This is a genomic window from Paenibacillus albiflavus (assembly GCF_004344915.1).
GTDB lineage: Bacteria > Bacillota > Bacilli > Paenibacillales > NBRC-103111 > Paenibacillus_AM > Paenibacillus_AM albiflavus.
On sequence record NZ_SKFG01000004.1, the window covers coordinates 1 to 115,343 of the forward strand.

Below are 115,343 nucleotides of genomic sequence, written 5' to 3' on the forward strand. Positions count from 1 at the left end.
CGGTTAGGCCCCCTTATTCTGGAGTCTACCTTATTAAAAAACCAGTTTGGTTAGCAAAGCTCATTATTTCATCTGTTTACAAGGCTCTGTAGAATTTCGTCCGATCTTCTTGCTCTAAAATCCATTTAGAAAACTTCGCTGGCGGCATGCGCTTCAAACTTCCATGCAATCTACGATTGTTGTAAAAGTCCATATAACGATCCATAGCTTCATAAGCCTGTTCTAGTGTCATAAATATCTCCATGGCAAATAGATTTCGCTCCACCAAACTATGGAATGACTCAATATATGCATTCAAATCAGGGGTTTTCGGAGGAATCCTCTCGTGTACAACGCCCCAAGCTGTACACATATCTTCAAAGAGTGCACTCACGAACTGTGGGCCGTTGTCAGTACGTATGGTTGGCAGCGGCTCGCCGGGTTGTATGCGATCCTGTAGAGCCTTTCCTAAGACTTGAACGGCATGTTTCGCTTCACAAGTTGTGCCAACATAGTAACCAACGATTACACGATCAAATATATCGATGATGCTCAGAATGAAAAAGAAGCGGTTTCTAGCTACTACGCGACCATACTTAATATCCATTTGCCATAGCTGGTTCGAACCTGTAACCATTCGATTCACAGGCAATCTACGTGGATAATTGATTTTCTTCTTGCGTTGCTGCTGAAGAATTTCCAGCTCTTTGCATAAGCGATAACACTTTTTAGGATTCAAACTAAGTCCATATTTGTTCCTAAGGCACTGAGCTAAGCACCTATAACCATAGATGTGCTCTTCGCCCTCTAGGAGCTCCAAGAGCCATTTCTTAATTTGCTCATCGTCTATTTGAACGCCACTAATTGTCAAGGAGTATCCCGGGCAGGGACGGCCTTTACGAGCGGTTTGTTTATGTTCTTTAGGTTGCTTGGCTCGTTTAATTCGTGCGTAATAAGTGGACTCTGCTAACCCTATGATCCTTAGAACAAGTGTGGCTGGATTTCCCTGCTTAATGAAACGATGAGCTATTTCAAATTTTTCAGATAAGCAGGGTTCTGCTTTTTTACTAGTTCACGCAAGATTTCGTTCTCAAGTTCTTTCTCACCTAAGATTTTGATTGCTTTATGATATTTATCCTCAATTTCCTGCAGTCTCTTCAGTTCTTGGATTTGTTCATCTGTGCTTGGAATCTGATCTTCCCCTATTTCATCTTGATAATCTCTAATCCATCCACGGATAGTCTCTGGGTGTAATTCATACTTTCTTCCTAGCACTGCAATCTTAATACCAGATAAAGCCTCCCGCACTACCTTTAATCTGATCTCCTCATACACCTTTTTCGTTCTTCTCATTCGATCATTCCCCCTTGATAAATAGTTTATCTTATTGGCGACTAAGACTCTACGTTATTTAAGGGGCTTAAGAGAATTGTGCAGTCAAATGGCGCGATAGCATCCTTTTGCCCCTGTTAAACCGATTTTGAATGTATATAATACAGTAAAGTTCAACCTGTTGGCACGAATCGCTACTTTTGAATGCACTAAATACATTCAAAGGACTTCTTAGCATAGTCTATTTAATTCCTATAGCATCATATATAAATCAAAATGCAATATATATTTGACATTTTGAAATCAATATCATACATTATTATCAGAAATCTGCGGAAAGGTCCGGGGAGGTTCTGGAATTATGGGATTATTCAAAAAGACAAAGAAGCATGTTGACGAGCGAGTTGTTAGTACACAAAACAAAATTTATAAAGAAGCTTATATCATCGCCATGATCCTCAGCTTCATATCGGCTGTCGTTAAATCCTTTATTTATGGATTTAGCATTCTGCTCATAACAGCAGAATTAGTTATCATGATAGTCCCAGCCTTGTATTACGGGGTTAAATCGGTATATTTGGGCTTATATGCGGATGAGGTTGAACTCCAGACTCGTATTAGCAAATTTCCGATGAGCGGTAAGAAGTTGACCCTTGGATTAGGTGTTGGTGTTGCCATTTCCATCTTCCTCGGCGTTAGAAGTTCAATGATTTATGGTAGCGAATCCAATTATATATGGTATTTTATCATCGTATTTTTCGGTGCTATCATCATTTATATCCCTTGTTTTGCTGGTCTTATGGCCTTGCGGCATGTACTGGCAAAGAAGTTTAGGAAAGAGTAGAAAGTCCAGATAAGCCTGAACACATAAGGGATTGAAGTGGGTGAGGTGATGTTAGGATGAAGAATCTTAAATTAAAAATAGCTCGGGTGGAGAAGGATTTATCGCAGGATGAATTGGCCAAGGCCGTGAGTGTAACCAGGCAAACGATTGGATTAATTGAACTAGGGAAATATAATCCGAGTCTAAGCTTATGTGTGGCAATATGTAAGGCTCTATCCAAAACATTGGATGACCTATTCTGGGAGGAAACTTGATTGAACAACCCTAATGAGCAAGGCAGCTGGCGGAAAGATGTCGCACCTTATGAAAGATCCCATACGAAGCGTAGCGTGTGGCAGATCATTAACACGATAATACCTTATATAATCCTATGGTATGCGGCTTACTTATGCCTTGAAGTCTCCTTCTGGTTGACACTACCGATAGCGATTGTTGCAGGTGGCTTCTTAATCCGAACCTTTATTATTTTTCATGATTGCTGTCATGGCTCATTCTTTAAAAATAGAAAAGCGAACGCGATTGTCGGAACAATCACAGGCATAATGACATTTGTCCCTTTCCAACAGTGGCGGTACACGCATGCGGTGCATCATGCAACGAGCGGGAACTTGGATCATCGCGGAACTGGCGATATCTGGACGATGACGGTTGAAGAGTATTTGTCTGCGTCTACCATGCAACGATTCATCTATCGATTGTATCGCAATCCGATTATTATGTTTGGACTAGGTCCAATTTATATTTTCCTCATTAATTATCGATTTAATCGCAAAGCTGCCAAGCGCAAAGAACGGATTAACACTTACGTTACGAACCTTGGCATTGTAGTTCTGTTAGGAACGCTATGCCTTGTACTTGGTTGGCAGGAGGCGTTGCTTGTACAGGTTCCTATATTTCTAACATCCAGTATCGCTGGTATATGGCTGTTCTATGTGCAGCATAATTTTGAAGAAGGGTATTATGAAGAGGATGGCAACTGGGATCATGCGTCTGCGGCGCTTCAAGGCAGTTCCTTCTACAGTCTACCTCGATTCTTGCACTGGATTACGGGGAATATCGGCTATCATCATATCCATCATTTGAGTCCACGTGTGCCTAACTATTATCTGGAAAAAGTGCATAACACAAATGCTAAGTTACGAGAGGTCCAGACGATCACGTTAAAAACAAGTCTGAAGTCACTTAAATTTAGAATTTGGGATACGAAAGTCAAGAGGTTTATATCCTTCAAGGACATTAAACGCTACACTCCTAAACGAGAAAGCTAAAATATAATGCTGCCTATAGAGCGATTACATACATCGTTCTAGGCAGCATTCGTTATTTATGTACAAGTCACTTAAATTTACCACTTAGGATGATCTAGCTAAAGTGAACTATTTCGTTGACAAAGTCTATGTTAGGTATATAATTAAATTTGTAATTGATAATGATTATCATTGTATTCGACAGACAGATAAAATGGTCATTTAGTGCAATTTTTTTAATCATATTTTTAATCATATATGGAACAATCACAATCATTCTCGTCACAATCCAACAAGTCTGATTTGGGTGACAGGAAGGGATGTATATGAAATGATTCGTCAAATTCTGGATTATCTGCATCAGGGAAATGATTTCTCGAACAAAGCGATTCAACGAAGTTTAGGTATCAGTGAATTTATGGCGGAGAATTATAAGAACCAGCTGATTAAAGGCGGTTATATAAATAAAGTTGATGATACGGCCTGTGAAACGAAGAAATGTTCTTCAAAGTTATGCGGCGGTTGTTCTTCTAGCGATATAGGCTTGATACATTGGGAATTGACGGATAAGGGCAAGAAGGCGTTGCTTGCTCGTTAACAATAGGAGGAATTGAGATGAAAGATCTAACATCAGCAACCATCGGATCCAAAGTTGTTGTTAAAGATTTAGCCAAAGAAAGCTCGTATCGCAAAAGATTATTAGATATGGGCGTTACTCCTGGCGTAACGATGCAAATTATCGGCAAAGCACCATTGGGTGATCCTATTGAGGTCGCAGTTAGAGGATATAAGCTAGTGCTTCGCAAAAGTGAGGCTAGTGCGATTCTGCTATAGCAACAAGACAAGAAGAGGTGACGTATGAGTAGTATTGCTTTAGCTGGCAATCCTAACTGCGGAAAGACGACTCTATTCAACGCCTTTACAAATGCCAAACAGCATGTTGGCAATTGGCCTGGGGTTACGGTTGAGAAGAAGGAAGGCGTAGTTAGCTTTCAAGGGAATAAATATGTGCTTGTCGATCTGCCTGGTACGTACAGCTTGGGTGCGTATTCCGAGGATGAGATCGTAGCAAGAGACTATATTATTAAAGAGAATCCTAGTGTTGTTATCAATGTAGTGGATGCATCCAATATCGAACGTAACCTGTATTTGACGATCCAAATGATTGAAATGGGTGCGAATGTTGTCATTGCCCTGAACATGATTGATGAAGCGAAACAGAAAAATATTGAAATTGATATAAAGGCTCTGTCGGAAGCGCTCGGAGTGCCTGTAATTCCCACAGTCGCTTCTAAGGCCGAAGGGCTCAGCGAATTGATTAAGACGGCTGTTAGCGTATACGATAAGCCGAATACAATCAATGTTCTAAATTACGGAAATGAGTTAAATCAGCTAATTAGCAATGTGCAAAGCTTATTGAGTCCGTATAACCCTAAGCTTGAATATCCGATTGAGTGGATCGCGGTAAAGCTGATTGAGAATGACGCTTATATAAGCAAAGCTATTCAAGATCAAGTCGATCCACAGATTCTTCAGCAGATACAGGAATTAATAGATGCTTATACAGAGGAAGTCGGCTTTGAACCCGAAATCTCTCTAGTGGATCGAAGATATACCCATATTACAGATTTGCTCCAGAATTGCATGCAAAAGCCTGAGCTCACTATGGATACGACATCGGACAAGATCGATCGGATTGTTACAAACAAGTATTTTGGGATACCAATCTTTGCTGCGATCATGTTCCTGCTCTATGAATTAACCTTCATTGTTGGAGCGGGTATGCAGGATAAGCTCAGTGAATGGTTTGATCTTGGCGGCCAATGGCTTAGTGGACAACTAGAGGATATGGGGGCTAATTCCTTCCTTGTCGGCTTCCTTAATGATGGTATTATCGGTGGTGTCGGTGCAGTCCTGACATTCGTTCCACTCATTGCGGTAATGTATTTCTTGATCGGTCTGCTAGAGGACAGCGGTTATATGGCAAGAGCGGCGTATGTCATGGATCGTTTGATGCGTGCTTTAGGCTTACATGGCAAAACGTTCGTTTCTATGATCATCTCAACGGGCTGTAATGTTCCAGGGATTATGTCAACTCGAACACTCGATAGCAAGAAAGATCGTATGGTTGCCATCCTGGTTAACCCTTTTATCTCTTGTGGCGCAAGGCTGCCAATTTATGTTGTGTTCGTCGCAGCGTTTTTTAGTGCTTATCAGGGACTCATCCTATTCTCACTCTATGCGTTAGGAATTGTCGTTGCGCTGTTGTTTGGGAAGTTGTTCTCTTCGACTATATTCAAGGGAGAAGTATCGTACTTCGTGATGGAACTGCCACCGTATCGACTCCCATCGCTCAAGAACGTACTGTTGCTGATGTGGGAGAAGGCAAGCTCTTTTATCAAAAAAGCAGGGAGAGTCATTCTTCCGTTCGTTATCATTCTGTGGGTGCTATCAATCTTCCCGCTAAGTGCAGAGCAGTATAGTGACCAGACCATCCTCGGACGAATTGGTGGATTTGTAGCGCCAATCTTCGATCCCGCTGGATTTGGCACATGGCAGGCATCTATCAGTCTAGTTTGTGGAATCATTGCGAAGGAAACTACGGTAGCTGTTATGGGGATGGCTTACTCAGGGGTTGGAGAGGGGACGGATCTTGTTTCTGCGATTCAACAAGTGTTTACACCGCTCTCGGCAATGGCCTTCATGGTGATGTCATTACTGTATACACCTTGTGTTGCAACGCTTGCAATCATTCGCAAAGAAACAAATTCGTGGAAATGGACAATCTTTTCTGCGACTTATACATTTGTAGTTGGTTATACAGCAGCGATTCTAGTCTATCAGATAGGTGGATTGCTAGGATTTTCATAGGGATAAAAATAGAAGAGCTATTTCATAGGAACTTGAGATTCCTGTGAAATAGCTCTTTTGTTCGTTATAACGCTACTTACTCCGTTTCATATATCCTGATAGGAAGTTCAGGATCGTGTATAACGTCATTCGCACCGTTGCGCGGCGAGGGTCTTGCATAGGATCCACACATACAATGTCAAAGCCCTGCACCTTCGGATGCTGACCTAACAGATAGACGGCCTCATATAGCTGCCACGAGGTCATGCCTGCTGGCACCATCGCAGGTACGCCTGGAGCGAAGGCTTGATCGAGCACATCCATATCTATGGTGACATAAATCGCATCAGTCCCGTCTCCAGCAATCTGAAGCGCTTGCTCGACCAGTGTCTCGATCCCTCGCAGATGGACCTCTCTTGCTGTGAACTGGGTAATGCCCTTAGACACCGCGTAATCGCGATAAGGCTTGGAGTTAGCAAAGCTATGGATGCCGATTTGTGCGATATGCTTGCCTTCGACCGTGCCTGACTCGATTAAACCGCGAATCGGCGTCCCGTTCGAAGGACCTCCATATGCCAAGCTGCGAACATCCATATGGGAATCGATCTGTACGATCCCGACTTTGCTGTTCACCCGCTTACGGAATGCTTTGACCGATGGGCAAGTAATGGAGTGATCCCCGCCTGCTATGATCGGGAACACATGCGGCATCGCTTCATATAGATTGGTTAGCCCTTGCTCGATATTGGAGTGGCACTTCAGCAAATCTGTAATATGCATCTGGATATCACCGAGATCCTTCGCTGCCAGCTCCTGCAGATCTACATCATGATCGATGTTATAAGTCGTTACATTGGGAAACAGCTCCCGTAAGGCATTCGGCGTCATGGATGCACCTGAGACGCTAATGGAAGTTTTGGATAAGGGAATACCGATAAATCCAATGTCGATAGGCTCGATACCATCCCAAGCTGTAAGCCAATGTGCGACTTTTGTATCGTAAGGATCGCCCAATTTAGAGCTGCGAATGATTTCGGGTGGGTTAAGTAAATCAATGCGCTTCATGAAGACGCCTCCTACAGGGTGGGGTATGCCAGTTGCCCGTTACTAACAACGACTTGCCCTTGTTTGATAACGGTATGTACATGATTGATGCCAAAATGATACGGCAGATACGCCAAGTTAGTTGCGTTGTAGAGAACGATATCGGCATATTTGCCGACTTCGAGACTGCCGATTGTATCTGCTCTGCCAATTGCGTGAGCTGCATTGATCGTAATAGCTGTTATCACCTCTTCAGGTGATAGCAATAGATTCAGACAGCCAAGGGTCATGACAAGCTGGATGGATTCTGTCGGTGAGCTGCCAGGGTTATAGTCAGTCGATAGCGCAACTGGGACGCCCATATCGATCATCGACCGAGCTCTGGCATGCTCTTTGAGCCGCAAATTGAAGGAAGTAGCAGGGAGGCAGACGGCAATAACGCCTGCTTGCTGCATTGCTGCTATCCCTTCATCCGATGCGGCAATAAGATGCTCGGCGGAAATACAGCCGAGTTCACCCGCAAGCTCAGCGCCGCCCATCGGTACGATTTCGTCCGCATGGATTTTGAGACCGAAGCCTAGCTCTCTTGCGGCATGGAGAATTTGGCGGGACTGTTCGACACTGAACACGCCATGCTCGCAGAATACATCACAGAATTCAGCTAGGCCAAGGCGTTTCACCTCGGGCAGCATTTCATGAATAACCAGCTCAACATAAGCAGAAGGATCCTGCTTATATTCCTCAGGGATCATATGAGCGCCCATGAAGGTCGAGACTAAATCGACAGGATGCGATTGGTTCAACCGCTGAGTAACCCGAAGCTGCTTCAGTTCATCCTTCATTGTGAGCCCATAGCCACTTTTGGCTTCGACTGTTGTTGCACCTTGCAGCAGCATCGTATTGAGACTTGTGAGAGCTTTAGCATACAATTTCTCTTCTGTTGCTAGTCTGGTCGCACGAACGGTACTTAGAATGCCGCCGCCTTGTGCGAGAATTTCCAAATACGTAGCCCCTTTAAGCTTTAGCGGCAATTCATGCTCGCGGGATCCCCCATGCACCAAATGAGTATGCGGATCAACAAGTCCTGGTGTGACAAGCTTGCCTTCTGCATCGATTTGTTTCAGGATAGGTAATCCTGTGATAACCGCACGAACTTCTTCCTCCGTTCCAACTGCCACGATCTTGCCATCTAGCACCGCAATAGCAGCATTATGAATTTCGCCAACTTGGGACATGTCCTCTTTGGTGCGGGGAAGGGCACTTCCCTGCATCGTAATAAGGACACCGATATTGTATAGAAGTAAATCGATTCGATTCATATTCATTTTAAATGCCTAACATGGGAATCCGAACCCCACGTTCCTTTGCTGTTTCAATCGCAAGCTCATAGCCCGCATCTACATGTCGAACCACACCCATACCTGGGTCAGTTGTCAGGACACGTTCAAGCCGTTCTTCCGCGTCTTTAGAACCGTCAGCAACTACAACCATGCCAGCGTGAATCGAATAGCCCATACCTACGCCGCCGCCGTGATGAACGGATACCCAGCTCGCACCAGCCGCCGTATTCACAAGTGCGTTCAGGATTGGCCAATCCGCAACGACATCGCTGCCATCCTTCATCGCTTCTGTTTCACGGTTCGGTGAGGCGACTGAGCCTGCATCCAGATGGTCACGACCGATCACGATTGGCGCGGATAGCTCGCCGGAAGCAACCATATCGTTAATGATTTTGCCAAAACGAGCGCGTTCCCCATACCCTAGCCAGCAGATCCGAGCAGGCAGTCCTTGGAATGCAATTCGTTCGCGCGCCATCTCGATCCATTTGCATAGATGCTTGTTATGAGCGAATTCTCTCAGTATCACTTCATCTGTTTTGTAAATATCCTCCGGATCGCCAGATAGAGCTACCCAGCGGAAAGGACCTTTGCCTTCGCAGAATTGCGGGCGAATATAGGCAGGGACAAAGCCAGGGAATGCGAAAGCATCTTTCACGCCGCTATCGTATGCAACCTGACGAATGTTATTGCCATAGTCAAAAGCAATCGCGCCTTGCTTCATCATCTCAAGCATGGCTTCCACATGGACAGCCATGCTTGCTTTGGACTGACGCACATATGCTTGCGGGTCCGATTGACGGAGTGCAGCGCCTTCTTCTAATGAAACCCCTACTGGCAGATATCCGTTCAGTGGATCATGCGCTGAGGTTTGGTCCGTGATAATATCCGGAATGAAGCCCCGCGCAATCATCTGCGGCAGAACTTCAGCGGCATTGCCAACTAATGCGATGGATAAGGCTTTGCCAGCAGCTTTGGCATCTTGCGCTAGCAGGATCCCTTCATCGAGCGTTTCCACAACAACGTCGCAATAGCGTGTGTCGATTCTTTTTTGAATGCGCGTGCGGTCGACATCAATGCCGATGACAACCCCATCGTTCATCGTGACAGCTAATGGCTGCGCTCCGCCCATACCGCCTAGTCCCGCTGTTACGGTAATGGTTCCCTTGAGTGTACCGTTAAAATGCTGTCTAGCGCACTCCGCGAATGTCTCATACGTGCCTTGCACAATCCCTTGGCTGCCGATATAGATCCAGCTTCCTGCCGTCATTTGACCATACATCATGAGACCTTTGCGATCTAATTCGTGGAATGTTTCCCAATTCGCATAGGCAGGCACAATGTTGGAGTTCGCTAGCAGAACACGGGGTGCATGCTTATGCGTGCGCATGACGGATACGGGTTTGCCTGATTGAATGAGCAGTGTCTCATTTTCTTCTAGCTGCTTAAGCTCCCTGATAATTGCGTGATAGCTGTCCCAGTTGCGTGCTGCTTTGCCAATACCCCCGTACACAACAAGCTTATCGGGGTACTCGGCTACCTCAGGGTCCAGATTGTTCATCAGCATGCGAAGCGCGGCCTCTTGTACCCAGCCTTTGGTGTTCAGGGTCGTTCCACGTGGGGCTCGGATCTCCGTTTGTTTAGTTGTTGTCATGATCGATTGCCTCCCTAATTTATTGAAGATTAATGATCGAGCTAAGCTCGTTAAGCACGTTAGAATCCTTCATCATGTTGGCAATTGTGGCAAAATCAGTAGACAATACGCGATCTTCCGTAACTTGTGCAACATGCTGGCGGCAACGGTTGTAGACCCAGCTAGTGCCTATGCCTAGTAGACTAGGATCGCGGAAATCGATGGCTTGCGCAGCGCATAGCAGTTCAATGGCAAGCACATGGTAGGCGTTATCGACAATTTGGGCAGCTTTGCGAGCGCCGATCGTTCCCATGCTTACATGATCCTCTTGGTTAGCTGAGGATGGGATGGAGTCTACACTAGCGGGATGTGCTAATGATTTGTTCTCAGATACAAGTGCAGCAGCAGCATATTGGGCGATCATAAATCCTGATTGAACGCCGCCATCTTTTACTAGGAAAGCAGGCAGCTTCTCGTTTAGCTGTGGATTTACAAGTCGTTCAACTCGCCGTTCAGAGATGTTTGCATACTCAGACATCGCAATAGACATGAAGTCCATGCTAAGCGCAATCGGCTGACCGTGGAAATTGCCGCCTGAAATAACGCGATCCTTATCGGCAAATATAATGGGGTTATCGGTTACCGAATTGATCTCAATCTCGAGCTTTTCGGCGATGTAAGCTAGCGCATCACGGCTTGCTCCATGAACCTGCGGCAAGCAACGGAGGGAGTAGGCATCCTGCACACGCACTTCGCCTTGTCTGGTGATAAGCTTACTTCCTTGGGTTAATTGTATGAGATTATTCGCGACGACTTGCTGATATTTATGCGGACGAAGCTCATGTGTCTCAGGGTCGAATGCATCCCGAACGCCTAATAACGCTTCATACGTAAGCGCTCCGATGCAATCAGCCCACTTGGATAAATTCAGTGCATCCCAGCATGCGATTGATCCAATAGCCGTCATGACTTGTGTGCCATTGATCAAGGCAAGACCTTCTTTGGCTTCAAGCGCTATCGGTTTAATACCCGCAAGCGTCATCGCTTCCAAGCCGCCCATACGCTTACCTTCGTAGTAAGCTTCGCCTTCACCCATGATGACAAGTGCAAAATGGGATAATGGAGCTAAATCTCCGCTAGCGCCTAGCGATCCTTTTTCAGGAATGACCGGAATGACGTTCTGATTGAGCATCGCTGTAATGGTTTCAAGCAATTCAAGTCGAATGCCTGAATTGCCGCGTGAGAGTGCGTTCAGTCGAAGCAGCATAATGGCTCTTACAACTTCCTCTGACAATGGTGCGCCAACTCCGCAGGCATGGCTGCGAATAAGATTGACTTGCAATGCCTTCGTATCGTCATTCGAAATATACGTATCGCTGAACTTGCCAAAGCCTGTCGTTAAGCCATACACAACCTTTTTGTCTTGAAGCAGCTTGTTGACATAATCTCGGCTGCGGATAACTTGCGCTTTGCTTGCTTCTGTTAACTCTACTTGGCATTTATGGCGTGCGACCTTGATGACATCCCGTAAAGTTAGCGATACGCCGTCAAGCTTCATTACGGCTCCTTCGGTATGTGTGTGTTGCATGCTGATCATCCTCCTTGGATAAATACAAAGAGGCCAATACCAAAGAAAGGTATTGACCCCTAAACAACTAAAAGACTATGGTCGTCTAAATATTCAAATATGGTTATAACCGAATCCGAGCGTATCATGCTCAAATCCTTTTTTGGGTGCGCCTATGGATCCAAATACACATACACTGATCCACTCACCGTCATGTCCTGGTCGATCGACTGTGCCTCTGACGATGGCAAAGGTTAATCCTACCGTCCGCAGAATCTCGCCGAATTGAATCGTTCCTCGGCCAATGCCTTGTATGGCTTCAATTGTAGCATGATAGAGTGCATGAGCTTCACGATAGTGCCCCTCATCTATTATATGCTTCGATTTCGCTGCGGTCTCAATTGCTGCGACAACTTTGACAATATCCATTGAGCCAACCTTGCCGATTGTGTAACGATAACCTCTTGTTTTCAGCTCATCCTCGACTTCCTTGCCCCAGCTGTCATTGTGCAGCATAGCAAGTAAACAGGTTAATTTGCCCAGTGAGAACGAATTCATGTCGATGCTAATCATTCCTCTCCGCTACCTGAGCTTATCTTGTATTTCAAGTAAAGGTCATGTCTAAACTGGTACAACGCTATACGTTATAGCCAGGTTCTATTTATCACTAAAATGAAACCGTTTCCTCGATTATTCTAAGTGTAAGTCTCGAAGAAGATTATTGTCAAATTAATTTAATTATTAAGTTAATTTCGGTCAAGAATAGGGTTGTATCATACAAGAAAAGGACCCTCTAATCGAAGGTCCTTCTCTCAAATCTAGTATTACTGATATCCCCAAATCATCGTCAATAGTGTACCAAATACGGTAGCAAGCGCCACGAATAATGCATAGCCAATATTGATATAGAGTGAACTTTTGGTTTCACCATGCTCGTTAATGTGCATGAACATGAATAGCTGAACACCAGCTTGGATTGTCGCACACACGAGCAGGATAGTCATGCCAACTGCAAAGCTAATTCCATCTAGCAGTACAGAGAGAGCAACAACGGTCAAGACAAGTGAGAAAATGTAGCCCATCACATGACGAATCGGAAATAGTTTCTTGACCATTTTACATCAGTCCTTTCAGATAGACGAAGCTGAAGATGAAAATCCAGACAACGTCTAAGAAGTGCCAGTAAAGGGAGAAGATAAACGACTTATTAGCTGTATGCTCGTTGAGTCCATGCTTTTTAATTTGAAGCATAATGCCAGTACCCCATAGGAAACCGAAGGTAACGTGCGCTCCGTGAGTTCCTAGTAGAACGAATAAGCTAGAAATAAAGGCACTTGTTGATAGAGTAGCATGATCATGATAGATATAAGTGACGAATTCATTGATTTCTACACCAAGGAATACAAGCCCTAGCAGTAAGGTAATACCGAAGAAGACCATCATCGGTTTCTTCAAACCTAGACGCATGCTATGAATGGCAAGACCACAAGTAAAGCTGCTTGTAAGCAGGACGAAGGTCTCGACAAGCACAGGACTGAGTATAAAAATATCTTTGGCTGTTGGACCATCACCAGTGCCTTGCCAAAGCGTTAGATAGACGGCAAATAAAGTTGCGAATAAGACAATTTCAGCTCCGAGGAATAACCAGAATCCGAAGATACGGTTGCTATTCTCCTCTGTCCGGTACTCTAGCGGCAGTGAGTTATCTATTTTCATTTGGATTCACCCCGCAATTTTTTTTCGGTTTGTTCAATCTCTTTCACAGGTATGATAAACCCATGATCGTTCTCGAATGAACGGTAAGCTAACATGAATAGGATGCCAAGTCCGAATATAACAGACGGAATCCACCAGCTAAATACCATGCAGAATCCAAAGAAGAAGAAGAGGATGCCGAGAATAACGGGCCCGCCACTACTATTCGGAAGATGGATTGGTTCAAGCTTGCCTGTGAATAAAGGTTGCTTATCCTTTTTCCAATACCAGAAAGCATCAAGTGACTTAACATCAGGAATTTCGGCAAAATTATATTCAGGAACAGGGCTATGCGTTGCCCACTCGAGTGTACGTGCATCCCAAGGATCACCTGTAGTATCGCGTGGCTCATAGCGGAAGCTCCAGTAAATGTTATAAACAAGAAGAGCGAAACCAATTGCTAGACCAACTGCACCAATGGATGCAATCAGATTCAGCGGTCCAAAACCAGTAGCTTCTGAATATACATACATACGACGTCTCATACCGTTAAGTCCTAAGAAGAATAATGGCATGAACGTAACATTAAAGGAAATGATGATAAACCAGAAGCTTAGTTTACCGCGACGTTCGTTAAGTCTGAAACCGAACATTTTTGGGAACCAGTAGTGCATACCTGCTAGAACACCAAATACGGTACCAGGAATGAGTACATAGTGGAAATGCGCAACTAGGAACATCGTATTGTGATATTGATAGTCAGCACTTGCCATTGCTAGCATAACACCTGTTACCCCACCGATTGTAAAGATCGGAATGAATGCCAGGGCATAAAGCATCGGGGTCGTAAATTGAATTCGTCCCTTATGGAGCGTTAAGAGCCAGTTAAATATCTTAACCCCCGTAGGTACGGCAATTGCCATCGTTGTAATTGAGAATATACTGTTAACCATAACGCCGTGACCCATTGTGTAAAAATGGTGAGCCCAAACGACGAAGGATAGACCTGAAATAGCAACCATACTGATAACCATAGATTTATAGCCATATAGGTTTTTCCTGGAGAAAGTCGAGATAATCTCGCTGTAAATACCGAAAGCTGGAAGTACAACGATATAAACCTCAGGATGTCCCCATACCCAGAATAAGTTTGCCCATAGCATGTCCATACCGCCGCTAGCCATTGTGAAGAATTGGCTGCCGAATAAACGGTCAAACATCATTAGTGCTAGTGCAACTGTCAGAACTGGGAATGCAAACATGATGATAACCGATGTAATCAGGGTTGACCAAGTAAACATCGGCATCCGCATAAGCTTCATTCCTGGTGCGCGCATTCTAAGAATGGTAACAACGAAGTTAATCCCCGTCATCAGCGTACCAAGACCTGCAATCTGTATGGCAAGTGAGTAATAATTCATTCCGACAGTTGGACTAAATTCATTACTTGCTAGTGGGAAATAGGCTGTCCAACCAGCATCTGGAGATCCTCCAATGACGAATGAGATGTTAAATAGCATAGCACCAGCTGCAAACAGCCAGAAGCTAATCGCGTTCAATCTTGGGAAAGCTACGTCGCGAGCTCCGATTTGCAAAGGAACAACGACGTTCATAAGTCCGATAATGAATGGCATAGCCATGAACAGAATCATGATAACACCATGCGTTGTAAAAACTTCATTATAATGCTGTGCATCTAGGAATTTCATATCGGGAGCTGCAAGCTGAGTTCGCATCATTAGACCGTCAACGCCACCACGGAAAAGCATAATCAGTGCGGATATGATATACATAATACCGATACGCTTATGATCGACGGTTGTCAACCATTCCCTCCATAAATATCCCCATTTTTTGAAATAGGTCAAGCCGATGATGATCGCAAGTGTAGCGACGACAATACTAACCATCGCCCCGTAAATCAGTGGATCGCCAGTAACAAAAAAACCATCGTGGTTCATACAGGTACTTCTCCTTTCTAGTTGTTTCTACTTATTGCTAGTTGAATGGTCTGTATGATTCATATCTTTCATGTCTTTCATATCGTGCATATCATGATCTGAATCTGAATCTGATCCGCCATGATTGTGTCCAGCATTGGCACCTTCAGGTGCGGGTCTGAAGTCCAGATGTGTTGAGGAATATGTCTTACGACCGACATGATCGGTATCGAGTAAGGTCTGGAATTCACTCTCAGTCAACTTAGGTTCTTTGGCTTTTACTGCTTGAACCCATTTGTCATAAGCTTCTGTAGACATTGTCTCGACATCAAACTCCATTTGTGCAAAGCCTTTACCACTAAAGTTGGCGTTCGTACCTAGGAATGTGCCTTCATGTTCTGCTGCAAGGTGCAGCGTATTCACCATATCGCTCATCGCATATTTCTGTCCTGCAAGCTGCGGTACCCAGAAGCTCGTAATTGGGCCAAAAGAGTACAGGCGGAACTCAATTGGACGATGAGTAGGAATGTTAACGTAATTCACAGTTTCGATTCCTTCTTCAGGATAGCTAAAATGCCACTTCCAGTTAGAGGAAGATGCATAAATGACAACAGGCTTTTCATTCTCATAGCCCGCTGGAGGTTGTTCAATTGCGCTCGTAGAACGAACGGTAACGACAGATAGAATAATAACGATAATGACTGGAATAGCTGTCCAAGTGAATTCTAGCCATTTGCTTCCCTCAACATGAGGTGGTTCATAGTCTTTATTCGCTTTGGTTGCACGATATTTGACGAGCATCGTAACAAATAGAATATAAACTACTAGTAGGATAACGGCCATAAGGATCGTAGAAAAATTAATGACATTTGCCTGTATCTTAGCCACAGGTCCTTTAGGGTCAAGGACTGCAGACCCTTCACAGCCTGATAACAGTAATACAAGCGATAGAAGAACGACAAATAATGAACTTCCCTTTTTCACGTAAGGAACCCCTTTCTCTTCGATGTTTTAGTTATGTGTTGTGGTACAGGTTGCCTGTAAAACTATGAAAATTACAAACGAAAATGAATTGGTCAAATAACCCAAAAATGCATATTATTTACACAATCCATTAAAGGCAAAAATATTTTCATCATCTATCATATCACGAAATGATTCAATGATAAATGATATTGATCACTTTTTTTTAATCTGATAAATTCTAATAATACTAAATAGTCTGATTTGAGAGACAACATCTGTGACAATCAAGTGGCTTTCATAGGAAAATTAAGCTTATGTGCTAAAATAGAGGGACACAATATTTTGGGAGATTAAGCTATGGACAATCAGCAGCGACTGCTAAAGAAAGCAACGAATTTTATTAAAGAGTGCAATGCGGAACTATTAAAGACACCAGAAGAAATCGAAACTCGGCTAGTTGAAGTTAAAGCTGCTATTATGGAGAATGGCTATTATGAGCATACGGCAGAAGAACTAGAGCACGGGGCTAAGATGGCATGGCGCAACAGCAATCGCTGCATTGGACGGCTGTTTTGGAACACTATGCAGGTGGTGGACGCGAGAACTGCGGAGACAGAGGATGAAATCGCAGCTCTGCTGTTTAGACATATTGAACAAGCGACTAACGAAGGCCGAATTCGCCCTACGATTACGATTTGTAAACAAGATTTGCATGCAGATCAGAAGGTTCGTATTCTTAATCAGCAGTTGATCCGATACGCGGGTTATCAGACGGAGAACGGAATCATCGGCGATTCTGATTCTTTACGAATAACTGAGTTGTGTCAATCACTTGGCTGGCAGAGCCAAAAATCAGATTATGATGTATTGCCGCTCTTGATCCAGATTGGGGATCGTACACCTCGTTACTATGAATTACCTGCGGACATCGTGTTGGAAGTGCCTCTTACGCATCCAGAGCTGCCAGCCTTCGCTGACTTAGGCTTACAATGGTATGCCGTTCCGATTGTTTCCAATATGCGTCTTGAAATGGGGGGCATCTCATATTCAGCCGCACCTTTCAATGGCTGGTATATGGGGACAGAGATTGGAGCACGTAATTTGGCAGACACAGGGCGATATAACAAGTTGCCTGCAGTAGCTGAGATTATGGGGCTGGATACTACGAAGGCATCAACCCTATGGAAGGATAGAGCACTTGTCGAATTGAACATAGCGGTGCTTCATTCCTATAAACAGCAAGGAATTGCAATCGTAGACCATCATACGGCTGCTCAGCAGTTTATGAGTTTTGAAGCCAACGAAGCCAAAGCAGGACGTGAGGTTACAGGCAACTGGGCATGGCTCATCCCACCAATGTCACCTGCAGCTACGCCTATTTTCCACAAACCTTATAAGAATGAAGTGAAGACACCGAATTTCTTTTATCATAAATAGGGTGAAATCAAAAAGGAACGACTTTCAGGCTGTTGAAAATGCCTGAAGTCGTTCCTTTGCCGAGTTCCGTTCCACCTATTTGAAGAAAGTTACCCCTTACAAATCGAGCATTCTTCCTTCACCTTGCGTTGGTTGATTCTGATTAGAAGGCATCGGTGCAGGTATATTTAGAAGCGCACAATCTAAAAGAGTAAAAAATTGAAAGAGAAATTGCTCGGGTGAATCTTGATAAGTTTTCCCATTCAAATTAATACGGATAAACTCTTGATACATCGTACCGATTGCTAGGATATAGCCTTGTTTGGAACCCGGGTTTCCGATGATATCCACTTTATTTATGTTGCGTAGACGATACTCGTATCGTGAAAAGTAGTTTTCGTCTTCAAATAGGATACGCACTAATGAGTCTGGCGTAAGGTAGTGGATTTGATTCCCAGCTCGGGTCTGTTCCCAAGTGTCAAAATCCTTGTATAAGGATTGGACGGTTTCATTCTTTAGGATAACGCCTCTTGCTTCAAGTTCAAACAAGGATTCATCATCAATTGGAGTATGAAATTTAATACGCTGCTTTACTATTTGTGATAAGCCAAGTCCGACAATTAATCCGATGAATACACGAAAGGATTGTAGGTAGTAGAAGAAACCGAGCGACATAAGAATGCAGAACCATTGCGTTAGGCTCAACATTTTTACTTTCTGCTGAGGTGTTTTGCGGAAGAACCAGAATCCTTTACCTGGTTGATATCCTTTGAGATGATCAGCTGTCTTTGTCTTTCTGAATTTAAATAGACCGTAAATTCCCGCTGCTACAAATAGTAGGCTTAATACTAACATAAAATAATTTTCGCTATCAATCGCAACATACCCACAAAAACCGAAGAATACGATACTAAACCCAATGATGACTTTTGCTTTTGTTGTAGATTGTCCATTATTTTGCATCAATGCCACCGCTTTCATCGAAACTAGCAATCTATCAAATTATATACGAAATTTTCTGAGTTATATAGTGATTATATACCAGCAGGTAAGCAAGCATAATAAAGGGGCTTCTCCTTATGTAGATGATTCTACAAGGAAAAGCCTCTATAACGTCGATCTATGGATTCCGACTCTTATTAATTACTTTGTGCAGCTTCTTTCTTTTCCTTACGCCATGTAATAAGGGAATCCAGGATGATCAGGATTGCACCGCAGCTAATGGCAACGTCCGCTAGATTAAAGATCGCAAATGTATAGTTGATCGCTTCAAAATGAAATTGAAGAAAATCGACCACTTCCCCGAATACCGCACGATCTAGAAAATTACCAACAGCCCCGCCGAGTATGAGGCTTAAGGCGATGGGCATCATTTTGCTGCTTGATGATTTAAACTTGTTCAGCATATAGGAAATGACGACGAAAGCTACGATCGAAATCGTAATTAAGAGCCAGCGTTTTCCTTCCAGCATAGAGAAGGCAGCGCCTTTATTGCGAATCGATGTTAAAGTAAAGAAGTTACCGATGACACTGATTCCTTGTCCAATTTCCATATACTTGACAATCATCCATTTGGAAGCTTGGTCGATAGCAAATACAAGTAGAGCGATGAGATAATAATACACGAGAATGAGGTCTCCTCCTTATATAGATAAACCATAATGAACACGAATTATAAATGCTAATGTTATTGTAGCATAAAGCGGCACATGATGATAATTGCAAAGGAAATATTAGGGTGAATAGAGAACTAACTACAACATGGATGGTATAGAAAGAGGTGTTCGTAATGCAGTTGAATGAAGTGATGACGCAGCTAGAAGAGCTCGGAACCGAACAGACGAAAAAAACATTTATCCGTCACGGTGCCAAGGAGCCTCTCTTTGGTGTCAAAGTTGGTGATTTGAAGAAGCTCGTGAAGTATGTGAAGAAGGATCAGGAGTTAGCTTTGGCCTTGTATGAGACAGGTAACTATGATGCCATGTATTTGGCTGGTTTATCGGTGAATCCAAAGACAATGAAGAAGGCTACTTTGCAAGCTTGGATTAAACGGGCTAATTGGTACAGTCCAGCTGAATTTACCGTGGCGGGAGTCGCGGCTGAGAGTCCATTTGCGCTTGAGCTTGCAAGAGAGTGGATGCAATCCGACAAGGAAATGACCGCGACCTGTGGTTGGAGTACATACGCGAATTACGTATCCATAACGCCAGATGATCAGCTAGATCTAAAGGAAATTACTGATTTACTTCACCAAATTGAGTCAACTATTCATCAGGAGCGTAATCGTGTGCGATATACGATGAATGCTTTCGTTATTTCGGTAGGTGCCTACGTTGCAGAGTTGAAGGAAGAAGCTAAACGAGTCGCTACCAAAATTGGCAAGGTGCATGTTGATGTGGGACAAACAGCCTGTAAGGTTCCGCTCGCTGCCGAATATATCGCTAAGGTAGAGGAGCGCGGAGCAGGCCGTAAGCGCAAAACGTGCATTTGCTAGCGGTAATGGGTTGACCTAAACATGTTAGGGGAATAGGCCAGCCTTTCTTCTTGCTAGGAGTACCATACCTTATGTAATAATCGAATGCCTTCATCGATTCGATCCTCTGGAATGCCACCGAATCCAATCATAAATTCAAGCGCTTTAGGCTGTGACTTGTCCCACCATGTAAAAGACATGGGAGCAATCATAATTCCAGCATCCCTAGCTTTTGCTACAAGTTCAGCTTCTGTTAAAGCATGATCTATCGTTAAAATGACATGAAACCCCGCATCCGTGCCTGTTATCGCAGCTTTATTCTCAAAATACTTGTGGATGGCCCCAATCATGAGATCATGCTTGCGGCGATAAAGCTGGCGCATTTTGCGAAGGTGAGTTTCAAGAAAGCCTCGCTCGATAAACTGTTGCAGAGTAATTTGATTCCATCTCGCAGCAGTATGTTCCAAATAGAGTTCAGTTCGGAGCTCATGATACTTGGGCATAAGCTGTTCGGGCAATACCATATAATGAATGCAGAAGGCAGGAGCTAGGAGCTGAGAGAAGCCGCTTAAATAGATGACGGGGCTATTATCCACTAAGCCTTGCATTGAAGGAATTGGTTTGCCATGATATCGAAATTCGCCATCGTAGTCATCCTCAATAATGTAGGCTGAATTATTCTTGGCCCATTCAATTAATTGAAGACGCCGTGAAATGGGCATAATCATGCCTCTTGGGAATTGATGTGAAGGTGATGTGTAAACCACATTTGCTTGGCTCTTATACAATTCTTCTAAGCTTAGGCCGTCCGCCTCAAGTGCTACAGGGATCACCTCATACCCGTGCTTGCGAAAGGTAGCAGGCAATAGATGATAGCCAGGATCTTCGATGGCAATGCGGTTGGAACGGCTGGCGTCATGCAAGATCAAGCTTAAGAGAGAAGCTAGTATATATTGATCGGCTCCAATGACGATTTGTTCTGGCGAGCAGTTCACTCCACGATACTGATGCAAGTAGCTGGTAAGCACTTGCCTTAATCCTTCCTCGCCTTGTGGGTTGCCGTAAGGCAGAGCAGCGGAGTTCATGAGATTGCTTGCAAATAATCGCTTCCATGTGCGATATGGAAATTTCGTAAAATCGTTCTTGGATAAATGAAAATCATACTCATATTCCCTCGGATCTCTTGACGTAATCGGCAGGGGTTCATCGGACTGGTGTAAAATTGGCTGGGGGGCTATTGGATTCGTATGTATGGAAGTAACAAAATAGCCTACCTTCGGTTTGCTTTCAATAAACCCTTCCGAAAGCAGCTGCTGATAAGCTAGCTCTACAGGCGTAGCGCTAATATTCAATTGATCGGCTAACTTGCGAATGGATGTAAGACGTGTATGAGACGGGATCATACCCGAAATGATTTCTTTTTTAATAAACTCGAGGATTTGTACATAATAAGGATCTTCGCTATGTTCATCTAATTTAGGAACGATTAACAACGAGCATACCTCCAACTGTCCTTTAGAAAAATAAGAATCTGTCTATTTAATAGTATACAGTTATTCTATACGATAGAAATAGAAAGGGGTATATATATGCAGACACAGGTTAAATGTTTAGAAGGAAGCCGAGTTTATTTGCGTTCGCTTAATGGAGAGGATCTTGAGCTCTATTATCAATTGCTGGCTAATCCAGAGACCAAAAGATTAACGGGTACGCAACCTTTTTTTACAAAGGAGCAACTTGCTCGCTACATAGAGGATAAATGGCAAGATTCGTCAGGCGTTCTGTTGCTGATTGCCTTGCAGGATTCCGATAAAGTGATTGGCGAAGTTGCGTTTACGGATATAGATCGCGTAAATCGAAATGCGAATATTCGGATAGCAATTGATCTAGCGGAGCATCAAGGCAAGGGGTATGGGCAAGAAGCACTGCTTCTCATGCTGGATTATGGATTTGGCGTGCAGAATTTGCATCGAATTGATTTAGAGGTGTTTACTTATAATCCGCGTGCAATTCATGTTTATGAGAAGCTTGGATTTGTGCGGGAAGGCGTGCGTCGTCATACGCTGTTCTATAATCATGAATATCATGATACGATTCTGATGAGCATGTTGGAACATGAGTACAGAGAGAGGTATATTCAGAAATAAGTATAATACAAGAATCTTAGAGTATGTAGGTATTGATTCAGTTAATATACATGAGGAAAAACGGCAATCTGGATTTCAGGTTGCTGTTTTTGTTGTCTATCACGAGCATCGAATAATAAGAGAATCTAAATAGGTAAATACAATGTTGGAGCTATCCTCCTTTTTTTAAAAAATGGTGGAATAAATTTTCTTTTGTGTTATACTGAATCTATCAAAGGGGTTTTCGAAGATACTGGAAAGCTACCTTTGTAAGGGTTCTCAAAAAATATTAGGGGGTTATGGGAACAGCAAGTTACTCATTACAAATCGCACAAATAATCGATGACGAAAGGGTGTTCACGAATGAAAACTAAATTTAAAAAAGCAACCTCCCTGCTTCTCGTTTCTGTAATGGCTATGAGCTTGTTGGCAGGCTGTGGTAGTTCCAAGACAACTTCAGAAGGGGGCAGCGCTACTCCAGCTCCAGCAGCAACTGATAAGCCGAAGGAAGATGTCAAATTGGAGTTCTGGACAATCTCGCTTCAACCGACATTTAATGACTATTTCAATAAGTTGATTGCGGCTTATGAGACAGAACATCCAAATGTGAAAATTGATTGGAAGGATTTCCCGTACGATGCTATTCAAAATAAGTTGTTAACTAGTATCGCGAGTGACCAAGCGCCAGCTGTAGTTAACTTGAATACTGAGCTTGCAAACCAGATGGGATCCAAAAATGCACTAGTTGATTTTAATGCAGAATTAACAGCAGAACAGAAGGGTTTATATTTTGATGGAATCTACAACTCTACTGTAGTTAATGGCAAAGGCTTTGCATTGCCTTGGTACACAGGTCTTCCTGTACTTTTCCTAAATAAAGATGTAGTAGAAAAGGCTGGATTAGATATTAATAATCCTCCTAAGACGAATGATGAGCTGCATGCATGGGCAAAGCAGATGAAAGAAAAAGCAAATGTGGCAGGTTACACAATCCGTACTGACGCTACGATATTTGTGGCAGAAGGCGTTCCACTCTTGTCAGAGGATAATTCAAAGGCTGCATTCAATACGCCAGAAGCAGAACAAATCGTAGCAAGCTATGTAGATCTTATCAATTCCGGGGCGATTCCGAAGGAAGATGCGAACTACGATAAGCAAGTTCAGTATTATGTGAGTGAGCAAGTTGGTATGACCATTTCGAACTCTTCATTTATTAACCGTCTAAAAACAACATCAGAGGATATTTATAAGAAAACCGTTGCCGTACCAGCGCCTGTTGGTAAAGGGGATGTGCGTTTCTCCTCAACGATGAACATTGCTGTACCATCGGCAACAAAGCACAAAGATGAAGCAGTTGAATTTGCTTTATTCGTAACGAATGCAGCGAACCAACTTGATTTCTCAAAAGCAGCTAACACACTTCCTTCTACTAAAGATTCAGTAAAAGATGCTTTCTTCACAAATGATGACGGTACATTAGAAGCTAAGGCTAAAATTGCTTCTGCAAAAAGTTTGGAAAAAGCAAGTGATTTCCTACTAGGTGTTAAGAATGCTGGTGATATCCGTAGTGCAATTGGCAAAAAATTACAAAACGTTTATTTAAATGGATCAGATATCAAAAAAGAGTTAACAACTGCTGAGAAAGAAGTAAACGATATTCTGCAAAAGAATAAATAATAGAATGATGAGGATTAGGCAGGATTTGGGTTCCTGCCTTGTCCTTTCTAAAGGTGGTGTGTAATCATTGGACAATAAGATGATAAAGAAACAATCCATACATGCGAAATTCAATAGGCTTAAGAAATCAGAGGGATTTGTCGGCTGGGCATTTATGACGCCAGGTCTTATCTTTTTAGCGCTTTTTGTCTTTTGGCCGATTATTTATAGTATACCGCTCGCATTTACGGATTACTCCGTTATTGATAAAACGCATTTTATCGGTTTCGATAATTTTGTTCGTGCTTGGAACGATGATAATTTCATGATTTCTCTATGGCATTCATTTGTTTATATTGCAATCGTTCCATTTATTCAGATCATATCCATATTAATGGCGATTCTAGTAAACAGCAGTGTGAAAGGGATTAAGTTCTTTCGTACAGCGTACTATATTCCCGTTGTCACCTCCATGGTTGCCGTATCGATTGTTTGGAGTTTTCTTTTGAGCAATAACGGGGTAGTGAACTATATCTTAATAAGTTTAGGTCTTATTGATGATAAAATTGGATGGTTAACCAATGATAAGACTGCACTAATTTCCGTCATGTTCGTCACCTTATGGAAGGGTGTCGGCTACTATATGATGATCTATTTGGCTGGATTACAGTCTGTTCCAAAAGATTTACAGGAAGCGGCCATGATTGATGGAGCAACGAAATTCCAAGTCATGCGCAAGGTAACGATCCCACTCTTAAAACCTTATGTTTTCTTCTGTTCATTAATTTCACTTATGGCCGCAATTCGTGTCTTTGATGAAGTGTTTGTGTTAACATCTGGAGGCCCTGGCACAGCTACATTAACTTCCAGTTTATATATTTATGAGCAAGGATTTAAGAAGTTTGATTTTGGGTATTCTTCAGCGCTCGGTTTGATCGTGAGTATACTTATTGCGATTTTAAGCGTAGTCATCTTCCGTTTCAATAAGAAGGGTGGTGTCAATCCATATTAAAATGGATGAATCGTATGAAAAAAACAACGATTAAGCTATTAAAGTCGATAGTTATTTACTTCTTTTTAATATTATTTGCCATTTTAATGATGGGGCCGTTCCTTTGGTTATTGAGCGTATCACTTATGCCAGGTAAAAATGTATTTACGTTTCCGCCAGCCATTTTTCCGACATTTATAGATTTTGGTAACTATGCTCAGGTGTGGAACTACATGGATTTTCCTAAGTATATTATGAACACCATTTGGATTGCGGGAGCAGGCGTAGTACTGAATGTCGTATTCTCTTGTTTGACCGCTTACCCATTAGCTGTATTTCGATTCAAGGGAAGAGATCTCGTATTTATGCTGCTAGTTGCGACTATGGTTATCCCTGCAGCAGCGGGTATGGTTGTTAACTATCTGACGGTCAAAGCACTTGGTGTGATGGGGAGCTATTTAGCCGTTATACTACCTTCAGCAGTTACTGTATTTAATGTCTTCCTTATGAGGCAGTCTTTCATGACGGTTCCTATGGAATTAAGAGATTCGGGTAAAATTGACGGTGCAGGCGAAGTTCGTATTTGGGGTCAGCTTATGCTTCCAGTTGTTAAGCCAGCAGTTGCGGTGATCAGCTTGCTGGAATTCCAGGCAATGTGGAATAGCTTCCTGTGGCCTATGATTGTTCTTAACGATACGGGTAAGTATCCTATTGCTTCGGCACTAAGCTTCTTGAATGGACAATTTGCATACAATTTTGGATGGATCTCAGCAGGCACGATTATTTCCGTTATTCCAATCATCGTTGTTTTCCTGTTCACACAAAAGTATTACATGGAAGGCATTTCAGGCGCAGTAAAAGGTTAATAGCAACCAGAAGCACAGGAGGGGTATTGAATGAAAGACGTCCATTATTACTTCCGAGATATGTATCATCTGGGTGAGTACGTACAATGGGAAGGATCGAAACTGGTATGCGAGCTTAGTTCACGCTATGCGATGAATCAAGAATTTGAGGGAATCATCGATTCGCCATCTATCGAGATTAAGAGCATGTATCGGGAGTTTGTTGAGCAGGATTACAATTTGGGCAATGTGAAGATGGAATTCGAATATAGCTCAGATTTAAAGAACGATGGATATATCCTAAAGATTGATCAGGATAAAATCGTGATTACAGCAAGAAATAAACGGGGCATTCAATATGCTGTAGATGCTTTGGGATTGCTAATTGAACCAGTTGCAGGCGGAATTCGTCTTCCGAAAGCTACAATTCATGATGAACCTTCTTTTGCAATTCGTGGGATTATTGAAGGATTCTATGGTGTTCCTTGGAGTTTTGAAGATCGAATGGATTCCATTCATTTTATGAGCAGACATCGGATGAACACTTATATGTATGCACCGAAGGATGATAAATATCATCGCGAGCTATGGCGCGAACCTTATCCTGCTGAAGAATTTGATCGAATTAAACAGCTTAAAAAACATTGTGATCAACACAACGTGGATTTCTATTATTGTATTAGTCCAGGCAATGATATGAAATTTACGTCTACAGCGGATTTTGAGTTAATTCAGCAAAAGTTAAAGGCCATGATGGAGATTGGTGTACGGAATTTTGCTATTCTCATGGATGATATTGATTATGTGTTAAAAGAAGAAAACAAGAATTTTCTAGAGCGACCAGGTGCTGCGCATTCGTATTTGGTCAATGAGATTAATCGTTATCTCAAGCAAGAATTGCATCAATACAATCTAGTCATGTGTCCTTCAGAATATTGGTCTTACTGGGATACGGAGTATAAAAAAGATATTCGTGAAATGATGGATCCAGAAGTACTTGTATTTTGGACAGGATATTTCGTTTTTGCTCCAACGATTGACCAGAAGCATGCGAAAGATAATCGAGCGTATTACGGACATGATTTTATTCTTTGGGATAATGTGCCTGTAAATGATGCCGATAAAGATCGAATTTTCATGAGTCCGGTACGTAATCGTTATTCCCAGTTAAATCAACACGGTCATATTGGCTTTGTCAGCAATCCGATGAATCAATGGGAGTTATCCAAGATAAGTGTTGTGACATTATCGCATTATATGTGGAATAGTGAACGATACCTTTCGGAATACTCTTGGCAATTGGCAATTGAGGAATTTGCACCTAACCATGTTGAATCGATGACGTTCTTCTGTCAGAACAACGAGAATCGGCGATTGTGGTTTGGACAAGATGAACGTTTAGAGCAAGCGATTAAGGATCGCGATAAAGAGGTTATCGATTCGCATTACAAACAGTGGGGCTTAGTGCTAAGTGATTTAGCCACAATGAAAAATGAGAAATTCCATGCAGAAGCACAGCCATGGTTAAAACGAGTGGCAATGGATAGTCAGTTATGGAATGCAATCTCTGAATGTGAATTGGAATCGACACCAGAAAAGCAGCGAGTCGTACAAGAATGGGTAGATAAATGTACAGCTTGTTCTGTGCGGATTGGCAGTGATGTGGCAATGAGAGTTGCTTCTAGCTGGGGCTATGCTAAGCAGCAGGAGATCAGTACAAAGCTCATATAATCATGACTCTATAAAGGCAGCTATCAAGCAAGTAACTACTATGGGATCGGAGAGAAAACGTAGTGAAACCATTCAAAAAAATACTGTTTATTCCACTAGATGAGCGTCCATGCAACTACTATTTTCCGGCTGCATTAGCAGAAGGAACGGACGTCGAAGTCATTTCCCCCCCACTCGAAATGATGGGACTCAAAAAGAAGCCAGGGAATACCGAGCAATTATGGGCCTGGGTGAAAGAGCATGCAAGAGAAGCTGATGGGGCTATATTGTCTTTAGATACACTGCTATATGGGGGAATCATTCCTTCTCGGTTGCATCAATTAAGCATTGAAGACTGTGAGACACAGCTTCAACAATTAGTTCAATTAAAAGAAGCAAACCCTGCACTTCAGATTTATGCCTTCAGTTTAATTATGAGATGTCCGCGCTACTCTAGCAGCGATGAGGAGCCTGATTACTATGGTGATTATGGAACCGAAATTTTCCAGCAGGGTTACATTGGACATCGAATGGAACTTGGGATCGCTACAGAGGAAGAGCGTTTGAAGAAGGAACAAATCGACGCGATTATCCCACAAGAATATCTTGAAGACTATTTATCAAGACGTGCTGTCAATATTGAAGTTAATAAAAAGATCATTAAGTATGTGAAAGATAAAACAATTGATTTTATGATTGTGCCGCAGGATGATTCTGCTCCTTTCGGATTAACCGCTATCGACCAACAGAAAGTACGTGAATATGTACATGAATTAGGTGTTGAACTAAACGTTTACATGTATCCAGGTGCTGATGAAGTTGGTTGCACGCTCATGGCAAGAATGATTAATGCATTTAAAGGGCGCAAACCCTTAATATATCCGCATTTTTCGAGTATACAGGGTCCATTTATTACACCTTTATACGAAGATCGAATGCTTTATGAAAGTTTAAAGTATCAAATCATTGCCGCAGGAGGATTGCTTAGTTCTTCGATGCAAGAGGCGGATGTCGTTCTACTTGTGAATACGCCTGGTGATACCATGATGGAGGCGAATTCGCAGCAGCAAGCTAATGTAGGATATAATGTATTCCGCAATCTTGTTGAGTTTGCTGAAATGGCGGATTATGTCATTCGTCATTTAAAGAAACCTTGCGTTGTAGCTGATATTGCCTTCGCGAATGGTGCGGATTTAAATTTGGTTCGTATACTTCGTGAGAAGCAGTTATTGTTCCAATTGGCTGGATATGCAGGATGGAACACCAGTTCAAATACGCTTGGGACATGTATTGCACAAGGGATGATCTACGATATTTATGGAGAAACAGAGCAGCATCTGAACTTCTTATCTCTTCGTTATACGGAGGATGCGGGTTATTGCTCTCGGGTTCGCAAATATATTGCTGAACATAAGCTGCCTGAAATTCAATTGAGTTATTTCCTTGTGGACGGACAACGTGGACAAGTGTCACAAATGGTATGCGAACAATTAACGCAATTTATTGAGCAACATATCAACGATGATCAATATCGTGTCGTTATCGATGATTGCTATATGCCATGGAGCAGAATGTTTGAAGTAGGATTGCGTACGCATCTTGTCAAATCAAAGACTCTATAGCCAAATTGGGTTTATATGGTATATTTAACTAGTGGTATAGAAGGAATATATTGTGTGTAATAGAAGATTATCGGTGGCATCGGGGGTGGGCTAAATGAATGATTCAGTAATAAATAAAATAAACAAGGGATTAATTGTTTCTTGTCAAGCATTAGAGCATGAACCACTATTTGGTGCTGATATAATGGCGAAGATGGCCACAGCTGCAGAGATGGGTGGGGCCGTCTGTATTCGGGCAAACTCGGTAATAGATATTGCAGCGATTAAGAAAGTGACAAGTTTGCCGATTATCGGTTTAATTAAACGAGATTATGAAGATAGTGAGATTTTCATAACACCTACGCTGCGCGAAGTGAAAGAACTAATGGATGTCGGAGTCGATATAATCGCATTAGACTGTACGCGAAGAAAGCGGCCAAATAATGAAACATTAGAAGAAATTGTAGAATATATGAAACAGCATGGACAAAAAATAATGGCGGATATTTCGACATTGGAAGAAGCAATTTATGCAGAGTCTATCGGCATAGATTGTGTGTCGACAACGCTATCTGGCTATACGCCATATTCACCTCAACAGTCGGGACCAGATTTTCAATTATTGAAGGATACTGTGGCTAAATTGAATATACCTGTAATTGCTGAGGGCAAAATTTTTATGCCATCGGAAGCCATACAAATGCTTAATTTAGGAGCATATGCAGTGGTTGTCGGTTCAGCTATTACAAGACCGCAGCTCATAACTGAGAGGTATGTTAACGATATTAGAAAGGCGTTGGGTTAGATGGATTTAAGAGCTCAGATTAATAGTTTATATCCTTCATTAACGAAATCCGAGCAGAAGGTTGCACGACAGGTGCTAGATCATACGGATGAAGTTATCTATTATTCAGTTACAGAGCTTGCTGAATATTCTCAGGTTGGAGAAACGACGGTCATCCGCTTTTGCCGTAAGATTGGTTTTAAAGGATATCAAGAATTTAAACTGGCTCTTGCACAAAATCAAACCTATAAGAAGCTCGAAACGAATATACAAGAAGGAAATCCAGCGGATTTTACCCAAGATATTTTTAATGGCGTCATTCAAGTATTACAAGTCAGTTTGAGTCTATTAAACAAGCAGAAACTGCAAGAAGCTATAGATTTAATTGATAATGCACGTCATGTTCAATTCTTTGGTGTAGGCTCCTCTGGGATTACGGCACTTGACGCCAAAAATCGTTTTTTGAGAATAGGTCGTCGCTCGGAGGCGACTGCGGATAGTCACATACAGGCGATGTCTGCGGTATTGCTCGAGGAAGGGGATGTCGCAATCGGGTTCTCCGTTTCAGGCAGTACACTGGATACCAATGATATTCTAGCAAAAGCGAAGAAGAATGGTGCAAAGGTAATTGCCATAACTAACTATGCGAAATCACCGATTACAAGTATTGCTGATATCGTATTATTGACTGCAGGGAAGGAATCGCCGCTTGAAGGTGGTTCGATTACTGCGAAAATATCCCAATTGTTTGTGCTCGATTTAATATGTGAAGGATTATCGCTCAAAGATTCTAATCAATCGAAGATAATGAAAGAGCGGACTGCTCGTGCGGTTATAGACCGTAGCTATTAATTAGAAACAGTTGGAAGGGTGTGTGAATTTCTTGAAAGTGATAGGAATTGACATCGGCGGCACCTCCATTAAAGCGATCGTCGCGAATCAGGATGGTATAGTACTTGATCAAACTCGCGTAGCAACGGATGCTTCACAGGGCAAAACGCATATTGTGAACAAGGTCGATGAAGCTATACATTTCTTGCTGGCGGACCACCCAGATGTGCAAGCGATTGGTATTGGTACGGCAGGGAGAGTAAATGCGGATACAGGGCAGATCGTTTATGCAACCGATAATTTACCAGGATGGATGGGTTTTCATATTAAAGAATGGTTCGAAAAAGCTTTTCAGCTACCTGTTGCTGTTGATAACGATGCGAACACCGCATTGCTAGGAGAGCAATGGCAGGGTGCAGGGCAGGGAGTAAGCAATATCGTTATGCTTACTCTTGGAACTGGTGTAGGCGGAGCAAACATGATTAAGGACGAGCTTGTACGAGGTGCGCATTGGAATGGTGGGGAATGGGGACATGTTGTGCTTATTCCAGATGGTCACCCATGCAATTGTGGACTTCAGGGATGTATCGAGCAGTATTTATCTGGGAGTGCGTTAGTACGTCTGGCATCAGAAGAATCAGGACAAACCTATTCCACAGGACAAGAGGTTCTAAAAGATTATAAACTAAGAGTTCCAGCGATCATGAAGGTAATGGCTAAATTTATTCATCATTTGTCGTTAGTGCTTCATAACCTGCATATTGGTATAAATCCGCAAACCATTGTAATTGGCGGTGGCTTAATCGATGCGAAGCAGCTTTGGTGGGATGAACTGCTAATAAAGTTACATCAAATGAGCCCGCAAATTGATGTGCGTCCTGCTTTGCTTGGCAATCATGCAGGAGCCATTGGCTCAGCTAAGTTAGCACTCCAAATGATGGAGCGCAGGTCATAGACCAAAGCTAGGACAACCAATCGAACTTCATTATAAAGGGGACTACATGATGAGTAGTAAACAAACAGCTGATGTTATCGTTCTCGGTGGCGGACTAGGCGGATGTATGGCTGCTTTAGCAGTAGCGAAGACGGGATACAATGTGGTGATGACCGAAGAAACGGATTGGCTTGGCGGTCAATTGACAACGCAAGCTGTTCCTCCTGACGAGCATCGTTGGATTGAAAGCTTTGGCTGCACAGCTACGTATCGTGAATTTCGAGATCGCGTTCGCGCCTATTATCAAACGAATTATCCAATGAAGGAACAGGCAGCAAAGGATCCGATCCTCAATCCAGGAAATGGATGGGTAAGTCGTCTATGCCATGAGCCTAAGGTCGCTTTACGCGTAATTGAAGATATGCTTGCCCCTTATCTGAATAGCGGGCGCATTACGGTTATGTATAACGTACGTGCTATCGGTGCAGAAACAGAGGGAGATTACGTTAAGTCTGTTACGGTCCAAGACTGTGCGTCCAGCGAGACCCATACGTTGACTGGTACTTATTATATTGATGCAACCGAATGTGGTGACATATTACCACTTGCAGGTGTGGAGCATGTCATGGGAGCGGAATCTAAAGATGAGACGGGAGAACCGCATGCTTTAGATGTGGCAGACCCTTATGATATGCAAGGCTTTACGCATGTTTTTGCACTAGATTATGTTCCTGATGGGGATTTTACGATTCCAAAACCTGAGCAGTACGACTTCTGGCGTCAGCATGTACCGAATAATACAAAGCTTCCTTTATTCAGTTGGTTTTCCAACGACGCGGATAATATGGATAAACTCAAGGAATTTTGCCTATTTCCAGACGAACGCGGGTTGATGTCGTTATGGACTTATCGTCGCATTATTGATCCTGCTTTATTTGAAGACGGATTGTATGCAAGCGATATTTCACTTATCAATTGGGCTCAGAACGATTATAATCGTGGGATTATTTACGGTGTATCTGAAGAAGAGCGTCAAAAACACCTAGAGGGAGCTCGTCAGCTCAGCTTATCTCTTGTATATTGGCTACAGACCGAGACTCCTCGTCCTGACGGGGGCAAAGGTTATCCAGGTTTGCGATTACGTAAAGATGTAATGGGCACGGAGGATGGCTTAGCAAAGTCTCCGTATATTCGTGAGTCCAGACGGATTAAAGCGGTATATACCATTGCAGAAAAAGACGTAAGTAAAGAGATTCGAGCGGAGGCGGGCATCTGCCGTTATGAAGATAGTGTTGGGGTAGGCAGCTATCACCTAGATTTGCATGCAACAACTGTATCTGAACGAAGCTTCTATATTCCAAATTATCCATATGAAATTCCTTTGGGCTCACTTCTGCCAATTCGAGTGAAGAATCTTATTCCAGGGTGTAAAAATATCGGTACAACGCAAATCACGAATGGCTGCTATCGCTTGCATCCAACAGAGTGGAATATCGGTGAATCTGCAGGTTATTTGGCTGCTTATGCTATTAAAAACGGGATTACACCGCATGATGTTCGCGCACAGGAAGGACATTTAAAGTCATTCCAGAAGCTGATCGAGCAGCAAGGTGTTGAGATTCATTGGCCAGATGACATGGAAATGTAAATCCAATGACAATGCTTGGTGCTAGATTCCAATATTAATGATTCCCATAAACACGCATCTCCTGTTACGGAGGTGCGTGTTTTACTTTACTTTGACCTATTTTATAACCATCAATATCATGATACGATTCTGATGGGCATAATAAATTTAGATACGAGTAGGATAGGGGAGTTAAAGTGACTTTTCAAAGTTTTATGCAACTAGTAGAAATTAGAACCAAAGTGGCAAGTGTGATCCCTTTTGCTATGGGGACGATTTATGCAATTTATCGATTTCAAGTCTTTCAGCCTTGGCACTTCTTATTGATGCTTATTTCGCTGCTCAGCTTTGATATGGCGACGACGGCGATCAATAATTATATGGATTATCGCAAAGCAGTAAAAACACAGGGATATGGGTATGAAGTACATAATGCAATCGTTCAATTTAATCTTAAGGAGCGTACCGTCTTAACATGGATTGGTACGCTGATTGGCATTGCTGTTGTAGCAGGCTTCATTCTATTCCTTCAGACAAGCCTGATCACTCTATTGTTAGGTGGATTGTCGTTTATGATCGGGATCTTGTATTCCTTTGGGCCGATTCCGATTTCCAGAATGCCGCTTGGTGAATTGTTCTCGGGGCTGTTTATGGGCTTCGTCATTATGTTTATCGCGGTGTATGTTGAGGTGCCGAATGAACAGCTAGTCGCTCTATTGTGGGATGGCGGCTATAGGATCATGCTCGATATGAACATACTGGAGATATTGCTTGTGCTGTTTATTTCGATTCCTGCGATCTTGGGGATTGCGAATATTATGCTGGCCAACAACACCTGCGATATAGAAGATGATATCGAGAACAAGCGATACACTCTCCCTGTCTATATTGGCAAGAATGCTTCGTTGAAGCTGTTTCGGTACATTTACTACTTGTCGTATATCGATGTTATATTTCTCTTACTGATTGGCATTCATCCGCTGCTTATGCTCCTGATTGCCCTAACGCTGTTTCCTGTACAACGGAATCTGAATAGATTCATAAGCAATCCAAGTAAGCAGCATACTTTCCATTATGCGGTCAAAAATTTCATTCTCATGAACTGTTCACGGATACTTGTCATCGGCTTAGCGGCAGCATTCAATCTGTTTGCTTAAAATTTCACATAAATGATCAAGACACTAGGGCAACTGAAATTCGTCAGGTTTCGGTAAGCATGCTGTCACTCTAAGATGATATAGGCCATAAACTATATCAGTGCTAGTTGTACTTTAAGCGGCGCTAAATATCAATCTCGATATAGCCGAGGAGGATCTATGTGAAGGAACTTGAAGATTTCATGAGAGCTCTTAATGGGATTGAAAATCCCACTATCCAAGAATTAAAAAGTGCAATAGAAACCATTGACTTTACGGATGATTTTATTTCAACTCACCTAACGGAACCAAACGAATTACCTTACGGTAGAAATATCATTTGGGTCACCGATCATATTCAAGCAGCAATTATTCATTTACCTGCTTATACGGAAACTTTTATTCATGATCACGGCGATTCTGTTGGCTGTGCTTTAGTATTGGAAGGCAATTTAATGAATACGATATATCGCTTAGACGATCAACATCTCCCAAGAGAAGTCTCCAGGTGTCTTGTAAATAGGAATGATTTCTTCTACGCAACTAAGTACCAGGTACACAAAATGTCAAACCTGAATTTAGAAAGAGCAATAAGTTTTCACGTCTATTCCCCAAGTATTCATGGAGCTAGGACGTATAAGCCGGCTAGTAAAGCTGTCTTGACCACATAGCCTTAAGCTCGGTGGATACTTATAAAAATGCTCCCCTCACGGTAACAGTTTTTTTTACCTTATCTGCCGTATGGGGAGCATATTTTCAAATTATAGTAAAACTTAAATGGCAAAGATGTGTTTACCGATCTTGCCTGTCTGTTGTCTTGACCAGATCCATGAAGAAGTAGCGGTATCCGGGTTGAAATAGTAGAGCGCGTCGCCAGTTGGGTCCCAGCCGCTTACGGCATCCCATGCCGCAGCGTAGGCGGATTTATCGGGCGTGAGCCAGTATTGTCCATCGTCAACCGCTGTAAATGCTCTCGGCTGAAAAATCACCTCAGCAATAGAATTCGGGAATTGCGGAGATTGCAAGCGATTCATTACAACAGCAGCGACCGCAACTTTACCAGTATAAGGCTCACCTCTTGCTTCGCTATGCACGACATGTGCTAGCATAGTTAGTTCATCGGCATTGACCGATACCTTTTTTAAAGCATTCCACGTCTTTGAACCAGCAATTCCATCTACACTCAATCCATAGTCACGTTGGAATTTACGTACGGCTTGCTCTGTATTGTACCCGAAGATACCATCTGAAGACTGCTTATAGTAGCCTAGTATTTGTAAACGAAACTGTATATCCCATACGTCACCGCTATTGCTTCCATATTGGATTGTAGGGGCAGGTGCTGCAAATGCCATTGAGGCAGACATGACACCTGTCATGGTAATTATGGCAATTAGAAAAGGTAGTAGAAATTTCCTCATTTTGTATCTCCTCCTTTCCCTTGCCATTATAAAGGTCATTATCTATCGTTACAATGCACGGTTTTTGGAAATTAAATGGGAAAAAATACTGTGAGATGAGAGTCGCAAGAAAAAACACGCTGATCCTATTAATGGATCAGCGTGTTTATTTTAAATAATTTTATCCAAAAATGCTTGAGCGCGTTCAGTCTTTGGCTTCTGGAAAAACTCAGCTGGTCCTGTTTCTTCAATGAGTTTACCGCCATCGATGAAACAGATGCGATCGGCTACTTCTCGTGCAAAGCCCATTTCATGGGTGACGAGCGCCATCGTAATGCCTGTATGGGCAAGATCCTTGATAACTTGTAATACCTCTTTGACCATTTCAGGGTCAAGGGCCGAGGTAGGTTCATCGAATAGCATAATCTCAGGCTCCATCGCTAGTGAGCGAGCAATAGCTACACGCTGCTTCTGGCCGCCAGACAGTCTTGATGGATACTGATCTGCCTTCTCTTTAAGGCCGACACGGTCCAGTAGTTCCAATGCTTTGGCCTCTGCTTCCGCTTTGGATATCCCTTTGACATGGATAGGCGCATACGTCATGTTTCCTAGCACGGTCATATGCGGGAACAAGTTAAAATGCTGGAACACCATCCCGATATTCTGGCGAACAGCCATGATGTTTGTTTTCTTGTCCGTAATGTCCACGCCATTGATGTAAATGGCGCCGCACGTAGGGGTTTCGAGTAAATTCATGCAACGCAATAAAGTGGACTTACCTGAGCCGGACGGACCGATAATCGTAACAACATCACCTTTGTTAATCTGCATGGAGATGTCCTTTAAAACCTCATTATTACCAAACTTTTTGGAGATATGATCGATTTTAATCACTGCGACGCATCCTCCTTTCGAGTAGACGAGCCAAGGTAGTTAAGATCATGACAATAACGTAGTAGATGGCGGCTGCAATGATGTATGGCTCGAATGATAGAAAGGTCGCATTCTGAATAACCTGAGCACCTCTTAGAATATCCATAACCCCAATTGTTGCAACGAGTGAAGATTCTTTAATTAAGGCGATACTTTCGTTCACAAGTGCAGGTAGAATAGTCTTGAATGCTTGCGGAAGAATGATTGAGAACATCATCTTGCGGTAGGGGATGCCTAGTGAAACCGCTGCTTCACGCTGCCCTTTATCTACTGCGAGGATACCTCCGCGAATAATTTCAGCAATATAGGCCGCTGAATTAAGACCGAAGGTAAGTACCCCTGCTTCTAATGGTGAAATGCTGTAGCCTGTTAGTTGCGGCGTTGCAAAAAAAATTAAGAACAATTGAACAAGCAGTGGTGTCCCACGGAATATGGACGTATATGCCATTGCAAACCAAACCAATGGTTTTATTGTTGATATTCGAATTAAACTGAGCACCGTACCCCAAATGAAACCAATGACGGCTGACAGCAGTGTGAACGTGAGTGTTACCCAAATCCCATCAAATAGTATGGGTAGACTGTCGATAATTTGATCAAAATGCAGTTCCATGCTGTAAAACTCCCTCTAATTGTATTATAGAATTTATAACATTCGTGTCATAAATTCTAAGTAATACCATAATAAACGCATCCGTCTATAAGGACGGTGAAACCGTTTCTTCTTGCCTTATTTAACGAACTCTGCGCCTAACCATTTTTCAATGATTTTATTAAGCTCGCCGTTCTCTTTCATTTTCTTGAGCTCTTGGTTAACAGGTTCAAGCCATTTGGAGCCTTTAGGGAAGGCGATTGCGAATGCATCCTCAGAGTTTTCAGCAGGAAGCAGGTTGATTTCAAGCTTAGGGTTCTTCGCTAAGTATTCAGCAGCGGTTGTATCGTCAAGAATGGTTGCATCTGCACGTTTATTATTGATTTCTTGGATAACGGAAGGAACATCATCCAGCGCAGTAACTGTTACGCCCTTAATTTTCTTAGCTGTTTGTTCGTAAGTCGTTCCAAAAGCAATCGCTAATTTCTTGCCTTCTAGTTGTTCAAAAGAGGTGTAATTTGAACCCTTAGGTGCAATAATTGCGATTCTTGGCTGATAGTAGCTGTCAGAGAAGTCTACATTCTGCTTGCGCTCTGGAGTCGGGGATATACCTGAAATAGCAACATCCGCGCGTCCCTCTGTAAGAGAAGCAACAACGCTTGGGAAAGGCATATCCGTGATTTTAACCGAAGCATCCAGCTGTTTTGCAATATAGTTGATGATATCGATATCCAATCCAACAATTTCTTTGGTTCCCTTGGTTGTGTCGACGAATTCAAATGGTGCATAAGTGGCATTCAGTGCTACAGTGATTACTTTGCCATCAGCAGCTGGAGTCGCAGTTCCATCTGCTCCTTTGTCCGTTTTGGAGCCACAGCCAGCAAGTAGTGCGATAGATAGAAGAGCGGTTAAGGTAATTTTGCCGAATGATTTGATAGTCATAATAAGAAGACCTCCATAAATTCTGTATATTTTCGTGAATAACGGTGTATAACCAACTAATAAGTATGCAAATCATTGTATAATAATTTATGCGCAGAGTAAACTGCTAAATTGTGAAAAATGTCGAAAATTACTTGAACAATTTATGATTTTACATGAAAGCGGTTTAATAAAATCGCCAATATTAACCATGTATGCTGAATAATTAAATGCATAAAGCGATATTATTCGACAAAAGAAATACTTTATCTATTCTTGTAAGAGAATGGGTTAAAAATTTTTAGAAAATTAATAAAAATACACAATAATGCATAAATAGCAAAACAAGCGCATCACTGCACTTGTCCGCTCGAGTATAGTATTTAATTGCAATCCATTATTTATTCTGTTGATTAGCAAAGATATTCATGGCATCCCGCATAAATACGGCCAAGCCCTCGCCAAATTTATCGATGTTCTTGGTAAAACGTTCGTCATCAACGTACATTTGTCCCAAATTCTTAAACACCTCTAGAGAGTAGTTGCTAAAGTTGTTGTTTAAATAGTCATACCATGCTTGAATTGCAGCCTGTGCTTCCTCTGATGCAGGTGAGCCATGGCGAAGCTCTGCCAGTCTTGTGTAGATTACATTCATTTCGTTCATCATCTTCGTTTGTTCCTCTTGTGATTTATTTTTCAGTTTGGCTTGAGATTGTTCAACTTTTTGATTGCCCCAACGTTCACGAGCCTCTTCTTCATAGGGATTTTGACTAAAATCAAATCCTGCAAATTTCTCTTTATTGGTCATTGTAATTTCTCCTTTATGGTGTTGAATGGTTGCATCAACAGTGTCAATCATTTGATCCAGACGACGCCTTTTATCAAGTAGCATTTGACGATGCAGTTCAAGCGCTTCTTGGCGATTGAATGAAGGATTGCTGATAATGTCTTTGATTTGTTTCAAAGGAAAGCCCAGCTCCTTGAAAAATAAGATTTGCTGCAGTGTATCGAGATTATCTTGCGAATACAGGCGATACCCTGATTCTGTCGTCTCGTCAGGCGTTAATAATCCCATTTCATCATAGTGATGTAGTGTGCGCACACTAATACCAACTAAGTCGGCAACTTCTTTTACTTTCATAGCCATGTTGTTGCTCCCCTCTCAATCTTTACTTTAGATTATAACGTAACGTGAGAGTCAATCCTTATTTCTATAGATCAGAAACTTTCTACTTGCTTACAGAATTGTCATGTCATGTGTAAGGAATTTAAGTGCAAACTTAACCAATTATTAAGTACAATTAACTTAGCATGGTTTGAAATACGATATGTACAAGAGTGGAGTGAATCGGCTTGGAAGTCATCAAGTTAACAGATGTCGACAAAATATATGGACAAGGCGAGAGTGCGGTTATTGCTTTGCGGGAGATCAACCTAACGATTCAAAAGGGTGAATTTATCGCGGTAGTCGGTTCTTCAGGCTCAGGCAAAAGCACACTGTTGCATATCATAGGCGGATTAGAGCTTCCTACTAGTGGAACAGTAGAAGTGGAGGGGGAGCATATCTATAGCTTGGATGATGATGCACTGGCAATTTTGCGCAGACGTAAGATTGGACTTGTTTTCCAGGCTTATAATTTGGTTCCGATCTTAAATGTGGAAGAGAATATAAAGCTTCCTGTGCTGCTTGATCATGAGGCAGTAGATGAAGCGTATTATCAAGACATCATTCAGCTATTAGGTCTGGAGCATAAGCGTTATGCCTATCCTTCCGAACTATCAGGGGGATTGCAGCAGCGGGTATCGATTGCACGTGCGCTCATTCATCGACCATCGTTCATTTTAGCAGACGAGCCGACAGGCAACCTAGATAGTCAGCGCAGCAAGGAAGTGATGGAGCTTTTGCGTTTATCAGCTAAGCGCTATAATCAAACCTTGCTCATTATTACGCATGATCCCCATATTGCGGAGCAAGCGGATCGAGTTGTAACCATTGAGGATGGAAGAATTGTAATGGAGAGGTCCTTAAGTTAGAGAGGTTTAAACGCGAATGTCTATATATACAAAGATGACACATCAATATTTGCTCCACAATAAACGGAGTACTTTATATACGTTGATCGGGATTATTCTGTCTGTTGCACTTTTGACCTCGATTGGGACCTATATCATTAGTGCACAGGCTCAATCATTGGATATAGCGTTGAAACAATCGGGTCGATACCATATCCAAGTGGAACAAGCAAATGCTGATATCGTACAGAAGATAAAAGCGAATTTAAATGTGAAGCAAGTAGGCTTATTAGGTTATGAGCAGTTGACGACTCCAAGAGGGCAGAAGCTTGGACTAGTCAATATGGATGAGACTGCCCGATTGTTACTTCCCTTCCGCATGGTAAGGCAAGTGGGGGAGGAGCAGGAGGGGCTCATTGTGGAACGGTGGGTCGCTGCTCAACTAAGCAAGCAAATAGAAGCAGATAATCGGATTGTCCTGACAAACCAGAATGGGAGCAAGATGTCATTTGCGATTCATCAAATCGTTGCGAATCGTTCTTCACAATCCGAATCTGAGTATCGCCAGCTCATGGTATTCAGGCTTGTACCTCAAGTAACGGAAACAACCGTTGGAATGCTGATAGAGGTTAAGGAACAGGGAGATTTGAATGCTGTCTTGAGACAGTTAGAGGAATTGGTCCCTTCCGATCGTATTAAAACGAACCATTCGCTGATTACTCAACTGCAGAGAAACTGGGGAGGGAAATCGTATATTAGCAGCGATTATGCTGTGATTTATATCATCCCAAGCTTTTTGGTGCTTCTTGCAGCAATTGCGTTTATTTATAACATCTTTCAAATTAGTGTAGCTAAGCGGATCAAGCATTTCGGATTACTGCGTGCCATTGGGGCGACTAGAAAGCATGTTCGGAACATGGTGATGTATGAAGCTTTTCTGCTCGGCTTGATAGGCATTCCGCTCGGCTTGTTTTTTGGTGTAGGCGCAGTGTGGCTTGTAGCTTTCATCTTCAAACTGTTCTATGAAGGTGGAGACTATTCTTTACTTCATATTCGAGTTATCATATCGCCCTTAATTTTATTGCTAAGCACTGTCATTAGTGGTTGTGCTATCTATGTGTCGGTGTGGTTGCCTGTTCGTTCGGCAGGTCGAATCTTGCCGCTGGCAGGTATTCGTAAGTTTAATTCCTATAATCGGCGCAGGCGATGGTTTGCAGGGTTGAAACGACAATTATCCAGATTGATTAGCATCGAAAACATCCTCGTTTACCGCAGTATCAAAAGAAGCAAGAGGCGGTTCTGGGCCACGATATTCTCGTTAGCCTTAAGTGTCAGCTTATTCGGGACGTTTACGATTATAGCCCGTCTAATCGATTATGAGTCTCCTATTAACCGTAAGGCTGATATCACCATTTATAATGATGACAATCGCAATTCGAATATGGCTAATTTGGTCAATGACTTGCGGGATATTGATGAAATACAAGCGTACAATTTGAATTATACCAAGTCTAGTATTCAAGTTATCTTGCCAAGCCCTATCGTGGCGAAAGGCAATGACATAACAAGGGGAGATGAGGTGGAAGTAGATCAGAAGAAGCATTATGCTATACATGGCGGGGTAAGTTTATTTGATGAACGCAATATACCATGGCTTCAGCGCGAGCTGATTGAAGGCGATATGGATGCATTAAAGAATGGTTCTACTGATGGTGTTATTATTGTAGGACAAATCAAATTTGGTGGCTCCATCATTCACACAGGAGATGAATTATTCCTTAGGAGAACAGAATACCCCATGAATAATTCAAGCCTAACTTCATCTGAGTTACTTAAGGTAAAGGTCCTTGCAGTTATACGCGGGGAGGTTACATACCCTGAGATTATCGTTCCTCGTCCATTGTATGATCAGTTAAGCGCCGATGAATCGCTAGGAAACGAAGACATGTTAATGGATATGAGGAGCATTGAACTTATTCTGACAAATAAGGCGCATTTACCTCATGTCATGCAATTGCTAGAGGATCGGGTGGAGAAAGATCCGAACATTTCGGTTGTAAATAATTTACAGGAGAAACGTGAACGGGCTATTGTCACTTTGCAAACCTTAGTCATGATCTACGGATTTGTAACCGTGATTGTATTGATTAGTTGTTTGAACATGTTGAATACGCTGATGATGAATATTCTAGTTAGACGGCATGAACTAGCGTTACTGCAGTCCATCGGAATGGCGCATAAAGGGGTCAGAGCTATGATTATTCGAGAAGGTGTGTTATATGGCATCATTAGCGGTCTCATGGGTGCAGCATTAACGTACCAACTAATCACGATAACACCATCTGATTTAGGAGGCACGGGTAGATGGATCTTATGGTCAACTCTTATAGAAGCCCTTGTCGGAGCGACCCTAGTAGGGTATATGGCTGCACATATTGCATTGCGATCGCTTAAAACGAACAACTTAATGGATTTATTGAAAGGGGAGTCCTAAATATGCGGATTTTATTGCTAGAGGATGATGCTTCGCTAGCTCTCGGTCTTGAGTTCTCGCTTAAGGAGGAAGGTTATGAGGTGAGGCATGTCACGCTAGTAGAGACATGCAAGCAGGTTCTGGATCAGGAGGACTTCGACTTAGCATTGCTGGATGTTACCTTGCCAGACGGTAATGGGTACGACATCTGCAAATATATACGTGAGAAATCAGATATGCCGATCATCTTTTTAACCGCGGTGGATGATGAAGTGAATGTCGTGCTGGGACTTGATTTAGGCGCAGACGACTATATTACGAAGCCGTTTCGTGTACGTGAGTTATTATCCCGTATAAGAGCGATATTGCGAAGAAAGGTGAAGCGAGAAGGCGGTAATCTGCTAATAAGCGGGAATATTACCTTCGATGTTAACCGAGCGATTCTGAAGAAAAGTGGACATGAAATTATGCTGACAGCGCAAGAGTATCGATTACTGCTTATTTTCATGAACCACCCCGAAACGGTTCTAAGCCGAGATGAGATTTTCAATAAACTTGTGGAGGAAGGCGGAGAATTTTTTGAAGATAATACATTGTCCGTCTACATCAAGCGGTTGCGTGAAAAGATCGAACAAGACGCTGCTCAACCAGAGTATATCATTACACAGCGCGGGCTTGGCTACAAGTGGAATAGACGTGTTGCAAGGGAGTAATTCAAATGAGCGTATTTGCTAATCCAGAAGTTAAGAAGCATACCCTGATTCTTGCCATCATCCTGCTGCTATTCTCAAGTGTGACGATCGCAGGATTGTGGTCTATTAGTGATGAACTGAAACAAAATTATGTGGAGTTAAGCGGTTCGCTTGTAGGGACTGTACTTCATCAGCACCCAGAGCTTGAAAAGGAAATTGTGCCTCTTCTCACACAAGGGTCTAATGAACAGTATATGGATGAGGGGTTAAACATTCTGAATGCTTATGGGTATAACCGTCAGATATCGCCTTTGTTGATCCCGCAGCTTCAGGAGGTCTATCCACGATATATCCTCTATAGCGCCTGCTGTCTTTTGCTATTAATCGGCTCATTATTAGGGATCAATTACAGATATAATCAGGTTCTATTCGGTAAAATCCGCAGGGTAACCCAATATGCAGATCAAGTGATAGAAGGGAACTTGAATTTGCAGATGACTGAAACCAAGGAAGGCGATTTTTCTAAGCTGTCTCACAGCTTGAATCGCATGCGCTTAATCATACAGAGACATATTCATGATTTAACCAAAGAGAAGCAATTTCTCGTTCGCTTAATGTCAGACATCTCCCATCAATTGAAGACTCCGCTTGCTTCTCTTATGATGTATACCGAAATTCTGGCAGAGCGGCCGCTGACAAAAGAACAACAGCGTATGTTTCTTCAGAATAGTGAGGAGCAGCTAGAGCGGATGAACTGGCTCATTCAGAGCCTTCTTAAGCTGGCTAAGCTGGATGTGGGGGCTATTCAATTCCAGCGCACCAAAGGGAGGTTAGACCAGACAGTACAGGCGAGTACTGAGTTGCTGCACGGTATGGCGGAGAAACATAAGGTGGACGTGCAAGTCATCACGAAAACGGAGTCCATCATGCTGCATGATCGGGAATGGTTGATTGAAGCACTGCTTAATTTGATCAAAAATGCAATCGAACACACGCCCGAAGGTGGACATGTGTTCGTTGAATTAGAGCGAGGCTCAGCGGTCTATAAAATCCATATTCGCGATGAGGGAGGCGGCATTGAACGCGCTGATCTCCCGCATATATTTGAACGATTCTACAGAGGGAAGAATAGCAAGAAGACGGGCTCTGTAGGTATCGGTCTTTCGCTCAGCAAATCGATTGTTGAAGGTCATTATGGTTATATTGACGTGCAAAGTGAGCGAGGCAAAGGCACGACTTTCACCATTGTGTTCCCTGTCATGTAGGTTATTGAATGAAAGTGACTAGCCAAGGTGTGATGCCAAAAGTAAACATGGCCGCTAAGATCATAGATACACTGGAAATCGCACCAGCTTTGCTGCTAACCTCAAATGCTTTGGTTGTACCTAATGCGTGTGCGCCTGTACCAAGCAGAACACCGCGAGAAATTTCGTTGTGGATCTTTAATTTACGGATGATGAACGGTCCTACAATACTGCCGAATAATCCAGTTATAATGACGATAGCAGCCGTAATGCTAGGTGAACCTCCGATTTGCTCCGATAATCCCATGGCAATAGGCGTTGTGATGGAGCGCGGTACAAGACTATGAACCATTTGCGAATTTAGATGTACCCAGCCTGCAATAAGAGCCGTTGATACCAACGAAATAAGAGAACCAGAAAGAACGCTAGCTATAATGACTAAAGCGTATTTCTTAAGCACGTCAAAATATTTATATAGTGGAATAGCGAACGCAATCGTTGCAGGTTCAAGCAAATCAATGAGGGCTTTGTTGCCTGCGCGATAAGTCGTTAGCGGAATGTCCGAATAAACTAGCATCAGGATAAGCAGGGCCGGAACGATAATGATCGGTGATAAGTAAACTTTGCCTGTCCGCTTATATCCCCATTTAGCCACGCAATACAATCCAATTGTAACGATGAAACATATGATTGCCTTCGTCATGATTGCTTCTGCTCCTTCATTTTGACGATCTGTTGTGCAATTAATCCCGTAGCTGACATAACAAGCGCTGTGCTAATGACGATCACAACCGCGATGCGGAATCCGTCATGCAGCAGCATATTCTTATATTCCATAATGCCAACTGCAATCGGAATGAAGAATAGCACAATTTCGGCTAACAGCCAGTTTGCGCCTTCCTCAATCCAGCTCAGTCGGATGATTTTACATTTTAACAAGGTAAACACGAGTATGATTCCAAGAATAGACCCTGAAATTGGCAGATTAAGCCAAGCAGCAAGCCTGTTCATCGCAAATGCAATGACAGATAATAGAATCACTTGTGATATTATTTTAAGTAGTCTGGACATGTTGTCGACCTCCTGATCTTTGACCAGTATAATGAATCTCTTGTTATAGGTAAAATACATATATAGAATTAGAATCATGCATGTTATCTATAGTTGAATCAGAAGGGTGAGGAAGCGCATGGATATACGTCATTTGGAATATTTCTTGGAGGTTGCAAAATATAAAAGCTTTACCAAAGCAGGAGAAGCGCTGCACATTACACAGCCGACGATTAGCAAAATGGTGCGTAATATCGAGGATGAGCTAGGAGTTGCTTTATTCGATCGGTCAGGTAAACGTGTGGTGCTGACAGATGCGGGTGAGGTTATTTATTCGCAGGCCAAGCATATCGTGATGGCTTTTCACAACCTATCCTCTGAACTGGATGATCTCCGTAAATTGAAGAAAGGTCATATTCGGATTGGATTGCCGCCGATGGTCGGTTCAAGGTTCTTTCCTCAGGTAATTGGCAAGTTTCGGGAAGCGTATCCGGATATTACGGTGGAGCTGGTGGAGGTTGGTGCTAAGCGGGTGGAGGCGGATATTGAGAATGGTGTCTTAGACATTGGGGTGGCTGTATTGCCTACTAAAGCAGATATTTTTCATTCATTCGTTTTTGTCAAAAGACAGCTTAAGCTGCTCATACACCCGACTCATCCGTTAGCAGAGCGGAAAGAAGTCAGGCTAGCTGAACTAGCTCAGGAGTCGTTTATTTTATTTCGCGAAGATTTTGCCCTGCATGATCGAATTCCAGCTGAATGTATTCGGGTGGGTTTTAAGCCGCGGGTTATATGCGAAAGCTCTCAATGGGATTTTATTAGTGAAATGGTTGCCGCTAATCTAGGAATTGCGTTATTGCCAGAGACGATCTGTGCGGAGCTTGATGAGGAGCATGTGCGGGTTCTGCCGATCGTTGAACCTGAAATCCCTTGGCATCTTGCCATTATATGGAGAAAAGATCGGTATGTTTCGTATGCGACGCAGGAATGGATTAGGTTCACGCGCACACTGTTGAATGAAAAATACGAATAACGGATTCTTCCAGCGTAATACATTTTTCCTGTGTGGTAACACAACATTGTGGCAATAGTGTGATGTTTACTAATTTGTCAAATATGTTCTACCGTTTTGTGACTATTAGGCGAATTCTATTGTGAATATGAAAGGTTTCGTATATATTGTGATATAAATCACATGATTAAGGAGGGAAATCTGACATTATATCTCATGGGTATCAATAATGATTCTTATACACATGAAATTCTTATTTACCCTTAATAACAGTCAAGATAACAGCTTGATGCTACGAGAGAAAGAAGGTATGTGAAATGTTGGACGTAGTTTTTCTATCCAGGCTTCAATTTGCTTCAACAACTATTTTTCACTTTTTCTTTGTTCCAGTGTCAATTGGGCTAGCGCTCTTAATTGCCATCATGGAAACGATGTATGTAGTCAAAGGTGACGAAAAGTACAAACAAATGGCGAAGTTCTGGGGACATTTTTTCCTTATTAACTTTGCGGTAGGTATTGTAACTGGTATTTTGCAAGAATTTCAATTTGGTATGAATTGGTCAGATTACTCCAGATTTGTAGGGGATGTATTTGGTGCTCCACTTGCCATCGAAGCTTTACTAGCATTCTTTTTGGAATCTACTTTTATTGGATTATGGATTTTTGGGTGGGAAAAGCTGTCCAAGAAAGTTCACTTAGCATGTATTTGGCTCGTTGTGTTTGGTACAACGATATCCGCGTTCTGGATTCTAGTAGCCAATTCTTTCATGCAAAGACCTGTAGGCTTTGAGGTTGTTGATGGTCGAGCGCAGATGAATGATATTTTTGCTCTACTAGGCAATGGTCAAGTCTGGGTGGAATTCCCGCATACGATTCTGGGGGCGTTCTCCACGGGTGCATTCCTGATCGCAGGGATTTCGGCATATCAATTGCTTAAGAAAAAAGATGTTGAATTCTTTAAAAAATCGTTTAAAATCGCGATCATTGTTGCGTTTTTAGCGTCCATGGGTACAGCCCTGTATGGTCATCAGCAGGCGCAATACCTGGTTCATACACAGCCAATGAAAATGGCGGCAAGTGAAGGCTTGTGGGATACAAGTAGTGATCCTGCACCTTGGACTGTATTTGCAATGATTGACACAGAGAAGAAAGAGAACTCTGCTGAGCTAAAAATTCCTTATCTATTAAGTTTCTTATCCTATAGTAAATTTTCGGGTGAAGTTATCGGGATGAATGAGCTCCAAGCGCAATATGAGCAAGAGTATGGTCCTGGTAATTACATACCACCGGTAAAAACAACTTTCTGGAGCTTCCGGATCATGGTACTAGCAGGATCAATTATGATTGTACTAGCGCTGTATGGAATCTATCTATCGATGCGCAAGAAATTGGATCAGATGAACAAATGGTTCTTGCGTGCAATGGTCGGTGCGATCTCGCTTCCGTTTATTGGTAACACGGCAGGCTGGATTATGACAGAAATAGGACGTCAGCCATGGACTGTATTTGGACATATGCGAACAGAAGATTCGATTTCACCAAGCGTTTCGGGTGGAGAAGTATTATTCTCTGTCATTAGCTTCTCTACTATTTACTTGATTCTATTAATTATAACGATCTTCTTGTTCGTTCGTGAAATCAAAAAAGGGCCAAACGGAGCTCACCCTGTTGCTTCCACTACAATTGATCCATTTACTAAGGGGGGACATTAATCATGACTCTACCAGAGCTTTGGTTTTTACTTGTTGCAGTCTTATTCGTAGGGTTCTTCTTCTTGGAAGGATTTGATTTTGGTATTGGTATGGCCACGAAGTTCTTGGCGCGTGATGATCATGAACGTCGTTTGCTCATTAATTCAATTGGTCCTTTCTGGGATGCAAATGAGGTATGGTTAATTACTGCTGGTGGCGCCATGTTTGCGGCTTTCCCGAACTGGTATGCAACCTTATTCAGCGGATTCTATGTTCCACTCGTATTCGTATTGCTTGCCTTGATTGGGCGTGCTGTTGCTTTTGAATTCAGAAGCAAAGGTAAAGGTCCAGCTTGGACAAAAACTTGGGATTGGGCGATCTTCTTCGGAAGCCTAGTGCCTCCATTCCTGTTCGGTGTCGTATTTGCGAATTCGATTCAAGGTTTGCCAATTGATAAAGATATGGAAATGCATGCAGGCTTATGGGATATGGTAAATCCATATTCAGTACTACTAGGGGTTACAATTGTTGTTCTCTGCCTTGTACACGGTCTGATGTTTGCTTCCCTTCGTACGATGGGCGATTTGCATAACCGTGCACGTTCAATGGCGAAGAAGCTTATTATTCCGTTGGGTGTTCTGCTAGTTGCATTTGTCATCATGACCTACTTTGTAACAGATGCATTTGAAGTTCGTGGAGCTATTCTATATCCAGTTATTGCTCTTGTTGTAATTGCCTTAATTCTATCTTACTATTTCATGTCGAAGAAGAAAGATGGCTGGGCATTTGGGATGACAGGTGCGATGATCGTACTTTCTGTTGCCTCCGTGTTTATCGGGCTATTCCCGCGTGTAATGGTTAGCTCACTGGATGAAGCTTTCAACCTAACGATTGATAATGCAGCCTCTGGCGCATACTCTTTAAAGGTGATGACAATCGTTGCCTTAACGCTGCTGCCATTCGTATTAGGCTATCAAATTTGGAGTTATGTTGTATTTGGCAAACGCCTTAGTGAGAAGGAGCATTTGGAATACTAATGGGTAAAGACTTGCTTGGCTACAAAGGGGTTAAGAGAGTCCTCCTATACGTTACGATCATTACGCTAGTGCAAAGTGTTACCATACTGTATCAGGCAAAATGGCTGGCGGAAGTGATTTCCGCCCTTTTTGCCCGTGAGCCACTGCAGGAACAATTCGGAACAACCGCGTTGTTCCTGCTTGCTTTTATGATTCGCCATTTGGCTAACCTGATAATGACGAAGCTGTCTTATCAATTTGCTGAAATGACAGGAACGACGATCCGCAAACAATTGCTGGATAAGCTATTTCAGCTCGGGCCGCGTTATGCCAGAACGGAAGGGACGGGCAATCTAGTGACATTAGCGCTTGAAGGTGTCACTTATTTCCGTACTTATCTCGAACTGATCATTCCGCGAATGGTTGGCGCCTCAATCATACCGATCATTGTTCTCGCTTATATCTTCTTACAGGATATGACGGCTGGCCTTATTCTGGCCGTTACGATGCCGATTCTCATTGTGTTCATGATCTTGATCGGTCTTGCTGCACGTAAGCAAATGGATCAGCAGTGGAAGTCCTATCGAATTTTGTCCAATCACTTTGTAGATTCGCTACGTGGTCTGGAGACACTGAAATTCTTAGGTCTAAGTCGTAGCCATCAGAGTACGATAGAGGGTGTGAGTCATGCTTATCGTTCAGCGACGATGCGTACTTTGCGCGTTGCATTCTTGTCCTCATTCGCCCTTGATTTCTTCGCGATGCTATCGGTTGCGATGGTGGCGGTAAGCTTGGGGCTGCGATTAATTAATGGCGAAATGACACTCGTAACAGGGCTTACGATTCTGATTCTTGCACCTGAATATTTCTTGCCTGTTCGACTAGTCGGGTCCGATTATCACGCAACATTGAATGGCAAGGAAGCAGGAGCTGCGATGCAGTCGATTATTGATCATCCTGTAGAGGATGCATCTATGCAAGGTATTCGTCCAGAGGAGTTGAACTGGACGCAGGACAGTTCACTCGTTCTACACGAAATTATGGTGAAGCATGATCAAGAAGAAAAGTCTTCCCTATCGCAGGCATCTGTTGCGATCAAGGGATTAAATAAAATTGGAATCGTTGGTGAAAGTGGAGCCGGTAAATCTACTTTTATCGATGTGCTTGGTGGTTTCTTACGTCCGACATCGGGTCGTATCGAGCTTAATGGGTATACGGTACAGTCTCTATCGGGCGAAGCTTGGCAGCAGCAGACAACGTATATTCCCCAAAGCCCTTATCTCTACAGTGCTTCCTTGCTAGAGAATATTCGCTTCTATACCCCTGAAGCCTCGACTCAAGATGTGATTGAAGTGATTAAGGCAGTTGGACTTGATGAGCTGGTTGCAAGTTTGCCGAACGGTTACGATGAGTTGATCGGTAACGGAGGACGCACGCTCAGTGGTGGTCAGGAGCAGCGTGTAGCGTTGGCTAGAGCACTGCTGAGCAAGCGCTCGATTATTTTGCTAGATGAACCGACGGCTCATTTGGATATCGAGACAGAATATGAGCTTAAGCAGACGATGCTTCCGTTATTTGATAATAAGCTCGTTATTCTGGCAACACATCGTTTGCACTGGATGGCTGATATGGATTGGATTATCGTGATTGACCAAGGACAGATCGCCGAGACAGGTACGCATAAGGAATTGGTTGCGAAGAGAGGCATTTACTATAACATGATGATGTCGCAAATGGAGGGATTACAGTGAACAAAGAACAATGGCTTCTTCCCTATATACGCGCACATCTGGGACGTTTCATTGTGATCGTGACGATAGCGACACTCACGGTTCTAAGTGCGGCTTCCCTTATGTTTACATCGGGCTTTCTTATTTCAAAGTCGGCACTTCGACCTGAGAACATTCTAATGGTATACGTACCTATCGTGCTCGTTCGAACCTTTGGTATTGGCAAAGCGTTCGTTCATTATGTCGAGAGACTTGTTGGACATGATGCAGTACTCAGAATTCTTGCCAAAATGCGTGTTCGCTTGTATGGCATTCTTGAACCGCAAGCTCTGTTTATTCGTTCACGCTTCCGCACAGGAGACGTTCTGGGAGTACTGGCAGATGATATCGAGCATCTTCAAAATGTTTATTTACGTACGATATTTCCTAGTATAGTAGCGCTTGTACTCTATGCTATTGCTATAATTGCTTTAGGATTGTTTGATCTTCAATTTGCGCTGCTTATGGCGCTTTATGTCTTCATCTTAGTAGTTGTTCTGCCTGTCGTCTCGTTATGGTTTACCAAGAATAAGCAGAGACAATCGAAGCAGAAGCGCAGCCGCTTATATCAGAAGCTGACGGATGCCGTACTCGGCATGAATGATTGGGTTATAAGCGGAAGACAGACACATTTCGTCCAAACCTATGAGTCTGATGAGGCAGAGGTTGCACGTGCAGAAAGAGCATTGAGCAGCTGGGCGAGATGGCGGACTTTCATTGGACAATTTATCGTTGGAGCAACAGTCGTTTCCATGATTTATTGGACGGGACAGTCTGTAGAGAATGGTAAGATTGACGTACCTTTAGTCGCAGCATTTGTACTCGTTGTGTTCTCCCTGATGGATGCATTCCTGCCTGTATCAGAAGCAATTGATCGAATACCAAGGTATCAGGATTCCTTGCAGCGATTGAAAAGCATGAGTGAGCATGCTGCAAGCGAAACACATACATCACTTCATGATGAAGCGATTCAGCAAGCAAGACAGGAAGCTCATATCCAATTGGAGCGGGTCTGCTTTCAGTATGATGCAGGACAACTTACAGTCGATAATGTCTCCTTAGATATTCCGCAAGGTAAGAAGATCGCGATTATTGGTCGGAGCGGGGCGGGGAAATCGACGCTGCTGAAGTTGATACAAGGCGCATTAGCACCAAGCAACGGTCTTGTTACAATTAACGGAATGCCAGCCGATGCCTATGGGGAGCATATACCGTCTATTATTTCGGTTCTGAATCAGAGTCCGCATTTGTTCGATACGACAGTAGCTAATAATATTCGGTTAGGAAATATGGATGCTTCGGATGAAGAGATCCATCGAGCTGCCGAACAAGTGAAGCTGGATGCTTTGATCCAATCGTTATCTTCCGGGTATGAAACGAGAATGCTGGAAACAGGCCAGCGCTTCTCAGGCGGGGAGCGTCAACGGATCGCCCTCGCACGTATTCTGCTGCAGAATACGCCTGTCGTGATTCTAGATGAGCCAACAATTGGACTTGATCCGCGTACGGAGAAAGATCTCCTCTCGACTATCTTCCGCAATCTGGAGGGCAAGTCTCTCATATGGATTACCCATCATTTGATCGGTGCAGAGCATATGGATGAGATCATCTTCATGGAAAATGGTCGTGTTGTCATAAGAGGAACGCATGATGAGTTGATGGAACGAGAAGCAAGATATCGGCAATTGTATCAATTGGATCGACCGATGGAGATGTAGAATAAATAAAGAAACCTTTTCTCTGGAGAGATTGTGCAACAGCACTTACTCCAAAGAAAGGTTTCTTCTTATTTAATCGTACTAAACCTTACTTAACCGTTTTGTTATATTGCTGAATCTTGGAGCTGATTTCTTTGGCAGCAGCATCTAAGGCATCCTTCGGCGACTTCTTATTGTTCAGAGCTTCTTCAATCGCTCCTTCAACAATTTGTCTTGCTTCCGGAAATACGCCCATGACGGCCCCCTGAGTTGCAGTGTTCAGCTTCGTAGAATGCAATTGATCGATGGCAGTTTTGAACTGCGGGAATTTAGTGAGGTTCTCTTTTACGCTATCCTCATCATATGCCTTTGGCGTGATTGGGAAGTAGCCTGTGTTAATGTGCCAGTATGCTTGCTCTTTAGGCGTAGTCAAGAATTTAATGAATTCCCAAGCAGCCTTCTGCTCATCATCAGGACGGTTGTTCATCATCCACAAGCTTGCGCCACCTACGATTACGCCGCCATCTTTGGAATCAGCAGGTCTTGGAAGCGGAGCCGTTCCGACTTCGAATTTACCTGTACTACTGTCAACGATTCCTTTGAGCGCTGCAGTAGAATCCAGAATCATGCCCACTTGACCTGCAGCAAATGCTTTCTTGGAATCATCTGTTTTACGTCCAAGGTTATTGGCAGCTTTGGTGTCAATGAGATCCTTCCACCAAGTCAGTGTTTTGATACCAGCTTCGGAATTTACAAGTGACTCCGTTGCCAGCTCCGTACGACCATTACCATTATTGACGTATTCAGCACCTTGCTTGGCAAAAAATTGCTCCATGAACCAGCCGTAGATCGCAAAGTTTGCACCTGTTGCTTTACCAGATTTGGTAATAGCAGTTGCAGCTTGTTTGATTTCTTCATAAGTTGTTGGCGGTTTTTCTGGATCTAGACCAGCTTCTTTGAAGATGTTTTTGTTATAGTAAAGAATCGGATTCGATGTGTTGAATGGCATGGAATTTAATTTTCCATTGAATGTATAGTATCCAGCGATGTTAGGCTCTAGCTGACTTACGTCCCATTTATCAGCATCAATGAATTGTTGCATTGGAGTGATTGTTTTGGAATCGATCATAAAACGACTGCCGATCTCGTACATTTGGACGACGGTAGGACCATCGTTTGTCCCCATAGATGCTTTGAGTTTGCTGAGCAGGTCGTCGTATGTACCTTGGAAGACTGCCTCAACTTTGATTTTATCTTGCGAAGCATTAAAATTTGCAACGAGTTGATCTACAACCTTCGTAGTCCCGCCACCCATTGCATGCCAGAAGATTACATTCTTCGTGCCACCCGTACTTGCTGATCCTGGTGTTGAAGTTGGATCTAATTTCTTCTCACCCCCTCCCATATTGACGCTGCATGCAGATAAGAACAGCATCATTATGGCTACAAATAGACTAAGTAATCTTGTTTTCTTCATTTTGGATCCCCTCTCATTGTTAACATAGAATGAAACTATATGACAGCCTGTCGGTTAACAGGCGAATCATCAATGGTCAGCCTTTCACTGCTCCTGCCGTAATTCCGCGGACTAGCTGTTTAACCCCGAATGCCAGCAGGATAAAAGATGGCAACAGCACAATCGTGACACCTGCCAGAATCAAGTTCCATGACATCACCTCAGCATGCTGCAGCATGGCAACCCCGATCTGCACGGTTCTCATCGAAGGGGAATTCGTTATAAGCAAAGGCCACAAGTAGTGGTTCCAGTGCGTTAGGAAGACGTATACCGCCAGTGTAGCGAGTGCGGGACGGGATAGCGGAAGCACAATAGAGATGAAGTTGCGGATATGCCCGCAGCCATCGATTTTAGCCGCATCAAATAACTCACCAGGCAGCTGCATAAAGAATTGACGGAGCAGGAACACGCCAAAGGCACCTGCCATAAAAGGAACGATTAGTCCTTGATAGGTATCCATCCACTGTAGATCCTTGATTAAGAGATAGTTCGGAATAATGGTAACTTCCCAAGGAATCATCATCGTGGCTAGAAATAGTGTGAATAGCAAAGTTTTCAATTTAAAATTTAAGAAAGAGAACGCATACGCAGCCAGCGAGGATGTAATTACTTGGCTGATCATAATGGCTGATGAAACAATAAAACTGTTCAGGATAAACCTGACGATAGGAAAACCCTCTATGGCTTGCTGGAAATTCCCTAAATATAGCTGGGAAGGGATGATAGCTGGTGGAAAATTAGACACTTCCTGCTCGGTCATAAAGGATGATAGTACGGTGAAAATCAGCGGATACAGTACCGCAAGCGACAATAGGGACAGCAGCAAATATTGCAGATATTGGGGTAGTCTTCTCGCGATCATTGATAATGCACCTTCTTCTCCAGAACTTTAAATTGAATGACGGTTAAGGTCAGAATAATGACGAAGAGCACTAACGCCTGAGCGCTTCCTGTACCGAATCGGAAGTTAATAAACGCATCCTGATAGATGGAATAGACGATAACATTCGTTGAATCGATCGGACCGCCTTTGGTCAGAATATGAATTTGGCCGAATGTCTGGAAGGCATTAATAACCGATACAATGAGCGCAAAAAATAGGGTCGGCGTTAGTAAGGGCAGAACAATTTGGACAAACGTTCGGATTGGGCCGGAGCCATCAATTTTGGCACTCTCATAGATTTCATCAGGAACTCCCTGAAGTCCGCTAGATAACACGATGAACAGGAAGCCCATATTCATCCATATGGTCATTAGGGAAATCGATATAAGCGCCCAAGCGGGGTCTGTGAGCCATGGAATAGCTGAGATATTGACGAGACTTAGGAAGTAATTCAGCATACCTGCTGTTGGGTGGAAGAGTAGGAGCCAGATGATCGATCCTGTACCTACTGAAATGACGATGGGAAGCGAGAAAATAAACTGAAATATTTTCATCCCTCGAAGTTTGTTATGTGTGAAAGCGGCTAGGAGCAAGGACCAAATGATTGAGGTAGGGACAGTGAGCAAAATAAATAAGAGAGATACAGATAAATTGGAGTAGAATTTATCCGATGATAGCAGATCAATAAAGTTATCGAGCCCGACGAATTCAACAACTCTGCCGCGCGGGTCCGTGAGGGTCATACTCAGATATATTGATTTCAACATAGGATAAAAGAGGAATACGATAAATAGGAACAAGGATGGTGCTAGGAATAATAAAGCAAGAACATTTTCGCCGATGTTTCTTCGTTTCTTTGATAAAGCGCTTTCATTTTTGGTGCGGCTAAGAGCGCTTTGTGGCATGGACATAAAATTTCCCCTTTCATACAAAGGGAGACCAATAATCCACATCAATGCAATGCTAAATAGCACTGCTGTTAATGTGAATTTCTTGGTCTCCATCACATTTACAAACTTGGTATTATCATACAAGTAATTAATTAGTAGTGTCAACTATAATGTGGAATTTAAAAACAGCAAGCTGCCAGTAAAGGCAGCTTGCTTCGTACTGCTTATTTTAGTTAATCAAACCTGCTTGTTGTAATAACAGGAAGATTGCTGATGCAGAAGCTTCACGAGATGCAGCGTCTAATGGATTAAACATGGAGGAGCCATCCGAGTGTTGAATATCCATTAGGTTGAGTGCAGTCACCGCTTCAATACTGGATTGTGCATAAGCAGAAGCCTCGGAAGCATCGGCATAAGCTTCAAGCTTACTGGAAGTAGTGCTTGTTACATGAAGCAGCTTGAGCGCCTTGGAAAGAATGACAGAGAGATCTTGACGACTGATTAGGGAATTCGGATCAAATAGGTCATTGCCTATTCCGCTGATCAGTCCTGCCTCATAAGCTGCTGCTATACTATTCGCATACCAGTCAGTAGCCTTCACATCTTTGAAAGGTGATGCATTGCTTGCATGCAAGCCGAGTGCTCTAGTCAGCATCGCTGCAAATTCAGCACGGGTTACATTTTGCTTAGGTGAGAATGTAGTTGCTGATGTTCCACTGATCAAGAACTTATTCGCCAAAGCTTGAATTCTAGCTTTAGCCCAAGAATCACTGATGTCAGTGAAATTAATTTGATGCGTTGCGGCAGCGTATACGGAGAAGCCAGGACGATTAGCAACTACTGTCGTTGTACCATCAGTATTGTTGATGAAGGTACCCGATAAACCGCTGATCGCATTGTTCTCTTGATACAATACGCCTGAAGCGCTGGAATCTACTTTACCGTTAATAGTAAAGGAACGCTTGATAAAGATTTGGTTGGAAGGCTCAAAAGGTTTAATATCCTTACCATTCACCAAGTTCATTTCATAATGATAAGGAGTTCCAAGTACCTTAGCTCCACTGAAATTCGTAAATGCGGAGCTTTGGTCACTAGCAGAACCAAGCGTTAGCGAAACGCTTAATCCAGCAGGAACGCTTTTGAAGATGGTTACAGGAATAGCAATTGAAGCATTTCCAATCGTAATTAGTAATGTATTGCCTGCATTCGAGTTAGCGAGCATAGTAACTTGAGCAGGTGTAAGGAGTAATTCTGCTTGCTGTGATCCAGTTACTGGAATATTGACGATGAATACAGAAGGAGAATTAGGATTCTTATTCAGAGCAGTTTTCAAATCAGCATCTGAAAGCGTGCCATTCACCGACTGTCCGCTCTTAACCGTCTTCACACCAAGATTCGTTGTAGCTTGACCTTTAGCCAGCAGGGCAGAGCTTGATGAGTTAATGGCAGGAGTTGAAGCAGGTGTGCTGCTGCCTCCATAACTCGAACCACCACCGCCTGTTGAAGGGCCACCACTATTGTTATCGCTTGGTGCGGTTAAAGTAACAGATCCTTTGACATCAAGTTTGATGGATGGTTTAGCTGCTGATGCAATTGTAATTGTAAGCTCTACAGCAGCAGTTCCGCTGTTAGGGCGTGATTGAAGAATTCCATTGTTGCTAATATAGGCTGTATTGTTACTTCCCGTTACTTGATAGGTAATTCCATCAGTAGACGGAAGTGTGAGTACGGCAGCATTTAATGTAGTTGTATTTGAGACGTTCAGAACAAAGTTGTTCTTTGCATCTGTTACCTTTTGCAGCTCGACTGCATCAGGATCCACCGGTGGCGGATTAAGCGTTACAGTTACATTTGTGGTTGCAGAAATGCTAGGTTTAGCAACCGATGCGATAGTTACAGTCAGATCCACTGAAGCAGCGTCTTTTTCAGGCAATGCTAGAAGTGTACCACTATTGTTAATGAGCGCAGTATTGTTGCTTCCTGTAACTTCATACGTTACTCCTTTAGTTGTAGGAAGAGTCAGAACTGGCTTATTGATAATGGTTTTGTTCGTAATGTTCGGAACGAAGCTATTTTTCGCATCCGTTACCTTTTGCAGTTCGATTGTATCAGGATCCAGAAGCGGAACCTTTACATTGGTGGTTGCATAAATTTCAGGATCAGCATTCGATGTAATAGTTACAGTCAGATCCACCGAAGTAGGGTTTGTTTCAGGCAAAGCTAGAAGCGTACCATCATTATCAATGAGATCAGGTTTGTTGCTTTCTGTAACTTTATACGTTACTCCTTTAGTTGTAGGAAGAGTCAGAACTGGTTCACCGAGAATGGTAGTATTCGTGATATTTGGAGTAAACATTTTTTGAGCTTTGTTTACCCTATCCTGCTCTGTCATTTTTACGGCAAAAGTCTTAATCGTAAGGTACTGGATTTTGGTTCCATCTGGTCGGACGACAACATGTCCTGCTTCATTAAGTTGTAAACCAATGACGGCGATTTGATACATGCCTTCTGGAAGTTTCTGCATTTCGCCATCATCATCTTCGTATTCATTATCAAATTGAAAGCCATAATTCCCTTTCGGGATAATTTTAAAGTTGTTGAACATCTCGCCGTAGTAGCCTAGGGTCTCATTATTCAAATCATCTACTTCGACCAAGATGTAGTTGACATCTCCAGCAGTTAATTTAAAGCTTGCAGCAATGTCGTTCAGCGCTTCATCATCACCATCTATGAAAATAGATGTCTTGTCGAGCTCAAATTCCTGTAAACCAAATCCGTTGTCAGGAAGTTCTGTCCCTACATATACAGCGAAAGGCAGATGTAGAGAAGGAAGACCACTGCTTTCCAGGAGTACTTCACCCTCATAGGTTCCCTTAACCGCTGCAGCAGTCGGGCTGACAGTAAGAGAGAAGACCTCGGAAGAATTGCCGCCTACTGTAATGGTATTATCTGCACCAACATTATCGAGCGTGGCAATAATGTTCGATACATCTGGTGTTTGATTGGAAGTTACAATTGGATGCATACGAACAGATGCATGATAGGAAACCGGATTAGCAGATGTATTCTTAAGCTGAAGAATATTTGTTTGAACAGTGCCTGGCGCCATAACACCAAAGCTTGTATTGTCACCATAGTTGGTAACAACTTGTGGATCTAAATTCTTATCAAGAATTGTAAGTTCCTCGATAGATTGCAGAAGTGCAGGAGTTTGCAATGCGTTCTTAATATTGACGCGACCAGCACCTTGTGAATAGACATCATATAATGTACCCTTTTCATCACTGATCTGATCCGCTGTATTACCAAGCGCTGCACGAATATCGAATGGTAACCAATCAGGGTGTGCTTGCTTCAATAAAAGTGTAAGGCCCGCAACATGCGGAGTTGCCATGCTTGTGCCACTCTTGCGAGCGTAAGCCTGATCATAAGATATGCTTGGATCGGACTTGCCATAGGCTGGTACTGTTGAAAGAATGTTAACGCCTGGTGCACTAAAGTCAGGCTTGATGCTGAGTTTATCATCAGATTCAGGTCCTCTGGAGCTGAAGTCTGCCATTGAGTCGCCAGGAACGACTGTTAGTTCATAATTCTCGTCGAATGTGAACGTTAACTTGGAACCTGGGGTGCTAATGACTTGCTTCGCAAGCTTGCGTCCTTCGGTACCTACCATATCGAATGTTGGGATATAGTCGAATGAATCTCCTAAGTAGGCGACACTACCAATAGCGCCATCTCTTCCTGAAACGGATTCTGACAGATCAGGGTTCGAAGTTCCTGCTATTACGTTACCGTTAAAGATAATAATGGCTTTGGCCCCATGCTCCTTGGCAATCGCAATCTTGTCTACGAAGGCAAGAGTACCACGAGATGCAAGCACCACTTTATCCGTTACGTCAACACCAGCATAATCAGGTTCATCGCCTATTCCTACATAAATGGTTTCAATCGGATCAGGGCCTAGAATAGATGCAAAGTTATTGCGGCCTGTTTCCCACGCCATCATATTAAAAACATGATTTGCTGGTTCTGCAGTTAAGGCATCTGATGTTGTCACTGGAGGGCTTGAAGGCTCATTGCTTGGCGCAAGTGTCTCATCTGGTGAATCCGAAGGTTCATTGCTTAGTGTCGGAGTTTCTTCTGGTGTTGATACAGGTTCTTCACTTGGTAGTGTAGATCCATCTGGTGAATCCGAAGGTTCAATGCTTAGTGTCGGTGTTTCTTCCGATGCTGATACAGGCTCTTCACTAGGAGGTGTAGAATCTTCCGGTGAAGGAGTAGGCTCATTAGAAAGTGTAGAATCCTCTGATTCCGCTGCTGGGTCAGGGTCAGTATTCGGAACAACAGGTGGTTCAGTCGTCAATGTGCTTGTGGCGGATACAGCGTAGTGATTAGAAGGGCTTGTAACAGCGCCAACACTTATAGATAAAAGAGATGATGCTGGCGATCCCATGGAATAATAAGAAGGACCTGCATTACCGTTTGCTACTACGACTGTTATACCAGACAAGACCGCGTTATTAAGTGCGATGGCTTCTGGTGAATTCGGATCTTTCTCATCATCAGAGCCGAGTGACAGGTTAAGGACATCCATTCCGTCTTTAACAGCACGCTCAATTCCGTCCAGTACTTGAGCTGTAGTACCCTCTGCTCTTCCAGATTTCACATTAAATCCGAGAACTTTATAAACATACAGATCCGATTCATATGCAATCCCCTTCTGAACAATATCAGAGGTTGGGTTCTTAGCTCGACCTACAATCGTACCTGATACATGGGTGCCGTGTGATGTTCCTAGAAAATCTTTTCCAGCCGGCGGTTCTTCATATGGATCATCCGTATTAAAGTAGGAATCGTAACCTCCTTTAAATGCTTTCTTTAAGTCTGGGTGTGTATAGTCTACACCCGTATCAATAACTCCAACTTTTAACCCTTTACCCGTATATCCTTGACTCCAAGCATAATCTACACCGATCTGCTGAAGTGGCAGAGCCTCGTAATTCGGGCTAGCAGCATCTAATGAAGTTCCATCCTGAAGTGGTATTTCATAATATGTATGATTCACATGAATGGCTTTTACCCCTGGGAGTTGTGCTAATTGCGGAACTTGGTTAGCTGGAACCGTAACTTCCATTCCGTTGAATACATTCGTGTATTCATAATTTTTCTTGATATTGATGCCATTCAGACTAGCTTGCTTCATAAAAGTTGTTTGTTCATTTTTGATGGAAGCTTCGGTTGTTCCTGCAAATGATCGGAGACCCATTTTGGAGGCATAATTGCTGGCTGCTAAAGGTTCACTTTGCATTTGGACAATGATTCTGATTTCATCTGAGGAGCCTGTGTTGATCTGAGGTGAGATGAATACTTGCTGTGGATCTGACTTAGCTAATTGAGTGTTAAGAAGCTTGTTGATTGCGGATAAGTTTGTTTTTTGCAGCTGAAGCTCTGAAATTGTGCTTGCTTGGGCAATGCTTCCAGAGTACAAGCCTCCATAGCCCAGCAAGGAGAGAGCAAGTGCAAATGCGGAAACACGTTTGAATAGCTTTCTTTTCAATCTTTTCCCTCTTTTCTTGTAAATTTGTGAAGCACTTCTAGTGCTAGAAGCAGCAAAGAGCCACCTCAGCACATAGAATAGTAGTACATTCTACTATAATGAATGAATTTCCTTTTTATTCCTTAATTAATAATATCAGACATAAATCAGGGTATTTTGTCATATTATGCTTCTGAAATTAGTGGTTTTATTTATCTCAAACATAGGCGGTGCTTCATAATTTAAGAGAAACGACTTTTTTTGATGGTGATTACGAGAAAACAGATTTTATGAGAGTTAGAGTGAGATTCGCTTATTTAACGTCGGGACATGTAATAAAAAAAATTTGAGTGATATGGAATTTATGACTTTCGGATCATAGATAGGAATTCAGTAATGAAATTGTGTCTGCTCCATTCATGCAAGCGAGTTTTCATGTCTTATGTTAGAATATATTAACGATTTGAATGGGAATAACTCGAAACGATAGGAAAGGTTGAAGTTTGCATAATGAGTACACAGACAAAGAAACACCCACAATCATCATCTGCACTTAATAAGAAGCAGCGACTAGCAATGGCTGTTACATTAGGTTCAATGACAGCTATCGGACCTTTATCGTTAGATATGTATTTACCTGCATTGCCGATACTGTCAAGCGATCTGAATGCGAGTACTTCGCTTACCCAATTTAGCTTAACTGCATGTTTATTAGGACTTGCCCTTGGACAGCTAATAATGGGAGCATTAAGTGATTCACGGGGACGACGTGTCCCGCTTATTGCTTCATTAAGTGTATATGCGCTTGCATCGGTATTATGTGCTATAGTTCCTTCCATTTGGGGGCTTATTGTACTTAGATTTATTCAAGGGCTGGCAGGAGCAGGTGGTATCGTAATTGCACGCGCAATGGCTCGTGATTTATATGAAGGGACGGAACTGACGAAATTCTTTTCATTACTTATGCTGGTGAATGGTTTGGCGCCAATTCTGGCTCCAATTGCAGGTGGACAATTACTGAAGTTTATTTCGTGGCATGGTGTGTTTATCGTTCTGGGCTTCTTAGGCTTATTAATGGTGCTCGGTGCGGTTATCGGACTGTCCGAAACTTTACCTGTAAATCGGAGAACAAAGGGTGGAATTAAGACGACAGTGTCGACCTTTAAGGGCTTAATTCGTGACCGAATTTTTATGGGATATGCGTTGTCACAGGGCTTTGTATCAGCAGCGATGTTCGGCTATATCTCGGGTTCGCCATTTGTGCTGCAGGATATATACGGTGTTTCACCGCAAGCATTCAGCTTATTCTTCGCACTTAATGGACTGGGACTCATCATCGCGGCCCAAATTACGGGGTATCTTGCACCTAAATTGGGAGAAACGAAGCTATTTCGTGCTGGACTGACGATTGCAGTGGTAAGCGGATTAACGTTGCTTGGCATGATCTTAATGAAGGCTCCATTAATCGGAATCCTGATTCCACTATTCTTCGTTGTTTCTTGTACGTCGATTGTAGGTACGGCAGGCTTCTCATTAGCGATGACTAGTCAAGGTGACAAGGCAGGCAGTGCTTCCGCCATGCTTGGACTGCTGCCATTCATATTTGGATCGATCGCAGCGCCTCTTGTTGGGATTGCAGGGAATCAGACAGCGGTTCCGATGGGACTTGTCATTACTTTCTGTGTAATAGGAGCGCTAAGCTGTTATTTATTCATGGTCCAGAGTCTAGTTCGACGTAAATCACAACCTACGAATAAATCCGTTAGCTTATAGAGTATATCTATTGTAATTGGCCATTTTATTATGTAAAATATTGTAAGCGATTCTTTCGCTAAGAAGACTGCTTCATGAAGGGGCGGTCTTCTTGTTTAGTGATATCGATATCCGTTTCTTCTTGGTAGGAGGTATGATACCCAAATGATTCCTCGTAATGAACGTAATCGGAATTTTCAGCCGAAGCATCGAAAGGTCAGATTCTTCCCTATTTTACTACGACTAGCAGTTGTTAGCTGTGTGACCGTGCTTATGGTTCTGATTCCACAAGAGGCAGCAGACTTCCAAACAGCCTCTATAGAACAGTCACAATCAACAAATTTGCCTGTAATAGGAAACAGGAGCGATGATTCAGCATTAAATAATGAAGCGTTAACGGATAAGTTGGAACGGTTCGCACAGATGACAACTGAGAAGAAAGAGCGTAGAGCTAAGGAAGCGGCTTATTATCTGAATGAGCAAATTGCTGATCAAGTCATGGATTCAGATTGGTCCCTAATTCCAAGTACCGTTTCACCAGGGGACATCATTTTGGTTAGACACAATCAGCCTGGCAAGGTGAACTGGCTTGATAAGGACTACAAGCTTGAACCTTTTGGAGAAGGATACTTCACCTATCTTCCTATTGGAATAGGTACCAAGCCTGGTACATATAAGATTGGCAATCAAGTACTTACGATTCAGGCCAAACAATTCGACACCCAATCGATTAAAGTGACGAAGCAAATGGCAAGCATGAAGCAGGAAACAGATCGCATTCAAGCTGATCAGAAGAAAATTAATCTGGCTCGGAGTCAATCAAGCCCTGAATTTTTATTTACGACTACTTTCATTCAACCTGTTGAAGGCGTACTAACAACACCGTATGGTTATACACGATATGTAAATGGCAAGTTAGATAGTCGGCATACGGCGATTGATCTTGCTGCAAAAGAAGGTACACCGATTCATGCGACAAATGACGGAATCGTTGCGTTAGCAGATAATTTGTATTTGACGGGCAATTCGATATATATTGATCATGGAATGCATCTGTTCTCTCAATATGCGCATATGTCCAAACTCCTTGTGAAGACAGGGGATAAAGTGAAGCAGGGAGATATTATTGGGCTTGTTGGGACGACAGGATTCTCAACAGGACCTCATTTGCATTTTACATTTTGGGCACATAATGTGCCGGTTAATCCAAATTTATTTTTTGGAACAACACCATTTCATTGGTGATTTAGAAGGGCTTGAAGAAGCTTGGATCGTTGTAGTGGAGGATAACAGCAATGGATTTGAAAGTGATGACATTTAATCTTAGAGTACCTTCGGTATTCGATGGACTGAATTCGTGGTGGTTTAGAAGAAAATCAATTAACGATTTAATCAGAACTTCGAATGCGGTAATTATCGGTATACAAGAAGGCAGCAAGCAGATGCTGAATGCGATTACGAACCATTTGCCAAGCTACAAGTGGGTAGGAGCACATCAAGGGAAATTCAGTGAATACTGTGCTGTGATCTATAATGAGCGGTTGGTTACGCATATTGATGAGGGTACTTTCTGGTTATCCCAAACCCCAACAATTCCAGGAAGCAAAAGCTGGAAAAGTGCATGGGTACGACTCTGTACTTGGGTGCATTTTAAGAGTGTACATGCGCCGCACCAGGAGTTTGTCGTGTACAACACACATTTGGACAATAAAAGTCAGGAAGCGCGTGAGCAAGGGCTGCAGGTGATATGGCGGCATATGATGTCCTATACGAAGGGCAAGGATTTGCCGATCATTCTGATGGGTGACTTGAACGCTGAACCACAGAATAAAGTGATTCAATATTTGCGAAAATTGAGAAGAGACAAGAACGATAAAATCCCTTTTTTTACAGATGTGTATAGCAGATTGAAGAATGGCAGCTTGGATGCAATCGGAAGTACCTTTCATAACTTTAAGGGCGGGTCTAAAGGGGAGACATTGGATTATATTTTTGTAACGAAGCCATTTGAAGTGCAGGAATCCATCGTGGAGCGGAGCAAATTTGATTCGCGTTATCCTTCGGACCATTACCCTGTGATCGCAAAGCTCAAACTCCCATTAGTCCCTCGGATTCGTTCTAATAAATAGATAGTGGTGCAGTTCACTCACCTCGCTACAATATGTGCTATACTAGCAGTATTGTTAACTTAATTATTTTTATTTTGGTTAACAATTAATATTAAGCGTGTATGGGCAACCAGAAAGGTGAGAGAAGTATGAATGTTAGTCATGGATCGCAGGTAAACTGGCAGCAATATGCGGATAAAGCTTTAGCGGGAGAATGTTTGACAGTGGAGGAGAGCTTGTCTGTCTTGCAAGCCGACGATAAGGAATTACTGCCATTGCTGCATGCAGCGTACCAAGTTAGACATCATTATTATGGCAACAAAGTGAAGCTGAATATGATTCTGAACGCGAAGAGCGGGTATTGTCCGGAGGATTGCGGTTATTGTTCGCAGTCTAGCATATCGGGCGCACCTATTGAGAAATATACGATGCTGAATAAAGATGAAATCGTAGCGGGTGCCAAAGAAGCTGTATCGAGAAAAGCGGGAACATATTGTATCGTTGCAAGTGGAAGAGGACCGACGGAGCGAGAACTAGGTGAAGTGCTTGATGCTGTGAAAGAGATTAAGCAGGAATACAAGCTGAAGATCTGTACTTGCCTTGGCATTCTAAAGGATGGTCAAGCTGATCGATTAAAAGAAGCAGGCGTGGATCGCTATAATCATAATTTGAATACGAGTGCAGCACATTTTGATCGAATTACGACGACTCATTCATATGAAGACAGAGTACATACCGTTGAGGAAACCAAAGTTGCAGGCATCTCTCCATGTTCTGGCTGTATTATCGGAATGGGCGAGACGCATGAGCAGGTTGTTGATATAGCTTTCTCTTTACGCGATCTTGATGCGGATTCGATTCCGATTAATTTTCTGAATTCGATTCCTGGCACCCCGCTTGAGAATATGAAGCAGTTAAATCCGAGATATTGTCTGAAGGTATTGGCATTATTCCGTTTTATTTGTCCAAGTAAAGAAATTCGAGTAGCAGGTGGCAGAGAAGTGAATTTAGGACAATTGCAACCACTTGCCTTGTATATGGCTAACTCCTTATTCGTAGGCGATTACTTAACGACCAATGGTCAGGAAATCAGCAGTGATCATCAGATGATCGAGGAGCTTGGATTTGAAATCGAGGAATGCTGTGTATAGCTTTGCGGCTCGAATAGAGTAATAGATTTCCAATTGAATGGAGATGATTACATGGCTAAACCAACCTATATTGTACCGAGTTTAGAAGAATGGCTGAAATCATTTGAGTTCTACTCAACTGTTAAAGTGCGTTATTGTGAGACGGATATGTCAGGTCATGTGAATAATATTAGTTATCTTGTGTATCTGGAGCAGGCACGTGGCGAATATTTACTTAGTCTAGGAGCTTTCAATTCGAGTACAACAGTTGTAACAGCCGATATTTGGTGTCATTATCACTCCGAAGCATTCTATGCAGATCAGCTTGTGGTTGGTGTTCGAGTAGCGAGGCTGGGGAATTCTTCAGTAGACCTTGAATATTGCATTATTGCTGCACAGGATCGTCGCCTCGTTGCGACAGCAGCAGGAACAATTGTGATGGTGGATATGCAAACCAAGAAGCCAATCCCCATTCCTGATCCTATTCGAATGAGTCTGAATCTATCATAAATTGGCATAATATTTTGTATAAAGGGAAAGTTATCCTTATGACAATAGATCACCAAGGAGGACTTTGAATAATGGTAAATTCGCGTGAGGAAGAAGTAAATCGTGCGCTTGAGGCTGAATTTGCACAGGCAAATGCAACGAATGCCTATAGCACTGGATTAACCTTATCTGGCTATTCGGGATCTGGTGCAGCAGCCTCTGCACTAGATGGCGAGCTTGATGCCATGTTTAATAAAATGGATTCCGTTGAAGAAGAAATCTAACCCGATCAATAACGCTCAAACCACTTTATTGGTTTGGGCGTTTCTTCTTGATATAATTTTGCAAATATCTGCGTAGCTGTTTGAACTTTTGACAATAGCTATTCGTACTATAGATGAATGATCGAAGACAGGGGTGGTAGACAGCATAATGGAGGAGCAGGAACGCATCAATCAAGCGATTCGGGGAAATGAACAAGCTCTTGCGCATTTGTTGCATGATCACTACGCATTCCTAATGAAATATTTGCTTAAGGTGACGATGAATCCAGCGCTTGCGGAGGACTTGACCCAAGACACGATGCTGAAGTGTATCGAGAAGATTCATCTTTATAACGGCAAGTCCAAATTTTCTTCTTGGCTCATTACGATTGCCTCTCGTTTATATATCGATGGGATGCGTCGCAATAAACTGGAGCGCAAGTGGCAGGAAAGTCAGAAGCAGCCACTACGATTCATGCAGTGGCAGATGGGACAAACCCATGAACAATGGTCGGACATACTGGAAGCGATGGCTACCGTATCCTATGAGACCAGATTGCCTGTGATGCTTAAACATTATTATGGATACAGCTATGAGGAGATTGCAGAGATCATCAATGTTCCTGTCGGGACTGTTAAATCACGTATTTATAATGGGTTGCGTCATATTCGAAAGGAGTTGAACGACATTGAGCAAAGTGAGAACGGATAGAGAGCAGCACCAAGACGACTATGATGTAGAGGATGAACAACTGATTGATCAGATGAAGCTAGGTATGCAAGCAATTGACGATGCCCATGATGTGTTGCACACAAAACCTGATCTGTTTCAGTTCCAAAGTTTAATCAGTGAGCATAAAGCCATTGCCCGTCGCAAGCGTCAGATGGAGCTATTCCTTTTTGTCGTAGTTGCTGTGGTGCTGGTAACAGGCAGTCTTCTGATGGCGTACAGCAATCTGACGATGTTTGTCATCCTACAGCTTGCGGTAATCCTATTTGCTGCCGTATTGCTCACCCTATCACAACTTAATGCCAAAGACAGGAGACGGGCTAATGACAATTGCTGATATTCCCATCTGGGTAGTTTTAACCGCAATCCTTCTCTTGTTTTCACAAAGTGTTATTTTGTTCTTACATGCAAGACATCATAATCACAAATTTTATTGGCTATGGGGTCTGTTTGGAATTATACAATTTCCTTCTCCTACGATCCTCTATATTCTTTTCGCCGTTAAACCATGGCGTAAGAAGCATTAATCTATGAATTGAATTTTCCAGGAGGTTATTTAGCATGGATAAATATATTCATACTTTCTCATCCGTTAATTGGGAAGCAGTTCTTCCAATCATTATCCCGATCATCGTTATTCAACTTATTTTACTTGCAGTCGCATTATTCTCATTAAAAAAGGCACCTGCAACAAGAGGTCCTAAATTATTATGGGCATTAATTATTATCTTCGTAAGTATTTTAGGTCCTGTACTGTACTTTGTAATAGGGAAGGAAGAGCAATAATGGAATTACTCACAGTATCAGGTTTAAGAAAACAATACGGGTCCCATGCTGCTGTGAATGGACTTGATTTCCAGATTCAAACGGGCAGATGCGTAGCCCTATTGGGTCCTAATGGAGCGGGTAAAACGACGACACTCCGCATGCTGGCAGGTTTGCTTAAGCCGTCATCAGGTCAAATAAGCTGGAATGAGCAGGTCGGTCATGTACGTGATCCTCGTCAAATCATAGGTTATTTACCCCAAATGCCTGTGTTCTATCCATGGATGAGCGGACAAGAGTTCCTCAATTATGTTGGACAGCTAGCCAACTTATCGGCCAAGGAAGCGGAGAGCCGCACAGCGGATGTGCTAGTGCAAGTTGGATTGAAGGACGCTGCGAAACGCAAAATCGGCGGTTACTCTGGCGGAATGAAGCAGCGGCTTGGACTTGCTCAGGCACTCGTGCATCGTCCGAAGCTGCTTATGATGGATGAACCCGTGTCTGCACTTGATCCGATAGGAAGGCGCGAGGTACTGGATTTGATTCAGGCCATTCGGCAGGAAACAACGATTTTGTTCTCCACACATGTTCTGCATGATGCCGAGGAAGTGTGTGATGATGTGCTCATTATGAATAAAGGGCAAATTGCCATTAAAGGCGATTTGAATACGGTTCGTAAGGAATACCAATCACCTGTGATTCGAATTCAAGTAGAGCCGTTTGATGGGGATAAAGCTTGGCTTGCCAATCTTAAGAATAGACCCTATGTGGATGAAGTTACGATTGAACTGCATACCGCTTATCTAACAACCAAGAATATAGATGAAGCAAGATACGAGCTTATGAAGGAATTGGTGGAGGGACATATCCCCATTGTTAAACTAGAAATTGAGCAGACGACCTTGGAGGATCTGTTCATGAGGGTGGTGAGCAGATGAGACAGTGGCTTGTGATTTATCGGAAAGAAATGAGTGAAATGGGTCGCAATTATAAATGGTTATGGGTTCCGCTTATATTCATTCTGCTCGGGATCATGCAGCCAGTCATGCTCTATTATATGTCTGATATTTTGAAAAGCGCGGGTAATTTGCCGGCGGGAACCGTTGTTGAGTTTCCACTGCCTAGTGGCGGGGAAGTTCTCATGCAAACACTTGGCCAATATGGCATGATGGGGGTACTCATTCTAGTATTGTCCATGATGACCGTTGTATCCGGAGAAAGAAATAGCGGCGTTATTGAACTGATCCTGGTTAAACCAGTCTCCTATACCAAATTTATAACAGCCAAATGGGCGGGTATGCTGACGATTACAACAGTGTCCTTATCTTTGGGTTATCTGGCCTCATGGTATTATACGATGCTGCTCTTTGAAACCGTTCAAATAACCGATGTCCTGGTTTCACTATGTATCTACTTATTATGGTTTTTCCTAATCGTCTCGGTTACGCTCTTAACCAGTACAATGTTTCGATCCTTTGGTGCAACCGCATTTGTTACCATTGGGTGTATTGCCGTCCTAACGTTACTAACGAACTTATGGACCAAAGCACTTGCTTGGAGTCCAAGTCGACTCTCCGCTTTAGCTGGACAATGGGTAATGGGAAAGCCGGACGATGAGCCAATCGCTTTCATTATAATAGTCGCAATTCTATGTATGGTTGGGTGCTTGCTATTATCCGTCACTGTTTTACGAAATAAGCAAAGCTTATCGTAAAAGAATATACAAACGCTACCGTCCTTTAACAGGATATGGTAGCGTTTGTTTTTTTTGTTTTATAGCAAAAACAATACAAACAAAGAACAAACCAAAAACAAATACAACATAAAACAATAAATATTAATTGCAATGTTGGGAAGAACGTGCTAATATTTGATTACAAACAACAAATTACTACAACTTAGCAGATGCAACTTGAGATTTGTTGTTTGTATTTCTTTTTACAAAAACTTCAAATCAAACAAATGGGGTGGAAACGTGAAACACAAGTTTATGAAAACGCTTATCATTAGTTTGTTAGCCATGGTTTTAGTGGTAACAGGTTGCTCGACAGGCGGAAGTTCAGATTCGTCCAAGGGTACAACTGAGAAGAAGGTTGTTGAAGGTTTGCCTGATTCCATCAAAAACAAAGATAATATCAAAGTGATGGTAATCCGTAAAATTGGTGGAGACGATCATACTGCACAGTTCTTGGCTGGTGCTAAACAAGAAGGCGAATCGATGGGTATTACAGTCGATACGTACACTGCAAATGGAGATACTGCTAAGTTCCACGATGCAATCGCACAAGCTGTAGATAAGAAATATGACGGAATCATTATTTCACACGGTGATGATGCTGCAACAGTTGATGAAGTGAAGAAAATTGTTGATAAAGGTATTCCTGTAGTGACATTTGACTCCAACGACGGTTTGAAAAATGTCCCTGGTGTTACTTTGACATCACAGGATGATGAAGAACTTGCAAGACAAACACTTGATAATCTAATCAAGGAAAAAGGCGAAAATGCCAAAATCGTTTACTTATGGGTTGATGGATTCCCTCCAATGGTGCGACGTAACAATGTTTATCAAGAAGTATTAAAGAAATACCCTGGTATCGTTGAAGTTGAACGCTTTGGTGTAGCAGCTGGTGACACTTCCGTTCAAACCCAAAATGCGGTTTCCGCGATGCTGACTAAACATAAAAAAGGTGAAATCGATGCTGTATTCGCAGCTTGGGATGCGTTTGCAATCGGTGCAACTAGAGCAATTAAAGAAGCTGGACGCGATGAGATTCAGATCTATGGTATCGACGTATCCAACAGTGACCTTCAATTGATGCAAGAAAAAGGAAGCCCTTGGGTATCCACTGCTGCAGTTGATCCAAAAATGATCGGTGCTGTTAACGTTCGTATCCTTCTTAACAAAATTGCTGGTGAAGAAACACCGGCAACTTATGACCTTGAAGCTAACCTTATTACACAAGACAAGCTTAAGGATTCCAAGGACCCTGTGAACATGGTTAACCTTGCGAATATTGTTCCTGGATGGGGACAAACAGATGCATTCATGACTGATTGGATGAAAGCACTAAAAGACGCATATAAGAAATAGTCAATAAATACCCCAACTGGAAGCGCTCTCCCTTACCTGAGGGCGCTTTCCTTACAACGACACATGTTAGAAGGTGGCAAATATGGGCGATATTAGAAGATCCAATATCGAAATGAAAAATATCTCGATCGAGTTCCCTGGGGTTAAGGCGTTAAAAGAAGTGAATTTTGTCACAGAATCGGGCATAAGTCACGCTTTGATTGGTGCCAATGGTGCTGGTAAATCAACGCTTATGAAAGTACTGTCAGGTGCTTACAACCACTATACAGGCGAGATTTTCATGGATGGCAAGCAAGTGAATATTCGTTCTCCTAAGGATGCCAAAGACCTTGGTATTCAGATCGTATATCAAGAGGTCGATACAGCCTTGATTCCTTATCTTACCGTTGGTGAGAATATCATGCTGGATGAAACCGTAAATGATATGGGCGGCAAGCAATTTGTAAGCTGGAAGGAAATTCATCGTAAATCGAAGGAAGTACTGGAGCGATTACATGTTCCGGTATCCACCAGGAAGCTAGCAAGTGAGTTGACCTTGGCTGAAAAGCAAATGGTGCTAATTGCAAGAGCGATTTCCAAAGAATGTAAATATCTGATTCTTGATGAGCCTACAGCTCCACTAAGTCATGCTGAAACAGAAGAGCTGTTTCGAATAGTCAGAGATTTGAAGCAAGCAAATGTGGGCGTGATTTTCATTTCTCATCGTCTGCCAGAGCTGTTTGAAATTTGTGATGATATCACGATCATGCGAGATGGCGAGTTTGTTGTAAAAGAGAAAATAGCGAACTTGGTTCAGAATCAAGTTGTCGAATACATGCTTGGCAAAAAAATGGATCAACAATTCCCTAAGCATAATATCACGATCGGCGAGAAATGCTTTGAAGTTAAAAACTTCGGTGATGGGACAAATGTCCACGACATTAACATGTACGTGCGCAAAGGCGAGGTTGTCGGAATCGGCGGACTTGTTGGCGCGGGGAAAACAGAGCTATGCAAAGCCATCTTCGGTCTAAGTAAAGGGACAACAGGAGATTTAATTCTTAATGGTAAGAAGTTAAAGCACAAAACTCCGCACGCTGCCGTTAAATCAGGTATTGCATTAGTGCCTGAGGAACGCCGCAAGGAAGGGATCCTTGTATCGGAATCCGTTTCGGTTAACTTAACTGCTGTTAGTTTATCCAAATTTACAAGCCTTCGAACTTTCCTGAACTTCAAGAAGGAGAGAGAAATCGCTAAGCAAATGATTACTAGCCTTGGGGTTAAGACACCAAGCGACCAAGCGAAAGTGAAAAATCTCTCAGGTGGTAATCAGCAAAAGATTGCAATTGGCAAATGGCTTGTTGGTGATTCTGAAGTATACATCTTCGATGAACCAACCAAAGGCGTCGACGTTGGAGCGAAGCGCGATATATTTGAACTGATTTCAGGTCTTGCGGCAAAAGGCAAATGCGTCATCTATGCATCCTGCGAATTGTCGGAACTACTAGGAATCACGGATCGTATGTACGTGCTTTATGACGGAGAGGTTGCAAAAGAGCTAGAAACAAGCAAAACGAATGAAGAAGAGATATTGTTCTACTCGACAGGAGGCAAGTAACATGAGCAAAGGAAACTCCATACAAGCTGCTCGCAAATTTGATTTCTTTGATTTCCTATATAAATACGGAACCTTGATTACAATCGTTATCTTGATCGCATTCTTCGGCATGATGTCAGAAAGCTTCTTGCAAGTCTCTAACATCATTAATATCCTAAGATCAATTTCAATTGTAACGATTATCGCAGTCGGGATTACGATTTCCTTGTCGGTTGACGGTTTTGACTTGTCAGTTGGCTCGATTGCATCTTTATCCAACGCGCTCGTCATCTCCATGTTTGTCTGGTATGGACAAAATATCGTACTTGGTATTCTAGTAGCGATTGTAATTAGCTTATTAGTTGGTATCTTAAACTCCTTCGCAATCGTTAAGCTCAAGATTCCTGATATGTTGATGACACTTGCGATGATGTTCATCGTTCAAGGTATTGCGCTAACGTATACAAGAGGCGCAACTGTATCTGCGAACATGGTTATGCCGGATGGCAGCTTTGCGACAGGCACAATCAGCCCTCTTTTTGCTAAACTTGGACAAGTTCCTTGGATCATCATTATCATGGTTGTTGTTGTAGCCGTTGTTCATATTTTCTTAACTTATACGAAGCATGGTCGTTACATGTACGTAATTGGCGGTAACCCAGAAGCTGCTAAGCTATCAGGTATCCCAGTTAATAAATATCGTGTTGCTGCATACCTATTATCTGCACTATTTGCGGCAATCGGTGGTATTATCCTTGCATCACGTGTTATGACAGCCGAAGTTAACGCAGGTGCTCCATATCTAATGGACGCTGTAGCTGCTGCCTTTATCGGATTATCCGTTCTTGGTTCAGGCAAACCGAACGCTATTGGTACCTTCGTGGGTGCGATCCTGATCGGTGTTCTGCAAAATGGACTTGTTATGATGTCCGTTCCTTACTACGCAATGGATATTGTTAAAGGAACAGTACTAGCTTTAGCACTAGCCTTAACCTATTATAAGAATAAATCATAGTTAACAAGAAACGATCAAATCATCCAGATAAAGAGAAATGTGTTTCCGAGAAGAAACGGATTCACGGTCCATAAAGACAGGTGCGTTTCTTAAGGTATTACTTAGAATTTATGACACGAAAGTTATAAATTCTATAATACTAAAAATTGGGTTATTCAACTTTGTAGGAGGTATAGGAGAAATGAAAGATTTCAGTGCTTACTTTACAATGAAAGAAACTGACGCAATCGCATATGCAACGACACAACTAGATATGTTTGATCACAATGCAGAATTAACTTGTACCGAGATCGGTGACGGGAATCTGAACTTCGTGTTCCGTATCCAAGATAAGAAAACAGGTAAATCGATTATTCTTAAACAGGCTGGTCCAGTTGCTAGAATTTCGAGTGATATTGCAGTTTCTCCTGACCGTAATCGAATCGAAAGTGAAATTCTTGCGATTCAATATAAGCTTGCACCCGGTTCCGTACCGCAAATATACAAGTTTGATAGTGTGATGAATTGCTGTGTAATGGAAGATTTGTCCGATCACGTAATTATGAGAAAAGCGCTTATGGAGCATAAGCAATTCCCTCTTTTTGCCGATCATATTACAACATTCCTAGCAAGCACATTGCTTCTAACTTCCGATGTTGTGATGAATCACAAAGAGAAGAAGGATCTCGTTAAGAGTTTCATTAATCAGGATCTATGTGAAATTTCAGAGGATCTTGTCTATACCGAGCCATTCTATGATTGCCCTCGTAATGAAGTGTTCGAACTTACTCGTGCATTTGCGAAACAGCATCTATGGGATGATGAGGCGCTATTGTTGGAAACAGCTAAGCTTAAATTCGAATTTATGACGAATGCTCAATCGCTTATTCACGGTGATTTGCATACAGGTTCGATTTTTGTTAAAGAAGATTCCACCAAAATCTTCGACCCTGAATTTGCGTTCTATGGCCCAGCAGGCTACGATATTGGTAATGTTATTGCTAACTTGATTTTTGCCTACATTAATGCAGAAATGACAATGGATGCAGGTCCTGCTAAGGAAACTCATACGTCATGGCTATTAGAGACAATCGGGTCTATAATAGATTTGTTCCAAGACAAATGGAATAAGCTATGGGATGAGAAAGCAACTGACCGCGTTGCACAATACAAAGGCTTCAAGTCCTTCTATCTAAGCAATGTGTTGAAGGATACTGCAGCTGTAGCTGGTCTTGAAATGATTCGTAGAACACTTGGATTAGCTCACGTGAAAGACGTAACGTCTATTGCGGATGATGCTAAGCGTTCACAAGCTGAGAAATTCTGCTTGATCGTAGGTAAACGTTTCATTATGGAAAGAGAACAGTTAACAACAGGTGCCAAATACTTGGAAATTTTGAAAGCGGGGGTACAACATGACTAATCAACAAGATATTCTATCATCAGTCATTCAATCTGTTAAATTAGACGATGCAAATGATACACTTATCATTCTGGATCAAACTTTGCTTCCGAATGAGAAAGTATTCCTAGAGCTCAAAGAGATGGAAGATGTATGGGATGCTATCTACTACCTACGTGTTCGTGGTGCTCCTGCAATCGGTATTGCAGCAGGCTATGGCGTATATCTTGGAACAAAGCAATCCCAAGCAGCTACTTACGATGAGTTGTACGCTGACTTCCTTAAAGTGAAGGAATATCTGGCTTCCTCCAGACCTACTGCTGTTAACCTATTCTGGGCGCTTGATCGTATGGATGCTCGCTTCAAAAAAGAAGCTGGGAAGTCTGTAGCCGAAGTGAAAGCAGCTCTTCATGAAGAGTCTGAATTGATTCGTTCCGAAGACGAGCAAATTTGCAAAAACATCGGTGAATACGCACTTTCCTTGCTGAAACCAGGCATGGGTCTATTAACACACTGTAACGCTGGAACAATTGCAACTGCGAAGTATGGTACAGCACTTGCACCTATGTACTTAGGTCAAGAGCGCGGCTATGATTTCAAAGTGTTTGCGGACGAAACTCGCCCATTGCTTCAAGGTGCTAGACTTACAGCATGGGAGCTTAAAGAAGCTGGCGTGGATGTAACGCTAATCTGCGATAACATGGCTTCCATCGTAATGAAAGAAGGCAAAATTCAAGCTGTACTGGTTGGCTGTGACCGCGTTGCTGAGAATGGCGACACTGCGAACAAAATCGGTACATCAGGTGTTGCGATCCTAGCGAAACATTACGGAATTCCGTTCTATGTATGTGCACCGCTATCAACAGTTGACTTGAATACGAAGACTGGCGACGACATCCATATCGAACTAAGACCGTCCGAAGAAATCACAACGAAATTCTATGCAAAACCACAAGCACCAGAAGGTGTTCAAACATACAATCCTTGCTTCGACGTAACAGACCACAACATGATCACTGCGATCATCACAGAGAACGGTATTGCTTATGCTCCGTTTGAAGAAAGTCTGCCGAAGATGTTCAAGAACAATAAGTAATTAGTGTGAAAAAGGGCATCCCTTAGCCGTATAGCTGAGGGGTGCCTTTATTGTTTAGTATACCTTAAGAAACGCCTCCGTTCTTAAAGACGTTGAAACCGTTTCTTCTTGTGGAGAAGACGGGGTGCGCTACAGAGGATTTAAAGCTGCATTGATGCAACTTCGGCTGTTCGGCGAACTTCTGCTGTTTGCTAAACCTCTGAAGCCACGTTCTCATGCAGCTTTCTTCCTCTAGCCCCGAGTAACTTCTGTTGTTTCACGTCCAGCCTGCATTTTGTACATTCAAAAACGCCGATTCGCCCCAATAAGCAACTTTGCCTGCAATTAGTACATTCAAAAAAGCCCGTTTGCTTGAAACGGGCCTTTTTGTGGCTTTTTGAATGTATGGAATGCAGGCAAACTCTGTTGAAGGGGGCTTCTGGGGTGTTTTGAATGTATGTTATGCAGGCAAAAGTGCTTCTTCTTATTCCCTCAGAAACCAGTCGCCCTATATGGCTCAGTTGAGTTTATTGTTTGTGGAGAGGGGGGGGGAGTAGGTTTGAAGCTGCATTGACACGCACTTTGGCTATTCGTCGAACTTTTGCTGCTTGCTGAACCTCAGCAGCCACGTTCTCATGCAGCTTTCTTCGTCTAGCCCCGAGTAATTTCTGTATCGCGTCCAGCCTGCATTTTGTACATTCAAAAGCGCCGATTCGCCCCAAAAAGCAACTTTGCCTGCAATTAGTACATTCAAAAAAGCCCTTTTGCTTGAAACGGGCCTTTTTGTGGCTTTTTGAATGTATGGAATGCAGGCAAACCTTGTCGAAAGGGGGTTCTGGGGTATTTTGAATGTATGTTATGCATTCAAATATTAATTCTAGGAATCTAGTTAATAATATATTGGAATTAATATGAACTATATGAAAAAAAAGCCATTTCATTGTGATATAATAGAGTCACAATAGAATGGCTTTCTGAGGGTGGTCGGCTAGTCTCCAGGAATGGAGGTGATGCCGTGAGCGTATATGAAGCAATATCTGTAATGTTCCAATTTGGAATGTGGATTATAGCGTTAATAACTTTGATTATTACGCTGCTGATATATGTAAACAAAAAGAAATAGACCTCCCTAGCCAAGGACACGGTCTATTTCTGACGTGAAATTCCTTTATAAGCCAACCGCCCTTAAAAGCGGCTATTGTTGAGTCGGGGTGCAACCCGACTCTTTATATTTTTATTATATCCTTTAATAAATATTCCTGCAATATAATGTAAATACAATAGACATTTCCCATGACCTCGATAAGTATTAACTTTGAAGGATTATGATTAGTATTACCATTAATATATTGTATTATGCTTTTTTCAGAAGACAACGGACATCATCATAAAAGGAGAAATTTAATGAAAGATAAACAAATTGCTAAAGTCTGTAGCGTACTACTAATAATGGTATCCCTTCTAATGGCTTGTTCGAGTGCACCTGGAATTTCTTCATCTCCCATTCCGCAAACCACACCACATAGTCATGTGACAATTCCGCCAGGAAATAAGATTGTTAAAGAGAAAGATCGAGTAATTCGAATAGATGGTCTGGTCATTCCTGTTTCGAAAATTGAAGTTCTGGACTCCTATTTAAAGGTTGAAAAATATGATCAGACTGAATTCGAACGTCTGCGAATCGACCCCATACATGATGATGGAGAGAAGAAAACCTACCATATTGGATATGGCTGTGGAATGAAGAATTGTTGTCATGTATTGGTTCAGATTCATCAAGAAGAAGTTTATAGTTTAGAGCTTCCTGAAAGCATGTATATGGGAAGCATTTTGAACAAGGATCAATCTCGAGCTTTGATAAAATTCGGATTCAATGAGGGGAACCTCGTTAATCATAGTGCTATTCGAGGACTTGATTTACAATCCTTTCGCTTCTTAACGATGAAATCCAGTGAGGATGAGGCTTTATACGGAGAGATGAATCTTCCTTTTCCTGAAGTACAATGGATCAACAATCAAACGATTAAACTTACTATCGCCGATGTTCCCAATTCGGAATATGAAACACTAAAGAAGTGGGGAGAGTTAGTATCACCGCCAACAAAGGAGATAATAGTATCCTTTACCTCATAAACAATTCTCACACACTTGAGCTTATTTCCCCTTAGAGTAATAGGCTTTTGTGAATGCGAAACGAGCCTTAGAAGAGATTCTAGAGGCTCGTTTTTTATTCGACTGTTTTATTGTTGTGTACTATTAGGTCCGCTGAGTGTTTCCACTTACTCCTCGCAGAAACGTAATCACCTCTAACATGGTGATCAATCGTTTCTACTTACTCACACTCCGTCAACTCTACATTATGCGATTCTAGGAAGTCGTGCCATTCTTGGCTAAGTGGCTTGTCCACAATAACGCTATGAATGTGTTCAAAACCACAAATACTTGCGAAAGAAGTGCGATTAAACTTCGTATGATCCGCGATTAAGTACACTTTGTTAGCACGTTCAACGGCAAGTCTTCTGACTTCTGCTTGTTGCTCGTTGGAATCTGTGATTCCGTGCTGCATACTGATCGTGCGACAGGAGATGAAAGCTAGGTCAAAATAATAGCTGTTCATGTTCTGTTCTGCATTGCGTCCCAGTGCGGACATGGAACTGTTGGATACCACACCGCCAACAATGACGAGATGGACATTCGGACTGTCCAATAGAGCGTTTACAATTTTGATCGAATTCGTCACAACGGTAATGCGTTTGTTTCCGATCAGGTTTGCGATATATAACGAGGTAGTAGATGCATCTAGGAAAATGGAATCCCCATTCTTAATGAATTCCACACATTTGGTTGCGATCTGCTTTTTTCCTTCAACAAGGATATGTTCTCTTAAATTGACATTCACATCATTCTGCACGCCATCGGATATGTAGGCGCCTCCATAAATGCGTATAAGAATCCCTTCATCTTCTAATTGCTTAAGATCTCGACGAATCGTTTCTTCCGTTACATCGAACAGTGATGTTAATTCGGCAACGGTTACATTTTTCTTTTCTATAATTAATTCTTTTATTTTGGCTTTCCGCGCAATTGGTAACATTACTTTATCACACACTTTCCCGATTAGTTTAGTTTGTAGTTATTATAGCATATTTGTGGAAGGGATTTACTATGTTTGTGGGATTTATTGTTTGAAATTTTATTGATTTAAGAATTATTTTGCTCTTATTCGGATATTTTTCCACATAATTTCGAGATTTATACAATCAAAACCAACAAAATAACACACAAAACAGAAATAAATAATTGACAAATAGCGTATAAAGTAGGAAAATCAATGTATGAAGTTGTATTTTTAGTGCAATAGATCTCAGGAGGTGACTACATGCTAGATAATCCGAAATATCTAAGTGATTTTGAAGCGAAGAAGATGATTTGTGAAATTGGTAGAAGAGTTTATGCCAAAAACTTTGTAGCAGCAAATGATGGCAATATATCGGTGAAAACCGGACCAAATGCAATTTGGGCTACACCTACAGGTGTTAGTAAAGGATTTATGACACCAGACATGTTAGTTAAGGTGGATCTTAATGGAAAGGTATTGGCTGGTAAGCTGAAGCCTTCATCAGAGATCAAAATGCATTTAAGAGTTTATAAAGAAAATCCGAATGTAAACGCTGTAGTACACGCACATCCACAAGCTGCAACAGCTTATGCGATTGCTGGTATTGGATTAGATCAAGCTTATTCGCCAGAAGGAGTTATTTTACTTGGTAAGGTGCCTGTAGCTCCATATGCAACACCAAGTACGCAAGAAGTACCTGATTCGATTGCTCCTTTCTGTAAGGACTATAATGCGGTATTGCTTGCTAACCATGGTGCGTTAACTTGGGGCAAGGATATTACAGAAGCATACTTCCGTATGGAATCCCTGGAGCATTATGCAATGACAGTGATTCTTACTAAGAAAATTACGGATCAAGTGCAAGAGCTAACTTGTGACCAGCTTACTGAGCTTATTAAGATCAGGGAGAAAATGGGAATTATGACAGGCGGTACATTGACTTGCCGTGTAGATTCACCAGCCCAAGCTGCTGACAAGGCGTCACAACAGCCTGTACAGGAAGATAACAAACAGGATTTGATTCAGACGATTGTAGCTAAAGTGACGGAAGAAGTAATCAAGAGACTTCCAACTAATCGTTAAAAGCAAGTCGGAAGTCAATCATCAGAGGGGTGAAGCATCCATGAATTTGACTGAAGCGGACGTTCAGAAGATTATTAACAGCGTTATTACCAATATTGAGAAAAAGCTAACTGATGTTGTTCCAACTGCTGCAGCAGCGTCGCAAGCTGAGCCTGCAAAGCAAGCAGAGGTATTCTCTGCTGTTGGGGAGCACGGTGCATTTGATCGAGTAGAAGATGCAGTGAAAGCAGCTCATCAAGCACAAGTTCATTATATACAGAATTACAAGCTGGAAGATCGCGAAGCGATGATAACAGCAATTCGTCAAGCGACACTATCGAATAAGAACGAACTGGCACAAATGATTGTAACAGAAACAAAGCTAGGCAAGCTTGCACATAAACTGGCTAAGCTTGAATTAACAGCAACTAAGACACCAGGAACCGAAGATTTGAAAACGTTAGCATTCTCAGGTGATGACGGTCTAACGATTGTAGAGCTTGGACCATTTGGTGTGATTGGAGCCGTAACGCCAGTTACGAATCCAGTAGAGACGATTATCAATAACTCAATCGGGATGATCGCTTCAGGTAATGCAGTTGTGTTCAATGTCCATCCATCCGCTAAGAAATGTAGCGCATTTGCAGTGCAAATGATTAATAAAGCGATTGTATCTGCTGGCGGTCCAGCGAATCTTGTAACAATGGTGAAAGAACCTACCAAAGAAACACTTGATCAAATCGTAGCTGCGCCTGAAACGAAATTACTCGTTGGTACTGGTGGCCCTGGTCTTGTTAAAGCGCTATTAAGCTCAGGCAAGAAAGCGATTGGTGCAGGAGCAGGTAATCCTCCAGTTGTTGTCGATGAGACAGCAGATATCGAGAATGCAGCAAAAGAAATTATCAAAGGTGCATCTTTTGATAACAACATCCTTTGTATCGCAGAGAAAGAAGTATTCGTAGTTGATTCTGTAGCGGATGATCTTATTTATCACATGATGAATAACGGTGCATATCGCTTAGATCAACAAGAGCTTGAGCAGGTTATGAGCTTTGCGCTTGAAGCGAACGAGAAGCAAGTGGCAAGAGGCTGCTCTCTTGATACGAAGCGTGTATACCACACAGTGAAGGATTGGATCGGTAAGGATGCAATGTCATTCTTGAACAAGCTTGGCATCAATCCAGGCAGAGAAATTGACCTTCTCATTTGTGAAGTAGATTTCGACCATCCTTTCGTTCAATTAGAGCAAATGATGCCAGTTCTACCGATCGTTCGAGTGAAAAATCTTGACGAAGCTATTGAAATGGCAGTTAAAGCAGAGCATGGCAATCGCCATACAGCAATGATGCACTCCCACAATGTGAATAACCTGACACGTTTTGCACGTGCGATTGGTACAACTATTTTTGTGAAGAATGCATCCTCATTAGCAGGTGTTGGCTTCGGTGGCGAGGGTCATACAACAATGACCATTGCAGGTCCAACAGGTGAAGGTTTAACCTCTGCAAAAACATTTACAAGACAAAGACGCTGCGTCCTAGCAGAAGGCGCATTCCGAATCGTATAGTTTATGGCATAACAGGAGGTGATGAAAGATGGATCGTTACGCACTTGGTTTCTTGGAAGTTCAAGGCTATAGTGTAGCACTTGCCGCAATGGATAAAGCGTGCAAGGCAGCTAACATTACGATTCACGGGATGGATGTTAACAATCCGCCTGATGAGAAGAATGCCGTCATTCCGGTTATGGTGCAGGTGAAATTCACAGGTCCAATCAGTGACGTGCAAATTGCGCTTGAAGTCGCACAAGAAGCCGCATGTGAGTATGTAAGTCCTAATGAAGTGATGATCCGCTGCATCCCTTCAAGCTCCAAAGAAGTACATGCCTTACTTCCGATCGGGAAGGTTAAGTGCAAATAAATAGGTTGTCAGCAGGGGGTGCAAGATGAAACAAGCCCTTGGAATGATTGAGACCATTGGGATGACTGCTGCTATCCGTGCTGCGGATATGATGATCAAATGCGCCTACGTTGAAGTGGCCGGATTTGAAAAATCAGGTGCTGGTTATGTGATGGTTCTGATCAAAGGATCCATTAGCTCTGTACAGGCTGCCTTGGAGATTGGAGCGGAAGAAGCGAGTCGTACGGGTCAGCTAATCGCCGTACATGCGATTAACAATCCTTACGAAGGTATTCACCCCTTAATTCCAGTTGACAGAATGGAGAATGACGATGAAGAGCTATGAGGCGATTGGCGTTGTAGAAGCGCAGAATTTTACGACCGCACTCGAACTAGTTGATGAAATGTGCAAGACGTCTCATGTTCAATTCTTAGGTGCTGAGAAGTATCTGGGAGGACGACTCGTTACTGTCATCGTTGGAGGCAGCATTGCGAATGTGACAGCAGCAGTTGAGGCTGCTAGAGCCGTATGCGATAAGAAGCCGATGAATCCACTCAAAATGAGCTTAGTTATTCCTAAGCCGCATGCTGAAATTCTGAAGTTCATTATCCCATCGCAGGCAGAAGCCGAAGTGATGAAGGTAACCGTACCGCAGGTACAGGAGACACAAGAAGAACCAAAGAAAATAGCACAGGAAACACCAGTACAAGAAACCGTTCCTAGCCCGAGCAAGAACGCAAAGAAACGTAAAAATAAAAATGCAACGATGAAGTAGTTTGGCACAATAAATATTTTAACTAAACTCAAACTTTTAGGAGGCACATATCATGAACGAATCCATCGCGATCATCGAAACAAGAGGCTTAACAGCAGCAATCGAGGCAGCAGACGCAATGCTTAAAGCAGCAAATGTTGAAATCGTAGGTACTGAGAAAATCGGATCTGGTCTCGTAACTGTTATCGTACGCGGCGATGTTGGTGCGGTTAAAGCAGCAGCAGAAGTTGGTTCCGAAGCAGCGCAAAGAATTGGTGAGCTTGTAGCAGCACACGTAATCCCAAGACCACATAGCGATGTAGCAAAGCTTCTTCCTATGTTGAAATAGTTGGCACTGCAAAGATTGATAGACAAGCAACGAAAATAGCGGCTTTTTATACAAAATAAAATTATTGGAGGATACATCCATGAACGAATCTATCGCGATTATCGAAACAAGAGGTTTAACAGCAGCAATTGAAGCGGCTGACGCAATGCTTAAAGCAGCGAACGTTGAAATCGTAGGTACAGAGAAAATCGGATCTGGTCTCGTAACTGTTATCGTACGCGGTGATGTAGGCGCAGTTAAAGCGGCAGCAGAAGTTGGTTCCGAAGCAGCTCAAAGAGTTGGCGAGCTAGTAGCAGTTCACGTAATTCCAAGACCGCATAGTGATGTAGCAAAGCTTCTTCCAATGTTGAAATAGTTTAATGCAATTAATGATCGACCAGATAAATATTTGAGGAGGTTACTGAGCATGAACGAATCCTTAGGCATTATTGAAACAAGAGGTTTAACAGCAGCAATTGAGGCGGCTGACGCAATGCTTAAAGCAGCAAACGTTGAAATCGTCGGTACAGAGAAAATTGGATCAGGGCTCGTTAGCATCATGGTAAAAGGTGAAGTTGGCGCAGTGAAAGCAGCAGTAGAAGTTGGTTCCGAAGCGGCTCAAAGAGTTGGCGAACTCATCGCTGTACACGTAATTCCAAGACCGCATGGGGATGTTGTAAAGCTTCTCCCAAGCCTAAACTAAAAGTGGTGATCTTATGACACAAACAATTGCGACTGAATTGACAGAGACGATTACAAAACTTGTGTTAGAAGAGCTCAGCAAAGTCGGATTGGCTCCCTCTGGGGAGCCTCTCAAATATGTGCCAGTCGGCGTATCCGCAAGACATGTGCATGTCAACCGTGCGCACATGGATATTCTATTCGGACCAGGCAGTGAGCTAACTAAATTCAAGGATATTTCCCAACCAGGGCAGTTTGCAGCCAATGAGCAAGTAACACTTATTGGCCCCAAAGGTACGATCGAGAAGGTTCGTATACTTGGACCGCTGCGTAAGGATACGCAGGCGGAAGTATCACCAAGTGATGCAAGAAAGCTTGGCGTTAACCCGCCAGTAAAACAATCAGGTGTTCATGACGGTACGCCAGGCATTACACTTGTAGGTCCTAAAGGTACAGTTGTTATTGAGCGAGGCTGTATCGTAGCTGAACGTCATATCCATATGACACCTGCTGAAGCTAGCGCATTCGGTGTTCAGAATGGACAGAAGGTCCAAGTGAAAATCGAAGGTCCAAGAGGCGGTATTATGAATGAGGTTATGATTCGCGTAAGAGATGATTTTGCGCTGGATATGCACATTGATACCGATGATGGCAATGCATTCGGTCTTAAAACAGGCGATAAAGTGGAGATTATTACAGAGTAAAGTGAGGACAAAGGGATGATTATTGGTAAAGTAATAGGCAATGTGGTTTCTTCCCGCAAATACGATACGCTTCAAGGCTATAAGCTGCTTCTCATTCGTCTTCAGTATACAGATAAAAAAGAGGTTATTGTTGCTGCCGATGTGATGGGAGCTGGCGTAGGTCAGCAAGTTATCGTGTCATTTGGAGAGAGTAACCAATATGCGTTGAATAAGAACGCTCCGATCGACGCGTTAGTCGTTGGGATTGTCGATAACGAGCCGATCATCGATTTGTCTGAGTAGGCGTAAAGGGAGGGAGCTTAAGTGACAGATACGATTCGAGTTCTGGCTGTAGGCGATCCGGCAGTTGATGCATATGTGGAACAAGCATTTGGGCTGATAACCACTTATGAACAGAGGAATCAGGTTAAGGTTGATTTTAATATTGTATCGTTTGAACAGTATTACAGCACGATGATGGCTGCTTTTCAAGGGGAGCAGGATTACGACATTGTCATGGTAGCTGGGCATCTATGGCTTAAGGATTTTGTTAATAAAGGTTATTTGGCCAAGGTGAACTATCCGCAGGATGCAAATTGGAACTTGCAGGATATTGTGCCTGTTGTAAGGCAAGAGTTGGAGGTTGCAGGAATTCCTTATTTGTACCCTTCATTCTGTGATGGACATATGGTGCTTTATCGCAAATCGATCGTTAAACGCTGCTTAGGCTCACTTCCCCCTGATGTGATAACAACAGATGAGTTGCTGGACATGGTGGCAAAGTGCCATGATGTGAACGCAATGAATGGAATTGTGCTTAAGGCGCATCCAAGTGAAATTCTTCTCGATTTCTTGCCTTATTTGCGCAATGAAGGTGTGGATGCATTTGATCCGAAGACGCATCTGCCAACGTTTAATAACGAACATGGAAGATTAGCGCTTCATAAATATATTCAGCTTCGGAAGTATGCCCCGCACGATACTCATACGTATGGGAACGATGAGGTCAGAGAAGCTTTTCAGCAATTACGTTCCGTTTTTGCAGTTACTTGGGGCGGTCAGCTCGGTGTTGTACTGGATGAACGCTGTGAGCAGCTTGAAGATGTTGGCTTTGCAACACTTAAGTCAGCATGGAACGTAACTTGGAGCTTCGGCATAAATGCGAAGTCGAATAAGCAGCAAGAAGCGAATGCGTTATTACAGTATTTAGCTTCATCAGAGGTAGACAGGGTTATTGGAGGCTATGCAGGCTCACCAGTAAGACGTTCCACCTATGACATGGATTCAGAACAATATGATTGGTATTCTACCCATCTTAATATGATAGAGAACTACGCACAGCCTCTGCCAACGATGGACAACGCTGGCGAGATATTAGGCGTACTGTACAGTAAGATTAGCCAAGCTTTTCAAGCAGAACTAACGGTCGAGGAGGCGCTTCAGCAAGCGGAAGCGGAGATCCTCTCCATGCAGAAAGAGAGGAAGACATCATGAAGGTAGTTGTAATTGGAGGGGTTGCGGCAGGTATGTCCGCAGCTTCAAAGCTTAAGCGTGTCGATCAAACTGCAGAAGTAATCGTGTATGAGAAAGGCAACTTTTTATCCTATGGGGCTTGCGGTTTGCCGTATTATGTATCAGGTGTAAATGATGATTATACGAAAATGATCGCTCGTCCTCGTGAGAAATTCGAAGAAGCTGGGATTAAGACGCATCTGAGACATGAAGTGCTCAAAGTTATTCCAGGTAGCAAACAGATTATGGTGAAGGATCTTGAACGCAATCGTGTGTTTATGGAGTCCTACGATAAGCTGATGGTTGCAACAGGTACAAGACCGATTGTACCGAACTTGCCTGGTAAAGATCTTGAAGGCGTTCAGGTGCTAAAAACATTAGAAGATGGCATCGCGATGCAGCAGACGGTTGCGAATTCAGATGTTCAGGATGTCGTGATTGTCGGTGCTGGTTATATCGGAATCGAAGTGGCGGAAGCAATGGTTGAGCTTGGCAAACGTGTACGTGTCATTGAGCTTGGCGACCGTATTCTTAAGACGTTTGATCAAGAGATTACAGATGTCGCAACCAAAGAACTGCTTAATCATGGCGTACAGCTTAACCTTGGAGAAGGGGTCCAAGCAATCACAGGTAATGGCATGGTGCAAGGTGTTCAAACGGACAAAGGCACGTATCCTGCCGATCTTGTTATCCTATCCATTGGTGTTAGACCAGCGACAGATTTTCTGCAAGGATCGGGCGTTGCGCTTGCTCGGAATGGCGCTGTGATCATTGACCGTGAAATGCGTACAAACGTAGAAGATATTTACTCCGCAGGCGATTGTGCAGAAGTGTACAGCAAGGTGATGGAGGAGAATACGTTTATTCCGCTTGGCACGACAGCGAATAAATGCGGCCGAATTGCAGGCAGCAATATGCTTGGCAAACATGAGAAATTCGTTGGTACGCTTGGCAGCGCAGCAATTAAGGTGCTTGGACTTGAGCTTGGCAGAACGGGTATGTCGGAGTTCGATGCGAAGCGTCTTGGCATTGAGTACGATACTGTTTTCGTAACATCTGGTGATCACCCTAGGTATTATCCAGATCCAACGGCAATTCAGTTTAAGCTTATATATGACAAAAGGACGCAAGTCCTGCTCGGCGCACAAGGTATTGGTAAGAAAGGGGTTGTCCTGCGAATCGATATATTTGCAGTCGCAATCCACGCTGGAATGACAACACGCGAGCTCGGAATGGTTGATTTATGCTATGCTCCACCTTTTGCAGGTGTATGGGATGCCGTTCATATTGCTTGTAATGCAGTTAAGTAGCTAGGGGAGGGCGAAACGGATGAGTTCGAAAGTAATGAGTTTAGAAGAAGCTGCTGGGCTAGTTCGCGACGGAGATCGCATTTCCTTCGGGGGCAACGTTCTTCATCGCGCACCAATGGCGATGGTTCGAGAATTAGCTCGTCAGAACCGCAAAAATCTTCGCATTGTCAAAACAGCAGGGGCGCATGATATCGATCTTCTATGTGCCACTGGATCTGTAGAGTCAGTTGATGCAGGCTTTGTCAGCTATGAGACGGAATTTGGTCTTGCGATGCATTATCGCAAAGCCGTTGAAGGCGGCAAAGTAATTGGTAATGAGCATGCTTGCTATACCGTAATTTGTGCTTTAAGAGCAGCAGCATCGGGTGCGCCATTTATGCCTGTTGCGGGCCTTAAAGCAGGGGATCTCTTGCAGGTAGCGGATTATTTCAAAGTCATTCAAGATCCTTTCAGCGGTGAGCCTGTAACGGTTGTTAAGGCCATCGTACCAGACGTTGCAGTCGTTCACGTTCAAGAGGCTGATGAATTAGGTAACGCTGTGATCTATGGTCCAAAATTCGAGGATGCGCTTATGAGCCGTGCAGCACGCAAGGTCATCGTAACAGCAGAGAAAATTGTGCCTCGCAGTAAAATAAGAATGCGTCCAGATCTAGTCGATATTCCTGGCTTCTTAGTAAGCGCAGTTGTTCATGCGCCAAGAGGTGCAGCTCCTTGTTCAGTGGAGAAAGCTTATGATGCCGATACCAAGGCAATTGAACGCTTCTTAAAACTCAAAGCCGAAGAGATGGACGTTTATTTACGCGAATATGAAACGAAGGACAGAGGCTTTAAGGTAGGTGGATTCAGATGAATATGATGAATAAGAAATCAGAGCCAAGAGTCAGCGACATTATGGTTTGTGCAATGGCAAGACTATTAAGAGACGAGGATCGTGTATTCCACGGCGTTTCTTCCCAAATGCCTATGGTTGCGATGATGCTGGCAAGACATTTGCATGCACCGAACCTTGTTCATTTGAACATTCCAGGTGGTGTAAATCCTGCTTCCATCAAGAAGCCATCTTATTCCTCCGCAGGTGCTGAGCTATTAGCAACTGGCGAAGCCTACTTCCCATTGGAGCATGTATTCGACTTATCAATGCGTGGCGGACTTGATGTAGCTTTCCTTGGCGGCGTTCAATTTGACGTTACAGGTAATGTCAACGCATCCGTAATCGGTGATTATCATAAACCGAAGGTTCGTTTACCAGGCGGTGCAGGTAGTGCGGTGCTGATTCCAACAGCGAAGCGTGCGATCATCTGGCGTACGAAGCACGACAAGCGTACCTTTGTAGAGAAAGTTAATTTCGTTACGACTAGAGGAAACCTGTGGAAAATCGTTACGAACCTATGCGTATTCGAATTCAAAAATGGCAGCCTGCACTTGGATTCTATCCATCCGACATCTTCCCTAGAAGAAGTTGCTGCAAACACAGGCTTCCCACTGCAATATGATGAAATTCGGTACACACCATTGCCAACAGATCGTGAAATGAACGCACTGAAGCAAATCGATCCATTCGATTATCGTTCGAAGGAAATGTAGCAATCAGAAATACAATCGATATAAGCCTTTTGATGTGGAGTGACTCCATATTGGAAGGCTTATATTATGTTTAGCTAAGAATCTGTTATTATAGATATATAGAAGCATTATATAGGGTTGTAAATGGAGGAGAGTACGATGGCGAATTTTTTTGATAAAATTAAACAAAGTGCAACGAAGGTAACGGATAAAGCGCAGCAGACAATCGAGTTATCCAAATTAACTTCTCAAATATCGGCTAAGAAGAAGGAAATTGATAAATTGTTACACCTCATTGGTGGAGAGGCTTATCATGCCTTTTCCAATGAGGATCTCATGCAGGCGGAGCCTAGAATAGCGCAATTTTCCAAAGAAATTAAAGCCATTCAGGAAGAAATAGAGTTGCTGGAAATTAAAGTTAAGGAACTTAAGAATGAGAAGGAATGCACATGCGGCAAAGTAGTCCCACTTGATACCAAATTCTGTCCTGTGTGCGGTAATAAATTTGAACCTCAGATTACCTCAGTTGATGTTATTCCCGAAGGCACGGAAGTCGTTGTGTCTGAATGTCCTGTCTGTCACGCAGCTTTACAACCAGATGCTAAGTTTTGTGAGAGCTGTGGATGTAAAGTAGTCTCTTAACCAAACGAAACGACTTGATATCCTTAAGGGGATGAATCAAGTCGTTTTATTCTATCTATTCCAATTCAAGAATTTCCTCAAAGCTAAGATTGACTGGTTGATCGGGCAAGTTCTCTATATCCTCCAGATTCGTGGTTGGAATGCGGTCACTTACTGTTTCAAATCGTAAACTATCGATCCATACCTGACCCTTGCCATTTAATAAAGTACCGAATGATATCGTTGTACTATTCTGCGGAACATCCAGTACAATATCATATCTTGTCCACTCTGTTGATCCGTCAATGGGCCTGTTGCTCATGTTATCGAATTGGATTGCGTCTTGTTCCTTGCTGTCAATTCTCATCCATAGGCCACACCATCCGTCTACATCCGTCGTTTTGACGAAACCAGAGAGCTGCAATCTTTGTCCACGGTAGGTGTCTGCTTTGAAGGTTTGCATCATGGTGGCAAACCCTCCAGCAATTTCGCCTGCTGAACGTAAATAGCCAGACGCTTTACCTTGATGTACGGTTTTAAAGTCTACCCCCATCTCATAGTCTGTCGGATGTGACCCAGTCAGCATCCACCCAATAGGTTCCTTTGTTTTTACATTCATCTTAATCCTCTCCCTCATATAAATTAATTTGGACATAAAGGTACGATATTTACCTGGAGTCATGTGATACATCTTTTTGAAAGCGCGTGTAAATGCTTCTTGTGATTCGAATTGATAATCGAGTGCAATGTCCAGAATTCGCTGGTCAGTAGTAAGCAGCTCGCTTGCTGCATTCGTCAATCTTCTAATGCGAATATAGCTAGCGAGTGTCATTCCCGAATAGGCGTGAAATAATCGGTGACAGTGAAACTGGGAAATTGCCATGTTAAGCGATATGATCTCAAGCGTAAGCTCTTCTTTAAGGTGATTATCTATAAAGGAAAGCGTTCGATGTAGATCTTCTCTATGCAGCGTATACAAGTTTCTCACCTCTCTTTCATCTGCTTTCATTATAGCCTGTGAACCTTAATGAAATTTGATCATTCTTGCTATTTAATTCAATTAATGAGCTACTATAGCAGCCATCATAAACTGAAATTAATGATATAATTTTTATAAAAAGCAGTAGAGAGGATTAACAAGCTGATGAATAAGAACTTACTTTACATAGAAGATGATCATGAAATTGGCACGATGGTGCGAGAAGATTTGACTGACCGAGGTTATAAGGTAACTTGGCTGACATCTGGTGATGGTGCGCTTGCGCAGATGGAAGATGCCGATCTTGTCGTGCTGGATGTCATGCTTCCTGGGCTGGATGGCTTTACCGTTGGTCAGCGATTAAAGAAGGAATATCCGTCTACGCCTATATTGATGCTGTCGGCACGCACATCGATAGACGATAAGCTTCAGGGGCTAAATTTTGCCGATGATTATTTGACGAAGCCCTTCCACCCGGAGGAACTGGCTGCTAGAGTTGAGGTGCTCTTAAGAAGGGCGGGCAAAGATGCAGTGCAAGTGGTTCAACTTAAACATTTGCAAGTCTACTTACAGGAGAATCGGGTTGTCGATACGAGAACGGATGAGGAAATCATGTTAACGGGTAAGCAGCTGCAGATTTTTGCCTATCTGTTGCGGCATGCCAATCAAATTCTGACGAAAGAGCAAATTTATGAAGGTGTGTGGGGAGAAACCTATTTGGATGGGGATAAATCCCTGATGGTTCATATTCGTCATCTTCGTGAGAAAATCGAGAATGATCCTGCCAATCCCGAAATTGTGGAGACGATCCGTGGCATTGGATATCGGGTGAGATCATGAAGATGAAATTTCGTCATTCCCTGCTTGCTAAATATTTGCTTATCATCATGATAGGGCTTGCGCTATGGCCTCTCATTATTCCGATTTCAATTCTGCTATATAATACGCCAGGTTTGTTGTCACAGAATAATGTGCCTGAGAATATCTATGCGCATGGTGATCAAATTGCGAGAATGTGGAATGAGGAAGCGGCAGGGCTTGCTGATGCTTCGAGCGAGAACATTCATCAGAAGCTGCAGCAGCTGTCAGCGAAGTATGACAAAGCGACTATTTTCTGGGTTGATGAGCAGGGTATAACGCAGCTTCGCTTTCCTGATTCGGCTCCTATCCCTGCGGAGTGGCGTGCCGGTAACATCATTCAATTCATGAAAAACAGCTATGACGGCGATCCGTTTACTTCAGTGGCGATGATCGGTAAGGAAGCGGAGCAGGGCTTTATGGTGCTTCAAATTCCTCGAGCTCTGATGGTGAATGAATTTCAGCATATGGATAGTCGCCTGTTGTATGCAATTTTTCTGTTGATTATCTTTTTATTTATTTTCATTTCATGGATGTTCTTTATGAAAATTCGCAAGCGTCTCGTACGGTTGCAGACAGCCATGAGTACCTCTGGCGATACAGGAATTCCTGAGCCAATCACCGTGAAGAAGAAGGATGAGATATCCCGGCTTGAACACTCATTCAATCTTATGATTCATGAACTGACCGCCAGCCGCAAGCGGGAGCAAGAAGAGGAGGAGCTTCGCAAGCAGTTGATTGCGAACTTGTCACATGATCTCAGAACACCGCTGACGACAATTCGTGGTCATGCCTATTCCTTGCGCAAGGAAATCGTATCTACCAAAGGTGTAGAGTCGATTGATCTGATCGAAAGTAAATCGGATTATTTAGCACAGCTAATCGAGAATCTTTTATCCTATACACTGCTAACAACAGGAAAATATCCGATGCGGCTTGCACGAGTGGATGTGCTGCGGACAATACGGACGGCAGCAGCTAGTTGGTATCCTGTTTTTGAAAAAGAAGGCTTTGAGGTCGATGTTCGTTTATCGGATACTGCGCTCTATTGGGATGCAGATGAACTGTGGCTGACGCGCATTCTGGACAACTTGTTCCAGAATATTATACGCCATGCCAAGGATGGCAAATATGTAGCTATTCGTATGGAGAATTATCAGAGTTTCCCTGCCATCGTTGTGGAAGACAAGGGACCAGGTATGAAATCAACCTCTGGTAATCAGGGGGCAAGAATTGGACTCACGATTATAGCAATGATGGTCAAGGAAATGAAGCTGGAATGGGATATCGTCAGTACAGAGAATGGTACGGCAGTTTATCTGTATTCTCCGAAATTAAACAAATCTTAAACAAGTTGTAGCCTTCAAATTAACCTTCATTCGTTATGATGAGTAACGAGGTGATGGAGATGAACAATTTCGTAATCCAAACAACGGAATTAACGAAAACATATAAAACACGCAAAGCGGTAGACAATGTAAATTTACAAATTAATAAAGGTGATATATACGGGTTCTTAGGACCGAATGGAGCGGGAAAAACAACAACGATTCGGATGTTGCTCGGCTTAATTAAACCAACGAAGGGAAAAATTCGGATTTTTGGTCGTGATCTACATAGCGATAAACTATCTATTCTTCGTAAGGTAGGTTCTTTAGTCGAATATCCATCGTATTATGGCCATTTGACGGCGCGTGAAAATTTAGAGACGGTTCGTCGGATTATCGATGTGCCTAAGTCCCGAATTGACGAGGTGCTTGCGCTCGTTCGTCTGACAAATGAGTCCAAGCGACCTGTTAAAGGCTTCTCGCTAGGGATGAAGCAAAGACTCGGGATTGCGACAGCGCTTCTTGGCAATCCTGAACTGCTAATACTCGATGAACCAACGAATGGACTTGATCCATCCGGTATTTTGGAGATGCGGGAGTTGATCAAAAGCCTTCCTGAGCAGTATGGCATCACCGTTCTCGTATCTAGTCATTTGCTGAGTGAAATAGATCAAATGGCGACTAAGGTCGGTATTATTCAGAATGGAGCGATGGTTTACCAGGATTCAATTGAGGTGCTTCGGAGTCAAGCGAGAAGCGGCATTCGGATCGTAACAAGCAATCCTGAGCAAGCGGTTCGAACGATTGCTTCTGCTGGTTGCTATGCAAAGCTGCAAACGCAGGATAACTCACTCATGATCGAACAAATATCGGACGACAAGGTAGCCCTTGTGATCGAATATCTTGTGAATGCAGGTCATTCTGTCTATCGTGCGGAAGCGATTCAGAGCTCGCTTGAGGATATCTTCCTTGATCTCATTGGGGAGGGACAAAGTCTATGATCGCTCGGGTACTTGCGACTGATTTGATGAAGCTAAGACGCAAAGCGATTTGGTTTCTTGTGTTCCTTGGACCTATCGGTGTCATTGCGCTTCAAGCTCTTAATTTTGGTCTGAGATACGACTATTTAACGAACCTATATAAGGATGATTTGTGGGGGGTTTTGCTGGAGAATATTCATTATCTCAGTATGTTTGCGCTAGTGTTCGGAATGACGATTATTACTTCGATGCTGGCTAACATTGAGCATCAGCTAAATAGCTGGAAGCAGGTGCTGGCTCTTCCCGTCTCCAGAATAAGTGTGTACACGGCGAAGTTTATACTAAGTTTCTTATTGCTTCTTGTATCCTGCAGTTTATTGGCTGTCTTAACTATCGTCCTCGGACTATCGCTTCAGTTCGGATCCGATTATCCTTTGGTTGTGATTATACAGAAGTCATTCTATCCATTGCTTGCCGCTTTGCCCATTCTAGCTCTGCAGCTATGGCTATCCATTACGATGAAGAATCAGGCGATCCCGTTGACAGTTGGGATTGTAGGGACGATCTTTGGCATGTTTACTAAAGCAATGCCCGATTGGCTAATATGGAAGTGGCCTACGTTGATCAATCAAGCTAAGGTTCCTGAGTATTCCGTATATGCAGGAATAATTGTTGGTATGTTTTTGCTAGCATGCGGGGTATTCGATTTTCTTAAGAGGGATGTGAACTAGCATGATGACCTTTAACCGTGTGCTGCAATCGGAGTGGCTCAAATTACGTAAATCGAGTATATGGCTGCTTATTTTTGTCAGTCCGATTCTGGCTTTCATTGTAGGAGCGCTAGTGGATTTGGGCTATAACGATTGGGGAGTCCTGTTAAGCCAAATGGTGTTCACTCATGCTATGCTGTTCTTACCGTTATTAACGGGTGTATTTGCTGCATTCGTGTGTCGCTATGAGCATAGTGGGGGTGGCTGGAAGCAATTGCTGGCACTGCCGATGAAACGTACGCATCTTTATTTAGCCAAATTTATCGTTGTTTTCTCCCTGATTCTAGCTGTGCAGCTCCTATTTTTAATTGGTGTTGTTGTGGCAGGAGCGATTCGAGGATTAGATTCACCGATTCCATGGATCATGCTATTACGCAGCGGTCTTGGTGGCATGGTTGCAGTGTTGCCTCTGATTGCACTTCAATTAACGGTATCGATTGCTTGGTCTAGCTTTGCTGCTCCACTTGCACTGAATTTTATATGCACCTTACCCAATATACTTGTTTCTAATTCTGCCGATTATGGTCCATTCTATCCATGGGCACAGCCGTTTATAGCGATGATGCCATACAATCCTGATAACTTTGGAGCGTTTAATGTGTCTTTCGAGACTTTGATCTACGTGATTTTGGGCAGCTTTGTTGTTTTCTTCGTTTCAGGATTTACTTATTTTCAGAGAAAAGAAGTGTAGACGAACGTTTGTGAATGTTTATAAGCTAATCGCTATTTAGATGCGGTTAGCTTATTTTTTTCTCCTTTCACACAATATTTGGCCCAAAATCAATTGACTCTGATTAGCCAAAATTCTATGATTAGGCCAAATAGTTTGGCTGAAATTATGTTAGCGCTAATGGAGGGTCAGATGGTCACATTAAAGGATATTGCTCAGCTCGCAGGCGTATCTATTTCAACTGCATCTCGTGTACTAAATCATGACAATAGCCGCACAGTAAAAGATGAAACAAAAGGCAGGATTTTCGCAGCTGCAAGACAACTGGGGTATGTGTCCAGCAGTGAAGAAGGTCGACAGCTCTACAATCGGCAGCGTGACTCTGCAACTATGCAAATCGGTTGCATCGTATCTGTCATTCAGCAAAAGTATAACTATCATAATCATCCCTATTTTTCACCTATTTTAGCTGGTATCGAGTCCTATTTGGCCCAAAAAGGTTATAGTTTCGCTTATATCCATTCTTCTAAGGAGCTCCATGATAAGCGAATTCTGCGGAAGGTAGTTCGGGATGTGAAGGTCGATGGCATGATTATCGTCGAAGGGATGGACGCAGAAATTTATCAGCAAATTAAGCGGCATTCAACTGCACTGGTAGGGATAGATATTGCAGATCAAGATATCTCAATCGTCTCCTATGATCGAATGGCAGCAGCGAAGCTGGCAGTGAGTCACTTGATCGCTGAAGGTCACAGAAGAATTGGTTTTATCGGTGGTGTGGGCTTAAGCGGTGTTATGGAGCGAGAAAAAAGATACCGCGGCTATAAATCGGCGCTTGAAGAAGCGGGTATCGAAGTAAATCCGAGTTGGGTAATCAATGCAGGCTGGGATGTGGAAGCAAGCTATCAAAGGTTAAAGGAACTAATCGAAAAATACCCTGGCCAATTGCCCTCAGCCATTTTCTCTGCCAGCGATATGATGGCGATCTCTGCAATGCGCGCTGTTACGGAGAAAGGGCTTCGAGTACCGGACGATATCGCCTTTATCGGGTTCGACAACATCGATATGGCCCAGTATACTTCACCCCCACTATCAACGATTCATATTCCTAAATTTGAAATCGGGCAGGTAGCAGCCAGCTTATTGCTGGATACGATCGAACGGCGATATCCTTTTCCAATCAAAATATCAACTCCGTATGAATTGAAGGCAAGGGCTTCGTCAATAATTATTTGAATTTTCAATAAATAATATAGGAGGGTGATACGGGTTGAAAAAATCTCGTAGAGAAGAGCTGTCCTTCTACTTATTTGCAGCTCCTTGGCTATTTGGTTTACTCATTTTCTTTGCAGGTCCTGCAATTGCCTCATTCGTACTAAGCTTGACCGATTATAACATTCTATCTTCACCGACTTATGTAGGGACCGATAATTTTCAATTTCTGTTTCATGATGAATTGTTTTGGAAGAGCTTGATGAACACACTGTACATGATTGTGATTGCTTTACCTATCACACTGATTGCGCAAATTCTCCTTGCTTTATTCGTGAATACAGAACGCAAAGGAATCGGTGTGTTTCGTACGATTTATTACTTGCCCTATCTCGTTCCAGCAGTGGCGACAGGGATTTTATGGGGGATGCTGTTTAACACTGATTTTGGGCTGCTGAACAATGTGCTGAATTGGTTTGGCATTCCGCCGCAATCTTGGCTCAGTAATCCTCAACTAGCAAAGCCCTCCATTACGATTATGCTTCTGTGGACGACGGGAAGCGGGATGCTGATCTATCTAGCAGGCTTGAAGGGAATTCCGAAGCATCTTTATGAATCAGCGATTATTGATGGAGCGACAAGAAGGCGGCAGTTCTGGCATATTACTTTGCCTCTGTTATCGCCTACGATATTTTTTAACTTGATCATGGGGATTATCGGAACGTTTCAAATGTTTACAGAGGCTTATGTGCTTACCAAGGGAGGCCCGAATTACGAAACTACCTTCTATATGTATTATTTGTATAACAATGCATTTAAGTATTTTAAGATGGGCATTGCTTCCGCACAAGCCTGGATTCTGTTCCTTGTTATCTTGGTATTTACCTTAATTGTCATTCGAATTTCACGCAAATGGGTTTATTACGAGGGTGAGGCAGGTAATAAGCAATGAAGACGAATAAAATGTTTGCTGCGATTCATTATTTTGCGCTTGTACTAGTCGCACTTATATTTATTGGACCGCTAATTTTTCTGATCTCAGCGGTCTTCAAAACGAATGAACAGATGTTTCGCTTCCCGATTGAATGGATCCCGAATCCTGTGAAGTGGACAAATTTTCAAGAGCTATTCGATTTAATGCCGATGTGGGCATTTATTCGCAATTCACTTGTCATCACGGTGTTAAGTACAATCGGAACACTATTCTCCTGTACGTTGGTGGCATTTGCCTTCGCTAGAACGAAGGCGCGCTCCAGGAACTTCTGGTTCATTGTGCTGCTTGCAACCTTAATGATCCCTTCGCAGGTCACGCAGATTCCAGTGTTTATTATCTTCAGGGAGCTGAATTGGATTGATACGCCTTTGCCGCTTATTATTCCAACCTTTCTTGGAAACGCTTTCTATATCTTTTTGATTCGGCAATTCTTCATGACGATTCCAAATGAACTGGATGAAGCGACGGTGATCGATGGAGGCAGTAAGTGGACGATTTTGATACGCATTATGATCCCATTATCGATTCCAGCCTTGATTACAGTTAGCATTTTTACCTTTGTAGGATCATGGACGGATTTCTATTCACCGCTTATTTATTTATCTTCATTAGAACAAATGACGCTTAGCGTCGGCATTACCTTCCTGCAAGGTCAGCATGCAACTAATGTGAATGTGCCTCTACTAGCGACAGCATCTTTAATCAGCATTCTACCAATCGCTTTCATCTACACATTCTCGCAGAAGTACTTTGTAGAAGGTGTCGTTCTCTCAGGCATCAAGGGTTAATTGCGATATGTGAGCCTCACCACATATAGATTTTAAATGAAGAGGGGAGTTTGGATATGAAAAAATTCGTGTTATTGATGATGACGTTTATGCTTGTGCTGATTGGCTGTTCGACGAATGACGGGAAGGATGGCAAAGTAACGCTTCGTTACTCTCGCTGGGGTACGCCTGAGGAGATTAAAGGAACACAGGATATCATTGATAAGTTTAATAGTAGCCATCCTAATATTGAAGTTAAGTTGGAGTATGCGGATTGGGAGAACTACTGGACCAAATTGCAAACCCAGCAAGCAGGAGGTAAAGCACCCGATGTCTTTTTGCTCGACAGCGCCTTTTTTATAGGGACATTTGCTGAGAAGAATGCAATTCAGGATTTGACGCCTTTTGTACAAAAATCGAATTTGGATCTCAATCAATTTCTCCCCGGACTTACCAATATTCATACTTACAAAGAAAAGCTATATGCACTGCCAAGAGATTTGAACTCGATTATTATGTTCTACAACAAATCGCTGTTTGAGAAGGCAAAGCTAGATGTGCCGAATGGAACGTGGACTTGGGATCAAGCGCTTCAAGCTGCGCTGAAGCTGACGGTCGACAAGAATGGCAAGACTGCTGATCAGCCTGATTTTGACCCGAAGAATATTGTTCAGTATGGCATTTTCCTGAATGATCAGAACGTCGACAACACGGTTGAACCCATGATGATCCAAAATGGAGGGCATATGTTTAACGGCGACTACACAGGCACAACCATGGCGACAGCAGAAAGTCAGCAGGTACTTGGCTTTCTGCACGATCTCGTGAATAAATATCATGTGTCGCCATCCAGTGAAATGGTTGCCAACATGGGGACTCCATTTGCAACGGGCAAGGTAGCGATGACGATGGACGGTTCTTGGATGCTACCTGAATATAACAAAACGCAGGGCTTTGAGTGGGATGTTACCCTTCCGCCGATCTATAAGAAGCAAGCGCTCGCCGTTCAGTCTGTTGGCAATGCGATGGCTGCGAAAACAAAATATCCAGATCAAGCTTGGGAACTGATCCGCTATTTATCTGGTGAAGAAGCGCAGAAGATTATGGCAAAGGAAGGATCATCGATTCCAGCGCTTAAGAGCATTGCAGAAAGCGACTTTCTCCAAGGTGCACCAACTAATCGAAAGGCATTCCTAGATGCGACTGAGTTTGGAATTTCACAACCATGGTTCCCAGGACGCGCTGAAGTGATCGATCTCATGGCGCAAGAGTTTAAATCGTATATGACAAATATTAAGAAGCTAGATGAAATAGTAACCAAGATAGATAAAGACTCACAGGAGAAAATTAAAGCAGGTAATTAATTCATGGGAAGATGGGGGGAGAAACGATGACTAAAATTGCAATTATTGGAGCAGGCAGTGCGTTTACACAAAATATTGTGATGGATATTCTTTCAATTGCTGCTTTGGAGGTAGGGACAATTGCGCTTGTCGATCTGGATGAACGTCGATTAAACCTTGCGCATCGACTAGTTACGAAAATCATTGAGCAGACAGGGAAGGCATGGAACGTTATTTCCTCTACGAATATACGCGAAGTCATAAAGGGGTCACGGTTTGTTATCAATCAGATTGAGGTAGCGGGCTTAGCCACTGTTCAGTATGAATTTGAAATTCCGCTTAAGTACGGGGTCAAGCAATGCATTGGAGATACGATGGGGCCAGGAGGTTTGTTCAAAACCTTGCGAACTGTGCCAGCTTGGCTGCAGATTATACGTAACGTAGAAGAGCTATGCCCAAATGCCTTGATCCTGAACTATACGAATCCGATGTCAGCCGTAACGCTTGCAGCAGTCAAGACGACGACCATGCCTATCATTGGTTTATGCCATTCCATCCAGAACACCTCTCGTCAGCTTGCCAAATATGCAGGCGTCCCTTATGAAGAGCTGCAATGGCGCTGTGGTGGAATCAATCATATGTCATGGTTTACCGAGCTGACGCATAACGGACACGATCTGTATCCAATTATCCAACAAAAAATGAGCGATCCCACCTTTGTCGCCAAGGATCCTGTAAGGCTTGATGCGATGAAATATCTGGGCGCATTCGTATCCGAATCCAGCGGGCATTTCTCGGAATATATTCCTTATTATCGCAAAAGACAAGATTTGATCGATACACACTGCAATGCAGGTTATAACGGAGCGACAGGTTTCTATGCGAATAACTGGCCCAAATGGCGTCAGGAGCTAGATGAGAGTATAGCAGAACTCCTGCAAGATGATAAACCGATAGAGTTCGAGTCCAGTAATGAATATGCGGCTGTTATTATCGAAGCGGTCGTAACGAATGAGCCAAAAGTGATTTATGGGAATGTGCAGAACCGCGGCTTGATTGAGAATTTGCCTTATGATGGGATTGTTGAAGTAGCGACTCTGATCGATCGCAATGGGTTTAATCCTTGCCGCTTCGGCAAGCTTCCCGAGCATTTGGCTAATCTCTGCCAAACGAATATGGCATTCTTTGAACTGGCGGTAAGTGCCGTGCTGGAACAGAGCCGGGAGATGGCTTTCCACGCTTTGCTTACTGATCCGCTTACGGCAGCAGTTTGTTCGCTTGCCGAGACAAAGCAAATGTTTGATGAACTCATGGAGGCAGAGAAGGATTATATTGCGGTTCTGAATTAGTTTATACTCGAGGCAAGGTTAATAAACAAAAGTGCTATCTCTTCCATTAATAGTAACGGATGAGATAGCACTTTATTTGTTGACAATATTAATGATTACGCCGATGCACTAGTGTCATTGTTTTTGGATTTCATTAGGCTTATAACAACTAGAATAGCTCCAATAACGATAGCGGCGATTTCCCCAATTGTTTCATACTCGCCAAGTTTATTGAATATCTTGAATTGTATGCCGAAATACGGCAAAATAAAGCCCCCGATTCCTAAAATTAAAAGTATAACACCAAAGTTTCTCATAAGTTAGCTCCTCCTGAATCAGAACAATAATGGTTAAATCGTAACACATTTGTATTAATCGACAATATATCCCTTAAGTACTAATTTTGTGGGAGAATTCTGATAAATTTTGTCGAATATCAGAAAAATTTGTCGAATTGTTTATCAGCGAGAATAGTTTATAAACAACTTGAGGTAGTGTATGATCATAGATATGATCAAATAATACATATAAATAATTAGGAGGCGTAACATGAGTCTATTTGAAGAGCAATTAGATAAGTATGCAGCACTTGCAGTTCACACTGGAGTAAACATTCAACCGGGACAAACATTAGTTATTTTTACACCTATTGTTGCAGCGGATTTCGTACGTAAAATTACAAAGAAAGCCTATGAAGCGGGTGCAAGGAATGTCATCGTAGAATGGAATGACGATGAGATTACACATGCCAAATATAGTCATGCACCAGAGGAAGTATTCTCCGAGTATCCAGCTTGGATGGCTCAGATAAGAAATGATCTAGTGAAAGAAGGAGCAGCATTCCTTAACGTGCTTGCGCCAAATCCAGATTTGTTGTCGGATATTGATCCGAAACGCATTGCAACTGCGAATAAAACAGCTGCCCAGGCATTAGAGGTATACCGCAGCTATGCAATGACAGACAAGGTATGCTGGTCAATCGTTGCTGTTCCATCTGAAGCATGGGCTGCTAAGATTTTCCCTGAAGAACAAGATTCTGCTGTTGCGATTCAAAAATTGTGGGATGTTATTTTCTCCATTGTGCGTGTTGATCAAGCAGATCCTGTTCAAGCATGGAAAGAACATAACGAGAAGCTTCAAAATATGTCGGCTTACTTGAATGAGAAGCAATATGCAGAGCTTGTATACGAATCCACTGGTACGAATCTAACAGTTGGTCTGCCTGAAAATCATATTTGGGCAGGTGGCGGAGCGACTAGCCAATCTGGTACTAGATTCAGTCCGAATATGCCGACGGAAGAAGTGTTCACAATGCCGCATAAGGATCGTGTGAACGGTGTAGTTAGTAGCACAAAACCGCTTAACTATGGCGGTACTGTAATTGATCGTTTTACACTTACATTCAAAGATGGTAAAGTCGTTGATTTCACAGCAGAGCAAGGCTATGAGACACTCAAGCATCTAATCGAAACCGATGAAGGCTCAAGCCGTCTTGGTGAAGTTGCGTTAGTTCCGTATGAGTCTCCAATTTCGCTTTCAAACCTGATTTTCTATAACACGTTGTTCGATGAGAACGCATCATGCCACTTTGCGCTTGGTAGAGCGTACCCAACGAATATTCAGGGCGGAGTTGAAATGTCCGAGGAAGAGTTGGCGAAGAACGGCGTGAACTCCAGTCTTACGCATGTGGACTACATGATTGGCTCGGCTGAAACGAACATTGACGGCATTACGAAGGATGGCAAGCGTGAGCCGATCTTCCGTAACGGCAACTGGGCAATTTAATCAGATATAGGATGTAACCTAGAGCCTCTTTCTTGTACCTTGCGGTGCGGGAAGGAGGCTTTTCTTGTTTAAGGACGGTGAAACCGTTTCTTTTTGGTAAACCTTCTTACTTTAAGTAATTTAGTATATAATAATTATGATATAATGAACAAATTATATAGAGATGTTTATATAGGAGGTAATGAAGTTGCAACACATTCAGTTAGACCAAGTACAGCAAGCCATAAATAGTTATGCGAATCAGGATGTGTATCTTCATTTGGAGACGACCAATGGAGCTTATGCGGCCCATAATGATGATAAAAAAATGACAGTCGGCGCTTATATCCGTAATGGCCTTGTACAGTTTACTAGAGGAAGTATCGCAGGAGAGGATGCATACCGCGTTGGGCTTAAGCTCTCGTTGGGTTGGATTTATGCTGAAGGCTTAACTCATTATGAAATAGATGAGCAAGGCAGTTTATTAATGGCTGGATATGATTCTGAGGGACGGCTGGCTGTTGCGCTTGAACTCAGTCACCAACCATTCTAAGATAGGAAGGAGTTTATTTGATATGGAACGTCATATACTTGTCGTATTAGCTCACCCCGATGACGAAGCGTTCGGAGTATCGGGTTTCATAGCTTTAAATCGTGCGCAGGGAGTACCTGTCACTTATGCTTGTGCCACACTTGGCGAAATGGGACGTAATATGGGTATGCCCATGATTGCTAATCGAGAAACGATGCCTCTGCTGCGCCTAGAAGAGCTTAAGAATGCATGTGCTGCTGTTGATTTGGAGGATCTGCGTCTATTAGGATACCGAGATAAAACAGTGGAGTTTGAGAATAGAGAAGAAATAGCGGATCGCATTGGTGAAATTATCAAAGAAACGAATCCATCTTTGATTATAACGTTTGATTCCAAGCATGCGGTTCATCCTGATCACAATGCGATCGGTGCCGCGACATTGCTGGCAGTTAGTCGTATCCCTGAGGCAGAACGTCCAACGGTGTATCTTAAGGCATTTAGCAGAACCTGTCGCGAAGAGATGGGCAATCCAGATGTCGTGATCGATGTAAGCTCCGTATTAGACAAGAAGCTTAATGCCCTTAAAGCGCATGCTTCTCAGACATCCACTATCATTAAAGAGGCGGAAATTAATAAGAATCCATCCGTTCTTAGCATGCTTACGAAGGAAGAATACTGGACTTATCGGTGGTAATTGAAGCAGGTAAATAATTTCCGAATAACGGAAACGAATTACCGAAAAAGCACCCAAAGTTGCCGCATCGTGCACGGCAGCACTGTTGGAGGGCGCTGGTGGAGTGCAGACGGTATATAATTTCCGAATAACGGAAACGAATTACCGAAAAAGCACCCAAAGTTGCCGCATCGTGCACGGCAGCACGGTTGGAGGGCGCTGGTGGAGTGCAGACGGAAAATAATTTCCGGATAACGGAAACGAATTACCGAAAAAGCACCCAAAGTTGCCGCATCGCGATCGGCAGCACTGTTGGAGGGTGCTGGTGGAGTGCGAACGGCAATAAATAAAGGGTATTTAGTCCACAGACTAAATACCCTTTTGTTTCATGTCGTCATTTCAACAGTTGACGATTAGATCTGTACGCAGCTATTCACTCGGGCATTCGGCGATTGTGAATAAGTTCCGCGATATTCTACGCGGTCAATATCACAGTCAGGACCGATCTCGATGTTATTGCCACGGACAATAGATGCCTTGGTTGATTCGAGAATAATATCGTCACCTTCAATAACATTAGCAGTCAGCATTGCATCAGGGACTACTTTGAATATACGCAGCAAGGATTTGATCGCCATATCAATTCCTGTACTTTTTCTGATTATGATTCGTTCGCCACCGATTTCAGATGCGCTGCTAGGCCAGCTAAGTTTGAGATCCAGCGTCCCTACATTCAATAGACCGTCAACTTGAAAACCGCCTTTGGCTGAATAGTTCTCGATCTCGCAATTACCGCGCACGTGGATAGATCCATATTGTTTGATATGTTCTGCTCCAAGGTTACGATCGACGGAAACATCGCCACCAAGCTTGAGTTCTCCCGCCATTAAGTTGCCATGAACATTGCATTGTCCATAAACGGAAACTTGATCTGCTTTTACATTTCCCGTCGCATCGGATGAGCCATGGATTGAGAAATATTCCGCTCTTATACTGCCGTTCACTTGCGAGTTTCCATTTGTATTGAATTTATTGCATTCCACATCGCCACTTATGGTTCCATCGCCATTAATGCTGACTTTGTTGAACACACCACCTGACGATGATCCTGATCCGTTAATGCGAATGTCACGTTTTGTTTGATTCGTCATTGATCTATCATCCTTTCTTGAATAGAAAACTCATGATCATACTTGTTTATGAGATTCTACTTTAGCTTCATCATCAATATATAAACTAACTTTATATTCAACCTCATCAATCACACAGCCTGGGCCGATCGCAACCTCGTTGCCGCGTACGATGTCTGCTTTGGTGTTCTCTAGATAGATTTTGTCCCCTTCAATCACATCTACCCTAAGCTCAGCGGTGAAGAAACTGTTCATAATGCTATTGTTATTCTTTCCTTTAACTACATTGATTCTCTCGCCACCAATTTCTTCTGCTGTACATTTGCCACGTAGGTTAACGTCGATTGTTCCAGAGTTCAGAAGACCATTAATTTTGAAGCAGCCGTCTGCTTTGAAAGTTTCAGCTTGGCAGTCACCATCAATATCGATTATTCCATTCACCATAAACTGTTCGCAGTTAATGTTGCCGTATAACGATGCCTTACCATCGACTCTGATGCTATGAGCACGGGTATTTCCGTCAATGGAACATAAGCCATCAATGGAAATTGTGTCTGCCTGTAAGTCGCCGTTAATTTTTCCCTTGCCATTGCAGTCGAATGACTGGCATGTAACATCGCCATTCACGGTTGCCAATCCGTCTAACTGTACTTTTTGATAAACGCCGCCTGATGTTTTACCCATACCTGAGATATTCAAATTTGGTGAACTGTTCATTGTTCATTCCTCCCGTTTAGATAAGCTTCATTTTCAATTCTTGAATACAATTGCCAAGATGCATCCTGGAGACAACTTTGGCGCCAGCTTCCATAAAGAGATCTGTTGGACTGGAGAAGAGGAGGAAGGTGGATATACCCATTTTGCGGATAAGCATTAATTCACAGTTCTTGCCGTCAAGCTTTTTGTAATGATCGTTAAGTACTTGCAGAAGAGTTCTGCCCTCGTCAAGGCTCATGTCACCCGATTGCAGCAGTTTCTCGAGTAAATATACGTACAGAATTTTATCAAATGCATAAACCTCTGCATCGCCTAACTGCTCAACCATTAAGTTGAGGGATACTTGGGTTGCGACCCCACGACTGATGATTTCTTCTTTATACAGAGCCTTTTCGGAGGGGCTTGGTGACAGCATATCGGATAACGCATCAAGCGATAAACCATCTTTCATGTTCAGAATCTGATTAATTCGTGAAAGAATCAGCTGTCTTGGAAAAAAAGTTTCCTGCCCCGTAAAGGTGGATCTGCGAATAAACCACTGTTCAGGGATCAGATCCTTGCGTTTCCATCTGTATAGTTGTCCATACGATATGCCTGTAAGTTCAAGTAAGTCTTTCTTGGAAATGAGATCTTCTTCCATCGTAGAAGCCTCCTATTTCATTTGTACGTAACATTGTTATGTTGATATCGTAACACTGTTACGTTCGAATTGCAAACTGTTTTTTACCCAAATTTGTGGGAATAATTAATCTTATATTAAGGTACAAGCCTACAAAGTCTGCTATAGTACTAGAAGGTTGTATTATAGGAGTAAATTAATTCATCATAGGAGGATATGAACGAATGTCTGATAAAGAGAATACTTTCGAGAATAAGAATCAAACAGGGGAAGAATTAGAGACAAAGCAAGTAGAAAATACTGAAAAAGCTGCAATAGTGGATTCATCTGCAAAAGGGGATCAGGAGCAAGCTGAGAATAAAGCAGCAGTGGAACCTGTTTCAAACGGTGGTGTTATGAAGCTAGTCCCTTGGATTATCACTGCAGTCGCAGTTGTAGCTCTAATTGCTGTATTATTTATGGATCCAACGGGCAGTAAAGAGGTAGTAGCAACTGTTAACGGTGACAAAATCACAAGACAAGAGCTTAATGAATATATGACAAGCAAAGCAGGCGAGCAAGTCCTTAGCAACATGATTAATGAGAGATTAATTGATCAAGAAGCTAAAAAGGCAGGCATTACAGTTACAGATGCAGCTGTAGACGCCGAGGTAGCCAAAATGACTGAAAGTTATTCGCAGGATCAGTTGGACTATAATCTGGCTCAAGCTGGAATGACAATGAGCGATTTGAAAACACAATTGAGGACAGAGCTGAAAATCCGTGGAATTCTTGAACCTACTATTACAATTACAGATGATGATATGAAGCAAAGATACGATGAGGATAAAGATTACTATAAGACACCAGAACAAGTTAAAGCGTCTCATATTCTTGTAGACAAGCAAGAAGATGCAGAAGCGATTCTAAAGGATCTGAAGGGTGGAGCAGATTTTGCTACACTGGCTAAAGAGAAATCCAAGGATGGGTCCGCATCACAAGGCGGGGACCTCGGCTACTTCGGGCATGGAGATATGGTTGAGGAGTTTGATGAAGCGGCATTCAAGCTTAATGTAGGTGAGATAAGTGATGTGGTTAAATCTAAATTCGGATACCATATTATTAAAGTAACGGATAAGAAGCCTGCAACAGAACCAACTTTTGAAGAGAAAAAAGATGAAATCCGTCAGCAATTGATTGATGAGAAGTTGAATGAGGATGTACCAGCTTGGATCCAAAAAATCCAGGCAGAAGCTAAAATCGATAATAAGCTGGAAGCTAAGGCAACGCCTACACCAGCTCCTGCTACACCAGCACCATCTCCTGAAGCAGATAAGAAGTAAAGTGACAGACTATAGAATTAATGAATCTAGGCTCGCATTTTGGGGGTCTAGATTTTTTTGTATTTTTTGGAATTTGAAATTGAATTTGCTTATGGTTAATAGTGATTCTAATGTAAAATAGCAGGAAATAGAGTCTAATTTATGTACGATCCCACAACTTTTGTTGAAAATGTACGGATTTACACGAAATTTGTCTTTACCAATGTCGAATAATAGCTTAAAATAAGGGAAGGGGAAATCGTTTGTTTTATCCATACAGAGATAGGGATAATCAAATGATGAAATGAATTGACAAATACCCCTTAAGCCGATAGGATTTATAAAAAAAGGGATAGGCCAGAAAGGGCGAGACGATTGAAAAAGTTCATGATGCTTGTATGTGTATTCATTCTTGCAGTCGTCGCAGGTTGCGGCAATAAATCAGAATCGACTGATACTCCTGCACCGAATGCGACTGACGCTCCAAAATCAGAAAAGAAAATAGCAATTGTTCTACCAGAGAAAATTGGTGTGAACCCATTCTTCCAGCTAATGGATGAAGGAGCAAAAGAAGCGGGTAAGGAATTCGGTGTTCAAGTTAAGACAATCGAATCCACTGATCCTAATATGTTAGAGCAGAACTTAAGAGCTGCAGTATCTGATAAATATGATTTGATCATTACAGCAACATTCCAAGCTGAAGATGCTTTGAAGAAGTTAGCTGCTGAGAATCCAGATCAGCAATTTGCAATTGTAGATACAGTAGTAGATCTTCCGAACGTTCGCAGCGTCACATTCCGTGAATATGAATCATCTTATCTTGTAGGCGCAGCAGCAGGCTTATCTACTAAAACAAATAAAGTCGGAATCGTTGCAGCTGCAGACATTCCAATGATTAAGAAATGGACTGTATCCTTCCAAGAAGGTTTGAAAGCTACTAATCCAGATGCACAGTGCTTGATTGGTTATGTAGGTGGTTTTGCAGACCCAGCTAAAGCGAAAGAAATTGCGATTCAACAGAGCTCACAAGGAGCTGACTTCATTCTAGGAGCATCTGCAGTAGGTGACCTTGGCGTATTTGAAGCAGCTAAAGAAAAGAACTTCTACACAGCAGGACAAGACATCGATTATACAGGTAACGACCCGGATCATATCGTATTATCCCAACTTAAGGGCGCTGATGCAGTTACCTACGCAACGATCAAAGATTTCGTAGAAGGAACATTCAAGCCGGGTGTAATCGACTACGGATTGAAAGAAAAAGGTGTTGGCGTACCATTCATCACACATGAAACAAAAACACCACTTAACCCATTCATTACCCAAGAAACCGTTGATAAAGTGAAGGCTATCGCTGACGATATCATCTCAGGTAAATTGGTATTGCAAGATCCTCTTAAACAGTAATGTCTGATATTTACCGGCTGCTTAACTAAATAGGTAGCCGGTTTTTTGCATAGTTGCATAGTGAAGGGAGCGTGCCAGGAATGCTGCTGCAGATGGAGCAAATTACGAAAAAGTATGGCGAGTTTACAGCGAATGACGCAGTTGATTTCACGCTTCGCAAAGGTGAAGTTCATGCGATTGTAGGAGAGAACGGGGCTGGCAAAACAACGCTGATGCGTATTCTCTACGGTATGGAGAAGCCTACTTCCGGTAAGATTCTAGTTAATGGCAAGGAAATGCATTTTCACAATCCGAGTGATGCGATGAATAATGGCATCGGAATGGTACATCAGCATTTTATGGTGTTCCCATCCTTTACAGTTGCAGAGAATATTGTGATTGGGGCTGAACCGACCCGAAGTGCTCAGTTCAATCGCAAAGAAGCGAACAAAATCGTTCAAGACCTGAGTGATACTTATGGCATGCCGGTCCCGCCAGAGAAACGTGCTGCTGAATGCGCTTTAGGAACTCAGCAACGGATGGAAATTCTGAAGGTGCTATATAGAGGCGCTGAAATCATCGTGCTGGACGAGCCTACCGCAGTTCTTACACCTATTGAGGTCAAAGAGCTATTAATAGCGATTAAGGGGCTTGCGAATCAAGGCAAAAGCGTAATTCTGATCACACATAAGCTCAATGAAGTCATGGAAGTCGCTGATCGTATTACGGTACTTCGAGCGGGTAAAATGACGGGCGTACTAAATAAAACCGAAACATCTGTAAAAGAAATATCTCGTCTGATGGTTGGCAGAGAATTGGCTGAGGTTACACGTAGTGTGCCAAAACCAGGAGCACCTGTGCTGCAAATGCAAAATATCAGCATTAAGGGTCAAAGTGGCAAGCCAGTGCTAGACCAGATTAACTTGACTGTCTGTGAAGGAGAAATCGTTGGGATTGCAGGCGTATCAGGCAATGGTCAAACGGAGCTCATTCAGAGTATATGCGGTTTGCAAAGAACAGATGAGGGTAGTATTAGTTTGATCGGTCAACAAATAACTGGCAAGAATCCTAGAGAAATTCGTGACGTAGGCTTAGCTCATATTCCAGAGGATCGGTACCAATGGGGTTGTGCAGGGAATGAGTCGCTTCAAGAGAACGGATTAATGGGTTATCAGCGTAAGCTGCAACGGTATGGGGTATTAGAGCGCAAGAAGCTTTATGCTATGGTTAGCGACTGGATTGAGAAATTCAAAATTAGAACGCCATCCATTCATGCCAATGCACAGAATCTGTCAGGCGGTAATTTACAGAAGCTGATCGTAGCTCGTGAGATGGGGCATGAAACGCCATTCCTAATTGCTGCAGAACCAACACGTGGTGTAGATATTGGCGCAATGGAGTTTATTCATGCCCAGTTAAGACAAAGACGTGACAATAAAGGAGCGATCCTGCTTGTCTCCTCTGAATTATCGGAGATTTTGGCGCTGTCAGACCGAATTCTCGTGATGTACGAAGGACGAATTATTGGCGAACTAAGCAGCAAAGAAGCTACAGAAGAAGCAATTAGTTTGCTTATGGCAGGAGGAAGCGAGCATGAATAAACTTAAACATCAGGCCGGGGCGCTTATCCATCCTCTCATCGCATTATTAATAGGACTTTGTGTTGGGGCGGTAGCTATTGCAACGCTTGGCGAACCTGTCTTTCATACCTATGGTGAAATGTGGAAAGGTGCGTTTGGTAGCTTCTATTTCTTTACGAATACACTAACTCGCGCAGTGCCGATCATCCTGGTTGGCCTAGGCCTATCCCTTGCTTTCAGAGCAGGCTTCTTTAATCTAGGAGCTGAAGGGCAAATGGTCCTCGGAGCGATGGCTGCTGCCTTAACAGCGCTTTACTTCCCTGGTCCTGGATTAGTGAAATTGATTGCTGCGCTTATTGCGGCAGTGATAGCGGGCGGTTTGTGGTCTGCTTTTGCAGGTTGGCTAGACGCTAAATTTAAAATTGATTTGCTTATTACAACGTTGTTGATGAACTATATAGCGGTTTTATTTACAGGTTATCTAGCAGCTAAACCGTTCAGAGATACATCTGGATCCGCAGCGATGGCACAGACGCCGATGATTGATCAAAGCGCATGGCTTCCTAAGCTATTTGCAGGATCAAGCCTGCACGCAGGGATCATTATTGCCATAATCGGCGCGATTGTATTAACGTGGATTATGCGCAATACGATTTTTGGATATGAAATGAATATGACGGGCAGTAATCCATTTTTTGCTGCTTTTGGCGGTGTCAAAAGACTGCCAATGGTCCTGTCGGCCATGTTCGTAAGCGGCGGATTTGCAGGTCTTGCGGGATCAGTTGAAGTGCTCGGTATGCAATATCGTTTTATTGACGGTGCTTTAACCGGTCCTTCTTATGCTTGGTCGGGTCTAATGGCGGCGCTACTAGCGAGCAATAACCCAATTGGAACTGTGTTTGCAGCGATTCTGCTTGCTGCTCTTCAAACTGGTGGTATGGGGATCGAGCGTAACACAGAGGTCCCAATGGAAATTACAAGTGTCATCCAAGCGGTTATTATCGTATTCATTTCTGCCAAATTAACGTTTGCATTCATTAAACGTAAGAAAGAGAGGAAAGCAAATGGAACAACTGTTTGATCTCTCTCTGTTTAACTCAGCTGTTCGAATGGTCGCGCCGATTTTACTTGCTGCACTTGGAGGCTTATTATGTGCGCGAGTGGGCGTTTTCAACGTCGGGCTTGAGGGTTTTGTTCTTGTCGGTGCTTTTGGAGCTATCTTAGGCAATCATTTGTTTGCCAATCTAATACTTGCCGTGTTATTTGCTATAGTAAGTGTTGTGATATATTCGTTGTTGTTTGCCTTTGTGAGTATACATCTCAAGGCCAATGAGATCGTTGTCGGGATCGCGATGAACTTCCTTGCACTTGGGCTAACCGCCTTCTTATTGCGTGCGATCTTTAATGCGAAGGGCGCATATTCCGATAGCAAAATGATAGGTTTGCCAAAATGGGACATCCCACTGATTAAGGATATCCCGTTTGTGGGAGATATTTTATCGGGGCATTCACCGCTTGTTTATTTAACCTTTGTGATCGTAATTGCCATGCATTTTTACTTGTTCCGTACCGTTTCAGGTTTCCGTCTGCTAGCGGTTGGCGAGAATCGGATTGCAGCAAAGAGCATCGGAATTGGTGTTCGTCGCTATCAATATGGAGCGATCCTCATGTCGGGTGCTCTTTGTGGACTTGCTGGAGCCCAGCTATCCTTGGGGCAGCTTACGATGTTCTCAGAAGGTATGACGAATGGACGTGGATTTATCGCCCTTGTTGCGATGATGCTAGGACAATCCAATCCGCTCGGCGTTATGGCATCCAGCTTGTTCTTCGGATTCATGGATGCGATCAGTATCCGTCTGCAAGGTCTATCGATGCCGTCGCAGTTTACGATGATGGTGCCATACGTTGTTACATTGATTGCCCTATTCCTTTTGCGCAAGAAAGGTACGTCATTGGATTCACATAAGTAAGTTACGAGCGTTAAGTAGGTTCTAAGACTAGTTGATAAAAAAGGAGAATGATAGATATGTATATGCCAATCATCCAAGTTAACTCCGAAGATTTGCCAGAATTAGCGATTGTGTGCGGAGATCCACGCAGAGCATTAGCAATCTCAGCAAAGCTGCAAAATGCTAAGGAGCTATCATTTGCCCGTGAGTATCGTACTTTCGTTGGTGAATATGAAGGCGTTCGTCTTGCTGTTGTCAGTCATGGTGTTGGCTGCCCAGGCGCGGCGGTGTGCTTTGATGAACTGATTCGCGGAGGCGTTAAGACACTTATTCGTGTTGGTACAGCAGGCTCGCTTACAAAAGATGCACCGGCAGGCAGCCTTGTGATTAGTGTGGCAGCAGCTCGTGAAGATGGTCTTACGAAGCAGCTTGTACCTATGGGCTTCCCGGCAATTGCGGATGGTAGTGTTGTAGATGCATTGACGCAGGCTGCAGCAGATGCTCCTGGTGTTGTGAAGAAAGGGATTACGGTATGTATTGATGCATTCTTCACAGGTGTTGTTGAGCTTCCTCATAAGCAATACAAAGCAGCTGGCGCTGTTGCAGTCGAGATGGAGCTTGCTTCTTTATATGTAGTGGCCTCGCTTCATGGAGCACGCGCAGGCTCTATTCTTGCCATCGATGGATTTGCAGATGCGGATCTTGCTGGTGAATATGACCCGCATACAGACAACGTTGCGCAAGCCATTGAGCGCGGTATCGATGTTGCGCTTAAAGCGATTGTTAAGCTAGCTTCCTAATTTCATTTAAGAACGGATCATGCCTACTGTATCTCATACAGTGGGTTTTTGTGTTTTTCGCACAATTCGTAAAAATTGGTTGACACTGGCGAGTTCAGGGGTATATAGTGATTTAAAACAGACTATACACATCGGATTAATAATGTAAATTGAAAGCTAAAAGTAAGAAGGATATACGTAAACTCGAACGTATTTTTACATAGAAGCGTATATTTGGGGTAAGGTACTACAAGCAATGGAAAGGGGAATTCCCGACATGCAACATGTGAGTACGAAGCCAGATCGACTTGCCAAATGGCTGGACATAACAGGTGAATTAGCGGATAAATTTGCTCTGGGAGCGGAGGAAATAGATCGTGCAGGTCGGTTTCCACATGAGAATTTTCAATTACTCAAGGATGCAGGTTATTTGGCATTAACGGTACCGCGCATCTATGGTGGAGAGGAAATATCACTATATGAGCTTGTTATTCTTCAGGAGAGACTTGCACAAGGGGATGCGGCGACAGCGCTTGCGATTGGTTGGCATTTATCCGTTATGATGGATCTGGCCATTATGCGACCATGGGACGAAGCCATCTTTGCGGAAGTATGCCGTGGGGTTGTAGAAGACAAGAAGCTTCTAAACCGCGCAGCCTCTGAAGCAGCAACGGGCAGTCCGACCAGGGGAGGCAGACCACAGACGACAGCTTATAAAGTGAATGGAGGCTGGGAACTTTGTGGACGCAAAACATTCACGACATTAAGTAAAGCGCTTGATTATATTATTGTGTCTGCTGTAATTGACGGTACAGACGATGTGGTTTATTTCCTTGTGCCTGGCAGTGCGACGGGTATTTCTTTTGACGAAACATGGGATACG

The 115,343-nt window shown here is 42.8% G+C and carries 113 protein-coding genes and 2 pseudogenes (1 of these 115 running past the window's edge); 83 read left to right on the forward strand and 32 right to left on the reverse strand.

The window, feature by feature from the left end; genetic code table 11:
* Positions 1 to 76: 76 nt before the first annotated feature.
* Together E0485_RS06395 and E0485_RS06400 are read right to left on the reverse strand one after the other, a co-directional pair.
* Positions 77 to 1,009 carry an IS3 family transposase gene (locus E0485_RS06395; RefSeq protein WP_132417162.1) on the reverse strand — a complete coding sequence of 311 codons (933 nt, stop codon included), beginning with the start codon at positions 1,007 to 1,009 and terminating at the stop codon, positions 77 to 79.
* Entirely contained in the window at positions 1,006 to 1,332 is a 327-nt protein-coding gene (locus E0485_RS06400; protein WP_132417163.1) for a helix-turn-helix domain-containing protein, read from the reverse strand. Before E0485_RS06400 ends, E0485_RS06395 begins: the two co-directional genes overlap by 4 nt.
* Before the next feature lie 340 nt (positions 1,333 to 1,672).
* On the opposite strand from E0485_RS06400, the gene E0485_RS06405 reads away from it, so the two are divergent.
* From E0485_RS06405 to feoB, 6 genes are all read left to right on the forward strand, one after another.
* Positions 1,673 to 2,155, forward strand: coding sequence for a DUF6773 family protein (locus tag E0485_RS06405; protein ID WP_132417164.1), 483 nt, complete (start codon positions 1,673 to 1,675; stop codon positions 2,153 to 2,155).
* A gap of 56 nt (positions 2,156 to 2,211) precedes the next feature.
* Positions 2,212 to 2,409 carry a helix-turn-helix transcriptional regulator gene (locus E0485_RS06410; RefSeq protein ID WP_132417165.1) on the forward strand — a complete coding sequence of 66 codons (198 nt, stop codon included), beginning with the start codon at positions 2,212 to 2,214 and terminating at the stop codon, positions 2,407 to 2,409.
* On the forward strand, positions 2,410 to 3,423 hold the full coding sequence (locus E0485_RS06415) for a fatty acid desaturase (RefSeq protein WP_132417166.1): 1,014 nt from the start codon (positions 2,410 to 2,412) through the stop codon (positions 3,421 to 3,423).
* Positions 3,424 to 3,733: 310 nt separating this feature from the next.
* Positions 3,734 to 4,000: a helix-turn-helix domain-containing protein gene (locus E0485_RS06420; protein ID WP_132417167.1), complete on the forward strand. Its 267-nt coding sequence runs from the start codon at positions 3,734 to 3,736 to the stop codon at positions 3,998 to 4,000.
* A gap of 17 nt (positions 4,001 to 4,017) precedes the next feature.
* Positions 4,018 to 4,236 carry a FeoA family protein gene (locus tag E0485_RS06425; RefSeq protein WP_132417168.1) on the forward strand — a complete coding sequence of 73 codons (219 nt, stop codon included), beginning with the start codon at positions 4,018 to 4,020 and terminating at the stop codon, positions 4,234 to 4,236.
* Positions 4,237 to 4,260: 24 nt separating this feature from the next.
* A complete protein-coding gene (feoB, locus tag E0485_RS06430) occupies positions 4,261 to 6,273 on the forward strand; it encodes a ferrous iron transport protein B (protein ID WP_132417169.1) in 2,013 nt (670 codons plus the stop codon).
* A 72-nt stretch (positions 6,274 to 6,345) separates the two neighbouring features.
* Here the strand turns inward: feoB and E0485_RS06435 are convergent, their stop codons facing one another.
* The 9 genes from E0485_RS06435 to qoxA all read right to left on the reverse strand — a co-directional run bounded on the left by E0485_RS06435 (position 6,346) and on the right by qoxA (position 16,452).
* Complete coding sequence (locus E0485_RS06435) at positions 6,346 to 7,317, reverse strand: agmatinase family protein (protein ID WP_132417170.1); 972 nt, start codon at positions 7,315 to 7,317, stop codon at positions 6,346 to 6,348.
* Positions 7,318 to 7,328: 11 nt separating this feature from the next.
* Entirely contained in the window at positions 7,329 to 8,615 is a 1,287-nt protein-coding gene (gene hutI / locus E0485_RS06440) for an imidazolonepropionase (RefSeq protein WP_132417401.1), read from the reverse strand.
* Between the two features lie 7 nt (positions 8,616 to 8,622).
* Positions 8,623 to 10,287: a urocanate hydratase gene (gene hutU / locus E0485_RS06445; RefSeq protein WP_132417171.1), complete on the reverse strand. Its 1,665-nt coding sequence runs from the start codon at positions 10,285 to 10,287 to the stop codon at positions 8,623 to 8,625.
* A 19-nt stretch (positions 10,288 to 10,306) separates the two neighbouring features.
* Positions 10,307 to 11,854: a histidine ammonia-lyase gene (gene hutH, locus E0485_RS06450; protein WP_207910934.1), complete on the reverse strand. Its 1,548-nt coding sequence runs from the start codon at positions 11,852 to 11,854 to the stop codon at positions 10,307 to 10,309.
* A gap of 93 nt (positions 11,855 to 11,947) precedes the next feature.
* Positions 11,948 to 12,406: a hut operon transcriptional regulator HutP gene (gene hutP, locus E0485_RS06455; RefSeq protein ID WP_328591271.1), complete on the reverse strand. Its 459-nt coding sequence runs from the start codon at positions 12,404 to 12,406 to the stop codon at positions 11,948 to 11,950.
* Between the two features lie 251 nt (positions 12,407 to 12,657).
* Positions 12,658 to 12,948, reverse strand: coding sequence for a cytochrome aa3 quinol oxidase subunit IV (gene qoxD, locus E0485_RS06460; protein WP_132417172.1), 291 nt, complete (start codon positions 12,946 to 12,948; stop codon positions 12,658 to 12,660).
* Between the two features lies 1 nt (position 12,949).
* Positions 12,950 to 13,549 carry a cytochrome c oxidase subunit 3 gene (locus tag E0485_RS06465; protein ID WP_132417173.1) on the reverse strand — a complete coding sequence of 200 codons (600 nt, stop codon included), beginning with the start codon at positions 13,547 to 13,549 and terminating at the stop codon, positions 12,950 to 12,952.
* Positions 13,546 to 15,489, reverse strand: a complete 1,944-nt coding sequence (gene qoxB / locus E0485_RS06470) for a cytochrome aa3 quinol oxidase subunit I (RefSeq protein ID WP_132417174.1) — start codon at positions 15,487 to 15,489, stop codon at positions 13,546 to 13,548. The genes E0485_RS06465 and qoxB overlap by 4 nt, the downstream gene beginning before the upstream one ends.
* 27 nt (positions 15,490 to 15,516) lie before the next feature.
* On the reverse strand, positions 15,517 to 16,452 hold the full coding sequence (qoxA, locus tag E0485_RS06475) for a cytochrome aa3 quinol oxidase subunit II (protein WP_132417175.1): 936 nt from the start codon (positions 16,450 to 16,452) through the stop codon (positions 15,517 to 15,519).
* A gap of 339 nt (positions 16,453 to 16,791) precedes the next feature.
* On the opposite strand from qoxA, the gene E0485_RS06480 reads away from it, so the two are divergent.
* Positions 16,792 to 17,871, forward strand: coding sequence for a nitric oxide synthase oxygenase (locus E0485_RS06480; RefSeq protein WP_132417176.1), 1,080 nt, complete (start codon positions 16,792 to 16,794; stop codon positions 17,869 to 17,871).
* A gap of 96 nt (positions 17,872 to 17,967) precedes the next feature.
* Here E0485_RS06480 and E0485_RS06485 read toward each other — a convergent pair whose 3' ends face one another.
* Together E0485_RS06485 and lspA are read right to left on the reverse strand one after the other, a co-directional pair.
* Positions 17,968 to 18,813 (reverse strand): hypothetical protein, encoded by an 846-nt coding sequence (locus E0485_RS06485; protein WP_132417177.1) that lies wholly within the window; start codon positions 18,811 to 18,813, stop codon positions 17,968 to 17,970.
* A 176-nt stretch (positions 18,814 to 18,989) separates the two neighbouring features.
* Complete coding sequence (gene lspA, locus E0485_RS06490) at positions 18,990 to 19,475, reverse strand: signal peptidase II (RefSeq protein ID WP_132417178.1); 486 nt, start codon at positions 19,473 to 19,475, stop codon at positions 18,990 to 18,992.
* Positions 19,476 to 19,639: 164 nt separating this feature from the next.
* Here lspA and E0485_RS06495 point away from each other — a divergent pair, with 164 nt between their 5' ends.
* Positions 19,640 to 20,344, forward strand: a complete 705-nt coding sequence (locus tag E0485_RS06495; protein ID WP_132417179.1) for a DNA alkylation repair protein — start codon at positions 19,640 to 19,642, stop codon at positions 20,342 to 20,344.
* A 53-nt stretch (positions 20,345 to 20,397) separates the two neighbouring features.
* Here the strand turns inward: E0485_RS06495 and pdxR are convergent, their stop codons facing one another.
* Positions 20,398 to 21,816, reverse strand: a complete 1,419-nt coding sequence (gene pdxR, locus E0485_RS06500) for a MocR-like pyridoxine biosynthesis transcription factor PdxR (RefSeq protein ID WP_132417180.1) — start codon at positions 21,814 to 21,816, stop codon at positions 20,398 to 20,400.
* 96 nt (positions 21,817 to 21,912) lie between these two features.
* Between pdxR and E0485_RS06505 the strand changes: the two genes are divergently transcribed.
* From E0485_RS06505 to E0485_RS06560, 12 genes are all read left to right on the forward strand, one after another.
* On the forward strand, positions 21,913 to 22,470 hold the full coding sequence (locus tag E0485_RS06505) for a GNAT family N-acetyltransferase (protein WP_132417181.1): 558 nt from the start codon (positions 21,913 to 21,915) through the stop codon (positions 22,468 to 22,470).
* Positions 22,471 to 22,812: 342 nt separating this feature from the next.
* Positions 22,813 to 24,126: an ABC transporter substrate-binding protein gene (locus E0485_RS06510; protein WP_132417182.1), complete on the forward strand. Its 1,314-nt coding sequence runs from the start codon at positions 22,813 to 22,815 to the stop codon at positions 24,124 to 24,126.
* Between the two features lie 67 nt (positions 24,127 to 24,193).
* Entirely contained in the window at positions 24,194 to 25,117 is a 924-nt protein-coding gene (locus E0485_RS06515) for a carbohydrate ABC transporter permease (RefSeq protein ID WP_235857448.1), read from the forward strand.
* A 14-nt stretch (positions 25,118 to 25,131) separates the two neighbouring features.
* Positions 25,132 to 25,962 carry a carbohydrate ABC transporter permease gene (locus E0485_RS06520; RefSeq protein ID WP_407944833.1) on the forward strand — a complete coding sequence of 277 codons (831 nt, stop codon included), beginning with the start codon at positions 25,132 to 25,134 and terminating at the stop codon, positions 25,960 to 25,962.
* Between the two features lie 30 nt (positions 25,963 to 25,992).
* Positions 25,993 to 27,672 (forward strand): protein O-GlcNAcase, encoded by a 1,680-nt coding sequence (locus tag E0485_RS06525; RefSeq protein ID WP_132417184.1) that lies wholly within the window; start codon positions 25,993 to 25,995, stop codon positions 27,670 to 27,672.
* Positions 27,673 to 27,734: 62 nt separating this feature from the next.
* On the forward strand, positions 27,735 to 29,273 hold the full coding sequence (locus tag E0485_RS06530; RefSeq protein WP_132417185.1) for a DUF4127 family protein: 1,539 nt from the start codon (positions 27,735 to 27,737) through the stop codon (positions 29,271 to 29,273).
* Positions 29,274 to 29,367: 94 nt separating this feature from the next.
* Positions 29,368 to 30,057, forward strand: coding sequence for an N-acetylmannosamine-6-phosphate 2-epimerase (locus E0485_RS06535; protein ID WP_132417186.1), 690 nt, complete (start codon positions 29,368 to 29,370; stop codon positions 30,055 to 30,057).
* A complete protein-coding gene (locus tag E0485_RS06540; RefSeq protein WP_132417187.1) occupies positions 30,058 to 30,888 on the forward strand; it encodes a MurR/RpiR family transcriptional regulator in 831 nt (276 codons plus the stop codon).
* Positions 30,889 to 30,925: 37 nt separating this feature from the next.
* Positions 30,926 to 31,822 (forward strand): ROK family protein, encoded by an 897-nt coding sequence (locus E0485_RS06545; protein ID WP_235857466.1) that lies wholly within the window; start codon positions 30,926 to 30,928, stop codon positions 31,820 to 31,822.
* 46 nt (positions 31,823 to 31,868) lie between these two features.
* Positions 31,869 to 33,449 (forward strand): FAD-dependent oxidoreductase, encoded by a 1,581-nt coding sequence (locus E0485_RS06550; protein WP_407944834.1) that lies wholly within the window; start codon positions 31,869 to 31,871, stop codon positions 33,447 to 33,449.
* A gap of 176 nt (positions 33,450 to 33,625) precedes the next feature.
* A complete protein-coding gene (locus E0485_RS06555) occupies positions 33,626 to 34,585 on the forward strand; it encodes a 1,4-dihydroxy-2-naphthoate polyprenyltransferase (RefSeq protein WP_132417189.1) in 960 nt (319 codons plus the stop codon).
* Between the two features lie 161 nt (positions 34,586 to 34,746).
* Positions 34,747 to 35,235 (forward strand): cysteine dioxygenase, encoded by a 489-nt coding sequence (locus tag E0485_RS06560; protein ID WP_132417190.1) that lies wholly within the window; start codon positions 34,747 to 34,749, stop codon positions 35,233 to 35,235.
* A 102-nt stretch (positions 35,236 to 35,337) separates the two neighbouring features.
* On the opposite strand, the gene sleB is transcribed toward E0485_RS06560, so the two are convergent.
* The 5 genes from sleB to E0485_RS06585 form a co-directional block, all read right to left on the reverse strand.
* The gene (sleB, locus tag E0485_RS06565) at positions 35,338 to 35,985 is read right to left on the reverse strand and encodes a spore cortex-lytic enzyme (RefSeq protein ID WP_132417191.1); all 648 of its coding nucleotides are present in this window, start codon (positions 35,983 to 35,985) and stop codon (positions 35,338 to 35,340) included.
* A 150-nt stretch (positions 35,986 to 36,135) separates the two neighbouring features.
* Complete coding sequence (locus E0485_RS06570; RefSeq protein WP_132417192.1) at positions 36,136 to 36,858, reverse strand: amino acid ABC transporter ATP-binding protein; 723 nt, start codon at positions 36,856 to 36,858, stop codon at positions 36,136 to 36,138.
* A complete protein-coding gene (locus E0485_RS06575) occupies positions 36,851 to 37,510 on the reverse strand; it encodes an amino acid ABC transporter permease (RefSeq protein WP_132417193.1) in 660 nt (219 codons plus the stop codon). The genes E0485_RS06570 and E0485_RS06575 overlap by 8 nt, the downstream gene beginning before the upstream one ends.
* A gap of 117 nt (positions 37,511 to 37,627) precedes the next feature.
* The gene (locus tag E0485_RS06580; protein ID WP_132417194.1) at positions 37,628 to 38,431 is read right to left on the reverse strand and encodes a transporter substrate-binding domain-containing protein; all 804 of its coding nucleotides are present in this window, start codon (positions 38,429 to 38,431) and stop codon (positions 37,628 to 37,630) included.
* A 376-nt stretch (positions 38,432 to 38,807) separates the two neighbouring features.
* Positions 38,808 to 39,557: a MerR family transcriptional regulator gene (locus tag E0485_RS06585; RefSeq protein ID WP_132417195.1), complete on the reverse strand. Its 750-nt coding sequence runs from the start codon at positions 39,555 to 39,557 to the stop codon at positions 38,808 to 38,810.
* Between the two features lie 206 nt (positions 39,558 to 39,763).
* Here E0485_RS06585 and E0485_RS06590 point away from each other — a divergent pair, with 206 nt between their 5' ends.
* The 4 genes from E0485_RS06590 to E0485_RS06605 are packed head-to-tail and all read left to right on the forward strand — an operon-like array spanning position 39,764 to position 44,853.
* The gene (locus tag E0485_RS06590; protein ID WP_132417196.1) at positions 39,764 to 40,444 is read left to right on the forward strand and encodes an ABC transporter ATP-binding protein; all 681 of its coding nucleotides are present in this window, start codon (positions 39,764 to 39,766) and stop codon (positions 40,442 to 40,444) included.
* 16 nt (positions 40,445 to 40,460) lie between these two features.
* Positions 40,461 to 42,917: an ABC transporter permease gene (locus E0485_RS06595; RefSeq protein ID WP_132417197.1), complete on the forward strand. Its 2,457-nt coding sequence runs from the start codon at positions 40,461 to 40,463 to the stop codon at positions 42,915 to 42,917.
* Positions 42,918 to 42,919: 2 nt separating this feature from the next.
* Positions 42,920 to 43,609, forward strand: a complete 690-nt coding sequence (locus E0485_RS06600) for a response regulator transcription factor (protein WP_132417198.1) — start codon at positions 42,920 to 42,922, stop codon at positions 43,607 to 43,609.
* 5 nt (positions 43,610 to 43,614) lie between these two features.
* Positions 43,615 to 44,853, forward strand: a complete 1,239-nt coding sequence (locus E0485_RS06605; RefSeq protein WP_132417199.1) for a sensor histidine kinase — start codon at positions 43,615 to 43,617, stop codon at positions 44,851 to 44,853.
* A 1-nt stretch (position 44,854) separates the two neighbouring features.
* Here E0485_RS06605 and E0485_RS06610 read toward each other — a convergent pair whose 3' ends face one another.
* On the reverse strand, positions 44,855 to 45,535 hold the full coding sequence (locus E0485_RS06610) for an LrgB family protein (protein ID WP_132417200.1): 681 nt from the start codon (positions 45,533 to 45,535) through the stop codon (positions 44,855 to 44,857).
* Positions 45,532 to 45,903, reverse strand: coding sequence for a CidA/LrgA family protein (locus E0485_RS06615; protein WP_132417201.1), 372 nt, complete (start codon positions 45,901 to 45,903; stop codon positions 45,532 to 45,534). Before E0485_RS06615 ends, E0485_RS06610 begins: the two co-directional genes overlap by 4 nt.
* 118 nt (positions 45,904 to 46,021) lie before the next feature.
* On the opposite strand from E0485_RS06615, the gene cidR reads away from it, so the two are divergent.
* From cidR to cydC, 5 genes are all read left to right on the forward strand, one after another.
* Entirely contained in the window at positions 46,022 to 46,915 is an 894-nt protein-coding gene (gene cidR, locus E0485_RS06620; protein ID WP_132417202.1) for a cidABC operon transcriptional activator CidR, read from the forward strand.
* A 299-nt stretch (positions 46,916 to 47,214) separates the two neighbouring features.
* On the forward strand, positions 47,215 to 48,606 hold the full coding sequence (locus tag E0485_RS06625; RefSeq protein WP_132417406.1) for a cytochrome ubiquinol oxidase subunit I: 1,392 nt from the start codon (positions 47,215 to 47,217) through the stop codon (positions 48,604 to 48,606).
* A complete protein-coding gene (gene cydB, locus E0485_RS06630) occupies positions 48,606 to 49,622 on the forward strand; it encodes a cytochrome d ubiquinol oxidase subunit II (protein WP_132417203.1) in 1,017 nt (338 codons plus the stop codon). Before E0485_RS06625 ends, cydB begins: the two co-directional genes overlap by 1 nt.
* Complete coding sequence (cydD, locus tag E0485_RS06635; RefSeq protein WP_132417204.1) at positions 49,622 to 51,352, forward strand: thiol reductant ABC exporter subunit CydD; 1,731 nt, start codon at positions 49,622 to 49,624, stop codon at positions 51,350 to 51,352. The genes cydB and cydD overlap by 1 nt, the downstream gene beginning before the upstream one ends.
* The gene (gene cydC, locus E0485_RS06640) at positions 51,349 to 53,088 is read left to right on the forward strand and encodes a thiol reductant ABC exporter subunit CydC (RefSeq protein WP_132417205.1); all 1,740 of its coding nucleotides are present in this window, start codon (positions 51,349 to 51,351) and stop codon (positions 53,086 to 53,088) included. The genes cydD and cydC overlap by 4 nt, the downstream gene beginning before the upstream one ends.
* Positions 53,089 to 53,176: 88 nt before the next feature.
* On the opposite strand, the gene E0485_RS06645 is transcribed toward cydC, so the two are convergent.
* The 4 genes from E0485_RS06645 to E0485_RS06660 form a co-directional block, all read right to left on the reverse strand.
* A complete protein-coding gene (locus E0485_RS06645; protein ID WP_165921096.1) occupies positions 53,177 to 54,544 on the reverse strand; it encodes an ABC transporter substrate-binding protein in 1,368 nt (455 codons plus the stop codon).
* A 76-nt stretch (positions 54,545 to 54,620) separates the two neighbouring features.
* Positions 54,621 to 55,445 carry a carbohydrate ABC transporter permease gene (locus E0485_RS06650; protein WP_132417206.1) on the reverse strand — a complete coding sequence of 275 codons (825 nt, stop codon included), beginning with the start codon at positions 55,443 to 55,445 and terminating at the stop codon, positions 54,621 to 54,623.
* Positions 55,442 to 56,371 carry a carbohydrate ABC transporter permease gene (locus E0485_RS06655; RefSeq protein ID WP_132417408.1) on the reverse strand — a complete coding sequence of 310 codons (930 nt, stop codon included), beginning with the start codon at positions 56,369 to 56,371 and terminating at the stop codon, positions 55,442 to 55,444. Before E0485_RS06655 ends, E0485_RS06650 begins: the two co-directional genes overlap by 4 nt.
* A gap of 214 nt (positions 56,372 to 56,585) precedes the next feature.
* Positions 56,586 to 61,913, reverse strand: coding sequence for a S8 family serine peptidase (locus E0485_RS06660; protein WP_132417207.1), 5,328 nt, complete (start codon positions 61,911 to 61,913; stop codon positions 56,586 to 56,588).
* Between the two features lie 489 nt (positions 61,914 to 62,402).
* Between E0485_RS06660 and E0485_RS06665 the strand changes: the two genes are divergently transcribed.
* The 17 genes and pseudogenes from E0485_RS06665 to mtnA all read left to right on the forward strand — a co-directional run bounded on the left by E0485_RS06665 (position 62,403) and on the right by mtnA (position 77,291).
* Positions 62,403 to 63,665, forward strand: coding sequence for a multidrug effflux MFS transporter (locus tag E0485_RS06665; RefSeq protein WP_132417208.1), 1,263 nt, complete (start codon positions 62,403 to 62,405; stop codon positions 63,663 to 63,665).
* Positions 63,666 to 63,809: 144 nt separating this feature from the next.
* The gene (locus E0485_RS25785; RefSeq protein WP_328591274.1) at positions 63,810 to 64,889 is read left to right on the forward strand and encodes a M23 family metallopeptidase; all 1,080 of its coding nucleotides are present in this window, start codon (positions 63,810 to 63,812) and stop codon (positions 64,887 to 64,889) included.
* Between the two features lie 50 nt (positions 64,890 to 64,939).
* On the forward strand, positions 64,940 to 65,773 hold the full coding sequence (locus E0485_RS06675) for an endonuclease/exonuclease/phosphatase family protein (RefSeq protein ID WP_132417209.1): 834 nt from the start codon (positions 64,940 to 64,942) through the stop codon (positions 65,771 to 65,773).
* Positions 65,774 to 65,901: 128 nt separating this feature from the next.
* Positions 65,902 to 66,903, forward strand: coding sequence for a biotin synthase BioB (gene bioB, locus E0485_RS06680; protein ID WP_132417210.1), 1,002 nt, complete (start codon positions 65,902 to 65,904; stop codon positions 66,901 to 66,903).
* Positions 66,904 to 66,954: 51 nt separating this feature from the next.
* Entirely contained in the window at positions 66,955 to 67,392 is a 438-nt protein-coding gene (locus tag E0485_RS06685; RefSeq protein ID WP_132417211.1) for an acyl-CoA thioesterase, read from the forward strand.
* 71 nt (positions 67,393 to 67,463) lie between these two features.
* Positions 67,464 to 67,655 (forward strand): hypothetical protein, encoded by a 192-nt coding sequence (locus E0485_RS06690; RefSeq protein WP_132417212.1) that lies wholly within the window; start codon positions 67,464 to 67,466, stop codon positions 67,653 to 67,655.
* Between the two features lie 148 nt (positions 67,656 to 67,803).
* Positions 67,804 to 68,346, forward strand: a complete 543-nt coding sequence (sigY, locus tag E0485_RS06695; RefSeq protein WP_132417213.1) for an RNA polymerase sigma factor SigY — start codon at positions 67,804 to 67,806, stop codon at positions 68,344 to 68,346.
* Entirely contained in the window at positions 68,333 to 68,701 is a 369-nt protein-coding gene (locus E0485_RS06700; protein ID WP_235857468.1) for a DUF5345 family protein, read from the forward strand. The genes sigY and E0485_RS06700 overlap by 14 nt, the downstream gene beginning before the upstream one ends.
* Positions 68,702 to 68,925: 224 nt before the next feature.
* Positions 68,926 to 69,150: a PLD nuclease N-terminal domain-containing protein gene (locus E0485_RS06710; RefSeq protein ID WP_132417216.1), complete on the forward strand. Its 225-nt coding sequence runs from the start codon at positions 68,926 to 68,928 to the stop codon at positions 69,148 to 69,150.
* The gene (locus E0485_RS06715; RefSeq protein ID WP_132417217.1) at positions 69,150 to 70,067 is read left to right on the forward strand and encodes an ABC transporter ATP-binding protein; all 918 of its coding nucleotides are present in this window, start codon (positions 69,150 to 69,152) and stop codon (positions 70,065 to 70,067) included. The genes E0485_RS06710 and E0485_RS06715 overlap by 1 nt, the downstream gene beginning before the upstream one ends.
* Positions 70,064 to 70,843 carry an ABC transporter permease gene (locus tag E0485_RS06720; protein ID WP_132417218.1) on the forward strand — a complete coding sequence of 260 codons (780 nt, stop codon included), beginning with the start codon at positions 70,064 to 70,066 and terminating at the stop codon, positions 70,841 to 70,843. Before E0485_RS06715 ends, E0485_RS06720 begins: the two co-directional genes overlap by 4 nt.
* Positions 70,844 to 71,104: 261 nt before the next feature.
* Entirely contained in the window at positions 71,105 to 72,223 is a 1,119-nt protein-coding gene (locus tag E0485_RS06725) for a sugar ABC transporter substrate-binding protein (RefSeq protein WP_407944835.1), read from the forward strand.
* 112 nt (positions 72,224 to 72,335) lie between these two features.
* Positions 72,336 to 72,827 (forward strand): annotated as a pseudogene (locus E0485_RS25850) (ATP-binding cassette domain-containing protein); the annotation flags it as partial.
* Between the two features lie 321 nt (positions 72,828 to 73,148).
* A pseudogene (locus tag E0485_RS25855) lies at positions 73,149 to 73,820 on the forward strand (ATP-binding cassette domain-containing protein); the annotation flags it as partial.
* 1 nt (position 73,821) lies between these two features.
* Positions 73,822 to 74,814 carry an ABC transporter permease gene (locus E0485_RS06735; protein ID WP_132417220.1) on the forward strand — a complete coding sequence of 331 codons (993 nt, stop codon included), beginning with the start codon at positions 73,822 to 73,824 and terminating at the stop codon, positions 74,812 to 74,814.
* A gap of 181 nt (positions 74,815 to 74,995) precedes the next feature.
* Positions 74,996 to 76,216 (forward strand): S-methyl-5-thioribose kinase, encoded by a 1,221-nt coding sequence (mtnK, locus tag E0485_RS06740; RefSeq protein WP_132417221.1) that lies wholly within the window; start codon positions 74,996 to 74,998, stop codon positions 76,214 to 76,216.
* Positions 76,209 to 77,291, forward strand: coding sequence for an S-methyl-5-thioribose-1-phosphate isomerase (gene mtnA, locus E0485_RS06745; protein WP_132417222.1), 1,083 nt, complete (start codon positions 76,209 to 76,211; stop codon positions 77,289 to 77,291). Before mtnK ends, mtnA begins: the two co-directional genes overlap by 8 nt.
* A gap of 565 nt (positions 77,292 to 77,856) precedes the next feature.
* Here mtnA and E0485_RS25035 read toward each other — a convergent pair.
* Positions 77,857 to 78,024 carry a hypothetical protein gene (locus E0485_RS25035; RefSeq protein ID WP_165921097.1) on the reverse strand — a complete coding sequence of 56 codons (168 nt, stop codon included), beginning with the start codon at positions 78,022 to 78,024 and terminating at the stop codon, positions 77,857 to 77,859.
* Positions 78,025 to 78,285: 261 nt separating this feature from the next.
* Here E0485_RS25035 and E0485_RS25860 point away from each other — a divergent pair, with 261 nt between their 5' ends.
* Positions 78,286 to 78,393, forward strand: coding sequence for a putative holin-like toxin (locus E0485_RS25860; RefSeq protein ID WP_207910935.1), 108 nt, complete (start codon positions 78,286 to 78,288; stop codon positions 78,391 to 78,393).
* A gap of 281 nt (positions 78,394 to 78,674) precedes the next feature.
* Positions 78,675 to 79,403, forward strand: a complete 729-nt coding sequence (locus tag E0485_RS06755; RefSeq protein ID WP_132417223.1) for a hypothetical protein — start codon at positions 78,675 to 78,677, stop codon at positions 79,401 to 79,403.
* Between the two features lie 199 nt (positions 79,404 to 79,602).
* On the opposite strand, the gene E0485_RS06760 is transcribed toward E0485_RS06755, so the two are convergent.
* Complete coding sequence (locus E0485_RS06760) at positions 79,603 to 80,364, reverse strand: DeoR/GlpR family DNA-binding transcription regulator (protein WP_132417224.1); 762 nt, start codon at positions 80,362 to 80,364, stop codon at positions 79,603 to 79,605.
* 285 nt (positions 80,365 to 80,649) lie between these two features.
* On the opposite strand from E0485_RS06760, the gene E0485_RS06765 reads away from it, so the two are divergent.
* The 15 genes from E0485_RS06765 to E0485_RS06835 all read left to right on the forward strand — a co-directional run bounded on the left by E0485_RS06765 (position 80,650) and on the right by E0485_RS06835 (position 90,822).
* The gene (locus E0485_RS06765; RefSeq protein ID WP_132417225.1) at positions 80,650 to 81,471 is read left to right on the forward strand and encodes a class II aldolase/adducin family protein; all 822 of its coding nucleotides are present in this window, start codon (positions 80,650 to 80,652) and stop codon (positions 81,469 to 81,471) included.
* A gap of 40 nt (positions 81,472 to 81,511) precedes the next feature.
* Complete coding sequence (locus tag E0485_RS06770; protein WP_132417226.1) at positions 81,512 to 83,017, forward strand: aldehyde dehydrogenase family protein; 1,506 nt, start codon at positions 81,512 to 81,514, stop codon at positions 83,015 to 83,017.
* Positions 83,018 to 83,045: 28 nt separating this feature from the next.
* Positions 83,046 to 83,369 (forward strand): BMC domain-containing protein, encoded by a 324-nt coding sequence (locus E0485_RS06775; protein WP_132417227.1) that lies wholly within the window; start codon positions 83,046 to 83,048, stop codon positions 83,367 to 83,369.
* Positions 83,370 to 83,394: 25 nt separating this feature from the next.
* On the forward strand, positions 83,395 to 83,694 hold the full coding sequence (locus E0485_RS06780) for a BMC domain-containing protein (protein ID WP_132417228.1): 300 nt from the start codon (positions 83,395 to 83,397) through the stop codon (positions 83,692 to 83,694).
* Positions 83,681 to 84,124 (forward strand): BMC domain-containing protein, encoded by a 444-nt coding sequence (locus tag E0485_RS06785; RefSeq protein ID WP_132417229.1) that lies wholly within the window; start codon positions 83,681 to 83,683, stop codon positions 84,122 to 84,124. The genes E0485_RS06780 and E0485_RS06785 overlap by 14 nt, the downstream gene beginning before the upstream one ends.
* Before the next feature lie 52 nt (positions 84,125 to 84,176).
* Positions 84,177 to 84,452 (forward strand): BMC domain-containing protein, encoded by a 276-nt coding sequence (locus E0485_RS06790; protein ID WP_165921098.1) that lies wholly within the window; start codon positions 84,177 to 84,179, stop codon positions 84,450 to 84,452.
* Positions 84,453 to 84,531: 79 nt separating this feature from the next.
* Positions 84,532 to 84,807 carry a BMC domain-containing protein gene (locus E0485_RS06795; RefSeq protein ID WP_132417231.1) on the forward strand — a complete coding sequence of 92 codons (276 nt, stop codon included), beginning with the start codon at positions 84,532 to 84,534 and terminating at the stop codon, positions 84,805 to 84,807.
* A gap of 51 nt (positions 84,808 to 84,858) precedes the next feature.
* On the forward strand, positions 84,859 to 85,134 hold the full coding sequence (locus E0485_RS06800) for a BMC domain-containing protein (RefSeq protein ID WP_132417232.1): 276 nt from the start codon (positions 84,859 to 84,861) through the stop codon (positions 85,132 to 85,134).
* A gap of 13 nt (positions 85,135 to 85,147) precedes the next feature.
* Positions 85,148 to 85,816 (forward strand): phosphate propanoyltransferase, encoded by a 669-nt coding sequence (gene pduL / locus E0485_RS06805; RefSeq protein ID WP_132417233.1) that lies wholly within the window; start codon positions 85,148 to 85,150, stop codon positions 85,814 to 85,816.
* A gap of 15 nt (positions 85,817 to 85,831) precedes the next feature.
* Positions 85,832 to 86,098 (forward strand): EutN/CcmL family microcompartment protein, encoded by a 267-nt coding sequence (locus E0485_RS06810; protein WP_132417234.1) that lies wholly within the window; start codon positions 85,832 to 85,834, stop codon positions 86,096 to 86,098.
* Between the two features lie 21 nt (positions 86,099 to 86,119).
* Positions 86,120 to 87,289 carry an ABC transporter substrate-binding protein gene (locus E0485_RS06815; RefSeq protein WP_132417235.1) on the forward strand — a complete coding sequence of 390 codons (1,170 nt, stop codon included), beginning with the start codon at positions 86,120 to 86,122 and terminating at the stop codon, positions 87,287 to 87,289.
* Positions 87,286 to 88,617 carry a CoA-disulfide reductase gene (locus tag E0485_RS06820; RefSeq protein ID WP_132417236.1) on the forward strand — a complete coding sequence of 444 codons (1,332 nt, stop codon included), beginning with the start codon at positions 87,286 to 87,288 and terminating at the stop codon, positions 88,615 to 88,617. Before E0485_RS06815 ends, E0485_RS06820 begins: the two co-directional genes overlap by 4 nt.
* A 19-nt stretch (positions 88,618 to 88,636) precedes the next feature.
* Positions 88,637 to 89,467, forward strand: coding sequence for a CoA transferase subunit A (locus E0485_RS06825; RefSeq protein ID WP_132417237.1), 831 nt, complete (start codon positions 88,637 to 88,639; stop codon positions 89,465 to 89,467).
* Positions 89,464 to 90,201: a CoA-transferase subunit beta gene (locus E0485_RS06830; RefSeq protein ID WP_235857449.1), complete on the forward strand. Its 738-nt coding sequence runs from the start codon at positions 89,464 to 89,466 to the stop codon at positions 90,199 to 90,201. The genes E0485_RS06825 and E0485_RS06830 overlap by 4 nt, the downstream gene beginning before the upstream one ends.
* A 138-nt stretch (positions 90,202 to 90,339) precedes the next feature.
* A complete protein-coding gene (locus E0485_RS06835) occupies positions 90,340 to 90,822 on the forward strand; it encodes a zinc ribbon domain-containing protein (RefSeq protein ID WP_165921099.1) in 483 nt (160 codons plus the stop codon).
* 55 nt (positions 90,823 to 90,877) lie between these two features.
* Here E0485_RS06835 and E0485_RS06840 read toward each other — a convergent pair whose 3' ends face one another.
* Complete coding sequence (locus tag E0485_RS06840; protein ID WP_132417239.1) at positions 90,878 to 91,810, reverse strand: helix-turn-helix transcriptional regulator; 933 nt, start codon at positions 91,808 to 91,810, stop codon at positions 90,878 to 90,880.
* A gap of 135 nt (positions 91,811 to 91,945) precedes the next feature.
* On the opposite strand from E0485_RS06840, the gene E0485_RS06845 reads away from it, so the two are divergent.
* The 10 genes from E0485_RS06845 to melA all read left to right on the forward strand — a co-directional run bounded on the left by E0485_RS06845 (position 91,946) and on the right by melA (position 102,051).
* Positions 91,946 to 92,620 (forward strand): response regulator transcription factor, encoded by a 675-nt coding sequence (locus tag E0485_RS06845; protein ID WP_165921100.1) that lies wholly within the window; start codon positions 91,946 to 91,948, stop codon positions 92,618 to 92,620.
* A complete protein-coding gene (locus E0485_RS06850) occupies positions 92,617 to 93,987 on the forward strand; it encodes a HAMP domain-containing sensor histidine kinase (protein ID WP_207910936.1) in 1,371 nt (456 codons plus the stop codon). Before E0485_RS06845 ends, E0485_RS06850 begins: the two co-directional genes overlap by 4 nt.
* Before the next feature lie 59 nt (positions 93,988 to 94,046).
* Positions 94,047 to 94,967 (forward strand): ABC transporter ATP-binding protein, encoded by a 921-nt coding sequence (locus tag E0485_RS06855; protein WP_132417241.1) that lies wholly within the window; start codon positions 94,047 to 94,049, stop codon positions 94,965 to 94,967.
* Positions 94,964 to 95,677 carry an ABC transporter permease gene (locus E0485_RS06860; protein ID WP_132417242.1) on the forward strand — a complete coding sequence of 238 codons (714 nt, stop codon included), beginning with the start codon at positions 94,964 to 94,966 and terminating at the stop codon, positions 95,675 to 95,677. Before E0485_RS06855 ends, E0485_RS06860 begins: the two co-directional genes overlap by 4 nt.
* Before the next feature lies 1 nt (position 95,678).
* A complete protein-coding gene (locus tag E0485_RS06865) occupies positions 95,679 to 96,407 on the forward strand; it encodes an ABC transporter permease (RefSeq protein WP_132417243.1) in 729 nt (242 codons plus the stop codon).
* 171 nt (positions 96,408 to 96,578) lie between these two features.
* Positions 96,579 to 97,622: a LacI family DNA-binding transcriptional regulator gene (locus E0485_RS06870; RefSeq protein WP_132417244.1), complete on the forward strand. Its 1,044-nt coding sequence runs from the start codon at positions 96,579 to 96,581 to the stop codon at positions 97,620 to 97,622.
* A 34-nt stretch (positions 97,623 to 97,656) separates the two neighbouring features.
* A complete protein-coding gene (locus E0485_RS06875) occupies positions 97,657 to 98,550 on the forward strand; it encodes a carbohydrate ABC transporter permease (RefSeq protein WP_132417245.1) in 894 nt (297 codons plus the stop codon).
* A complete protein-coding gene (locus E0485_RS06880; protein WP_132417246.1) occupies positions 98,547 to 99,380 on the forward strand; it encodes a carbohydrate ABC transporter permease in 834 nt (277 codons plus the stop codon). Before E0485_RS06875 ends, E0485_RS06880 begins: the two co-directional genes overlap by 4 nt.
* A 56-nt stretch (positions 99,381 to 99,436) precedes the next feature.
* On the forward strand, positions 99,437 to 100,723 hold the full coding sequence (locus E0485_RS06885) for an ABC transporter substrate-binding protein (protein WP_132417247.1): 1,287 nt from the start codon (positions 99,437 to 99,439) through the stop codon (positions 100,721 to 100,723).
* A 26-nt stretch (positions 100,724 to 100,749) separates the two neighbouring features.
* Positions 100,750 to 102,051: an alpha-galactosidase gene (gene melA, locus E0485_RS06890; protein WP_132417248.1), complete on the forward strand. Its 1,302-nt coding sequence runs from the start codon at positions 100,750 to 100,752 to the stop codon at positions 102,049 to 102,051.
* Between the two features lie 95 nt (positions 102,052 to 102,146).
* Here melA and E0485_RS06895 read toward each other — a convergent pair whose 3' ends face one another.
* Positions 102,147 to 102,347: a hypothetical protein gene (locus E0485_RS06895; RefSeq protein WP_132417249.1), complete on the reverse strand. Its 201-nt coding sequence runs from the start codon at positions 102,345 to 102,347 to the stop codon at positions 102,147 to 102,149.
* Positions 102,348 to 102,579: 232 nt separating this feature from the next.
* Here E0485_RS06895 and E0485_RS06900 point away from each other — a divergent pair, with 232 nt between their 5' ends.
* From E0485_RS06900 to bshB2, 3 genes are all read left to right on the forward strand, one after another.
* Positions 102,580 to 103,815 carry an aminopeptidase gene (locus tag E0485_RS06900; RefSeq protein WP_132417250.1) on the forward strand — a complete coding sequence of 412 codons (1,236 nt, stop codon included), beginning with the start codon at positions 102,580 to 102,582 and terminating at the stop codon, positions 103,813 to 103,815.
* Between the two features lie 181 nt (positions 103,816 to 103,996).
* Complete coding sequence (locus E0485_RS06905; RefSeq protein ID WP_132417251.1) at positions 103,997 to 104,347, forward strand: YojF family protein; 351 nt, start codon at positions 103,997 to 103,999, stop codon at positions 104,345 to 104,347.
* A gap of 22 nt (positions 104,348 to 104,369) precedes the next feature.
* Entirely contained in the window at positions 104,370 to 105,020 is a 651-nt protein-coding gene (gene bshB2, locus E0485_RS06910) for a bacillithiol biosynthesis deacetylase BshB2 (RefSeq protein ID WP_132417252.1), read from the forward strand.
* Between the two features lie 392 nt (positions 105,021 to 105,412).
* Here bshB2 and E0485_RS06915 read toward each other — a convergent pair whose 3' ends face one another.
* From E0485_RS06915 to E0485_RS06925, 3 genes are read right to left on the reverse strand one after another with little or no spacing between them, the layout of a single operon-like run.
* Positions 105,413 to 106,150 carry a polymer-forming cytoskeletal protein gene (locus E0485_RS06915; RefSeq protein WP_132417253.1) on the reverse strand — a complete coding sequence of 246 codons (738 nt, stop codon included), beginning with the start codon at positions 106,148 to 106,150 and terminating at the stop codon, positions 105,413 to 105,415.
* A gap of 36 nt (positions 106,151 to 106,186) precedes the next feature.
* Positions 106,187 to 106,846 carry a polymer-forming cytoskeletal protein gene (locus E0485_RS06920; protein WP_132417254.1) on the reverse strand — a complete coding sequence of 220 codons (660 nt, stop codon included), beginning with the start codon at positions 106,844 to 106,846 and terminating at the stop codon, positions 106,187 to 106,189.
* Between the two features lie 16 nt (positions 106,847 to 106,862).
* Positions 106,863 to 107,486: a YhbD family protein gene (locus E0485_RS06925; RefSeq protein ID WP_132417255.1), complete on the reverse strand. Its 624-nt coding sequence runs from the start codon at positions 107,484 to 107,486 to the stop codon at positions 106,863 to 106,865.
* Between the two features lie 203 nt (positions 107,487 to 107,689).
* Between E0485_RS06925 and E0485_RS06930 the strand changes: the two genes are divergently transcribed.
* The 7 genes from E0485_RS06930 to E0485_RS06960 form a co-directional block, all read left to right on the forward strand.
* A complete protein-coding gene (locus E0485_RS06930; RefSeq protein WP_132417256.1) occupies positions 107,690 to 108,787 on the forward strand; it encodes a peptidylprolyl isomerase in 1,098 nt (365 codons plus the stop codon).
* Between the two features lie 354 nt (positions 108,788 to 109,141).
* Positions 109,142 to 110,173, forward strand: coding sequence for a BMP family lipoprotein (locus E0485_RS06935; RefSeq protein ID WP_235857450.1), 1,032 nt, complete (start codon positions 109,142 to 109,144; stop codon positions 110,171 to 110,173).
* An 80-nt stretch (positions 110,174 to 110,253) separates the two neighbouring features.
* On the forward strand, positions 110,254 to 111,753 hold the full coding sequence (locus tag E0485_RS06940; protein WP_132417257.1) for an ABC transporter ATP-binding protein: 1,500 nt from the start codon (positions 110,254 to 110,256) through the stop codon (positions 111,751 to 111,753).
* The gene (locus E0485_RS06945; protein WP_132417258.1) at positions 111,746 to 112,813 is read left to right on the forward strand and encodes an ABC transporter permease; all 1,068 of its coding nucleotides are present in this window, start codon (positions 111,746 to 111,748) and stop codon (positions 112,811 to 112,813) included. Before E0485_RS06940 ends, E0485_RS06945 begins: the two co-directional genes overlap by 8 nt.
* Positions 112,797 to 113,702 (forward strand): ABC transporter permease, encoded by a 906-nt coding sequence (locus E0485_RS06950; protein WP_132417259.1) that lies wholly within the window; start codon positions 112,797 to 112,799, stop codon positions 113,700 to 113,702. Before E0485_RS06945 ends, E0485_RS06950 begins: the two co-directional genes overlap by 17 nt.
* Positions 113,703 to 113,758: 56 nt before the next feature.
* Positions 113,759 to 114,481 (forward strand): nucleoside phosphorylase, encoded by a 723-nt coding sequence (locus E0485_RS06955; protein ID WP_132417260.1) that lies wholly within the window; start codon positions 113,759 to 113,761, stop codon positions 114,479 to 114,481.
* Between the two features lie 256 nt (positions 114,482 to 114,737).
* A protein-coding gene (locus E0485_RS06960) for an acyl-CoA dehydrogenase family protein (RefSeq protein WP_132417261.1) crosses the window boundary here: on the forward strand, positions 114,738 to 115,343 show its 5' portion. It continues 561 nt past the right edge of the window; only the first 606 of its 1,167 coding nucleotides appear in the window; its start codon is at positions 114,738 to 114,740; the stop codon falls past the right edge of the window.

Bases quoted from the DNA above. Each gene is read 5' to 3' on its own strand.
- E0485_RS06615 (WP_132417201.1), bottom strand. From the start codon at position 45,903: ATGTCCAGACTACTTAAAATAATATCACAAGTGATTCTATTATCTGTC.
- E0485_RS06895 (WP_132417249.1), bottom strand. From the start codon at position 102,347: ATGAGAAACTTTGGTGTTATACTTTTAATTTTAGGAATCGGGGGCTTT.
- E0485_RS06865 (WP_132417243.1), top strand. From the start codon at position 95,679: ATGATGACCTTTAACCGTGTGCTGCAATCGGAGTGGCTCAAATTACGT.
- E0485_RS06580 (WP_132417194.1), bottom strand. From the start codon at position 38,431: ATGACTATCAAATCATTCGGCAAAATTACCTTAACCGCTCTTCTATCT.
- E0485_RS06710 (WP_132417216.1), top strand. From the start codon at position 68,926: ATGGATAAATATATTCATACTTTCTCATCCGTTAATTGGGAAGCAGTT.
- E0485_RS06690 (WP_132417212.1), top strand. From the start codon at position 67,464: ATGGTAAATTCGCGTGAGGAAGAAGTAAATCGTGCGCTTGAGGCTGAA.
- E0485_RS06435 (WP_132417170.1), bottom strand. From the start codon at position 7,317: ATGAAGCGCATTGATTTACTTAACCCACCCGAAATCATTCGCAGCTCT.
- cydD (WP_132417204.1), top strand. From the start codon at position 49,622: ATGGGTAAAGACTTGCTTGGCTACAAAGGGGTTAAGAGAGTCCTCCTA.
- E0485_RS06840 (WP_132417239.1), bottom strand. From the start codon at position 91,810: ATGAAAGCAGATGAAAGAGAGGTGAGAAACTTGTATACGCTGCATAGA.
- sigY (WP_132417213.1), top strand. From the start codon at position 67,804: ATGGAGGAGCAGGAACGCATCAATCAAGCGATTCGGGGAAATGAACAA.
- bshB2 (WP_132417252.1), top strand. From the start codon at position 104,370: ATGGAACGTCATATACTTGTCGTATTAGCTCACCCCGATGACGAAGCG.
- E0485_RS06425 (WP_132417168.1), top strand. From the start codon at position 4,018: ATGAAAGATCTAACATCAGCAACCATCGGATCCAAAGTTGTTGTTAAA.
- qoxD (WP_132417172.1), bottom strand. From the start codon at position 12,948: ATGGTCAAGAAACTATTTCCGATTCGTCATGTGATGGGCTACATTTTC.
- E0485_RS06645 (WP_165921096.1), bottom strand. From the start codon at position 54,544: ATGAAGAAAACAAGATTACTTAGTCTATTTGTAGCCATAATGATGCTG.
- E0485_RS06845 (WP_165921100.1), top strand. From the start codon at position 91,946: ATGAATAAGAACTTACTTTACATAGAAGATGATCATGAAATTGGCACG.
- E0485_RS06755 (WP_132417223.1), top strand. From the start codon at position 78,675: ATGAAAGATAAACAAATTGCTAAAGTCTGTAGCGTACTACTAATAATG.
- E0485_RS06685 (WP_132417211.1), top strand. From the start codon at position 66,955: ATGGCTAAACCAACCTATATTGTACCGAGTTTAGAAGAATGGCTGAAA.
- mtnK (WP_132417221.1), top strand. From the start codon at position 74,996: ATGAAAGATTTCAGTGCTTACTTTACAATGAAAGAAACTGACGCAATC.
- E0485_RS06795 (WP_132417231.1), top strand. From the start codon at position 84,532: ATGAACGAATCTATCGCGATTATCGAAACAAGAGGTTTAACAGCAGCA.
- E0485_RS06775 (WP_132417227.1), top strand. From the start codon at position 83,046: ATGGATCGTTACGCACTTGGTTTCTTGGAAGTTCAAGGCTATAGTGTA.
- hutI (WP_132417401.1), bottom strand. From the start codon at position 8,615: ATGAATCGAATCGATTTACTTCTATACAATATCGGTGTCCTTATTACG.
- E0485_RS06905 (WP_132417251.1), top strand. From the start codon at position 103,997: ATGAAGTTGCAACACATTCAGTTAGACCAAGTACAGCAAGCCATAAAT.
- E0485_RS06735 (WP_132417220.1), top strand. From the start codon at position 73,822: ATGAGCAAAGGAAACTCCATACAAGCTGCTCGCAAATTTGATTTCTTT.
- melA (WP_132417248.1), top strand. From the start codon at position 100,750: ATGACTAAAATTGCAATTATTGGAGCAGGCAGTGCGTTTACACAAAAT.
- cidR (WP_132417202.1), top strand. From the start codon at position 46,022: ATGGATATACGTCATTTGGAATATTTCTTGGAGGTTGCAAAATATAAA.
- E0485_RS06465 (WP_132417173.1), bottom strand. From the start codon at position 13,549: ATGAAAATAGATAACTCACTGCCGCTAGAGTACCGGACAGAGGAGAAT.
- mtnA (WP_132417222.1), top strand. From the start codon at position 76,209: ATGACTAATCAACAAGATATTCTATCATCAGTCATTCAATCTGTTAAA.
- E0485_RS06420 (WP_132417167.1), top strand. From the start codon at position 3,734: ATGATTCGTCAAATTCTGGATTATCTGCATCAGGGAAATGATTTCTCG.
- hutH (WP_207910934.1), bottom strand. From the start codon at position 11,854: ATGCAACACACACATACCGAAGGAGCCGTAATGAAGCTTGACGGCGTA.
- E0485_RS06785 (WP_132417229.1), top strand. From the start codon at position 83,681: ATGAAGAGCTATGAGGCGATTGGCGTTGTAGAAGCGCAGAATTTTACG.
- hutU (WP_132417171.1), bottom strand. From the start codon at position 10,287: ATGACAACAACTAAACAAACGGAGATCCGAGCCCCACGTGGAACGACC.
- E0485_RS06600 (WP_132417198.1), top strand. From the start codon at position 42,920: ATGCGGATTTTATTGCTAGAGGATGATGCTTCGCTAGCTCTCGGTCTT.
- E0485_RS06650 (WP_132417206.1), bottom strand. From the start codon at position 55,445: ATGATCGCGAGAAGACTACCCCAATATCTGCAATATTTGCTGCTGTCC.
- E0485_RS06780 (WP_132417228.1), top strand. From the start codon at position 83,395: ATGAAACAAGCCCTTGGAATGATTGAGACCATTGGGATGACTGCTGCT.
- E0485_RS06505 (WP_132417181.1), top strand. From the start codon at position 21,913: ATGCAGACACAGGTTAAATGTTTAGAAGGAAGCCGAGTTTATTTGCGT.
- pduL (WP_132417233.1), top strand. From the start codon at position 85,148: ATGACACAAACAATTGCGACTGAATTGACAGAGACGATTACAAAACTT.
- E0485_RS06760 (WP_132417224.1), bottom strand. From the start codon at position 80,364: ATGTTACCAATTGCGCGGAAAGCCAAAATAAAAGAATTAATTATAGAA.
- E0485_RS06770 (WP_132417226.1), top strand. From the start codon at position 81,512: ATGAATTTGACTGAAGCGGACGTTCAGAAGATTATTAACAGCGTTATT.
- E0485_RS06550 (WP_407944834.1), top strand. From the start codon at position 31,869: ATGATGAGTAGTAAACAAACAGCTGATGTTATCGTTCTCGGTGGCGGA.
- E0485_RS06950 (WP_132417259.1), top strand. From the start codon at position 112,797: ATGGAACAACTGTTTGATCTCTCTCTGTTTAACTCAGCTGTTCGAATG.
- E0485_RS06940 (WP_132417257.1), top strand. From the start codon at position 110,254: ATGCTGCTGCAGATGGAGCAAATTACGAAAAAGTATGGCGAGTTTACA.
- E0485_RS06920 (WP_132417254.1), bottom strand. From the start codon at position 106,846: ATGAACAGTTCACCAAATTTGAATATCTCAGGTATGGGTAAAACATCA.
- E0485_RS06410 (WP_132417165.1), top strand. From the start codon at position 2,212: ATGAAGAATCTTAAATTAAAAATAGCTCGGGTGGAGAAGGATTTATCG.
- E0485_RS06480 (WP_132417176.1), top strand. From the start codon at position 16,792: ATGGACAATCAGCAGCGACTGCTAAAGAAAGCAACGAATTTTATTAAA.
- E0485_RS06720 (WP_132417218.1), top strand. From the start codon at position 70,064: ATGAGACAGTGGCTTGTGATTTATCGGAAAGAAATGAGTGAAATGGGT.
- E0485_RS06535 (WP_132417186.1), top strand. From the start codon at position 29,368: ATGAATGATTCAGTAATAAATAAAATAAACAAGGGATTAATTGTTTCT.
- E0485_RS06880 (WP_132417246.1), top strand. From the start codon at position 98,547: ATGAAGACGAATAAAATGTTTGCTGCGATTCATTATTTTGCGCTTGTA.
- E0485_RS06510 (WP_132417182.1), top strand. From the start codon at position 22,813: ATGAAAACTAAATTTAAAAAAGCAACCTCCCTGCTTCTCGTTTCTGTA.
- E0485_RS06525 (WP_132417184.1), top strand. From the start codon at position 25,993: ATGAAAGACGTCCATTATTACTTCCGAGATATGTATCATCTGGGTGAG.
- E0485_RS06715 (WP_132417217.1), top strand. From the start codon at position 69,150: ATGGAATTACTCACAGTATCAGGTTTAAGAAAACAATACGGGTCCCAT.
- E0485_RS06655 (WP_132417408.1), bottom strand. From the start codon at position 56,371: ATGCCACAAAGCGCTCTTAGCCGCACCAAAAATGAAAGCGCTTTATCA.
- E0485_RS06520 (WP_407944833.1), top strand. From the start codon at position 25,132: ATGAAAAAAACAACGATTAAGCTATTAAAGTCGATAGTTATTTACTTC.
- sleB (WP_132417191.1), bottom strand. From the start codon at position 35,985: ATGAGGAAATTTCTACTACCTTTTCTAATTGCCATAATTACCATGACA.
- E0485_RS06800 (WP_132417232.1), top strand. From the start codon at position 84,859: ATGAACGAATCCTTAGGCATTATTGAAACAAGAGGTTTAACAGCAGCA.
- E0485_RS06915 (WP_132417253.1), bottom strand. From the start codon at position 106,150: ATGACGAATCAAACAAAACGTGACATTCGCATTAACGGATCAGGATCA.
- E0485_RS06885 (WP_132417247.1), top strand. From the start codon at position 99,437: ATGAAAAAATTCGTGTTATTGATGATGACGTTTATGCTTGTGCTGATT.
- E0485_RS06665 (WP_132417208.1), top strand. From the start codon at position 62,403: ATGAGTACACAGACAAAGAAACACCCACAATCATCATCTGCACTTAAT.
- E0485_RS06575 (WP_132417193.1), bottom strand. From the start codon at position 37,510: ATGGAACTGCATTTTGATCAAATTATCGACAGTCTACCCATACTATTT.
- E0485_RS06870 (WP_132417244.1), top strand. From the start codon at position 96,579: ATGGTCACATTAAAGGATATTGCTCAGCTCGCAGGCGTATCTATTTCA.
- E0485_RS06820 (WP_132417236.1), top strand. From the start codon at position 87,286: ATGAAGGTAGTTGTAATTGGAGGGGTTGCGGCAGGTATGTCCGCAGCT.
- qoxB (WP_132417174.1), bottom strand. From the start codon at position 15,489: ATGAACCACGATGGTTTTTTTGTTACTGGCGATCCACTGATTTACGGG.
- E0485_RS06860 (WP_132417242.1), top strand. From the start codon at position 94,964: ATGATCGCTCGGGTACTTGCGACTGATTTGATGAAGCTAAGACGCAAA.
- E0485_RS06810 (WP_132417234.1), top strand. From the start codon at position 85,832: ATGATTATTGGTAAAGTAATAGGCAATGTGGTTTCTTCCCGCAAATAC.
- E0485_RS06900 (WP_132417250.1), top strand. From the start codon at position 102,580: ATGAGTCTATTTGAAGAGCAATTAGATAAGTATGCAGCACTTGCAGTT.
- E0485_RS06830 (WP_235857449.1), top strand. From the start codon at position 89,464: ATGAATATGATGAATAAGAAATCAGAGCCAAGAGTCAGCGACATTATG.
- E0485_RS06595 (WP_132417197.1), top strand. From the start codon at position 40,461: ATGTCTATATATACAAAGATGACACATCAATATTTGCTCCACAATAAA.
- bioB (WP_132417210.1), top strand. From the start codon at position 65,902: ATGAATGTTAGTCATGGATCGCAGGTAAACTGGCAGCAATATGCGGAT.
- E0485_RS06610 (WP_132417200.1), bottom strand. From the start codon at position 45,535: ATGACGAAGGCAATCATATGTTTCATCGTTACAATTGGATTGTATTGC.
- E0485_RS06930 (WP_132417256.1), top strand. From the start codon at position 107,690: ATGTCTGATAAAGAGAATACTTTCGAGAATAAGAATCAAACAGGGGAA.
- E0485_RS06540 (WP_132417187.1), top strand. From the start codon at position 30,058: ATGGATTTAAGAGCTCAGATTAATAGTTTATATCCTTCATTAACGAAA.
- E0485_RS06675 (WP_132417209.1), top strand. From the start codon at position 64,940: ATGGATTTGAAAGTGATGACATTTAATCTTAGAGTACCTTCGGTATTC.
- E0485_RS06400 (WP_132417163.1), bottom strand. From the start codon at position 1,332: ATGAGAAGAACGAAAAAGGTGTATGAGGAGATCAGATTAAAGGTAGTG.
- E0485_RS06925 (WP_132417255.1), bottom strand. From the start codon at position 107,486: ATGGAAGAAGATCTCATTTCCAAGAAAGACTTACTTGAACTTACAGGC.
- E0485_RS06945 (WP_132417258.1), top strand. From the start codon at position 111,746: ATGAATAAACTTAAACATCAGGCCGGGGCGCTTATCCATCCTCTCATC.
- E0485_RS06790 (WP_165921098.1), top strand. From the start codon at position 84,177: ATGAACGAATCCATCGCGATCATCGAAACAAGAGGCTTAACAGCAGCA.
- E0485_RS06835 (WP_165921099.1), top strand. From the start codon at position 90,340: ATGGCGAATTTTTTTGATAAAATTAAACAAAGTGCAACGAAGGTAACG.
- E0485_RS06765 (WP_132417225.1), top strand. From the start codon at position 80,650: ATGCTAGATAATCCGAAATATCTAAGTGATTTTGAAGCGAAGAAGATG.
- E0485_RS06955 (WP_132417260.1), top strand. From the start codon at position 113,759: ATGTATATGCCAATCATCCAAGTTAACTCCGAAGATTTGCCAGAATTA.
- E0485_RS06850 (WP_207910936.1), top strand. From the start codon at position 92,617: ATGAAGATGAAATTTCGTCATTCCCTGCTTGCTAAATATTTGCTTATC.
- feoB (WP_132417169.1), top strand. From the start codon at position 4,261: ATGAGTAGTATTGCTTTAGCTGGCAATCCTAACTGCGGAAAGACGACT.
- E0485_RS06605 (WP_132417199.1), top strand. From the start codon at position 43,615: ATGAGCGTATTTGCTAATCCAGAAGTTAAGAAGCATACCCTGATTCTT.
- hutP (WP_328591271.1), bottom strand. From the start codon at position 12,406: ATGATTAGCATCGACATGAATTCGTTCTCACTGGGCAAATTAACCTGT.
- E0485_RS06495 (WP_132417179.1), top strand. From the start codon at position 19,640: ATGCAGTTGAATGAAGTGATGACGCAGCTAGAAGAGCTCGGAACCGAA.
- E0485_RS25785 (WP_328591274.1), top strand. From the start codon at position 63,810: ATGATTCCTCGTAATGAACGTAATCGGAATTTTCAGCCGAAGCATCGA.
- E0485_RS06485 (WP_132417177.1), bottom strand. From the start codon at position 18,813: ATGCAAAATAATGGACAATCTACAACAAAAGCAAAAGTCATCATTGGG.
- E0485_RS06825 (WP_132417237.1), top strand. From the start codon at position 88,637: ATGAGTTCGAAAGTAATGAGTTTAGAAGAAGCTGCTGGGCTAGTTCGC.
- E0485_RS06405 (WP_132417164.1), top strand. From the start codon at position 1,673: ATGGGATTATTCAAAAAGACAAAGAAGCATGTTGACGAGCGAGTTGTT.
- E0485_RS06585 (WP_132417195.1), bottom strand. From the start codon at position 39,557: ATGGCTATGAAAGTAAAAGAAGTTGCCGACTTAGTTGGTATTAGTGTG.
- E0485_RS06855 (WP_132417241.1), top strand. From the start codon at position 94,047: ATGAACAATTTCGTAATCCAAACAACGGAATTAACGAAAACATATAAA.